Source organism: Streptomyces sp. NPDC021020, assembly GCF_044333285.1.
Classification (GTDB): Bacteria; Actinomycetota; Actinomycetes; order Streptomycetales; family Streptomycetaceae; genus Actinacidiphila.
The window spans coordinates 505,313-611,262 of sequence record NZ_JBIRQQ010000006.1 but is presented as its reverse complement, the minus strand read 5'-3'; the positions used below and the strand labels follow the sequence as shown (position 1 = coordinate 611,262).

Here is a 105,950-nt window from a genome sequence, read left to right as displayed (position 1 = left end):
CGCTCTGCGGCTGAACGGCGTGAAGAACATCGCCGCCGGGCTCCGCCCAACGCGCGCGACGCCCGCCGACTACGCCGAAGCCCTGCTCCCGGAGTGGCACCCGACCCCACCCCGCACGGAGTGCGCGATGCCCCGCCGGGTACACCGGGGGCTGCGTGGGGGTACCCCCAGGCGAAGCTCTGGGGGAGAACGGAGCGACCAGCCCCCGACAAGGGAAGGTCGCGCGGACCACCGCAACAGGCCCCCCGGAGCGCCCCGCCAACAGCCTCGCGCGCAGCGCGTACGCCCCCGGTCGGGTGACCGTGGGCCCCAACTCCGGTGGCGGCGCGACAAAGCAGAGCCCGCCCCGATAAGAAGCGTCAAGTGCGTACGTTTTGCCACCTCATGAGTGGAATCCGATGACCGAGGTCCACGCGGCGCCGGGCCGCGCGAGGCCCGAGAGCCCCCGCCACACGCCCCGGGCACCCGGCGCGCGGAGGAGACCGTGGCGCGTGGTCGTCCTCGCGGCGCTGCTCGCCGCGTTCGCGGCGGCGGGGTCGTACGACCTGAAGGACCACCTGTCGCTGGGGGGTTACATCGCGGAGGACGCCGAGGCGGGGCACGCCGACCACTGGCTGGACGCCCACTTCGGCGCGGGGGAGCCGCAACTCGTGCTGCTGGCGCGGGCGGAGGGCGGGACCGTCGACGCCGAGGACGCCGCCGCGGAAGGGCGGCGGATCACCGCGGGGCTCGCGGCAAGACCGGACGTCACCGCCGTCCATGCGTACTGGAACTCCCCAACGGACGAGCTGCGTTCGCCCGACAAACGGGAAGCGCTGCTCACCGTGCGGCTGCGGGGCGACGACACGGCGGCGACGTATGCCTCGGAGCGGCTCGTGAAGGAGTTCGCGGGGCGACACGGGCCGTTGACGCTCTCCGCGGCCGGGCCGGGGCCGACGCGGACCGAGATCGTCGCGCAGACGCGGCATGACGTGGAGCGGGCCGAATTCCTGGGCGGGCCGCTGACGTTGCTGATCCTGGTGATCGCGCTGGGGTCGCTCGTGGCGGGGATGCTGCCGGTCGCGGTGGGCGGGGTGGCGGTCGCGGGGGCGCTGCTCGTGCTGCGGGTGTACGCCGACTTCGCGCCGGTGTCGATCCTGACGGTGAACCTGACGACGTCGCTGGGGTTCGGTCTGGCCGTGGACTACTGCCTGCTGATCGTGAGCCGTTACCGCGAGGAGTGCGTGCCGGGGCGGGCGCGGGAGGAGGCGGTCGCGGCGGCGGTGCGTACCGCGGGGCGGACCGTGCTGTTCTCCGCGCTGACGGTCGCCTCGTGCGCGGCGGCGCTGCTGCTGGTGCCGCTGTACTTCCTGTCCTCGATGGCGGTCGCGATCATCGCCGTGACGCTGCTGGCGGCGCTGTGCGCGGTCGTGCTGCTGCCCGCGCTGCTCGTGCTGGCCGGTGGCGTCCTCGACCGCCTCGACCCCTTCGGGCCGCTGCGCCGCCGCCTGGCCGCGCGCTTCGGCAGCCCCTGGCACCGGATCGCGCACACCGTGATGCGGCGGCCGCTGCTGTGGCTCGCGGCGGTGGGCGTGCTGCTCGCCGCGCTCGCGGCGCCCGCGCTGGGTGCGCGGGCGACGATCAGCGACGAGCGGGTGCTCGCGCCGAACTCCCCTGTGCGGCACACCTCGCAGCGGGTCGACGAGGCCTTCGACGCGCGGGTGCTGCGGCCGGTCCGGCTGGTCCTGCCGGGTCAGCGGGGCCGGGCTGCGGCCCGCTATCTCGCGGACGTCTCCGAAATGCCGGGTGTCGTCAGCGTCACGGGCCCCACGGGCGTCCTCGTGCACGGCCGGGTCGTGGACGACGACGCGGCGACGGCCCGCCGCCACACCGGGCCGGGCGGCGCGTACGCGGAGGTCGTCACGGCGGGCGCGTACGACGCGGAGCAGGTGGAGCACCTGGTGCGTACGCTGCGTGCGGAGAAGCCCGATCCGCGGGTCATGGTGGGGGGATTCGCGGCGAGCGTCGCGGACACGAAGGACGCGATCACCTCGCGGCTGCCGTGGGTGCTCGGCATCGTCGGGTGCTGTCTGGCCTTCTTCCTCTTCCTCTTCACCGGCAGCGTGGTGGTGCCGGTGAAGGCGCTCGCGATGTCGGCGCTGAGTCTGGCGGCGACGCTGGGCTTCCTGGTGTGGGTCTTCCAGGACGGCCATCTGCGGTCGGTGCTGGGGGACTTCACGGTCGACGGGCGCCTGGAGATCTCCACGCCGGTGCTCGCGGGCGTCATCGTCTTCGTCCTGACCGTCGACTACGAGGTCTTCCTGCTCTCGCGTGTGCAGGAGGAATACCGCGCGTCCGGCGACATGCGCGCGGCGGTCGCGCACGGGCTGAGCCGCACCGGTGGCCTGCTGACGTCGGCGGCGCTGGTGCTGTCCGTGCTCATGGCGATGATGGCCGCCTCACGTGTCGAGGTGACCAAACTCTTCGGCGTGGGCGTCGCGTTCGCGCTCGTCCTGGACGCCGTCGTGATCCGCGCGCTGCTCGTGCCCGCCGTCATGAGGCTCGCGGGCCGCGCCAACTGGTGGGCCCCACCGGTCCTTTCGCGGGTGCACGCGCGGCTCGGCGCACGTACCTGAACCGCCCCTGGTATTACACGAAGCGAGGCATCACCGTGCTGTCCGTCCCCGACATCGCGCCGTCGCACGTCCGGCTGCTCCACGCGTTGGAGCCGGTCGTCGAGGCCAACCTCAACCGCCATCTGGCCCTGGCCAAGGAGTGGTTCCCGCACACGTACGTGCCCTGGTCCGCGGGCGCCGACTACGACGGGCCGCTCGGCGGCCGGGCGTGGGAGCCCGCGGACTCCGCGCTGCCGAGCGCGGCCCGTACCGCCCTCGTGGTCAACCTGCTCACCGAGGACAACCTCCCCAGCTACCACCGGCAGATCGCGACGCTCTTCGGCCGGGACGGCGCATGGGGCACCTGGGTCGGCCGCTGGACCGCCGAGGAGGGCCGCCACGGCACCGCGATCCGCGACTACCTGCTCACCATCCGCGGGGTCGACCCCTGCGCGCTGGAACGTTCCCGCATGATCCACATGACCCAGGGCTTCAGCTCCCCGCACGAGGACGACCCCGTCCACGCCATCGCGTACGTCACCTTCCAGGAGCTGGCCACCCGTATCTCGCACCGCAACACCGGCCGCATCAGCGGCGATCCGCGCTGCGAGGCGCTGCTCGCGCGCATCGCCGCGGACGAGAACCTGCACATGGTCTTCTACCGCGACCTGCTCGGCGCGCTGCTGGAGATCGCGCCGGACGTGGCGGTACGCGGGCTGCGCGACGTCGTCACCGACTTCCGGATGCCGGGCCACGGCATCGACAACTTTGCTCGGCAGGCACGGGAGTTGGCGTATGCAGGCGTCTACGACCTGCGCATCCACCACGACGAGGTGCTGCTGCCGCTGCTGCGCCACACCGGCGTCCTGCATCTGGCGGGCCTCACCGGCGAGGCCGCCCGCGCGCAGCAGGACCTCGGCGACCACCTGGCCCGGCTCGACGCCGCAGCAACCCGCTTCGAGTCCCGCCGGGCGGCCGCCCTGTCCGCGGCGGCGCGCTGCTGAGGCGCCGCCGCGCAGGGGTCCCGCGTCAGACGAACTGCCACAGGTGGTCGGCGGTGCCGTTGTCGTCGTACTGCACCACATGCGCGCTGTTCGCCGTCGACATCAGGTCCACGCCCATCACCTTGCCGGAGTTCTTGTTGCGGATACGGAACCAGCCGTCGCCGTTGTCCACGAACTGCCACAGGTGGTCGGCCGTGCCGTTGTCGTCGTACTGCACCACATGCGCGCTGTTCGCCGTCGACATCAGATCGACGCCCATGACCTTGCCCGAATTCTGGTTGCGGATACGGAACCAGCCGTCGCCGTTGTCCACCAGCTGCCACAGGTGGTCGGCCGTCCCGTTGTCGTCGAACTGCACCACATGCGCGCTGTTCGCCGTCGACATCAGGTCCACGCCCATCACCTTGCCGGAGTTCTTGTTGCGGATCCGGCGGTACGGGGCGGGGGCGCTCCACTGGTGGCCGGTCGGCGAGGCGGTGGGGAAGGCCGAGACGCGCAGCCGCGCGGCGCCCATCGGGACGAGTGTGACGGTCTCGACGGCGGCGGTGGAGCGGGCGGGCGAGTCCTGGAGCGGGGTCACGACGTGCTGGGAGTCGGCCTGCCACTCGGCGATCCGGCGGGCGGGCGCGGTGACGCGGACCGGGGTCGTCGAAGGGGTGAAGGGGTCGGCGGGCAGCGCGCCGCCGGTGCGGCTGAAGGCGACGCTCCCGGAGTCGAGGGCGAGCCCGTAGTTCCAGGCCGCGGTGGCGTGCACCTCGTACTGCGGGAATTGCGAACTGCCGCCCGTCTGGACGTAGTTCTCGCCCAGGTTGAGGGAGTACGTGAGCGGTCCGTGGTCGACGGCGGTCGCGCCGTGGTTGCCGGGCCAGGTCCGTACCGTGGTGGACTGCGGCAGGGTGAGGACAACCGTGTCGCCGTTGTTCCAGGTGCGGTTGACCACGGTGAAAGCCGGGCCCGCGGGGGCGCTCACGGCCGAGCCCGCGACCGTGAGGCGGGGGCCCGCGCACCAGCCCGGGATCCGCAGGTAGAGCGGGAAAGCCAGCGGGCGGGGCGTGTTGACGGTCAGCGTCACCGTCTCGGCGAAGGGGTAGTCGGTGGTCTCGGTGACGGTGACGGAGGTGCCGTCGGCCACCTTGGCCGTGACCTTGCTGGGCGCGTACATCACCGCGGCGAGCCCGAGGTCCGGGGTCGCGGCCCACAGCTCCTCGGTGAAGTAGGGCCAGCCCATGCCGTAGTTGTGCGGGCAGCAGCGGTAGTTGTCGACACCCGCCATGTAGGCCTGCATCGCGAAGCCGTTCTGGAACTGCCCCTGTGTCTTGGCGGTGTTGTCGAGGTCGACGCTGTTGGCGCTGGTGATGTAGTGGATCGCCTTGCCGGACGGGTCGAGCGCGGCGGGCAGCGAGTTGAAGGCGAGGTCCTCGCAGCGGTCGGCCCACACCGGGTCGCCGGTGATGCGGGTCAGCAGCTGGTGGCTGGCCATGAACTCCACGATGCCGCACGTCTCGAAGCCCTGCCGGGGGTCGCCGTAGCCGGGCCGGGCGTTCTCGTCGCCCGCGAAGCCGCCGCCCGGGAACTGCCCGTAGGCGGTCATCACCGAGGTGTAGTTCTGGTAGGCGGCGTTGGTGAGCGCGGTGGACGGCGAGCGCAGCGCGTACTGGGCGGGTTCGCGGAAGCCCTGGGCGACGTTGACGTTGTGCAGCGTGGGCAGGTTGTTCACCCAGTTCGCGCCGCCCGCGTGGATCTTGTCGGCGAGGTCGAGCAGGAAGGCGTCGCCGGTGCGGTTGTAGAGCCAGAAGACGCTGTCCAGCCCGTCGCCCCAACGCACCGACACCCAGCTCTGGTTGAAGGCGCCGGGGCCCTGGGCGTTCATGTAGCGGAAGAAGGCGGTCAGCAGCGGGACGATGCGGCTGTCGCCGCTGTACTCCTGCCAGTTGCGCAGCGCCCACGTCAGCGGGAGGAAGGGCCAGAAGTCGGGCCCGCCGCCGAGCGAGGTACGCAGGGACGTCGGGCCGAAGAAGCCGTCCGGCTGCGCGGTCGCGAGGATGGCGTCGACCCAGCGGCGTACGGCGGCGAGCGCGGTCTGGTCGCCGGTGAGGATCGCCAGGTCGGTGTAGCCGCGCAGCCAGTACGGCACCTCCTCCCAGCCGGTCTTCTCCGGGTGGACCCAGCCGGTGCCGTCCATGGCCAGGAAGTGCGAGGTGGCGGCGTACTGGCCGCACAGCCCGGCCAGTTGCTGCCGGAGCTTTCCCGCGAGCCAGCCGCCCGCGGTGACGGCGCCGGGCGGGAGCCGCAGGAAGGCGGTCGGCGCCAGCGGGGTGCGGCTGGGTGCGTACAGGCCGCCGGGAGCGGGGGCGACGCGGGCCGAGGCACGACCCGGCGCCCCTCCCCCGGCGGCGGCCCGGGCGGGCGCCGCGGCCGCGAGGGGCAGCGCGGCGCCCGCGGAGGCGGCGGCGGTGGTCGCGGCGGCGAGGAACGTACGGCGGTTCAGGGGCATGGGGGGTGGCCTCCTGTGCTGCTTGCTCTTCCAACGTTGGAAAATCCGCTGTCGCCCTGCATGACAGCACGGCTCCGCGGCTCTGTCCAGGGTCGGCACACAAGTGGCCTTTTGCCTCCCGCGTTACACAAGAAGGCCTGGGGCGGGCGGGGTTGGGGCGGATGGGCAAATCTGCTGGCCGCTGGTGGTGCGGGAGCGCGCCGGGCTTGTACAACGTTGCAGAGGGCTTGCGGCTGGCGCGCGCGTGTCGCGTCCACGGCCCGGGGGCGGCGCCGCGGTCGGGGCGTTCTGTGACCGTGCTCTGACGCCACTTGCATCGTTTCGTGGCTCAACTATCCCTATGCTGTGGCCGGTTCGAGGGTCGAGAGGTGCTTGCGGCCCCGGTGCGGCGCAGGCCGCCGGGCGGGGAGCACGGAACGGGGAACGGGGGTTTTCCATGCCCGGCAGGGAGAGCGGACGCGAGGGCGGATCAGCGGGCGAGGGCGGGGCGCAGGGCGCGGGCGGTGTCTCGGGCACGGGTGGCGCCGACGGTGCGGTCAAGCCGCTGGCCGCCGGGGACCCGCGCCGGATCGGCCCGTACCGCGTGCTCGGGGTGCTCGGCGCGGGCGGGATGGGGCGGGTGTTCCTCGCCCGGTCCGAGGGCGGCCGCGCCGTCGCGGTGAAGGTCGTGCACGACGAATACGCCACCGACACCCGCTTCCGGGCCCGCTTCCGGCGGGAGATCGCCGCCGCCCGCACGGTCGGCGAGCGCCACACCGCCCCCGTCCTCGACGCGGACCCGGACGCCGAACCGCCCTGGGTGGCCACCGGCTACGTCGCCGGACTCTCCCTGGAGCAGGTCGTGCGCCTGGACGGCCCCCTGCCCGCGTCCTCCGTCCACGCGCTCGCCGACGGCATGCTGCGCGCCCTGCGCGACATCCACGCCGCGGGCATCGTGCACCGCGACCTCAAGCCGTCCAACGTGATGCTCACCGTCGAGGGCGTCCGCGTCATCGACTTCGGCATCGCGCGCGCCGTGCAGCCGCCCGTCGAATCCCTGCTGACCAGTACGGGCATGGTCATCGGGTCGCCCGGCTTCATGGCCCCCGAGCAGATCACCGGCGACGGCGCCCGCCCCGTGAGCGACGTCTTCGCGCTCGGCTGCATGCTCTCCTACGCGGCGACGGGCAGGCACCCCTTCGCCCACGGCGCCACCAACCAGCACGCCGTGATGTTCCGCGTCGTGCAGGCCGAACCCGAGATCGACGCCGTCGCGGACGAGTCGCTGCGCGCGCTGATCGCCCGCTGCCTCACCAAGGACCCCGACCGGCGCCCCACCGTGGACGAGTTGCTGTCCGGCCCGGACCGCCCCGTGCCCGCCGCCGCTGCCGGCGCCTGGCTCCCGGCCGCCGTGGTCGTCCGGCTGGCCCGGCTCTCGGCCGGCCTGCTCGACATCGAGTCGGGGGCGGAGGCCCCTGCGGGGAAGAGCCGCGAGACGGTCCAACTGCGCGGCCTGAAGCCGACCGTGGCGGCGACGGCCGTCACCGCGACGACGCCGGACACGGCCCCGGTCCCGCCGGCCCCGGTCCCGCCCGAGCCCGCGCGGCGGGTCCGCAGACGCCCGTGGCTGATCGGGCTGATCGTGGTGCCGGTGGTGGTGGCGGGCGGCGGCACCGCGATGGTGCTCCTCCCCGGCGACGGCAGCAGCCCCGAGGCCTCCGCCTCCAGCTCCCCGACCGCGTCGCCGATCGCCTCCAACTCCCCCTCGCCAGGAGGCGTTTCCCCCTCCGGCACGGTCACACCCGGCACCACCGCGCAGCCCACCACCGCCCCGCCCGCGCCTTCCCCCGGCAAGGACGGCAAGAACGGCCAGGACGGCAGGAACGGAGCGCAGGGCCCCGCCAACCCCGGTACGGGCAGCTCCCGTTCGACCACCACCGGCTCGACCGGCTCCACCACCGCCTCCGGCGGCAGCACGGGCAGCAAGGGCGGCGGCTCCACCGGCGGCGCCTCGTCCCCCAAACCCCCGTCGAGCGCCGTCCCGTCCACCTTCGTCGGCACCTGGAGCACCCCGATGGAGGGCAGCTTCGGCAACGACCCGCAGAAGCTCGTCATCTCCCGCGCCGCGATCGGCCAGAACGCCGTCCGCTACTCCTGGGACGTCTACGGCATGGGCCACTGCGAATACACCGCCCGCCTCGACTCCGTCTCCGCCAACGGCACACAGCTCCACGTCACGTCCGGCACGATCGACACCGCCCACTCCGGCCAGTACTGCAACGACGTGGCCGCCTCCACGCTCGTCTCCGACAGCACGGGCACCATCCGCCGCATCTACTCCTCCTCCAACCCGAACGGCATCACGTACAACCGGGCGTGATGCCGTTCGCGGGGGCCCTGCGGGCGGGTCGGTGGACAGTGGGCGACTTTCGAAGTAGTTTCGAAGTCATGGCACCCTCTCCTGCCGTCGAAGCGAACTTCTCCGAACTGATCAACAAGCCGAAGGACACCGTCGCCCGCATGCAGGGCAGCCTGCGCCGAGGCATCCGGTTGCACCGCAGGGACGCCGAGGATCTCTACCTGACCACCGCCGCCCGCGCGGACGAGGCCGTCCAGGTGGTGGATTCGACCACGCGCATGTTCGTCGCGTTCATGAAGCACGAGCCGAGTGCCGTCCAGCTCCTCACCGACGTCTTTCCCGAGGCGTTCCCCTGGGTCAGGTTCCTCCCCGAGAACGCGGTGCGAACCTTCCTCGTCGAATTCATCGAGACGGCCCGTGCCAGCACCGACCTCGGAACCGTCAGCCCCATCGCCCAGCTCATCGCGGAGTGGCGCCACACCGCGGAGATCTACGCCGACCCGGACCTGCACAGGACCCTCACGGCCGACCACGGGGACACGGACCTCGGCGACGTGCCCATGCCGGAGGTGGAGGGCGAGTGACCCTCGGCAAGGGTGACCCTGTCCCACCCCCGCCCGGCAAGGGCGAGTTCGAAGTGAAGTTCACCTCCCGGTCGGCTGCGGTCGGCTGGCTGGAACTGTGCAGACAGGCGCCGGGCAACACGCTCGACGCCTGGTTGCAGATGCGGACCGGACCTGCCCCTGTCGTGCCGACGCCACGGCACCACCGCCTCAAGGGCGACCTGGCCATCGGCACGCGCAACGGGAAGACGTATCCGCAGTGGCAGATCGAAGTCACCGGCGGCGGCCGCGTCTGGTACCTCTTCGACGAGAACGCGGCTACGTGCTGGCTGGTCCACGCCGGGACCGGCCACCCCAAGCGCACGGAGTAGGGGACGCGCGCCGGGAGCCCTGCTCCGTTGCCTCAGCTGGGGTCACGGGTTCGCCAGGGCCTGGACCTGCGCGTAAGGGAGCGGGGTGGGCTCGGGTGGGAGGGCGTTGCGGATGGCGGTTGCCGTGGTCAGGGCTGCGGAGAGGGCGGTGCGGTAGAGGAGGGAGCCGAGGCTGACGCGGCGGACGCCGAGGGCGGTCAGGGTGGGGAGGGTCGGGCCGGTCGGGGTGTGGAGGATGTTCAGCGGGACGGTCAGGGTCGCCGTCAGGGCGGCGATGGCCGCGGGATCCGCCAGGCCGGGGACGAACACGCCGTCCGCGCCCGCCTGTTCGTACTGCGCCAGACGCGTGGCGGTCTCCTCCTGGTCGCGGCCGAGCCAGTACGTGTCGGTGCGGGCGTTCACGAACAGCGCGGGCGCCGCCGACCGCACCGCGGCGATCTTGGCCGCGTGCAGTGCGGCGGGGGCCAGGGTGCCGTCCGGGCGGCCGTCCTCCAGGTTGACGCCCGCCGCGCCCGCCTCGTACAGCCGCACCGCCAGCTCGGCCACCTCCTGCGGATCGTCGCTGAAGCCCCCCTCCGCGTCCACGCTGAAGAGGAAGGAGCCCCGGCCCAGGCGGCGGGCCAGCGCGAGGGTCTCCTCGGCCGTCGCCGCCGCCCCGTCCGGCAGGCCCGCGGCGGCCGCGACGCCCAGACTCGTCGTGCCGACCGCCCGGAAGCCGTGCTCCGCGAGGAGCGCCGCGGACGCGTAATCCCACGCGTTGGGGAGCAGGAGCGGGGCCGCCTCGTCGTGCAGGCGGGCGAAGGGGGTGCGCGGGCGGTCGAGCAGGCCCTCGGCCAGCGCGAGCGCGTGCGCCCGGCCCGGGCACACGCGGGGCGGGGCGCCGAAGGTGAGGGGTACGGGGTGGGTGCGGTTCGCTGCCGCGAGGTCCAGCCGTACGGTGTCGCCTGCGGCGATCTCCTGACCCGCGACGCGCGTCGGGCGGGTGGCGACGCGGCGCATCTCCGCGACGGGCGGGGTCTCGCGCAGGACCCTTGCCAGGGGGGCGGGGGCGCTCTCCGCGGTGGCTGGGGCTGGGGCCGTTGCGGTGGCCGCCGCTGACTCGACGAGGGCGGTCGTCGCCGCGCAGGCCTGGACGAGCAGGCCGATGCGGTTGGCGGCTGCTTCCAGGGTGGCTTCGTCCGCCGCGTCCGCTTCCGCCGGGGCCGCCGGGTCCGGCAGGAGCTGGGTCAGCAACTGGGCCACCGCCTCGTCCGCGGCTGCCTCCGCGGGGGCGTCCGCCGCTCCGAAGTACGGTCCGGCCACCGCGGCCACCGCCTCCGCGGCCGCGGCGGGGTCCGGCATGCCCAGCGCTGCGGCGAGCGTACGCACCACGCGGTGGCGCACCTCGCCGTCCGGCTGCGCCGCTGCCGCCCTGCGCAGGGCCGCAGGCTCCAGGCGGGCGAGGTCCGCTTCCACGAGGGCGCGGCGGCGGCGGTGGGGCTCGCCGGAGCTGAAGCGGGCGACGGTGCGGCGGAGCCACGCGATGCCTGTGCCCTGCGCGGGGGCGGTTGGGTGCGGTGGGACGAGGGCGGAGTCCGCGAGGGCTGCGGTGACGGCCGCGTGGGTGGTGAGGACGTGGGTCGTGGGCGTCATAGGCCGACGCTATGGGTGGGACGGTTCGGGGCTTGCCGAAGCGTTTGGCGCGGGGGCGCTGCGGGGTGGGGGGTTGCGGTTCGTTGCGCGACCGTCCGCCGGTGGTGGGTTGCTCGCGCCGTTCCTCGCGCCCCCGGTGTACCCGGCGGGGCATCGCGCCCTTTCCCGGGGGGTGGGGTCGGGTGCCGGCACGGGGCACCTCCTCGGAATGCGCGTCTGACCTCATGAGCTAGGTGGCGGGTCCTGTGTGCGCATTCCTGCGGGGGCACCCCGCACCGTCCCCCTCCCGGCGTCTCGTGGGCGGCTGCCTGCCGGTGGGGGTGGATGTGTGAGGGACTGCGGGTAGCCCCCGACGGCGGTGCACCCCCACATGGGGACCGTCAGACGACGTCTTACCCGCACGGGTGGTGGGGGTGGGAAACACCCCGCGCCGCCAGGCGCGGGCACCCCCCGCGGCGGGAAAGCCGCACGCGTGCGGGCCCCCGCAGCGGGCCCCCGCGGGGGCGCGACAGGCCCACCTCTGGCCGAAGGTCGGCGTCCGCGCCGTGGGGGCGAATTACGGTGGTGCGATGGGACATGTGACGTGGTGGGCGGTGCTCTCGTCCGGATCCGCTCCCGTACTTCTGCTCGGGGGTTCGGCCACCGCCGCGGTCGTGGAAGGGCCGGACTACAACCCCGTCAAGCAGACGATCAGCGTCCTCGCGGCCGACAACCAGGAGGCCTACTGGGCGCTCACGGCGACGCTGCTCGCGCTGGGGCTGTGCCATCTGGCGACGGCCGCCGGGCTGCGGGCCGCCGCGCTCGCGGGGCGGCTGGCGCTGGGCGGTGGCGGGGTGTCGGCGATGCTGCTGGCGTTCTTTCCGGCTCCCGCGACGGGGGGTTCGCTGTCGCACGGGTCGGTCGTGACGGTGGGCTTCGCGCTGCTGGCGCTGTGGCCGGTGCTCGCCGCGTGGCGGCGGCCCGCGGGCGGGCCGTGGGGGCTGCGGCCGGTGCCGTCGTGGGTGGTGACGGCGCTGATGCTGGTGGGAGCGGCGTGGTTCGTGGTGGAGAACCAGCGGCACGGTCCGGCGGGCGTCGCCGAGCGCGTCGTCACGGGGGCGACGGCGGTGTGGCCGGTGGTCGTCGTCATCTCGTGCCTGCGCCACCGCCCGCGCACGGGCGGCGGCGTGGGTCCCGGCGTCCAGGCCTAGCCTTCCGCGCCGGGGCGGCCGGCCCCGGACGTACCGCCAACAGGCGCTCACAAAAATTACGTGAGCGTTGAACTACCCGCCCCGCCCGCCCGTACAGCTGCGTGGCGGCCCCGCCAAGCCCGGCGGGGATGCGCACGGGTGCCGCGTCCGCGCGGCTCGGCCTGGAGGTCCGGGTGTTCAGTCTTCGTTCCGCACGTGGTTTACGGGATCGGTTCCGTCGGACGGGTGTCGGCGTCGCCGTGCTGGTGGCGGTCGGCGCGGGAGGGCTCGCGGTCGCGCCGGGCGCGGTCGCGGGGGGCGCGGGGGTGCTGGCCGACGCGCTGATCTCGCCGCACACCGTCACCGGCGGGGCGCCCGCCACCGGGACGGTCACGCTGGTCGCGCCGGTGGACGGCGACACCGTCGTCTCGCTGGAGAGCACCGACACGACCGTCCTCACGGTCCCGCCGACCGTGACCGTGCCGGCGGGTTCCAGCAGCGCCACCTTCACGGTCACCACCTTCGTCTTCCACGGGTCCGGCGAGTTCGCGTGCGTGGAGGCGACCGCGGGCGGGGTCACCGCCACGCCGTGCCTGAACAGCAACCCGGCGCCGTCCGGGCCCGTCGCGACCGCGGTGACCTTCACGCCCGCGCCGATCCCCGGCGGGAGCCCGGCCACCGGGAAGGTGCGGCTGTCCGGTACGGCGGACAGCGACACCGGGCTGATCCACCTGGTCAGCAGCAACCCGGCGGTGCTGGCCGTCCCGGAGTCCGTGCTCGCCACCGTGGGGTCGGACACCACGCCCTTCCCGATCACGACCTCGGCCGTCACCGTCGACCAGCCCGTCACCGTCACCGCCACCGCGGACGGCGGCAGCGCGTCCGGCACCGTGACCGTCGTCCCGGCGACCGCGCCGCCGGCCACCGACACCGTCACGGTCAAGAGCGCGGAGTGGAAGAAGGGCCTGCTGAAGATCACGGCGACCAGCAGCGACCCGAACGCGATCCTGGGCGTCTACCTCACCGCGTCCGACAGCTTCATGTTCCCGCTCACCGCCAAGGGCGGCGGCACGTACGAGGCCCAGCACCAGTGGCTCGACAACCCGCGGTCGATCACCGTCCGCAGCAGCCTCGGCGGCTCGGCGACGGCCACGACCTGACCCGTACGGCGGGGTGGTTCAGCCGCGGGCGTCCTCCGCGAGGGTCGCCGCCACGAGAGCGTTGGCGTGGCCGTGGCCCAGGCCGTGCTCGGCCTTGAGCCAGCCGACCAGCTCCATGTGGCGGGTCAGCGGCGAGGAGCGGACGATCTGCTGCCACTCGGCTATCGGGCGGCCGTACTTCTTCTCGATGGAGGGGAAGTAGCTCGCGGGGCCCTTCACGGCGGCGGCCTGGGTGGTCATGTGCGTCTCCCTGCACGGGCGTTCGGATCCGGTCACAGGGGTAGACAGGGCGGCGGCGCCGAAATCATCGGTCGCCGCCGCCCGGTTTTCAGCCCGCCGCGGTGAACAGGGGTGCCTCGGGGGCGCCCTGGGTCAGGACGGTGGAGCCGGTCCAGGTCAGGAACGAGTCGGCGGGCAGGTAGTCGTCCTGGAGGAAGAACGCGCGGGTGACGGCGGTGACGGTCAGGCTCGCGCCGGTCTCCGTCACCGGCGTGCGCAGGGCGACGATCTCCGCGATGTCCGACTGCGTGGTGCCCGCGGGGAGTTCGACGGTCGTGGCCGCGGTGCCCTCGCGGGTGATCGACCACGTCGGGTCGACATGGTTCGAGCGGTAGAGCGTCGGGTCGCCCTTGAGGCGTACGCCGACGGACAGGCCGACCGCGCCCGCGTCGGCGGACGGGGTCGCGGTGTGGGCGACGGCCAGGTAGAGGTACGTGCGCTGGTCGCCGAGTTCGGGGGTGGCGGGGCTGGACGGCGACTCGATCTTGCCCTCGCGGGTCATCTCCTGCGCCATGACGGGGTAGAGCCACGGGTTGACGTCCATCATGTGCTCGCGCGGCTGGCCCGCGGGCAGTTCCTGGACGGGCGCGGGCGAGAAGCGCATCGGGTCGTCGACGGTGTCGCACAGGTTGTTGTTGGAGGTGCACGTCTCCAGCCGCGGCCGGTCGCCCTCGTAAGCGCCCGCGAAGACCAGCGTCTGGTGGTTGGCGGCCTGGTAGACGCCGGTGCCGGGCACCGGCTTGCCGTGGGCGTCGACCTCGACGTCGTAGGCCCACTCGATGTCGGTCGTGCGGCCCCAGCGGGCCATCAGGGCTGGCGAGTTGGTGCCGCCGTCCTCGTTCGTCCAGATGACGGTGTACTGCAGGATCTTGTGGCCGGGGGTCTTGGCGGGCAGCACCTCGTGGTATTCGTACAGCGGCGCGTCGGTGGTGCTGCTCTGGAAGCGGCTGCCCAGGTCGGGGAGGTTGCGGCCGTAGAGCACGGGCGCGTTGCGCAGGATCAGGCCCATGTCGGTGGTCTCGCCGTAGACCTTGAGGCTGATTCCGCCGAGGGTGGCGCGGGTCGCGGCCAGCGGTGAGCGGTCGGCGGCGAAGCGGAAGGCCAGCGTGTGGCGGCCGCGGGTGAGGTGGCCGAGGCTGAAGTCGCGGGTGACCGGCTGGTCGGAGGGGATCACGATGTCGGTGGCGTAGTGCCCGTCGACGTACGCCGACACGACCGCGGATTCGGCGCCCTTCGTGCCCCAGGAGACGCCGGGCGCCCGCGCGGACAGCGTCACGACGGCCTCGCCGCTGCGGTCGGCCGTGACGTGCACGGTGTGCGCGGGGCCGCCGCGCCGCACGGTCACGGACGGCAGGTGCTGCGTGCCGTGCCCGGCGGTGGTGGACGGGGCGGCCGCCGCCGCGGGCGAGGCGGTCAGCCCGAGCACCGACGCCGCCACCAGCAGCAGGGCCGTACCGCCCACGCCCGCGACGCCCGCGGTACGGGAGCGGGGGTGCGACCTGCGGATGTCCTTCATGTCACGCATGGCAGAAGTTCCTTTCAGCCGGTCTTCCGGAGCGCCCCCGACGATCCAGCAGCCGGGCGACGCGCGAGAGACGCCTGTGGCAATTTCGGCTGAACTCCCCTGCCGGGGCGGCTGGTTCGGCTGGTGCACGGGATACGTGCAGGGGCGTGCACGGGATACGTGTACGGGCGCGGCTCCGGCCCCCGCGGTTTCAGGCCGCGGCCCCCGCCCGTACGCACTGAAACCGCGCTGCAACCGGCGTGAAGGCGCGCGCCCGCAGCCTTGCCGGCATGACGACGACACCGAAGCCCCCGGCGGGCACCGCGCCGGACATCGCGATCGAGGCCCGCGGGCTGCGCAAGGCCTACGGCGAGAAGACCGTCCTGGACGGCATCGACCTGAGCGTTCCGGCGGGCACCGTCTTCTCGCTGCTCGGGCCGAACGGCGCGGGCAAGACCACCGCCGTGCAGATCCTCTCCACGCTGATCGGCGCGGACGGCGGCGAGGCCCGCGTCGCCGGGCACGACCTGGTGGCCGCGCCGCATGCGGTGCGGGCGGCGATCGGCGTGACGGGGCAGTTCTCCGCGGTGGACAACCTGATCACCGGCGAGGAGAACATGCTCCTGATGGCCGACCTGCACCACCTCGGCCGTACCGAACGACGCACCGTCACCGCCGAGTTGCTGGAGCGCTTCGACCTCGCCGAGGCCGCCCGCAAGCCCGCGTCGACCTACTCCGGCGGGATGCGGCGGCGCCTCGACATCGCCATGACGCTGGTCGGCAGGCCGCGGGTGATCTTCCTCGACGAGCCGACGACAGGCCTGGACCCGCGCGCCCGCAACGCCACCTGGGGCGTCATCCGCGAGCTGGTCGCGGGCGGTGTGACCGTCTTCCTCACCACGCAGTACCTGGAGGAGGCCGACGAACTCGCCGACCGTATCGCCCTGCTGAACGGCGGGCGGCTCGTCGCGCAGGGCACCGCGGACGAGCTCAAGCGGCTGGTGCCGGGCGGGCACGTCCGGCTGCGCTTCACCGACCCGGCCGCGTACGAGAGCGCCGCCCGCGCGCTCACCGGCTCCGCCCGCGACGACGAGGCGCTGGCGCTGCAGATCCCGAGCGACGGCACACAGCGCGAACTGCGGGCGATCCTCGACTGGTTGGACGCCGCCGAGGTCGCCGCCGACGAGCTGACCGTGCACACCCCGGACCTGGACGACGTCTTCTTCGCGCTGACCGGCCCCGCCACCACCCTGCCCGCCCCCGCCAAGTCCGCCGAGGAGAACGCCCGATGAGCACCCTGCCCCTGGCCGTACGCGACTCGTCCACGATGGTCCGCCGCAATCTGCTGCACGCCCGCCGCTACCCGTCCATGACGCTCAACCTGCTGCTCACGCCCGTGATGCTGCTGCTGATCTTCGTCTACATCTTCGGCGACGTGATGAGTTCGGGGCTCGGCGGGCACCCGGACCGCGCCACCTACGTCGCCTACGTGGTGCCCGGCATCCTCATGATGACCATCGGCGGTGCGTCGCTCGGCGTCGCGGTGTCGGTGTGCACCGACATGACCGAGGGCATCATCGCCCGCTTCCGCACCATGGCGATCTACCGCGGGTCCGTCCTGGTCGGGCACGTGGTCGGCGGGGTGCTCCAGGTGCTCGTCAGCGTCGTGCTCGTCATCGGCGTGGGCTTCGCGATCGGCTTCCGCACCGACGCCTCGCTGCTGGAGTGGCTGGCCGCGATCGGCCTGACGCTGCTGGTGGGCCTGGCGCTGACGTGGCTCGCGGTCGGCATCGGCCTGTCCTCGCCGAATCCGGAGGGCGCGAGCAACGTCGGGCTGCCGCTGATGATCCTGCCGCTGCTGGGCAGCGCGTTCGTGCCCGTCGACTCGATGCCGGGGTGGTTCCGCTGGTTCGCGGACTACCAGCCCTTCACGCCCTTCATCGAATCGCTGCGCGGCCTGCTGCTGGGCACGCCGATCGGGCACAACGGGTGGCTCGCGGTCGGCTGGGGCGTCGCCCTCACCGCGCTCGGCGCCTGGTGGTCGACGAGCCTGTTCAACCGCGACCCGTCGAACGCCCGGTGACGGTCGCGAGCACCGCGCCCCGCAACTCCCCCCGCCCCAGGGCGGCGTACTCTGCGACAGCCGCCGAGTACGCCGCCCCGTCGGCGTCCTCGGCCGCGGCCCGCGCGTCGGCCACGGCCGTCGGCGGCTGCAACTCGCCCAGCACACCCAGGCGTTCGGCCAGCGCCACCCAGCGCGCCGCCGATGCGTCGCCGCCCGCGAGCGCGGCATGCCCCAGCGCCAGCAGCACCGTGCCGTAGACGGGCAGTTCGGCCGCCGGGACCGGCGGGCGCCCGTCGCGCGGGGTGAGCATCCACTCCAGCCGCGACCGCAACCGCGCCGCCAGCCCCGCGACCGGCTCCACCCGCCCGCACCGGGCGTGCGCGCCCAGCGCCGCGGCCTGCATCTGCAGCGCCCACGCGTTCATGTACGCCTCACCACCGGGCGGCGGACCCCCGCCGTCCAGCACCGCCACCGCCTCCCGCCACAGCCCGAGCCCCAGCTCCGTCAGCCCGCGGGCCAGCGCGATCTCGGCGCGCGCGCCCAGCGCCCCGGCGGCGTCCGCGTCCGCGACGTCGGACGGCTCGCGGTCCGCGGCCTGCTCCAGCCACTGCTCGGCCTCGTCGACGGCGCCGCGCTGCAGGCACGCGAGCACCAGCGCGGCCCGTACGTTCATGGTGTCGGTCCGGTCGCCCACAGCCTGCTGCTGGGCCAGCGTCGCCAGCAGGTGCTGGTACGCGTCGTCGCCCTGGCCCATCCGCAGGGCCAGTTCGCTGATCCTGGCGTTGCACAGCATCCGCAGCAGCGGGTGGTGCAGCGGCTCCAGGCCCGCCAGCGCCCGGCGCGCGGCGGCCAGCGCGGCCACCGGCCCGTCCTCGTACTCCCACACGTAGCTCGCCACGCATTCGGCGACGCCCGCCAGCAGCGGCTGGCCACCGCGCCCGCACAGCTCGCGCAGCTGCGTATAGCCGGGCGGCCGCAGATCCGGGATCACGCACAGCACCTGCGCCAACGCCCGTACCAGCGTGTCGGGTTCGCCCTGCGGCAGGCGGCGCAGCGTGTACAGGGGGCGCAGGGCGCGCGGGCCCAGGCCCATGAAGAGCGTCGCCGTGCAGATCGCCGCGGCCGTGCGCACGACCTCGACGTACTCCGGCTCGGGGTCGTAGTGGGACAGCGGCGGGCCGGTGTCCGCGGCGAGCGCCACCAGGCGGCCGTAGTTGGAGCCGGTCGACCAGATCGCGCCCAGCACCGCGGCCGCCGACGCGATCGACGGCCCGTCGCCGCGGGCCAGCGCGTGCCGCAACGCCAGTGCCAGGTTGGCCTGTTCGGCGCGCACCCGGTCCCACGAGTCGAACGGGTCCGTGCCGAACAGCACATCGTGCTCGGTCCGCCCGAAGTCCCGTGCCCACGCCAGCAGTCGGGTCACCACCTCGGCGTCCTCGCCCGCCGCCGTGCGCTTGGCCGCGCAGAACTCCCGTACGGTCTGCAGCATCCGGAAGCGCACCCCGGCGACGGTGTCCGCCGCCGACAGCAGCGACTGGTCAGCGAGCTGCTCCAGCGTGCCGAGGACGTCCGTGTCCGGGGGCAGCACGTGGGCGGCCGCGTCCTCGGTGAAGCCGCCGGGGAGGACGGACAGCGCGCGCAGCGCCGCCTGCGCGTCCTCCTCCAGCAGATTCCAGCTCCACTCGACGACCGCGTGCAGCGTACGGTGCCGCTCCGGGGTGTCCCGGGCGGCGCCGCGCAGCAGGGCGTAGCGGTCCGGCAGCCGGTCCTGGAGACGGCGGGCGATCTCGGTCACGGACAGCGCCCGCACCCGCGCCGCCGCCAGCTCCACCGCCAGCGGCAGCCCGTCCAACTGCGCGCACAGCTCCGCCACTTGCGCGGCGGGCAGCTCGACACCCGGGCGGGCGGCCCGGGCCCGCTGCGCGAACAGCTCCGCGGCGTGCGCGCGGTCCAGCTCCGGCAGCGCGTACACCGCCTCCGACGTCAGCCCCAGCGGCGCGCGGCTCGTCGTCAGCACCCGCAGGTCACGCGACAGCGCGACCAGCGCCCGTACGAGGTCGGCGACCCCGGCCACCACCTGCTCGCAGTTGTCCAGCACCAGCAGCGCCGGGCCCTGGCCGAGCCCCGCCGCGATCGCGCCCGCCGCGCCCTGGCCCCGTACGTCCGCCGCGCCCAGCGCCGCGGCGACCTCGCCCGCCACGTCGGCGTCCGCGGACACCGCGGCCAGCGGCACGAAGCACACCGTGCGCCGGTCCGCCTCCCGCGCGATCAGCTGCGCCAGCCGCGTCTTGCCGAGCCCGCCAGGACCCGCGACCGTCACCACCCGCGAGGTGTGCAGCAGCTCCGTCACCGCGGCGACGTCCGCCGCCCGGCCCACCAGCTCGTTCGGCTCGTGCGGCACGCCCTTGCGGACCGCGGGCGCCTCCGCCCGCAGCAGCTCCGCGTGCACCGCGCGCAGCGCCGCCCCCGGATCGGCGCCCAACTCGGCCCGCAGCCGCCTGCGATAGGCGTCGTACCGCGTCAGCGCCGCCGCGGGCCCCGCGCTCCCGGCCTCCGCCCGCAGCAGCTCCCCCAGCACCTCCTCGTCCCGCGGCGCCCCCGCGACCACCTCCGCCAGCAGCACCACCGCCTCCGCACCCCGCCCCAGCCGCGCCACCGCCAGCGCGCGCCGCCTCCGCAGCCCCTCGTGCGCGCCCGCGCGCTCCGCCCGCAGCGCCCCCACCGGATCCTCGCCCCGGTCCCCACCCCCGTCCCACAACGCGAGCCCCGCCTCCGCGGCGGCGAGCACCCCCGCGTGGTCCCCCCGCCGCGCGCACTCCTGCGCCTCCGCCGCACGCAGCAACAACGCGGAGGCGTCCACCTGCTCCTCGTCCAGCGTCAGCCGATACCCCGTCGGCGTCGTCACCACCACATCCGCACCGAGCTGCGCCCGCAGCCGCGACACCAACACCTGCACGGCCTTCCCCGGCCGCTCCGGCGCGTCCTCCTCCCCCCACAACCCCGCCACCAGCCGCCCCGCGCTGCACCCCGCCCCCTGCTCCCCCGCGAGCAACGCGAGCAGCCCCCGCAGCCGGGGGGCCGTGATCTCCCGCCCCCGGAAGGCCACGCGGGGCAACAACGTCAACTCGGTGCTCACAACTCTGCAGAGTAGCCCTGCGGGCTACGTGGAAAGGGGGGCGCCCTTGCCCCGCCGGGCGCGCTGTCCCTCGCCCCCACCGGCTGGCAGCCGCCCACGCTCCTCGGGAGGGGCCGCCCCTCCTCCCCCACCGGCTGGCAGCCGCTGACTCCTGCCGGAGGGGGACGATCCGGGGGTGCCCATGCCCCGCCGGGCGCGCTATCCCTCACCCCCACCGGCTGGCAGCCGCCCACGCTCCCCGGGAGGGGGACGATCCGGGGGTGCCCCCGGAGGAATGCGCACGCAGTCGCCGTCACCTACCTCATGAGGTCGGACGCGCATTCCGAGGAGGTACCCCCGGAGTGGCCCCCGACCCCACCCACTGCGCAGGCGCGCGATGCCCCGCCGGGTGACACCGGGGGCGCGGGGAACTGCGCGACAAGCCCCCACCGGCCGGTGGTCCGGGGCGGACCGGGTTGCCCCTTCGGGCCGGTGACTACCCGCGCCCCGGTAGGGGGTTGCTCGCGCAGTTCCTCGCGCCCCCGGTGTGCCCGGCGCGGCATCGCGCGCCACGCGGGTGGGCGGGTCGGGTACCGCCACGGGGCACCTCCTCGGAATGCGCGTCTGACCTCACCCGTATCCGCGACGGAGTCGATGCGCATTCCTGCGGGGGCACCCCGCACCGTCCCCCTCCCAGGAGCGTTGGCGGCTACCGGCCGGAGGGGGGTGAGGGACAGCGCGCCCGGCGGGGCAAGGGCACCCCCGCACCGTCCCCCTCCGACAGGAGTGGGCGGCTACCGGCCGGTGGGGGTGAGGGACAGCGCACCCGGCGGGGCAAGGGCGTTGAGGGCCGCGCGGACCACGTCGGCGATCAGCTCGTCCGCAGAGGACGCGGCCGCGTGTTCGCGGGAGGTCAGGACGGCGATGACGAGCGGCGCCCGCGCCGCAGGGCGGACGACGGCGATGTCGTTGCGGGTGCCGTAGCCGCCGCTGCCGGTCTTGTCCGCGGCCGTCCAGCCCTCGGGGAGCGCCGCCCGGATGTAGGGATCGCCGGTGGTGTTGCGGGTCATCCAGTCGGTGAGGAGGGCCCGGCGGGAGGCGGGCAGCGCGGTGCCGAGGAGCAGCGCGCGCAGGTCCGCGGCGAGGGCGCGGGCCGTACTCGTGTCGCGGATGTCGCCGGGAGCGGCCTCGTTGAGGGACGGCTCGGTGCGGTCCACCCGCGTCGTCGCGTCGCCGAGGCCGCGCACCGCCCGCTGGAGGCCCGCCGGGCCGCCGAGTTCGCGCAGCAGCAGATTCTCCGCGGTGTTGTCGCTGTAGCGCAGCGCCGCGTCCATGACGTCGCGCAGCGCCATGCCCGTGGCGACGTGCCGCGAGGTGACGGGGGCGTGGTCGAGTACGTCGGCGCGGGTGTACGTGAGCGTACGGTCGAGGTCCGTCTCCTCCTGCCGGAGCAGCGCGGCCGCGGCGAGCACCTTGAGCGTCGAGCACGCGGCGAAGCGGCGGTCGGCCCGGTAGGTGACGGTGCGGCCGGTGCCGGTGTCGAGGAGGTAGAGGCCGACGCGGGCGCCGTAGCTGTCCTCGATGGCGCGGAACACCGCGTCGGTGGCAGGGAGTTGCGCCGTGCCGGACGCGGCGGCATGCGGTGCCGGGCCGGACGCGGGGCCCGGCCCCACGGGAGCCGCCGGGGCAGCGGGAGCCACCGGCGGTGCCGGGGAGCCGCCCCCGCACCCGGCGAGCAGGCCGAGAGCAAGGGCGAAGGCGGCCGCGACCGGGCGGCGGGCGGAACGGGCCATGCCCGCCACCCTCACCCGCCGCCCCACCGGAGTCAAAGACCCGCCCGGACGCCCGGCGCGCCGCCCATGCGATGCTGCGGGGGCCGCGCGGCGCAAGCCTCCCGCCACGAGCCACCGCCGCGGGAGCCGACCCCAGCAAGCCCCGCCGCGCGGCCGGACCGCGACCAGCCACCGCCGCGAAAGCCGACCCCGGCAAGCCACCGCGGCGCGAGCGGACCGCGCCCAGCGAGGAGACGGATGGACGTCTACGAGGCCGTACGCAGCCGCCGCGCGGTGCGGGCCTTCAGCGGCGAGCCCGTACCCGGCGAGGTGCTGCGGCGCGTGCTGGCCGCCGCGGCGCACGCCCCGTCCAGCGGCAATCTTCAGCCGTGGCGGGTGTACGTCGTGACCGGCGGGCCGCTCGCGGAGCTGAAGGAGCGGGCCACCGCCCGCGCGTTCGCCGGGGATGCGGGCGACCTCCGCGAATACCCCATGTATCCGGCGGAGTTGGCGGCGCCCTACAGCGAGCGCTTCGCCGCGGCGGCGGCCCAGCGCTACGCGGCACTCGGCATCGCGCGCGACGACCCGGACCGTCCCCGTAAGATCGCCGCCCTCAACGCGGCGGCGTTCGGCGCGCCCGCCGTCCTCTTCTGCTACCTCGACCCGGCGATGGGCCCCGGCCAGTGGGCCGACGCGGGGATGTACCTCCAGACGGTGATGCTGCTGCTGCGCGCGGAGGGCTTGCACAGCTGCCCGCAGGTGATGTGGACGACGTACCGCACGACCGTCAGCGACGCCGTCGGGGCCCCGGAGGGCCACGTCCTGCTGTGCGGGATGGCGATCGGGTACGAACCGGCGGGCGCCCCGCCGCTGTTCACGGGCCGGGCGCCGCTGCCGGAGACGGTGCGCTTCGTCGGGGACTGACGCTCAGGGCGAGATGAGCCGCAGATGCCACCACGGGCGGCGCTGGTGCCGCCAACTCGCGGCCTGCGCCGCGGCGAACGGATCCGGCAGCGTCCGCCGCTCGAACTCCGTGTCCAGCCGCGCGACGATCCGCCCCAACTCCCGCCGGGCGCGCGGCGGGAGGGCGTGCAGCATCTCCTCTATGTCGTCGCGCGCGTCGAGGATGTCGCAGCAGGGGCAGTCGGCGAGCGGCGGGTAGAGCACGCGGCCCGGCTGCCGCAGGAACCCCTCGTACGTCGCGAGCGCCCCGCTCAGGAAGCCGGGCCAGAACCTGCCCGCCTCCATCCGCCGTACGGCGCCCTGCGCGCTTCTCCCCAGGCCCCTGACCTGGCTGTACGGCCGGGCAGCTCCCCGGCGGGTGTGCGGTGCGGCGCGTAGCGCGCCGGGCGGCCTACGCGGCATCGCCCTTTCGTGTCGTCATGCCCGCGACGATACCGCGCCCGGCGAGGAAGCGCCCGGCTCCGAGGCGCGGGACCCCCGGCGGTCAGGGCAGCCTCACACCGGAGGGCGCGCGCACCCTCGGCGCCCCGAACACGCACCGCGCAAGCGCGGGCCGCGGGATCACGTCCCCGCCAACTGCCCCCGCACCCACGCCGGATCGGGATTGGTGTGCGCCCGCCCCCCGACCACGACGGTCGGCACGGTCTCGTTCCCGTCGTTGACCTCCCGCACGGCCGCGGCCGCCGCCGGATCCCGCCAGATGTTCACCCAGTACGCCCGCCGCGCCCGCCACCCCAGCCTGGCCCGCAGCCGCAGGCAGTACGCGCACCCGGGCCGCCAGTAGACAACGACCCGCCCGTCCGCCGCACTGCGCCGCCCCGCCTCCGCCGCGCTCACCGAACGCGGGAAGATGACCGGCGAGTTGACCGCCGCCATCACCAGGAACCCCCCGATGAAGCCGCCCCCGGCCGGGTAGTTGCCCTGCGCGACGTACACCCCGCCAGCGAGCCCACCGGCGACGAGCAGCGCGATCGCCATCCCCCACACGCGCATCATGCCCAGCACGCTACCCCCGCCGGCCTCCCGCGGAACCGCCGGGCGCGGCCGGGGCGTCGCTCCGTAAGGGGAGAGAGGGGTTCCGATGGGCGCCAGGTACCTGTATCTCGTGCGGCACGGTGAGGCGGTCCCGGACGAGAGCGGGCTGTCCGAGCGCGGGCGGCGCCAAGCCCACCTGCTCGGGGAGCGGTTGGCCGGTTGTCCGGTCTCCGCCGTGTGGCACGGGCCGCTGGCGCGGGCGCGGGAGACGGCGGAGATCGTCGGGGGGCGGCTGGACGGGGTCGCGCCGCGGGAGTGCGAGGTCGCCGGGGACTACGTGCCGTACGTGCCGCGCCGCGACGAACTCCCCTCGGACAGTGCCGACTTCCTGCTGAGCTTCCTCGCCGGTGTCACCGACGAGGAGCGCGAGCAGGGGGCGCGGCTGGCGAAGGAGGCGGTCGGCCGCTTCACCGGACCGGCCGAGGGCGAGGCGGACGTCCACGAGGTGGTCGTGACCCACAACTTCCTCGTCGGCTGGCTCGTCCGCCACGCCCTCGACGCCCCGCCCTGGCGCTGGCTGGGCCTCAACCACGGCAACGCGAGCCTGACGGTGATCCGTTACGCCCCCGGCCGCCCGACATCGCTGCTCGTCCAGAACGACATGGCCCACCTCCCCGCCGGCCTGCGCTGGACGGGCTTCTCACCCGGCGTGCGCGTCTAGCCCTTGTCGCGGTGCCAGGGCTTGCGTTCGGCCGGGGCGCCGGACGGGGCCGCGGACGGGGCGCCACCCGGAGCGCCGGGCGGAGGCTTCGGCGGATCGTCCCGGCGGCGCCAGTTCGTGTCCTGGTCCGGGATGCTGTTGGCGTTCTTTTTCTTGATCATCGCGGCGATCTGGGCCGGGAAGAGCTGGGCGAAGTGCTGGATGAAGACGTCGCGCAGGTCCACACCGAGGTCGTCACGATTGGCCTCCGCGAGCTCGTCGAGATTGCACTCGTTGCCGTCGCCGCCGTCGCGTACGTAGGCACCGCCCATGAAGAAGCCCTGCGGTGTCGACACCGTGCCCAGGTCGCACGGGTGGACGTCGATCAGGATCTGCCAGCCGTCCACCACGACGCGGATCGCCTTCTTGGTCGGGGACACGCGGTCCTCCCAGGCGAACTGGAACGCCTGGATGTTCCTCACGACCTGCACCACGGCGTCCGCGGCGGCGGGCGGCACCCGGTCGGTCTGCGGTGTCCGGGCCCCCGGTCTGCGGTACTTCGCGGGCTGATCTCCGGGCGGTGTGGGCTGCATGGATTTCCCCTCCCCTGAGGCTTTCTTCCGATACGCCAAGTCTCCGCACGCCCACCGCCCCACACCGGCCGATACCCCTCGCTGGCCGGAACACGACGCGCTTTGTCCGATACCGACCAAGATGCCGACATCCCCGCACACACCGCCCCGCCACCGGAAAGAGCCGTGACGACCGGGGCCGTCCGCCCTCTCCGGGCCGCGCCGCCCCGTGGGCGAAGCGTCAGTGCGGGATCCCCTCGATGATGTCGCGGGCGCCCTGCCGCAGCAGCTCGGCGCAGACGCGCGAGCCGAGGACGGCGGGGTCGTTCAGCGACTCGCCCCAGAAGTGCGCGTGCACGAACCGGGAGCCGTCGCGCGAGAAGACCATGCCGCGCAGGCTGAGCTGCCCGTCGGGCTCGGTGACGCAGTGCCCGGCGATCGGGCTGTTGCAGTGCCCGCGCAGACCGTGCAGCATCACGCGCTCGGCCGTGATCTCGGTCATGGTGCGGTCGTGGTTGAGCTGCTGGAGCAGATGGGCGACCGGCTCGTCGTCCTTCCGGCATTCGAGGCCGAGGGCCGCGGCGCCGACCGCCGGAAGCACCTCGGCCACGCTGAACACCTGCCGCGCGCGCTCGGCGATGCCGAGACGTTCGAGGCCCGCGCGCGCGAGGACCATCGCGTCGAGCCTCGTGTCGATCGGCCGCTTGCCGTCGAGCTTGTCGATCCGGGTGCCCACCGCGCCCCGGACGCGTACGACGTTGAGGTCCGGGCGCACGCGGTTGATCTGCGCCTTGCGGCGCACCGCCGAGGTCGCCACGGTCGCACCGGCCGGAAGGTCGTCGAGCGTCCGGACGCCGGACCCTTCGGGGACGAGCAGCACGTCGCGTACGTCGTCGCGGGGCAGGTACGCGGCGAAGATCAGGCCGCGCGGCATGGGCACGTCGCCAGGCACGTCCTTGATGCAGTGCACGGCCATGTCCACCTGGCCGCGCTGCAACATCTGGTCGATCTCGCGGACGAACAGTCCCTTCCCGCCCAACTGGGCGAGGTCCCCCTGCCACTTGTCCGCCTCGGTCACGACCGGTACGACGTCGATGTCGAGATCGGGCTCGAACTTGCGCAGCAGGCCCGACACCTGCTCGACCTGGGCCAGCGCCAGGGGTGAGCTGCGCGTACCGATGCGGAGCTTCCGGGCGGGGAAGTCGGTGGCGTTCATAACGCTCCTTCACGTCTGATTTCACGGTAGACCGTGCCGCGGGGAGCCACGAGCGGCCCCGCGACGCGCGCGGCTGTGGCGGGGTGCAGAAGTCCGTGCGCTTCGGGGCGGGGCGCCCAGCGCCAGGCGTCGAGTTCGCTGCGCTGCAACGTGATGCGGTCGGTGTCGTACGGGTACAGGACCGGCCCGGCGAACAGGAACGCGACGCGGTCGCGCCGGTCCGGACGGGTGGCCTGCAACCACTCGACGGCGAGCAGGTGGTGTGCCTGCACGACGAGGTCGAGGCCGAGCTCCTCCCGCATTTCGCGGCGGGCGGCGTCAAGGGGGGATTCGTGCGTTTCGACGACGCCGCCCGGCAGTTGCCAGGGAGCCCCGTCCTTAGCCGGGTGCACGATGAGCAGTTCGCCACCCGGACTGGTGAGGAGTACGGCGGCGGTCAGCGGGTGGCCGGGGGCAGTTACGACGCCTTCACCTCCGCCCACGTGGCCTTGCCGAACGGGATGTCGTAGACGCCCCACGCTTCCGGGCACAGCGCGTCGAGGATGAGCAGGCCGCGCCCACGCTCCCGTTCGAGCGACACCGGCCGCACGCGCGGGTGGCGCCGTACGGGGTCGTGCACCTCGATCCGCGTCCGCCGGTCGTCGGCGTCGAGCACGACGCGTACGGAGTCCCCCGGCTCGGTGCCGTACCGGAGCGAGTTGCTGACCAGCTCGCAGGCGACCAGGACGACCGTGTCGACGTGCTCCTCGGACGTGCCCGGAACGTAGTACCGGATGAACTCCCGTACGAATTTCCTGGCGGCTTTGGCGGATTCCGGCTCGTCGGCCAACACGACGGTGGGCGGCGGCCCGGTGGGCGGTGTGTGGGTGGCGGGCGAATCGGCCCACTGATGTTCGATCATGCGAGTCCCCTCACAAGCGAATTCAGCTGCACGCACGCATGTTCGGGACAGCGTCACGACACGGTCGCGCTTCGTGATGGAATGCTGCATCAATAGCGCTCCTCATCGCAACCAGTACTGCATGACCATAGAAAATTGCGTATGTTGACAGAATGGAGGTCCGGCGCGTTGGCTACGCAGTGACGGCGGTCACGACGCGCGGCAGACTGTCGGGCGGGACGCCGAACGGGAGGGATGCGACGTGAGTGCGCCAACCGTGCGCCGTCGGCGCCTCGGTGCGAAGCTGCGGGGATTGCGAGGCACTCGCACCCTCGACGAGGTGGCCGCCAGCTCCGGGGGCCGGTTCGTGACCTCGAAGCTGTCGAGGATCGAGACGGCAAAGTCCGCGGCCAAGGCGAAGGACATCGAGGACCTGCTCGACATCTACGCCGAGTTGGGCGAGGACGTGACCGACGAGTTGCGCGCAGCGCTGATCGCGCTCACCGGCGAAGGCGGGCAGCGCGGGTGGTGGCACTCGTACCGAGGTGTCATCGCACCGGCGTACGAGGATCTGATCAGCCTTGAGGCCGAGGCGGCGTCCTTCTCAGCGTGGGGCCTGGGGGCGATTCCCGGCCTTCTCCAGACCGGCGAGTACGCCCGCGAGATCATCCGAGCGACTGCCATTTCCGAGGAGTTCGAGGCGCACATCGACGCCCTGGTCGAGGTCCGTCTCGCACGTCAGGCGGTCCTCACTCGCGAGAACCCGCTCGTCCTGAGAGCGATCGTTGCCGAGGGCACCCTTCGGTCGTCGTCCACCGTCGAAGGGATGATGCGGGACCAGTTGGGCCGACTGCTCGCCATGGGGAAACGTCCCAATGTCAGTGTTCAGGTGGTGCCCTCGGACGCGCCCTTGCACGTCGGCCAGGTCGGAAGCTTTGTGGTTCTGGGCTTCGGCCCGCACGCCGACCTCGATGTCGTACACACCGAGGGTCTGAGCACGGCCCTGTCGTACATCGAGGAACGCGAGCAGGTAGCCACCTACCGGGAAGCCTGGCAGAGGCTGACCTCCGTCGCTCTCTCCGCCGAGGCATCGGCTGACCTGATCGCTGAGTTCAGGAAGAACGCATGACCCGGGTTGGCAGCTTCTCCACCTGACCGTGCCGTGCCGGAAGTCCACGCATAGCGACTCAACCGCGGTGTGCGTCGAGTACGGCATCGTCGATGCCGAGACGGCCGCCGTCCGGGACAGCAAGGACCCGCACGGCCCCGCGCTGCTCTTCAGCCGCGCTGCCCTCGCCTCCTTCGCCGCGGCTGCGGCAGCCAGGGAGTTCGGGGAGTAGGAAGTCACGCGCGACGACGGCCCGCCCCCGCGGCAACTGGGGTGCGGGCCGTTCACCTGCTGGGCAGGGGGGACAGCCCCCGGTCGATGCGGAGGGCATCGTCATGGGCGGGGGCGGATCGCGTGCCTAGGCTCCTGGGCAGGAGAAAGGGGGCGGTCGTGAAGGGACTCGCCAAGGTGCTCGGGGTGGTGCTCGGGGTCTATTTGATCGGTCGCGGGGTCGCGGAGCCGTTCGTCGTCGACATGTCCGACGCCGCCACGTACCGCAATGACTGGGGCGGGCCGAATCTGGTCGGGGTGCTCGCCGTGCACATGGGGCCGGGGGTGGTGTCCGCCGTTCTCATGGGGGCGGCGCTGCGGCGCCGGGTGCGGGGGCGGGCGGTCTCGGGGGCCGCGTGAGTGATGTCTTCCCTCCGGCGATCGTTGCCGTGGCGGTTTGGGGCTGAGCGGATCTGTTCGATCGAGTCGACTTTGGTGGATGTATTGACACCTGATCGAACATCAGGGCTCAATACGGAACGGTATGAAACTCCTGGTGTGAAGCGTATCGGCTCGAAGGAGAGTCATGTACAGACGCGCGCTCGCCGCGACGGTCGCCCTGGTGTCGTCACTGTTCGTATCCACCCTGACGGGCTCGGCGCCTGCACAAGCCCAGGACAACGGTGCGTCGCAGACGCCGCCTATGGGCTGGAGCAGCTGGAGCTCCGTCAGGAACAACCCGACCGAGGCCAAGATCAAGGCCCAGGCCCAGGCGATGCACGACTCGGGCCTGATGTCCGCGGGTTACAAGTACATCAACCTGGACGACTACTACATCAAGAACCCCGGCACCACCGTCGATCAGTACGGTCGCTGGGTCGTCGACAACGGCAAGTTCCCGGACGGCATGAAGAACCTGGGCGACTTCGTCCACGGCCTGGGTGAGAAGTTCGGCATGTACGTGACGCCGGGCATCCCGAAGGCGGCGTACGACCAGAACACCCCGATCGAGGGCACGTCGTACCACGCGCGGGACATCGTCTCGAGCACGTCCACCTTCGAGTCGAACTACGGGGGGTGGGGCAATGTCATGTACTTCATCGACTACGCCAAGAACCCCACCGCGGCACAGGCGTTCGTGAACTCGTGGGCGAACCTGTTCGCCTCCTACGGGGTCGACTACATAAAGATCGACGGCGTGCACACCAGCGACCAGGACGACGTCATCGCCTGGTCGAAGGCGCTGAACCAGACCGGCCGCACCATCCACCTCGGCCTGTCGAACACCCTGGACATCAACAACGTCAGGACCTGGCAGCAGTACTCCAACAGCTGGCGGACGGGCGGGGACATCGAGTGCTACTGCTCGACCCTCACCACCTGGAGCAACGTCGGGCCGCGTTGGGCGAACCTGGCTCAGTGGGGGCAGTACGCCGGTCCGGGTGGCTGGAACGACCCGGACTCGATCGAGGTCGGCAACGGTGACCACAACGGTCTGACCGTGAACGAGCGGCAGAGCGTGATCACTCTGTGGGCGATCACGCGGTCGGTGATGATGCTGGGGAGCGACCTGACCAACCTGGACGCCGGCGACCTCAACATGCTGAAGAACGCCGAGGTCACCAACGTCAACCAGACCGACTCCGTGGTGGCCAGCCAGATCTCGAACAACAACGATCTGCAGGTGTGGGCCACGAAGCAGAAGAACCCGGACGGCAGCTACACGGTGGCGTTGTTCAACCGTTCCGACAAGTCCGGCAACCAGACGGTGACGGCCGACTTCTCCGACCTCGGGTTCACTGGTTCCGCCACGGTGCGCAACCTCTGGGGCAAGTCCAACGAGACCCTCACCAACTCCGTCAGCCGGAGTCTGGCCCCGCACGAGTCCGCGTTGTTCAAGGTCACCCCGTCCGGCTCCGCGACTCCGGTCGGCGGCACCCTGACCAGTGCCCTCTCCGGCCGCTGCGCCGACGACCCGAACAGCACCCTGGTGAACGGCACCCAGCTGGAGGTGTGGGACTGCAACGGCGGCGCCAACCAGAAGATCACCTACAGCTCCTCGGGCAAGACGCTCAAGGTGCTGGGCAAGTGCTTCGACGCCCACGGCGGCGCCACCACCGCCGGTACGCACGTCGAGATCTACGACTGCAACGGCGGCGCCAACCAGCAGTGGAACGTCAACTCCAACGGCACGATCACCGGCGTCCAGTCCGGGCTCTGCCTCGACGTCACCGGGACCACCAACCCCAACGGCGCCGGCCTGGAGTTGTGGAACTGCAACGGCGGCGCCAACCAGCAGTGGACCCTCGGGTCCGGCGTCAGGGTGTCCTGACGAACCCGGAACGGTTCACATCGTGGACCTGATCGCGAAGCCAGGTCAGGAGGTCGGGCTGGACTCTGCTTCCGGCCCGGCACCCGGCCGCCCCGCCGCCGGGGGGAGCCGGGGCGGGGCGGACGGGGTGGGCGGGGTGGTCAGCTGGTGGTGCAGCTGACGGTCGGGCTGGGGGCCGTACCGTTGCCCGTGAAGCCGTACGTGGTGCTCGCGCCCGCGCCGAGGGCGCCGTTGTAGGAGGCGTTGGTCACCGTCACCGCGCCGCTCGTGCCGGTGTTCGTGCCGTTCCACACCTGGGTGATCGTGCTCCCGGAGGGGAGCGTGAAGGCCGTCTTCCACCCGGCGATCGCCGCCGTGCCGGTGTTCTTGACCGTCACCTCGGACTGGAAGCCGCCCGCCCACGAATTCACCGTGGTGTACGTCGCCGAGCAGCCGGAGCTGTTACCGCCGGTGGTCGAGCCGGTCGTACCGGTGGACGTGCCGGTGCTTGTGCCGGTGGACGTGCCCGTGCTCGTGCCGGTGCTCGTACCCGTCGAAGTGCCGGTCGACGTACCGGTGGACGTCCCGGTCGACGTGCCCGACGACGTACCCGTGCTCGTACCCGTCGACGTCCCGCCCGACGAGTCGCCGCTCAGCGTCGGGGTCGTCCACGTACGCCACTGGGACAGGTTCGCGGACTTCAGGGAGGACACGCGGAAGACCGCCGGGGCAGAGCCCGTGCCCACCAGGAACTTCTGGATGCTCGCCTGGAGGGGGGCCTTCCACTCCGGGCGGACCGCGCAGTGCGTGCCGTCCGCGACGTCGGACCAGTAGGAGATGTTGCTGCCCGCGCCGAGCGCCTTGTAGACCTCCGCGCCGCCGAGCGCGGCGAGGCTGCCGGACTTCGCGCCGAGCCAGTCGACGTGCGGGTTCTCCATGATGAACGCGCCGCGCGGGGCGATCATGCCGACGATCTCGTGCGTGTCGACGGGCAGGGCGTTCGGGTTGGACGTGTACGAGCCGAACGCGTCGCCGAGCCACGGCTGTTCGGTGTACGCGCTGTCCAGCGGCTGCGAGCCGCTGTCGGAGGGGATGCTGCGCAGGACGTCGGTACCGCCCGAGCCGGACTCGATCGGCATCGTCAGCGCGATGCGCTGGTCGAACGCGCCCGCCACGAACGCGCCCTTGCCGTAGCGCGAGCAGCCGGTGACGCCGGTCGCGTCGGCCTTGAGGACGTTGCCGCCGGACTGCTGGATGACGTCGATGATCCGGCTGACGCCCCACGACCACGCCATCAGCAGGCCCGTGCTGCTGTTGGAGCCGTAGATCGAGTAGAAGGCGCCCTGCTTGCTGCTGCGCGGGGTGCCCTCCTTGCCGACGACCGTCGGGTCGTAGTTGATGACCGCGGCGCCGGACGCCTTGATCGTGGCGGTGTCGGCGCCCAGGCCGCCGAGCACGATGACCGCGGGGAAGGGGCCGGTGCCGCTCGGCAGGCTCACGCTCGCCGAGAAGCTCGTGCTCTTGCCCTGGTCGGAGACGTTGACGGTGATGTTGGTGCCGGACACCGTGCCGGTGACGCTCGCGGGCTTGCCGGGCTTCGTGCCGTAGACGGTCGCCTCGGCGCGCTGCTTGATCTCCTCGCGGCGGCACCGCCAGTCGCCGACCGTGCTGACGCGGGTGCCGTCGAGGCGGGTGAAGGGGTCGGGGAGCTGGGAGGTGGCGGCCGGGTTGTTCGACCCCACGGCGCAGTCGGCGCCGTCGTCCTCGACGGAGGCGGTCAGCGCGGCGGGTGCGGCCGCGGTCGCCCGGGGGGCGGACGCGGCGCCCGCCTGCGGGACGGCGAGCGCGGCGCTCGCCAGGCCCGCGACGGCCGCGAACGTCACGACCGCCCACGCTCTGGGCCGGAACCGCCGGAGCCGGGAACGGGACACGCGCATGGGGGACCTCCTGGGCTGGGCGGCGGGCGGCCGCCGGGTGGTGGGGGGAGTGCGCCGCGTCCGGCGGGGCCGGTCGGGGCGGGCGGAGGTGGAGCGGGGCGCCGGCGTCGACACCGGGGCCGGGGGCCGGGGGCCGGGGGCCGGGCCGATCTTGGGAGCGCTCCCATTGTTAGGTACGGCGCGGGAGGCTGACAATATGCCGAACGCGGGGGCTTCAGGTTGGCTGTTTTCGCACATCTACTGGTGCGTACGCGCTCGGAACGGGTACCGCGGGCGGCGGAAATCGGCCATCGAGAGGGATCTGACCTGGGATTTTGACCAGGGAGCGATTTTCGGCCATGTGTCGGCAAGCTTTCCGAATGTTGCGAGGGCGGGCGCCCACCGGACGAGGCGGATCCGTAGGTGCGGAATACCCCTGGGGGGTATACGGTTAGGACAAGCGAACGCTTGATCCGCACGCTCACGAAGGAGCCAGGCATGGACCACTCCGGCCACGGCCACGCAGGGCACCCCGGCCACGACTCCCACCCGGGCCACGGCGGCGGCTGGAGCCGTACGACGTGGCGCACCGCCGCGCAGGCGACGCTCCACTGCCTCACCGGCTGCGCCGTCGGCGAGGTCCTCGGCATGGTGATCGGCACCGCGGCCGGGCTCTCCAACGGCCCGACCGTCGTGATCTCGATCGCCCTCGCCTTCGTCTTCGGCTACGCGCTGACCATGCGCGGCGTGCTCCGCGCGCAGGTCCCGGTGCGGCAGGCGCTGAAGATCGCGCTCGCCGCCGACACCGTCTCGATCGCCGTCATGGAGGTCATCGACAACACCGTCATGGTGGGCGTACCCGGCGCCCTGAACGCCGGCCTCGGCGACGCCCTGTTCTGGGGCTCCCTGGCCTTCTCCCTGGTCGCCGCCTTCCTCCTCACGACGCCGGTGAACCGCTGGATGATCGGCCGCGGCAAGGGCCACGCCGTCGTCCACGCCTTCCACTGAGGCGCGTCACGCCGAAACGCTCACCCCGCGCCCGCTCAGCTCGGCCCGGCGCCCGGGAGTGCGGGCAAGGTCGGGGGCGGGGACCAGGGCTTGGGGTCCTTCGTCCAGGCCTGGACGCCCAGCTTGCCCGTCGTGCCAAGGTCGAGTTCGGGGGTGAGCATGACCGGGGCGGCGCCGGGGCGGGCGGTGACGCGGGCGTAAGGGGCGTCGACGGAGGTGCCGGAGGTCACCGTGTTGCGCCAGACGAGGCCGGAGGTGGCGGTTTCGCCGGGGGCGAGGGTGATGCGGTGGGGTGGGGCGTCGAAGTCGGGGAGGACGGTGATGCCGCCGGTGCCGTGGAGGACGGTGACGGTGGCGGGGGCCTTCCAGTCCTCGTCCAGGGGGGTGACGGCGGGGTAGCCGTCGAGGGTGTAGGGCTCGGTGGAGCAGTTGGCGAGGTGGAGGCCGACGACGCGCAGGCCCATCGCCGCGTCGCCGCGGTCGGCGGTGACGCGGATGCCGGACGCGGGGCAGGGGCCGGACGGGGCGGGGGCCTCGGCCGCGGGCACGCGGCGGACCTGCTCCAGGCGGACGCGGGTGATCTCGGAGGCCGCGGATGTGCCGTCGACCGTGGCCTGGACCTTCGCGCCCGGGGCGACGTTCGGCACGGTGCCCTGCACGGTGTCCATCGCCTCGCCCGCGGCGTTGCGCAGTTCGATGAGGACGGAGTAAGTCCGCGCCTGCGTACCGTCGTTGACGACCTCGTAGTGCACCTGGAGATTGCGGGAGAAGCCGCGGCACTCCGGCGAGCCGCCGCCCGTGACGCCGGTGATGCGTACGCCCTGCCCGGCGGCCTCGTCCCGCGCGGGGTCGGGCACCACGCAACGGCCGGCGGCGGTGCGGGAGCCGGGGGTCGTCGCCGTCTGTGTGCCGCAGCCCGCGAGCAGCAGTGCGGCGGCGGCGAGGGCGGCCGCGGTCAGGGGAGTACGCATCCTCCCACCCAACCGGCGACCGGCCCCCAACGCGCGTGACGGGCGTCACATTTGCTGCAACGGTCCTGTCACCGATGCCCGGCTCACCCCGTAGAAGCGACCGCCGCGGAAGCGACCGCCGCGGGGGCGACCCCCGCGTGCGCGGCCAGCACCCGCCAGCGTCCCCCTTCGCGCACCCACGTGCGGGTGTAGCGCAGCCGCGCGGCGAAGGGCTCGCCCGCCGCGGTGCCGCGCAGCGTGGCCAGGACGTACGTGACGCCGGTCGTCCCGGCGACGCAGACGCCCAACTCCTCCTGGTCGAAGGCCTCGACGAGGAGGGTCCGGGAGCGGTGGGCCGCCAGGTCGTCGGCCTTGGTGAGGACGCCGCCGTCCGGCCCTGTGTAGCGGGCGCGGTCGTCGAGAAGGAGGTCCAGCGCGTCGGCGTCGCCCGCCAGTACCGCCGCCTGGAGTTGCCGTTCGGCCTCGCGCAGCCCCGCCTCGTCCGTCATTGCCGATTCCCCTCACCCGTAAGGCCGTTCGGGCCCCCACGCTAGCCCGCGCGCCCGGGCCCCCACGACCCGGGCGCGCGGTGGGAGGGCGGGCTCAGCCGGTGACGGTCAGCTCGGTGATGCGCTGGGCGCCGTCCGCCGTGCCCGGGGCGGCGGAGGTGAGGTCGAGGCGGATACGGGAGGTGTGGACAGGGGTGAAGCTCACGGTCGTCCGGGCGCCGGACTCGGTCGCCCACGTCACGGACGGGGCGGCGACGGGCACGAAGCGGTCGCCGTCCCACGTGGAGACGGTGACCCGCGCCGGGAGGGAGTGCGTGGCGTCGACCGTGAAGGAGACGGCGACCGACGCGATGTCGCGCGGCGCGGCCCATGTCACGGACACCCAGTCGGCGGCGCGGGCCCCGCTGAAGACGGGGAGCAGGGCGGTCGCGGCCTTGTGGAAGGCGTTGGACCAGCCGGTGGCGGGGTCGCCGTCGAGCATCGCGGCGGGCAGCGTATTGGCGGCTCCGGAGTAACTGGCGTCCGCGAGCGGGTAGTCGGGGGATTCGACGGGGCCGGGGGCGAGCCGGACGGGCGGCGTGGTGACGACGCTCGCGGCGTGGTCGAGGTGGACGGCGACGGAGCCGGACCGCAGCCCGTGCGCGCTCGCGGTGACGGTGAGGCGGCCCGCCTTCGTACCCGCGCGGACGATCGCGAGCGCCTTGCCGTGGAAGGCGGTACGGGTGGTGGCCTGGTAGCGCTCGGCGCTCTCCTGGCGGCCGTTGTCGAGTCCGGCGAGCGAGCCGCCGGTCACGGCGAAGGTGAGCAGGTCCTCGGCGCCGGGCACGACGGTGCCTCGCGCGTCGATCACCTCGGCGGTGACGTAGACCAGCGAACGCCCGTCCCCGGGGAGGGACTTGCGGTCGGCGACGAGCCGTACGGAATGCGCCGGGCCCGCCGTCCGCAGCACGTCGGTGGCGACGGTCCGCCCGCCGCGCCGCGCGACCGCCTTCAACTCGCCCGCCGCGAAGGGCACATGCCAGGTCAGGTGCAGCTTGCCCGCGCTGCCGTTGGGGCTGGTGTAACTGCCGGGGTACGGGCCGCCGGTGACCGTGCGGTCGTCGCCGGTCGCCTCGGTCGTCTCCAGGTAACTGCGCCCGTCCGCCGTCCTCTTGGTGTCGAAGCGGCGCACACCGAGCGAGCGCCCGTCGAGGAACAGCTCGACGGTGTCGGCGTTGGAGTACGCCCACACCTCGACGCTCTCGCCGGGCGCGTGGTCCGTCCAGTCCATCGGCACCAGGTGCACCATCGGCTCGCGCGACCACTGGCTGCGGAAGAGGTGGTACATGTCCTTGGGGAAGCCCGCGGTGTCGACCGCGCCGAAGAAGGACGCCTTGACCGGGAAGACCGAGTAGGGCGTGGGCTCGCCGATGTAGTCCATGCCCGACCACAGGAACTGCCCGGCGAAGAACCGCCGGTCGCGGTCCTTCTTCAGCCCGTACTCGCCGCTGATCGTCCACGAGGCGAGGTTGTTGTCGTACGAGGACGTGGCGCGCCTGCCCGGCGTGTAGTTCTCGCCGGTGTTGAGGTGGTCGGGCTCCTGGTAGGTGCCGCGGGACGCGGTCTCGGAGGAGGACTCGGACTCGAAGAGGAAGAGGTGCGGGTAGCGGGCGTGCAGGGCGTCCACCGAGGCCGCGGTGTTGTAGTTGAGGCCGAGGCCGTCGAGCTTGGCGAGCATGAGGTCGGCGGCCGAGCCGACCGCGGGCAGCCCGCGGTATTTGTCGGAGCCGATGACGACCGGGCGGGTGGCGTCCACCGAGCGCACGGCGTCGATGAGGCGCTGGGCCATGTCGAGCCCGGCGGTGCTGGTGGAGTCGGGGATCTCGTTGCCGATCGACCACATGATGACGGCGGGCGAGTTGCGCGCCGCACGCACCATCTCGGCGATGTCGGCGGAGCTGTCGGTGTCGAAGAAGCGGTGGTAGTCGTAGGTGTTCTTCCCCGTGTGCCAGCAGTCGAAGGCCTCGACCATCATCACGATGCCCAACTCCTCGCAGATGTCGATCATCTCCGGCGAGGGCGGGTTGTGGGAGGTGCGGAAGGCGTTGACGCCCATGGACTTCATGAGGGTCATCTGCCGCAGCAGCGCGTCGCGGTTGACGGCGGAGCCCAGCGCGCCCTGGTCGTGGTGCAGGTCGACGCCCTGGATCTTGGCGTATTCGCCGTTGAGGCTGAAGCCCTGGTCGGGGTCGAGCGTGACGTGCCGGAAGCCGAAGACGGTCGGCAGCGCGTCCACCACCGCGCCGCCGACCCGCAGTTCGGCCTCCAGGGTGTAGCGGTGGGCCGCGTCGAAGGACCACAGGCGGGGCGCCTTGACCGCCAACTCGACGACGGCGGTGGCAGGTTCGGCGGACGGCAGGGCGAGCGGGGTGCTCGCGGTCGCGACCGTACGGCCGTTCGGGTCGCGGACGGTGGCGACGACGGTCGTGTTGCGGGCCGCGCCTGACTCGTTGACGGCCGTGACCTCGGCCCGCACCGTCGCAGGTTTCCCGGCGGCGAGCGCGTCGGCGAGGCCGGGCGTGGTCACGTACGTGCCCTGGCGGGCGATGTGGACGGGGCCGGTCACGACGAGGCGGGCGTGCCGGTAGATGCCGCTGCCCGAATACCAGCGGCTGCTGGGCAGCTGGTTGCGCACCTGCACGGCGAGCACGTTGGGCGTGCGGCCGTCGGTGTGCAGCAGCTCGGTGACGTCGAAGGCGAAGCCGGTGTAGCCGTACGCGTGGCCGCCCGCGAGCGTGCCGTTGACGTAGACGGAGCTGTCCATGTAGACGCCGTCGAACTCGACGGAGATCCGCCGCCCGGCGAGCGACTTCGGCAGCGTGAACGTCCTGCGGTACCAGCCGAGGCCGCCGGGCAGGAAGCCGGTGCCGCCCGAGGTGTTGTCCGCGGTCGTCGGCGTCAGCTCGATGCTCCAGTCGTGCGGGACCGCGACCGCGCGCCACCGGGAGTCGTCGTAGCCGGGCTCGGCGGCGCCCGCGTACGCGCCCGTGGGGTCGTCGACACCCGCGGGGTTGACGAGGGCGAAGCGCCAGCCGTCGGAGAGGTCCATGCTGCGCCCGGTGGGGTTCAGCGCGTCTGCGTGCCCGGGTGTGCCGCTCCGCTGCCCCGGGGAGTCCGCCCGCGCGCTTCCGGCGATCCCGGCCAGCGCCGGGACGGCGGCCCCCGCGGCTCCGGTGACCAGGATCGACCTGCGGTTTACCGGCACTGTGACCACTCCTCCGGACGACGTACGAGCGGCGGGCGCGGACACACCACACCCACCAGAATTGATCAGCAACAAACAGAATCCATCAAGCCCCCACGGATTCTTGCAGCCCCGCTCCCGCGGAGGTCAAGAGTCGTGCGCGACCTTCCCGCCCCGGAAGAGCGCCTTCCGCCGAGGATCGGCGCAGCTCGGGCGCAGCTCCGGTGCAGCTCCAGCGCCGCTCCGGCGCCGCCGCGTCCCCGCGCGGGGCGCGGCGGGCCGTGCTCTCATGGGAGGAGGACTGCTTGCCGGGAGAACCCGCGGAGGACCGCATGGCCACCTATCGCGTTGCCCAAGTACCGTCCGCCGGGAAGGCGTTGGCGATCGCTGAGCGCGAGCCGGCACCACCCGGGCCCGGGCACGTACGGATCACCGTCGAGGCGTGCGGGATCTGCCACAGCGACGCCGGGTTCGTGGAGGGCGGCTATCCGGGCCTGTCCTATCCGCTGGTGCCGGGGCACGAGATCGCCGGGCGGATCGCCGAGCTGGGCGAGGGGGTCGCGGAGCGCGGCTGGAAGGCGGGCGACCGGGTCGCCGTCGGCTGGTTCGGCGGCTCCTGCGGCCACTGCCCGCCCTGCCGGCAGGGCGACTTCATCGTGTGCGAGAACCTGAAGGTGCCGGGCTGGGCCTACGAGGGCGGCTTCGGCGAATCCGTCGTCGCCCCCGCCGACGCGCTCGCCCGTATCCCCGACGGGCTCTCCGCCGCCGACGCGGCCCCGCTGGGCTGCGCGGGCGTGACGACCTTCAACGGGCTGCGCCGCAGCTCCGCGCACCCCGGCGACCTCGTCGCCGTCCTCGGCATCGGCGGGCTCGGCCACCTCGGGGTGCGGTACGCCGCCGCGATGGGCTTCGAGACGGTCGCCATCGCGCGCGGGCCCGACAAGGCGCAATTCGCCAAGGAGTTGGGCGCCCACCACTACATCGACAGCTCCGCCACCCCCGCCGCCGACGCGCTGCGGGCCCTGGGCGGCGCGAAGGTCGTCCTGGCCACGGTCGGCAACTCCGAGGCGATCGCCTCCACGGTGGACGGGCTCGGCCCGCGCGGCGAGCTGGTCGTCATCGGCGCGACCCCCGAGCCGCTCGGCATCGCCCCGCTGCAACTGATCATGCAGGCCAGGGTCGTCCGCGGCCACCCCTCCGGCACCTCGCGCGACGTCGAGGACACGATGGCCTTCAGCGCGCTGCACGGCATCACCCCGATGACCGAGACGGCCCCGCTGGCCGACGCCGACGCCGCCTACCACCGCATGCTCTCGGGCAAGGCCCGCTTCCGCATGGTGCTGCTCCCGCAGGAGGGCTGAGCCGCCGCGCGGTGCGTCCGCCCGACGCCCGCGCGCCCGTACGCCCGCGCGGTGCGTACGCCCGACGCCCGCGCGGTGCGTACGCCCGACGCCCGCGCGGTGCGTACGCCCGACGCCCGCGCGCCCGCGCGGTGCGTACGCCCGTACGCCCGCGTACCCGCCGCCGGGGTACGGCGACGGGCACGCGGGCGGTGCGGTGCGAAACAGCGGCGCCGCGCCGTACAGCGCTTTCCGTGAGCAGACCCGCCCCGGCCCCCGCCGTCACGCGGCGTCGAGCGCCGCGGTGATCTTGCGGCTCATGTCCGCCATGACCGGGCCCGGCGCGCCCTTGTGCGCCGGCGACGCGGCCTCGACCGCGGTGAGCACGGTGCTGCGGAATCCCGCCGCCTCGGCCGCGTCCTGCCTCGCCAGCAGGCTCATGGTCGCGGTCAGGGCGGGCAGGACGCGGTCGGCGATCGCGGCCACGGACCTGCCGCCCAGGTCGCCGATCTTCGACTTCCCGGCCAGGACGTGGCCGACCCCGCCGGTCGCCGAGGCGAGCGCGATCGAGCCGTGGGTGGCGGCCTTGTGCGGCTTGCCGGTCGCGCCCGCGGCGGCCATGAGGGTCACGGCGCCGTAGGCGGCGGTGCGGAGGGTCTGCTCGTCCTGGGCGGAGAGGGTGAGTGCCATGGTGGTGTGCTCCTTCGGCCGGGGCCGGGGCCCCTTGCGGGCCCCGCGCTTCCCTGTGCCGCAGAGCTTCCGCCCGCCGGGTTCCACCCCGGTCGCACCGCGCTCCCACGCCCCCGCGACCGGTGAAACCCCGTGAAACCGAGGCCTGTTGCGGGGGCGTCGCCGGGCTCGCGGCGGCGCCCCGCACGGCCCCCGCCGAGGGGAGTCAGTAGCCGACGGTGAAGCGCTCGCCGATGTGCCGCGGGTGCTCGACCTCGTCGAGGACGGCGACGGCGTAGTCCTCGGCGGAGATGCGGCTGCGGCCGTCCGCACCGACGACGAGGTCGTCCAGCGCGGTGCGGTAGGAGCCGGTGCGCTCGCCGGGCTCGATCGTCGCGGCCGGGCTGAGGTTGGTCCAGCGCACGTCGTCGACCGTGCGGCAGTAGTCGAGGGCGGCGCCGTGCGCGTGCATGATCTGGAGCAGGAATTCGGGCAGGCCCTCGGCGTCCCACACCTGCGTGCCGTCCGGTGTGCGCAGCGACCCGGCGCCGCCGACGACGAGGAGCCGCGGGGCGTCGGCGCCGAGCGTGCGCAGCCCCGCGACCAGCGACTCGACGCTCGGCTCGATGAGGGCGACGTGCCCCGGCCCGTCCCCGCCGCCGACCGCGCTGATCACGACGTCCTGCCCCTTGCCCGCCTCGGCGACCGACCCCGGGTCCAGGACGTCCCCGACGACCACGGCGAGGTTCGGGTCCGCGAGCGTGAGCCTGCCCGGGTCGCGGACGACGGCCGTGACCCGGTGTCCGCGCCGCAGCGCTTCGGCCAGGACGCGCGTCCCGATGGTTCCGGTGGCGCCGTACAGCGCGATGTCGGACACGTGGTGCTCCCGTTTCTCAAGGTGGTCGGCAGGGCCGTCCTCGACCTTAACCACCCAGGTCAGCCGCGCCCCCACGGCCCCGCCCGACGCGACCCGATCGGCGCACACCGCCCGCGGGCTACTCGTAGACGGTCGCCGCGCCGAGCACGAAGGCGAGGTAGCCCCACTCCGCCGGGGCGTCCCCGGGCGCCTCGCGGCCGTGCGCCCGGACGCAGGCCGCGAGCGCGTCGAGGAAGCGCTCCAGCGTCGCGTTCTCCCACGCGTCACCGCGCTGCCGGAATTCCGCGAGCAGTTCGTCGACGTACAGCGCGAGTTCTTCACGGCTCCGGACGCCGGGTTCCCGAGGCAGGGTCATACCGGCCATCATCGCCGGTCCGCCACCGCTCCCATGGGACTACCCGGCGAGCACCACCGCCACGGCGCCGCCGCCGACGACCAGCAGCAGGAACGTCACGGTGTGCCACACGAGGATGCGGTTGCCCTCCGGGCCCGGGTAGTAGCGTGCCCGGCTGCCCATCCGGGCCCACTCCTCCGGGTGTTCGACCTGGAAACGGGCGCGGACGGGGCGCGCGCGGCGCACCCAGTACGTCATGTTCGCGGCTGTCGCCGCCACGACGAGGATCCCCCATGCGATCAGCATGTCCGGGACACTAACGGCGGGCCGCCCGCCGAGAGCACCCGCTCGACAGGATCCGCGCGGGATCTGCGGACCGGGGCCGGGGCCGGGACCGGGTCAGCCCGTGGCCCCGGCCAGCCGGCGCATGATCGCCATCAACTCCTCGGGCGGAGCGATGCTCGACATCCGGCTCGCCGGGTCGAAGTGCGTGATCGACGTCAGGGTGCCCGCGCGCCACCAGAACACCCGGGGGGACAGCCGTCCGGGGCCGTCCTCGTAGGCGCCCTGGCCGAACTGCGCCAGGGAGTTGACGGCCTCGGCGACGTGCCGGTCGGCGAGCGGGTGGAAGACCAGGTTGTGCCGGTTCGGGACGACCAGCAGCACGCCCTCCGCCGGGAGCGCGGGGCCGCCCGCGGCCCGTACCGCCTCCTCGAACACGAGCACCTTGCTGGCCGCGAACACCGACTCCGGGTGACCGAGCAGATGCAGGACGGCGCCGCCGGGCAGGTCGACGGTGTCGTAGTCGACGGGCGAGGCCAGCAGGTTTGCGCGGGCGGCGGCGACCAGGGTGTCCCACGGGACGCGGGCCACGTCGCTGTCGTCGAGGACCCGGACGTTGTCGGGGGTGTCGAGGGCTATGCCGGCCAGCAGGTCGGGGGCCAGCGGGCGCAGGTAGCCGAACTGCCCGCGCGCCTCGGCGGGTATCGACTCCTCGGCGACCAGCCGCAGGTACACGTCGCGCAGGGGGCCCTGGGCGGCGGCGTGGTCGGCGTGGGCTTGCGGGTGGCTCATGCGCGGTTCCTCGGGTTGTGCGGCCGCGGCCGGTCGCCGGACGCGTCGAACGGACCTCCGCCCGCCGGGTCGCGGCCGGATCTGTTCCCCCATCAGATCACGGGGGTACGACACCGCGGCACACGGCCGGGTGCGGCGCCGCAGGGGCGTGGGCAGCGGGGGCTGCGGAATCCGGCCGCCCGGTCCGCGGGCACCGCGCCGGGCCGGTCAGGGGAGGGGGAGGGCGACGGCGGGGAGCAGGCCCTGCTCGACCTGGTCGCGGTCGACGGTGATGCCGAAGTGGTCGCCGACCGCGCGGAAGACGGGGGCGTTGCGTTCCGCCGGGACGACGTCACGCCACGACCGGGCGGGGTCGAGGCGGGAGTGGACGGCGCCCGCGCGGGCCAGGGCCTCGTCGAAGGCGGCCACCGCGCCCGCCGGGTCCTCGGGGGTGCCGTGCCGGAATTCCAGCAGGCCCTCGCCGAACTCCGCGGTGTACACGCCGTCGATCCCCGGGGGCGAGTACGCGATCAGGCACGGGGAGTCGTGGCGGTTGAGCGTCAGGCACACCAACTCCTCGTCCCTGCGGGGCAGCGCCTCCGGGACGTCGAACTGCGCGAGGAACCAGGTGGCGGCCCCGTGGTCGTCCAGGACGAACGTCCACTCACCGCAGGTGCCGTGCATCGCCACCTCGTGCAGGGGCGACCCGAACCCCCGCAGCGGCTCGGGGAGCCGGAAATCCCGGTAAGCGACGGGCTGTTCGACGGATTCCCGCAGTGCCCGCAGGCGCAGCAGGAAGCCGGCCGGGTCGGCGCCGCGTATCGCGGTCAGCGAGATCCCGGCGCGCATGCCGGGCACGGGCTTCGGCAGGCGGGGGGTGAAGGCGTGCCGGCCCATCCACGCGAGGCCGTCGTCCGGCCGCCGCTCGTCCATGGGGGAGACGTTATCCGCCCCGCGCCCGCGTGACCGGCCGAACAGGCTCTAGAATCGGACATATGTGCCGTCGGCCCGGGGGTCGGCCCGTGGGGGGCCGCGGGGTCGGCGGGGGGACGGGGAAGCCACCGTATGAGTCGTCGCTCCGCCAGTGGTCCGCTGGCCGCGTGGGCCGAGGCGCAGCGGCGCCAGCAGCGGCAGCAGGAGGCGCAGGTCCGCGCCCAGGCGCAGGCGCAGCGGCAGCGGGCCCAGCAGCAGCGGGCGTACGAGCGCGAGGTGGCCCGGCGCGACCGGGAGCGGCAGGCGGCCTACCGGCGGGGCCAGGAGGCGGAGGCTCAGCGGCTGACCGCCGAACTGGACGCGCGGGTCGCGGCGTTGGAGGGGCTGCTCGCGGCCGGGTGCCGGGCGCCCGCGTTCGGGACCGGGGGGCTCGCGCGGTCCGAGCGGCTTCAGCCGTTCGACCCGGGGCCGCTCGGCAGGCCGGTGCCGATGCCCGACCCGCAGCGCTACCGCCCCGCGCAGAATGCGGCGTGGGGCCGGGGTGCCCGGCGGCGCGCCGAGGACGAGGCGCAGGCGCGCTACGCCCACGACCTGCGCGCCGCCCAGCACGCCGAAGGCCAGCGGCAGGCCCAACTGGCAACCTACCGCAGGCAGTACGACGAGTGGGCGGCGACCGCGCTGGCCGCGATACGCCGCCACAACGCCGAAGTCGCCTCCTCCGTGGCCGCGTTGCGCGGCGGGGATCCGCAGGCGGCGGTCGAGTATTTTTCCGCCGCCCTCTACGCCTCGACCGCCTGGCCGGAGGATCTGCCGCGCTCGGTGAGCGCCGCGTACGACCCCGCGCAGCGGCAGCTCGTGCTGACCTGGCAGCTCCCGGGGTACGAGGTCGTGCCGGAGACGAAGTCCGTGCGCTACATGCCGTCCGCCGACCGGCTCAAGGAGACGCCCCGCCCCGCCACCCAGCGCCGCGCGCTCTACCGGGATCTGCTCGCGCAGTGCGTGCTGCTCGCGCTGCGCGACCTCTTCGCGGCGGACGAGCCGGGCGCCCTGGAGTCGGTCGCGCTCACCGGCTACGTGGACGGCCACGACCCGGTGACCGGCCGCCGCTCACAGCTGCACCTGGCGTCCGTGACGGCCACCCGCGCGGATTTCGAACGGCTCGGTCTCGCACGGGTCAGCGCGGTGGACTGCCTGGTGGAGGGCCTGCGCGGGCAACTGTCGGCGCGGCCGGAGCAGTTGGTGCCGATACGGCCGGGCAGGCTGCCCGAGGACGTCGGCGGCGCGGCGGGCGGCTCCGCGGTCGTGACGCACGGCGGCGACGACGAGCCCGACCTCTTCACGATGGATCCGCTCGTCTTCGAGCAGCTCGTCGCCGAGCTCTTCCGGGCGATGGGCATGCAGGCCGTCACGACCGTGCGCTCCGGCGACGGCGGCGTGGACGTCGACGCCCTCGACCCCGCCCCGATCACCGGCGGTTCGATTGTCGTGCAGGTCAAGCGCTACCGGCACACCGTGCCGCCGACGGCCGTACGCGACCTCTTCGGCACCGTCCAGCACACCGGCGCCAACAAGGGCGTGCTGGTGACGACGTCGCGCTTCGGCCCGACCGCGCACACCTTCGCGCACGGCAAGCCGCTCGAACTCGTCTCCGGCGAGCAGCTGGTGGAGCTGCTGCACGCGCACGGGCTGCGCGGCCGCCTCGGCCCGTCGCCCACGACCGCCCCCGCGCCCGTACCGCCGCAAGACGACGACGAAGCGGCCGACGACCACAACGTGCTGGCCCTGAGCTGGACCGGGGATGTGCCGCTCGACGTGTGCGCGCTGGTGTGCGCGGGCACCACCGCGCTCAGCGACGAGCACTTCGTCTTCTACAACAACCCGCGCACCCCCGACGGCACCGTGCGCGCGATCCCCGCGCCGCCGCCGGACCGGGTCGCGCTGCGGGTCGCCTTCGACGCGCTGCCCGCGCGCGCGGACCGGCTGGTGCTGGCCGCCGCGCTCGACCCGACCGCGGTGACCGCGCACACCGACCTGACCGCCTTCCGGGCGGCGACGCTGCGGCTGCTCGACGCGGCCCGCGCCGACCTCGGCTCGCTCGCGGTGTCGGAGGGCCGACCGGGCGAGACCGCGCTCGTGCTCGGGTCCTTCCGCCGCCGCCCGTCCGGCGACTGGGATTTCGTGCCGGGCGGCAAGGGCTACCCGGGCGGCCTGGAGGCGCTCATCCACGACTACGGCATCGACACGGAGTAGTCACCGCTCCAGGCACCTCGCACGCCTTTGACGTGCACACACGTCCCGCCCCGCACAATGACGGAACCTCGGTGCCGTCAGCTGTTCACGCCGACTTCCGTTCCCGGGCAAGTACGACCGCCTAGCGTCAGCAGCCATGGACACGGATGCGAGCAGGGACATGACGACGGAAACGGACCCCGCGGCAGCGGCGGGCGGGCAGGTCACCCGGCGCGGGCTGATCGCCGGGGCGGTGGCGGCGGGCCTCGTCGCGGGCGGGGTCGCCACCGGCGCGGCACCGGCGTACGCGGACGGCGGCGGCGCGCAGGGCCGGGGCACCCCCGCGGGCAAGGGCGCGAAACCCGGGCGCTTCAAGGCGCCGGTGTACGACCTGGCCGTGGACGGCGAGTCGGTCGTCGCGGGGCGGGTGGACCGGCCGGTCGCGCCCGGCATCGTGCTGACGTCCTTCGACCTCTTCGGGCGGACGGGCTGGCTGCGCGCGCACGTGCTGAACGCCGACCTGGGCACGGCGTCGGTTTCCGTGGACCTCGTCGCGGCCGAGGTGAGCCACGCGCGGCAGCTCAAGGGCGCGGCGGACGGGCAGCACGCGGTGGCCGCCGTCAACGGCGACTACTTCGACATCACCGAGACCTACGCGGCCGAGGGCCCGGAGATCAAGGGCGGGCAGCTGCGCAAGGGCACGAGCACCGCGCAGACGGTCATGGCGATCGGCGCCGACCGGGTCGCACGGCTCGCGGACCTGATGATCGCCGGTACGGTCACGGCCGCGGGCACCACGCGTCCGCTCGCCGCGCTCAACTCCCCTTCGGTGCCCGCCGACGCGCTGGCCGTCTACACCCCGCTGTGGGGCGCCGCGGACCGCACGCTGCTCCAGGACCCGGGCCCGTACACCGAAGTCGTCGTGCGCGGCGGTGTGGTGAGCGCCGTGAATCCCGCGCTGACGTCGACTCCCGTGCCCGCGGACGGACTTGTCGTGCTGGGCCGCGGCACGGCGGCCGCGCAACTCGCCGCGGTGCGCGAAGGCGACGCGGTGAGCGTGGACTTCGCGCCGAGGAGCGACGCGCCCGGCGCGCTCGCGATGGCGCTGGGCAGCGGCGCGGTGCTGGTGCAGGCCGGCAGGGCGGTGGACTTCCCGCCGAGCACCGGCAACGACGCGCCCAAGCCGCGCACCGCGGTGGGCTGGCCGCAGGGCGGCCACCGGCTGCTGCTGGTCGCCGTGGACGGCGGGGCGAACTTCTCCGCGGGGCTGAGCTTCGACGACATGGCCGTGCTGATGGCGAGGCTCGGCGCGTACGAGGCCTTCATGCTGGACGGCGGCGGCTCGACGGAGATCGTCGCGCGCCGCGCCGGGGACAGCGGCGTGAGCGTCGTCAACACGCCCTCGGACGGCGCCGAGCGGCCCGTGCCGAACGGTGTCGGCCTCTTCTCCCGCCCGGGCTCCGGGCAGTTGCGCGGCCTGGACGTGCGCCCGCGGGCCGACCGCGTGGTGCCGGGCCTCACGGTGGACGTCGCCGTGGCCGGTTACGACGAGGCGTGGGGCCCGGCAGGGACGGACGGCCACAAGGTCGGCTGGTCGGCGCAGCCCGGCTCGCTCGGCTCCGTCAGCGGCGGCGTCTTCCGCGCCCGCCGCTCCGGCGCCGGGGTGCTGCGCGCCCACGCGGGCGCGGCGGACGGCGAGGCCGAACTGCGGGTCCTCGGCGAGCTGCACCGGCTGGCCTTCACGCAGCGCGCGGTCACCATCGACCCGGGCGCGACCGCCACCGTCGCCCTGACCGGCTACGACGCGGACGGCTTCGACGCGCCCGTGGCCCCGCGCGACGTCACGCTCGACTACGACAGGACCCTCCTCACCGTCACCGCGACCGCCGCCGGGCTCACCGTCACCGGCGCCGCGGACGGCGGCGGCCGGACGGCGACGCTCACCGCGACCGCGCAGGGCGTCACGGCCCGACTCCCGGTCACCGTGGGCCTGGTGGACGTCTCGCTCGGCGAGTTCGAGACGGCCGGGCAGTGGACGGCGCTGGCCGCGCGCGGTACGGCGTCGGTCGCGGTGGTCGCCGCCGACGACCGCCCGGGGGCCGCGGCCGGGAACCACGCGCTCCAGCTCAGCTACGACTTCACCGGGCAGACCAGCACCTCGGCCGCCTACGCGGTGGCCGCGCCCGGACCGCTCACGCTGCCGCCGGGCACCAAGAAGCTCGCGCTGTGGGTCAACGGCGACGGCAAGGGCCACTGGCTGCGCGCGATGCTCTCCTCGCAGGGCACCACCAACGTGCCCTTCACCTTCGCCACCGTCGTGGACTGGACGGGCTGGCGGCGCGTCGTCGGCGACCTCCCCGACGGCTTCTCCGACCCCGTCACGCTCGCCCGCCTCTACATCGCCGAGACCGCGCAGACCAACAAGAACGCGGGCGTGCTGCTCTTCGACGCCCTCGCCGCGCAGGTCGGGCAGGAGCCGGACGCGTCCGAGCCGCCGCAGCCAGACCCGTACGTCGTCGAGCAGGGCGAACTCCCCGACCGGCGCTGGACGTTCGCGGTGCTCTCCGACCTGCACATCAGCGCCGCCGCCGGGCTCGACTCCTTCTCCGGGCGACAGGCGGTCAAGGCGCTCAGCCAACTCGTCGCCGGCAAGCCGGACTTCGTGCTGATCAACGGCGACTTCGTCGACAACAACACGCAGGCCGACTTCGACCTCGCGCTCGGCCTGCTGCGCGACCACGTGCCCGCGGGCCTGCCGGTCTACTGGACGCCCGGCAACCACGAGGCGGGCCTGTCGGCGACCGGCGGCCTGGACACCTTCCTGTCCGCGACCGGCCGCCCCAACAAGCAGGTCATGGACCACAAGGGCGTGCGCTTCATCCTGCTGGACTCGCACACCGGCGACATGCGCACCTCCGACTGGGACCAGGTGCCGCTGCTCCAGGCCGAGTTGGCGAAGGCGGCGAAGGACCGCTCGGTGACCGGCGTCGTCGTGTCCTTCCACCACCCGCTCAGCGACCCGTCCGGCGCGGGCGCCTCCCAGCTGTCCGACCAGCTGGAGGCGGGGCTGCTCCAGCAGTGGCTCGCCGACTTCCGCGAGCAGTCCGGCAAGCCCGTCGCGCTCTTCACCGGCCACGCGCACACCGCGTCCGTGACGCGTGCGGACGGCGTCCTCGACATCACCACCCCGGCGGTCGGCAAGACCCCGTACAGCTCGCCCGACCAGGGCGGCTTCTTCGGCTGGATGCACGTCGCCGTCGACCCGCGACCGGCGCGCGTACGGGCCGGGGAGCCGAGCCCGGACACCCGCGAGTGGCTGGTCGCCGAATCCCGCCCGCTCATCGACGGCATCGAACTCGCCGCCCCGGCGAAACTGGCCCGCGGCGCGTCGGCGGAGGTCAACGCCACCGGGATCACCAGCGAGTTCGGCCTGCGCTTCCCGCTGCGCTTCCCGGCGAGCGTGACGTGGTCCGGCAGCCGCGGCCTCGCGGTGGCCCGCACCTCCGCCGAGGCCGCGGCCGCGCGCCGCCGCCACGGCACCCTCGCCGTCCTCGACCTCGCGGCGGGCACGCTCACCGCGGTCGCCAGGGGCGAGGTCACGCTGACGGTGGCCGCGGGCGGGCTGACGTCCTCGGCGAAGGTCACGCTGGGCTGAGGCGCGGCCGTACGCCCCGCGCCACGGCCCGGCGCGGGGCGTACGGGGGCCCGGCTGCGGCGTACGGGGGCCGGGCGGTCAGGTGCTCATACCGGCAGCGCGTACAGCTTCGGGCCGTGCAGGGCGTAGGCGTAGCGCTCGTCCGCCGCCACGCGCCACTCCTTGAAGTCGCCCGAACCGTCGTTGAAGGTCCAGCGCAGGGCGCCGGTCGCCGCGTCGAAGGCGTGCACACCGCCGCCCTCGTCCAGGTCGGTCGCGCCGAGGAGGGTGCCGCCGGACTTCGCGAACCGCACCGGAATGCCCGCGCTCCGGTCCGCCAGGTCCGTGGCCTTGAAGACCTGCTTGCCGGTGACCGGGTCCACGGCCCACAGGTTGCGGTCGCTGTCCGCGACGTAGAGCACGTCCCCGATGACCTCCGGGGTCTTGAAGAAGGCGAACTCCCCCGCCCCCAGCGACCACTTCTGTGCACCGTCGGCGATCGCGTACGCGCTCAGGACGCCCTGCTGCGCGACGACCACCAGGTCCTGGTGGACGGCGAAGCTGTCGTAGTTGATCTTCGCCGTCTTGTGCGTCCACACCTGGTGGCCGGTCGCGGTGTCGCGGACGGTGAGGTTCTTCTTGAAGTCGGTGTAGACGAGGCGGTTGCCCCGCACGACGGCGTTGATGCCGTTCTCCTCGGTGCCGAGGTCGCGCTGCTCCTTCCACACCACCCGGCCGGACGCGGCGTCGAGCGCCGCGATGACGTTGCCGCGTGTCCGGTCGCCGTCCTGGAGGATCGTGGCGGTGACGTAGACCTGCCGGCCGTCCACCGCGATCGGCTGCGGCTGGTCGTACTCCTTGCCCAGGCGGCTGCGCCACGTCTCCTTGCCTGTACGGGAGTCGAAGCCCGCGACGCTGCCGTCGAAGTCGCCGCTCGCGAGGTAGACGGTGCTTTCGGCGCCGCTGGTCGCGTGCAGCAGCCGCGCGCCGGGCACGACGGCGGTGGCCGCCGACCACCGCTTGGCGCCGGTCGCGGCGTCCCACGCCGTGAGCGGGTCGCCGAGGGTGAGAGCGGAGCCGTCGAGCGCCATGAGCTCGTCGTAGACCCCGCCGGCCTGCATCGGCACGGTGGCCGTCCACGCGGGGGCGGGGGCGCCGCCCTTGCCCGGGCTCTTGCCGGGTGCCTTCGTGGCGGGCGCGCTCTTCGCCGGGCCGGCGGAGGCCCGCTCGTCGTCCGGCGCGGCGTCCTCGGGCCCGCAGGCCGCCGCGCCCGCGCCGAGCACCGCCGCGGCGGCGCCGCCACCGGCGAGCCGGAGCAGCCGCCGCCGGGTGGGTCTGGAACGGGGCGCGGCGCCGTAGGAGTGGTTCATCTGTCCCCCGGGGGTCGGTAGAAGCGTGCACGGTCCCTGCTTGTCCGCCGGGCACGCTAGCCGCGCCGCGGGGCAACCTGGCAGTCCGGAGACCTGCCCGGTGCGGGACCGGGACCGAACCGCGACCGTGATCACGGCGGTGTGACACCCAGGACCCGGCCCGTACCCCCGCGCGCTACTCCGGGACGACCCGGAAGCGCTCGGCCACCACGAGCGTGTCGCCGTCGACGACCGGGGTGCGGCCCAGGAAGTCGCGGACGCCCTCGCTCGTGAAGAAGTCGACGTGCGCCGCCCGCCACTCGGCCGCGTCGGCGTAGCCGCGGCCCTCGGCGTGCGCGAAGTCGTCCCCGACCTCCGCCATCGGCAGCACCGTCACCTCCACCAGCTCGATCGTGACGGCGTGCGCGCCGTCCGAGTCGACGACGGAGTAGCGCTGCCCGACCGCCGGCAGCGCCTCGCCCGCGTGCTCGTAGATCTCCTTCAGGCCGGTGAGGGCCGTCTTCCCGCCGCTGCGGATCGCGGCCACGCCGCGGTCGCGTTCCGGTCCGGGGAAGGCGAGTTCGAGCACCGGCAGTCCGTCGTGATCGCTCATACGGCGAGCGTACGAAGGGGCGTCCGGCGGTCACAAGGCGATTCCGCGCGGGGCGTAAGGGGAGCGGCCGGGTTGTCGGGTTGCCGGACCGGGTTGCCGGACCGGGTTGCCGGATCGGGTTGCCGGATCGGCAAATGATCTTGGTGGGGCGGGTGCCGGTGCGGATGATCGTGGACGGAGCCCGTCCCCTCGCCCCTTCCGGAGGAGCGCCATGCAGCAGCAGTTCACCCACCGGTTCGTCCCGTCGCCCGCGGGGCGGGTGCACGTCGTGGAGCAGGGGGAGGGGCCGCTCGTCCTGCTCGTGCACGGCTTCCCCGAGTCCTGGTATTCGTGGCGGGCGCAACTGCCCGCGCTCGCGGCCGCCGGTTACCGGGCGGCAGCCGTGGACGTCCGCGGCTACGGGCGGTCCTCGCGGCCCGCCGAGCCGGAGGCGTACCGGATGACGGAGCTGGCCGCGGACGCGGTCGCCGTCGTGCGCGCGCTGGGCGGGGAGCCCGCGGTGGTGGTCGGGCACGACTGGGGCGCCAACATCGCGGCCTGCGCGGCGCTGCTGCACCCGGACGTCTTCCGCGCGGTGGGGCTGCTGAGCGTGCCGTACGCGCCGCGGGGCGGGCCGCGGCCGTCCGAGATCTTCGCCTCGATGGGCGGGGACGAGGAGTTCTACGTCTCGTACTTCCAGCAGCCCGGCCGCGCCGAGGCCGAGATCGAGCCCGACGTGCGCGGCTGGCTCGCAGGGCTCTACGCGGCCCTGTCCGGCGACACGATGCCCCAACCGGGCGCCCCCGACCCGCACTTCGTCCGCCCCGGCGGCACGATGCGCGAGCGCTTCCCGGACGGCCCGCTGCCCGGGTGGCTGGGCGAGGCCGAACTCGACGTCTACGCCGGTGAGTTCGAGCGCACCGGGCTGACCGGCGCGCTCAACCGCTACCGGAACATGGACCGCGACTGGGAGGACCTCGCGGCTCTCGACGGTGCGCCGCTGCGGCAGCCGTCCTTCTTCGCGGGCGGCGCCCTGGACGCCTCCACGACCTGGATGTCCGAGGCGATCGACGCCTTCCCGGTGACGCTCCCCGGCCTGGTGTCCAGCCATCTCCTCGACGGCTGCGGCCACTGGATCCAGCAGGAGCGTCCCGCGGAGGTCAACGCCCTCCTGACCACGTGGCTCGCGGCCCTCCCGGACGCGTGAGCGCCCCGTGATCCTTACGGCCGCGGCCCTGACGGCTGCCTCAGCGCGCCGTGATCCTGACGGCTGCCCCAGCGCCGCACGGCCCTGACGCCGCCCGAGCGCGTCGCGGTCCTGACGGCTGCCCCAGCGCCGCGCCGCCCTGACGCCGCCCGAGCGCGTCGCGGTCCTGACGGCTGGCCGAGCGCGCCCCGCGGTCCTCCCGCCCGCGGGGGCGCGCCGCGGTCCTGACGGCCGCTGCCCTCCCGCCCGCCTGAGCGCTGCCCCTATCGTGGGGCGGTGACCTCTCCCCCGGCCGACACGCCCCCGCCGCCCCTCACCGACGACGACCGCGAGTCCGCCGTCCGGCGGCTGCGGGAGGCGTACGCGGCCGAGCACCTCACGCACGAGGAGATGGACGAGCGCCTCGGCCGGGCCCTCACCGCGCGGACCCCCGCCGACCTTGCGACGGCCGTCGCCTCCCTCCCGGCGGAGCCGCCCGGCCCCGAGGAGTCCGCCGTGACCATCGCCGCCGCCACCGGCCGGATCCGCCGCGGCGGCGCGTGGCGGCTCCCCCGCAGGCTCAAGGTCGAGTCCGCCTTCGGCAAGGTCCGGCTGGACCTCTCCCGCGCGGTCTTCCCGCACCCCGTCCTGGACCTCGAGCTCGCCCTCGGCACGGGCGGCGCGCGCATCATCGTGCCGCGCGACGCGATCGTGGAGGTCGACGGCCTCACGACCGGCTGGAAGGACCTGCGCTACCGCCTCCGTCCCACCACCTCGCCCACGGCGCCGGTCATCCGGCTGTCCGGCGTCGTCGGCTTCGGCCGCCTCAAGATCCGCCACGCCCGCCGCTGAGCCGCCTCCCGCTGGAGTGCGCAACCCTGCGAGGTGCTGAGCCCCGCCGCCGGTCCGGCCCGCCCGCCGCCGGGTACGCCTCCCCCCGGGTGCTCTTGGCCCGCTGCTGAGCCCGACTCCGCTGGTGCCCCTGGCCCGCCGCCGAGCCCGCCTCCGGGGGGACCCGGCCCGCCCGCTGAGCCCGCCGCCCCGCCTCCGATCCGCCGCCCCTCCACCTCCGCGGGCGGGCCCGCACCGCCCGGAGCGGCAGCCCCCGAAGTGGGGGCCGCCCGGGGCGGGTTCCCCCGGGTGCCGACCCGCTGTCTGCATGAGCACGCGGCCGCCCGGCCTACGCTCGGAGGACCGGCCGGTCCCGGTCCGGACGGGCGGACGGACGTGGCGGAAGGCGGTCGCGATGGCCCGGTATCTCGTCGGCTCGCGCGCGAGCAAGCTCGCGCGGGCGCAGGTGCGGCAGTACCTCGCGCCGCTGCGCGAGCGCTTCCCCGACGCGGAGTTCACGCACCGGGTGATCCTGGAGGGCGGCGACCGCGACCGCCGCTCGGGCCTCGCGGACGTCTCCGCGGGCAGCGGCGGCTCCGCGTTCAGCAGCGCGCAGGAGGCGGCGCTCGCGGGCGGCGAGGTGGACATCGTCGTCCACTCGCTGAAGGACCTGCCCACGGCCGTACCCGAAGGGCTCGCGCTGATGGCGCCGCCCGGCCGGGAGGACGTGCGCGACGCGCTGTGCGGGGCGACCCTCGCGGGGCTGCGCAAGGGCGCCCGGGTCGGTACGGGGGCGGCCCGGCGCGCCGCCCAACTGCGCGCGGTGCGGCCGGACATCGAGATCGTCCCGATCCGCGGGAACGTACCGCCGCGGCTGCGCAAGATCGAGACGGAGGGCCTGGACGCGGTCGTCCTCGCCGCCGCGGGCCTGCGCCGCCTCGGCCTCGACGACGCGATCGGCGAGCTGCTGCCCCTCGACCTCTTCCCGCCGAGCCCCGGCCAGGGCGCGCTCGGCATCCAGGTCCGCGCGGACGAGGCCTCCGCGCCGCTGCGCGCCCTCCTCGCCACGACGGCCGACCCCGCCGCCGACGCGGCCGTACGGGCCGAACGCGCGCTGCTGGCCGAGCTGCACGGCGGATGCAGCGTCCCCGTCGGGGCGTACGCCTCGCTCCTCCCGGACGGCGAACTCACCCTCCTCGCCCAGGTCAGCTCCCTGGACGGCGCGACCCAGCTCACGGCCCGCCGCACCAACGCCGCCGAATCCCCCGAAGCCCTCGGCCGCGCCGTGGCGGCGGATCTTGTCGCGCAGGGCGCCCACGCACTCCTGGACGCGGCGCGGGCGGCCTCCCGTCCCTAGGGAAGGGGCTGCGGCGGCATCGCGGCGCGCTCGTCGAAGTCCTTGCGCGCGGAGTGGATCTGCCGCGCGTGCTCCACCGACCACGCGCTGATCGCGCTGGTCAATTTCCCGGCCTCGACGCCGAGTTCGGTGAGCCCGTATTCCACCCGGGGCGGCACGGTCGGGTAGACGGTGCGCCGCACGAGGCCGTCGCGCTCCAGCGAACGCAGCGTCTGCGTCAGCATCTTCTGGGTGATCCCGTCCAGCAGCCGCCGCAGCTCGCTGAAGCGCATCGGGCGGTCGTAGCGGCGCAGGGCCGCGAGGACGTACAGCACCCACTTGTTGGCGAGCGCCTCGACGACGGTGCGCGAGGGGCAGTCCCGCCGGTAGATCGAGTCCTGCATGGTTTCCATGAGGTACCTGGATATCAATCAGGTGCCTTCTTCACAAGAGGTACCGGGTCGTCGTTGGATGTGACCACCACGGTGATCACCACTGCGACCGCCACGGTGACCACCGCGGTGACCACCACCCAACGAGCCCGGGAGAACGTGCAGATGCCTGCTCAGATGCGTGCGGTGAGCCAGCGCCGCTACGGCGGCCCCGACGTCCTGGAGGTCGTCGCGATCCCGCGCCCCGTCCCCGGTCCGGGCCAGGCACTCGTCCGCGTACACGCCGCCGGGGTGAACCCGGCCGACTGGAAGATCCGCTCCGGCGCGATCCGGCGGCTCGGCGAACCGCCCTTCACCCTCGGGCTCGACCTGTCCGGCACGGTCGAGGCGGTCGGCGCGGGCGTCACCCGGGTCCGCCCCGGCGACGAGGTGTACGGCGTCGCCTTCCCGCCGGGCGGCGCCTACGCGGAGTACGCCGCGGTGTCGGCGGACGCGCTCGCCCCCCGCCCCGCGTCCCTCGACCCCGTCCACGCCGCCGCCCTCCCCGTCACCGCCCTCACCGCGTGGCAGGCCCTCGTCCGCACCGCCGACGTCCGCCCGGGCCACCGCGTGCTCGTCCACGCCGCGGCGGGCGGCATCGGCCACCTCGCCGTCCAGATCGCCAAGTCCCGCGGCGCGTACGTCATCGGCACCGCCCGCGCGGCCAAGCACGCCTTCCTGCGCGACCTCGGCGCCGACGAACTCGTCGACTACACGACGACCGACTTCGCCACCGCCGTCCACGACGTCGACATCGTCCTCGACCCGATCAGCGACACCTACGGCCCCCGCTCCCTCCCCACCCTCACCCCCGGCGGCCACCTCGTCGACGTCCGCGGCACCGGCCCCGACCGCACGGCAACCCGCGCCCAAGCCGCCGCCCGCGGCATCCGCTTCACCGAACTCGGCTTCACCCCCTCCGGCCCCGACCTGGAGCAAATCGCCGCCCTGGCCGACTCCGGCTCCCTGCACGTGACCGTCGACCAGGCCCTCCCCCTGGAAGAGGCCGCGAAGGCCCACGAGTTGAGCGAGACGGGCCGGGTGACGGGGAAGATCGTCCTCACGCTCTGAGCAACCGGCCTCGGGACGTGGGCCGTCCCCCGCCCGGGCGAAGGCGGTCCCGCGACTACGCGGAGCCGCCCAGGGCGCGACCCAGCAGCGGGAGCAAGCGGTCCCAGTGGCGTTCCAGCCCGGCGGGGCTGAAGGCGTCGGTGTCGGACATCGTGAAGCCGTGGGTCGTGCCGGGGTAGATCTCGGAGGTGTGGGTGACGCCCGCGGCATCCAGGGCGCCGTTGAGGGCGGCGAGTGCTTCGGGCGTCAGGTCGCCCTCGGCGTGGCCGAGATGCGCCTCGGCGCGGAGCTGCGCGAAGACGGCGGGCCCGGCGGCGCCCACCGGGGCGTGGAAGGCGGCGACGGCCGCCACCCGGCCGGGGTGGGCCGCGGCCGTACGCATCGCGTAGAGGCCGCCGATGCAGTAGCCGGTCACCCCGAACGGCCCCTCACCGACCTGGGGTTGGGCGGAGAGGAAGCCGAGGTAGGCGTCGGCGTCGCTCAGCACCCGTGCGGTGGTGTGCGCCTCGATCACGGGCATCAGCTCGGCGAAGATCCCGGGCCGGGCCTCGTCCCCGATGAACGCGGGAAGCTCGATGACCGGTGCGGGGCCGTGCCGGTAGAAGACGTTGGGCGCGAGCACGTAGTAGCCGTGCCCGGCCAGCTCGCGGGCCATCTCCCGCACCACGGGCCGGATTCCGAAGCCGTCCGGGTACATCAGCACCCCCGGGTGCCGCTCCCCGTCGTCGGGGAAGGCGGCGAACGCGTCGGCGCGGCCGTCCGCGGTGGGGATGTGCACTGTCCTGCTGGGCATGAACTCTCCTGTCGTGGTTGATGTGTTCGAGCGCGGATCAACACGACGGGGGGCGGAGCCCGTACGGCGCTCAGCGGAGCACCGGGTCACCGATCTGTGCGTGGCGCGAGGCCGTCCCGGTAGTCATGGCCCCACCGTAGCGGCCGGTCGGCCCCGCGCTCTTCCGCCCGCGGTGAACAGCGGCCCGACCGGGCGCGGTGCTCACTACGGTCCGGTCCCATGACGACGATTGCGACGCGTACGGTCGAATACCCGGCCGACGGCTTGACGATGATCGGGCACCTCGCGCTCCCGGCCGGCACCAACCGTCGGCCGGCGGTGCTGATCGGGCCGGAGGGCATGGGCCTCAGCGACGTCGAACGCCGCCGGGCCGATGCGCTCGCCGAACTGGGCTACGTGGCACTGGCCTTCGACCTGCACGGCGGCCGCTACCTGGGTGAACCCGAAGAAATGCTGGCCCGTTGCATGCCCCTGCTCGCCGACCCGGACCGCATGCGGGACATCGGCCGTGCGGCGCTCGACGTGCTGCGCGCCGAACCGCGCACCGACCCCGACCGGATCGCCGCCGTCGGCTACGGCACCGGGGGCGCCATCGGGCTGGAACTCGGGCGCGACGGCGCCGACCTGCGCGCGATCGGCACGGTCAACGCGACCACCACGGGCCGTCCGGGCGAGGCCGCGCGCATCCGCTGCCCGGTGTGGGCCGGGGTCGGGTCGGAAGACCCGATCATGCCGCCCGCGCAACGGGACGCGTTCACCGCCGAGATGCAGGCCGCGGGCATCGACTGGCGCCTCACGGTCTACGGCGGCGCCCTGCACGCCTTCCACCACCCGCCGGTCGACCATCCCACGGTCCCCGGCGTCGGCCACCACCCCCGGCACGCGCAGCGAGCCTGGCGCGACGTCCTCGACCTCCTCGCCGAGTGCCTGCCCGTGCGGGAGTGATCCGGCCAGTCCACGCTCGGGCGCCCGCGCTGACCGCCGCGATGCCTGGACGGTCTGCCGGCCAGACTCGACCGGGACACCACCGATCCAGGATCCCCTCACCCGGCACACGGAGGCCGCGGCTCGTGTCTCCGCCGGGCCGTCAGCCGCGTCGGCGTCCCCGCACACCGCCCACACCAGCTTGCCGACCCCGCCCCGCTCGCTCACGCCCCACCGCCCCGACGTGATCACGTCCACCAACGCCAGGCCGCGCCCCGCTTCCGCGTCGGGCGCGGCCGAGTGCAGTTCGGGCCTGCTGTCGGCCGCGTCGTGGACCTCGATACGGACTCCGGCGCCGAGGCGTTCGAAGCGGGTCTTGATCAGCCGACCGCGAGGCAGCCTGGCGTGGCGGACGCTGTTGGTGACGAGTTCCGACACGACCAGAGCGGCACCGTCCGCGAGGTGGGGCAGGCCCCACGTGGCGAGGGTGCCGACGAGGAGGTGCCGGGCGCGGCTCACCGAACGGGGCCGTGCGGCCATGTCCGCACGACGACGCCGGGCAAGTCCTCGTCCTGTGCGCGGTGCTCCTCACGGGCGTCGGTACGGGGCTGTTCCGGCAGCTCGCCGGACCATGCAGGCCGTATCATCTTTCGCGAATAGCAGCAAGATACTCTTCGGCGGTTGATCGCTTACCGTATAAAGCGGCAAGCTTCGACCAAAGGTGCGAGAGCGCGGGACCACGAGGGAGGACATGCGCCGTGACCGGCGGAGACTGGGTGAGCACGTCGGCGCCCTACGTGGTGCCCCGGCGCGCGGGGCAGGCGGACGCGTGGAGCGAGGAGGCGCGGCAGCGCGGCGGGCGTGGCGGCCAGCGCATCGTCGCCGCCGGTGAGGTGCCCGCGCCGCCCGAGGCCGCGGCGGGGCTCGGGGTGGCCGAGGGGGAGGCCGTGGCCGTACGGCGGCGGGTGATGCTGCTGGACGGCACACCGGTCGAGCTGACCGACACGTACTACCCGGTGGACGTGGCCCGCGGCACCCCGCTCGCCGGGAAGGCGAAGATCCCGGGCGGCGCGGTGACGTACCTGGCCTCCCGGGGGTACGAGCCGCGGCGCGTCCACGAGGAGGTGTACGCCCGGCTCGCCGCCCCCGAGGAGCGCGCCGCCCTCCAACTCGCCCCGGGCGAGCCCGTCCTGTGCATGGTCCGGGTGACGCGGGACGCGACCCGCGCCTACCAGGTGGACGTCTCCGTCTTCCGCGCCGCGGGCCAGCGGCTCCGTTACGACATGAGGATCGGCTGACATGCCCAAGGCTGAGGAAACGGCCGTCGACCGCCGTCCGCTGCACGAGCGCATCGCGGCGGACCTCCGCGACGAGATCATGTCCGGCGATCTCGCCCCGGGTGATGCCCTGCCCTCGACGCAGCGGCTGAAGGACCGGTTCGACGCGTCGAACGCCACCGTGCAGAAGGCCCTTCAACTCCTCAAGGACGAGCGGCTGGTCGTCGGCCGGGCAGGGGCCGCGGTCACGGTCCGGGAGCACCGGCAGGAGACCGTGCGCCCGGCGGACACCGGGCTGCCCGCCGCGGCAGGAGAGCCGTACCCGCTGCTGACGGCCGCCGCCGCGAAGGGCAGGCGCGCGGCGATCGACCTTCTGGAGGTCGCCGAGGTCACCCCGCCCGCGGAAGTGGCGGCAGCCCTGCGGCTGGACGCGGACGGCACCGCCTTCCTCCGCCGCCAACTGCTCTCCTACGACGGCGAACCGGCAGAGCTGGTGCGGGCGTACTACCCCGCCGACCTCGCCCGCGACACCGCCCTGTCCGTGCCTCGCAAGATCCGCGGCGGCGCGGCGGCACTCCTCGCCGGCCTCGGCCACGCACCCGCTCGCACCCTCGACCGCGTCTCGGCCCGCATCCCCACCCAGGAGCAGTACGGGGCCCTCCTCCTCCCGACCGACCTCCCCGTCCTGCGCACCTTCCGGGTAGTCCTGGACGGCGCCGAACGGCCCGTCGAGGCAAGCGTCCTGGTCAAGGCGGGCCACCTCTACGAGCTGGAATACGCGTTCGCCTGACCCGACCCACCCCTCCGGCCCCCAGGGAGATTTCGTGAACCAGCCCACCACCCCACCCGGCGTCCTCGTCCGCGTCCGGCGGGACGACGACCTCGCCGAGGCGGCCGCCGGGCTCGCCGTCGTGCACGTGACGGACGGCTATCCGGTGGAGGGCGTGAGCGACCCGGTGGGGTGGCTCAGCCCTCCCCGGATGGTGGGGGCGTGGGTGGCGGAGGTGGACGGGCGGGTCGTCGGGCATGTGGCCTTCGGGCGGGGCGGCGCGGGCGAGGTGGCCGTGCGGATGTGGGTGGAGCGGAGCGGATCCGACCCTGGTCAAGTGGGCGTCCTCGCACGGTTCTTCGTCGTCCCCGAGGCCCGCGGACTCGCGGCCGGGACCGCCCTGGTGGAGGCGGCCACCGCGGACGCGCGGGCGCGCGGGGTGCGGCTCGTGCTCGACGTCCTGACGAAGGACGCCGCGGCGATCCGCCTCTACCGGCGCCTGGGCTGGACCGAACTCGGCCCCGCGGTGCACCGGTTCGCGAGCGGCGAGGTGGACGCGCTGTGCTTCGTGTCGCCCGAGGGGCGCACGGGTCCGTGAGCGGGTCCCGCCGCCGGGTGACACGGCGGGCCAACGGCCACGTGCCCCCGCGAAAGCGGCCACGCGCCGTACGCTGGCAGTGACTTCGCCGCGAGGAGGCAGGGCCATGGTCCCTTCTGACGACGGTACGCCGGACCCGTACGCCGATCCGCTGGTCTTCGGGCAGCGGCTGCAGATACTGCGCACGCGCAAGGGCATCACCCGGGAGCAACTCGGCGGCCTCGTGGGGCGGTCGGGATCGTGGGTGAAGGGCGTGGAGAGCGGGCGGCTCAAGACGCCGAAGCTCGACGTCATCCTGCGGATCGCCGAGGTGCTGCGGGTGCGGGATCTGGCCGAGCTGACCGGCAGCCGGTCCATGAACGTGGCCCTGTTCGCGGGTCCGGGGCATCCGCGGCTCTCCGCGGTCCGGGCGGCGGTGGACGCCTACCCGGTCGGGCCCGACGAGGCGGCGGCGCCGGTGGCGCATCTGCGGGCGCGGCTGGACCACGCGTGGGCCGCGCGGCACAGCGCGCCCAACCACCGCGAGGTGCTGGGTGCCCTGCTGCCGGACCTGATCCGTGACGCACAGGCGGCGGTACGGCAGTCGGACGGGTCGGCGGAGCGCCGCGCGGCGCAGGCGCTGCTCAGCGAGACGTACTCGCTGTGCCAGTTCTTCGTGGCGTACCAGCCGGACGCCGCCCTGCTGTGGCGGGTCGCCGAACGCGGCCTGGTCGCCGCGCAGGAGAGCGCGGACCCGCGCGCCATCGGCACGGCGGCGTGGCTCGCCGCCCAGGCCCACCGGGACACGGGCCCCGCCCACTTCGACGCGGCGGACGCCGTGAACCTGCGCAGCCTGGAGTACCTGACGCCGCTGCTGCCGGACGCGCCGGACGACGTGCTGGCCATCGCGGGTGCGCTGACGTTCGAGGCCGGTTACACCTCCGCGCGCCGCGGGGACACGGGTACGGCGTGGCGCTACTGGGACCGGGCCCGGGCGATGGCGGAACGCCTCCCTGCCGGTTACTACGACCCCGTCACGTCCTTCTCGCGCGCCATCATGGGCGCGCACGCCGTCACCGTGGCGGTCGAACTCCACGCGGGTGGCGAGTCCGTACGCCAGGCGGCCGCGGCGGAGGCCACGACCATCCCCTCCCGCCCGCGCCGCGCCCGGCACCGTATCGAGGAGGCCCGCGGCTACCACCTGGACGGCCAGCCGGACGTGGCCCTGGCGACCCTGGACAAGGCGCACGAGGCGGCCCCCGAGACGATCAAGTACAACGGGTACGCGAAGCGGATCGTGCTGGAGGAGACGGAGTCGCGGGACCCCGCACGCCGCAGGCGGGCCGCCCGGCTCGCGGTGAAGCTGGGCGTCCTCGCAGCGTGACCGAGGGGACACAATCTGTGCCCCCGCCCCGCGGCGCCCGCTCGTAGCGTCGTTGACCCGAAGGACCCCCGCGGCCGTGCGACCGGCCCGGGGGCGTGGTCAACGCCGTTGAGGAGCGCCGACATGCACGAGCCTAACCGTCCCCGACACGTACTCCGGGGGCCCGCGTGGTGATTCCCGTGACGCCCGCCGGGCCCGGCGGGGAGAGCCGCCTCGTCGCAGAGAAACTGTGGCCGCCCGCCCCGCGGACGGTGGGTCGGGCGCGCCGGTTCCTCGTCCGCCAACTCGCCGCCTGGGAGCTCACCCAGCTCACCGACAGCGCGGAGCTGATCGTGTCCGAGCTGGTCACCAACGCGATCACGCACGCGCACCCGCCGTACGGCCATCTGATCGCGACGCGGCTGGAGCGGCTGGAGTCCGGCGTCCGCATCGAGGTGCACGACGCCGGTGCCACCCGGCCGGAGCGCAGGCGGGCCGCGGAAGACGAGGAGTCGGGCCGTGGCCTGGGCCTGGTGGACGCGCTCACCGGCGGTCAGTGGGGGGTGAGTTGCCGCAGCGGGCCCGGGAAGGCGGTCTGGGCGCTGTGCACGGAGCCCGTGCCGTAGGTCGCCGGGCGCGGTGTTGCTCCCTTCCGCCCCGCGCGTAGCCGACCCGCGCGTAGCCGGTGGGCCCGAGATCTTGGCCGGTCGGGCACTCCGTCCGGGCGGGCCCCGGCGGCTAGGGTCGTTGCTGTGGCCAACTCTGGGTACGTCACCGTCGTCGGGGCCGGGGTCATCGGTCTGACCACTGCCGTTGTCCTCGCGGAGGGTGGGAGGCGGGTGCGGGTCGTCGCCGAGGAGATACCGGGGCGGACGTCGCTCGCCGCGGGGGCGATGTGGGGGCCGTACCTGGTCGAGCCCAGGGGGGACGTCGACCGGTGGGGGCGGCGTTCGCTGGAGGTCTTCCGGGGGCTGGCCGCGCAGCCGGGGACGGGGGTGCGGATCGCGCCCGCCGTGGAGGCGTCGCGGCGGGGCGGGGCGGCGCCGGACTGGGCCGGGGCGCTGCCCGGTTTCCGGCCGTGCGAGCCCGGGACGCTCCCGGCCGGTTTCAGCTCGGGCTACCGCTTCGAGGTGCCGCTCGTCGACATGCCCGCCTACCTCGGCTACCTGCGGGCGCGGCTGCGCGCGAGCGGCGCGGCCGTCGAGAAGGGCAGCGTGGCCGACCTCGACGACCCGGACCTCGGGCCGGCCGTCGTCAACTGCACCGGGCTCGGCGCCCGCCGCCTCGCCGCCGACCCCGGTCTGCGGCCGACCCGCGGCCAGCACGTCGTCGTCTCCAACCCGGGCCTCACGGAGTGCTTTTCGGAGGACACCGGCACCTCCGCCGACCTGCTGTGCATCTTCCCGCACGGCGACATCGTCGTCCTCGGCGGCACCGCGCTCGCCGGGCGCGAGGACCTCGACCCCGACCCGGACGCCGCCGCGGCGATCCTGCGCCGCTGCGCCGCCGTCGAGCCGCGCCTCGCCGACGCCCGCGTCCTGGAGCACCGCATCGGCGCCCGGCCGACCCGGGCCACCGTCCGGGTGGAGGCCGAGGTCCGCGCGGGCGGCCGGACCGTCGTGCACAACTACGGGCACGGCGGCGCGGGCGTCACCCTCTCCTGGGGCTGCGCCGCCCAGGTCGCGGACGAACTCGCCGTCCTCACGGCGCCGTGAACAGGCCCGGGAAGCGCGGCGCCAGCCACGGGCGCGGCCCGGTCGGGACGATCGCCCCGCGGGCTGCGGCCGCGAGGGGCGTCCGGCGGCCCAGCGCGAGGAGCACGAACGTCACCGGCTCGGTCGTGATCGTGCAGTCCGGGCGGCGCGGCGGCTCGTCGCTGACGGCGGCCTCCCCCGACGCGAAGGTCACCGCGAAGGGCGCGGCCCCGGCGCCGCGCAGGCGCAGGCGGTAGCAGGCGGTGTGGCCCGCGGCCGTGCGCGCGTCGACCACGCGGGGCATGGCCGTACGGAGGAAGGGCACGGTCAGGGCGGCGTTCGCCGGGGTGAGCATGTGGGGGCGGCGCAGGGCCACCGCGATGTCGTAGCCGTGGCCGAGGATGTGCGTGAGCAGGTACGAGCCGAAGGTCGCGAGGTCCATCGGGCCCATGGGCGTGTCGGCGGGGGTGGACGCGGGGCGGGCGGCGGACGCGGCGGTGAAGGCGCGCGCGGAGGTGGCGACGGCCTCGGCGAGTACGTCCGGGTCCCGCTCCGGGTAGGCCGCGAGGGCCGCGGTGTTGGCGGCCGCGAGCCCGCCGGGGGTGCCGTCGCCGTACGTCCCGTGGGCCTCCCCCGCCGCGAGCCCGGCCATCAGGCGGTTCGCGAGCACGAGGTGCGCCGCCGCCTCCCCGACCGTCCACGCCGAGCGCGGTATGCGCACCCCGGGCCCGGGCGCGGCCCGCAGCAGCTCGGCGGTACGGTCGGCCGCGTCGTGGACGGCGGCGGCCAGAACGTCGGCGGCGGCGCCGGACGCGGTCGGGGTCGGGGAGTCGGTGCTCATGAGCGTGAAGCGTGCGCCCCCGCGGGCGCCCTGTCCAGGGGTGCGGGCGGCGGGCGCCGGACCGTATCCCCCGCGCGGTCGGCAGACCTATGCTGCGCAGGTGGACGAGCAGACCGGCGCAGGGCGGGGAGTCGCGAAGGAGCCGGCCCGCGGGCTCCGCCGGCTGCTCCTCGCGGCGTGGCGGCGGCCGGAAACCCCGTTGGAGCCGGTGCCGGCCGCGGAGGCCCGGCGGCGGGCGGCGCACGGGATACGGGTGGTCGGCGGGATCTGGGCGGTGGTGGCCCTGGTCGTCGCCGGGCTCGTCCGCGTGCAGGTGATCGGCCCGCCGGTGATCGGCCTCTCCGCCCTGGCGGCGATGTTCGCGGGGCAACTGGCCTTCGAGATATACGCGGGGGATGCCGAGCAGGTGACCGTCCATGTGCGGGACGGCCAGACCCTGATCTCGGCGAAGACGCTCACCGGTGTGCGCACGCTGGACCTCGGCGCGCTGGCCCGCATACGCCGCTCCGAGACGCACATGCGCGGTGGCTACGCCGACCGGCTGCGGCTGCTCGACCTGCACGGCGTGCGGCTGTCCCTCACGGGCGGGTACGAGGTGCTGGCGGCGCTGCGCCGGGCCGTGGAGGCGGACCCGGGCGTGGAGGTCACGCCGCACGCGGAGGAGGCGCTGAGCTTTGCCCGGCGAAGCCGCCTCCGCGCCCTGCGGCGCAGCTTCGCCGGGATGTGGCTGGTCATGGCCTCGCTGCTCGTCCCCCTGCTGGCCGGCTTCGCCCTGACCGCCGTCCTCGCCTGGACGAACCCGCTCTGACCGCCGTCAGCGCCCGGCCGAACCCGCTCTGACCGCCGTCAGCGCCCGGCCGAACCCGCTCCGACCGTCAGTGCGTAACGGTCAGCACCGTCTTCCCGACCCGGTCGTCCGTGTCGAGATACCGGTGCGCCTCCACGACCTCCGCCAGCTCGAAGGTGCGGTCGACGACCGCGCGGAAGGCGCCCGCGCGCAGGCCCGCGCCGATGAACGCGGCTGCGCGGCGCAGGCGTTCGGGGCGGTGGGTGGTCTCGAAGACCAGGAAGGTGCGCAACGCGACCGGGGGCATGCCGAGTTCGAGGCCGGGGTACGGGGTCGGCTCGCCGCTGAGGCCGCCGTAGACGATGTGGGTGCCGTCGGGGGCGACGAGGCCCAGGAGTTCGCGGACGCCGGGGCCCGCCACCGCGTCGAGGACGAGCTCGACGCCGCGCCCGCCGGTGGCCGCGCGGACCGCCTCGGGGACGTCGTCCGTGGCGGTGACGACGACCTCCGAAGCGCCCTCGCGCAGCAGCGCGTCCTTCTTGGCCGGGCCGCGGGTCAGGGCGATCGCGCGGGCGCCGATGCGCTCGGCGACGTGCAGGGCGGCCAGGCCCACGCTGCTGGAGGCGGCGTTGACGAGAACGGTGTCGCCCGGCCGCAGCCCGCCGACCTGCACCATCGCGCCGTAGGCCGTGAGGTACGGCATCCACACCGCTGCGCCCTCGACCGCGCCGAGGCTCTCGGGGCGGGGGAGGACGGCCGCGGCGGGGACGACGGCGCGCTCGGCGTAGACGGCGTGGTCGTTCTGCGAGAAGGCCGGGATGACACTCACCGGCTGCCCGGCCGCGAGCCCTTCGACGCCGGGGCCGACGCGCTCGACGACGCCCGCCGCCTCCGCGCCGAGCCCGGCGGGGAATCGGCGGACGGGCTCGATGTAGTGCCCCGCGCGGAAGAGCGCCTCCGCGCGGTTGAGGCCGACCGCGTCGACCCGCACCAGCACCTCGCCGGGGCCGGGTTCGCCCGGGTCGGCGTCCTCGACCCGCAGCACCTCGGGGCCGCCGTACTCGTGGAAAAGAACCGTCCTGCTCATCGCGTCCGTCCTCCGTCGTTCGCTCACGAGGCGGTCCGCGAGATCGTCGCGCCGCCCACGACGCAGTCAACTCCCGCGGCGCGACGCGAACTTCCCGACGTGCCGAAGGTCACCCGGTCGCGGGCGCCGTCGCCTCCTCGTGGAAGGCCACCGCCGCCTGCGCGGGCACCCGCGCCGCCGCGCCGCCCGCGGGGCGACCGCCGTCCAGGCCGGTCAGCGCCGGGGCCGGGGTGCCGACCTGCACCGCGGACTCCGTGACGGCGACGCGTCCGCCGAGCCGCGGCTCGGGCAGCGCGCCGGGCTCGCCGCGGACCAGCAGACGCACCGCCGCCCAGGGGAGGTTGAGGCCCGTGAAGGCGGTCTGGAAGATCCCGGCGGAGGCCCGCGGGTTGGCCTCCAGCAGCACGGGGCGCCCGGCGCGGTGCCGGAGCTGGACGTTCGACAGATACGCGAGGCCGAAGTGCTCGACGACCGCGTGCGCGATGCCGACCGCCTCCGGGTCGTCGAGCAGCAGCCGGTAACGCCCCTGCTTGGCGCGGGGGATGGCGGCGAGCGGTGTCCCGCCGGGCGCGGACAGGCAGTCCACGCTCACCTCCGGGCCGTCCAGGTACGGCATGACGAGGAATTCCGGCACGCTCTCGCCCGCCTCCGCCGCCCGCTCCAGCGCCTCGGCGACGGCCCGCACCGACACCACCGGCACGGGCGGCGCGAGCAGGTCGCGGATCCGCAGCGGCCGGTCGTCCAGCACCCGGAAGCCGAACGCCGAGAATTCCCCGGAGGGCTTGAAGCACACCCGCTCGCCGTCCGCCGTCAACTCCTCTACAGCGGCGCGGAATCCGGCGGCGTCGCGCACCGCCCGCCACGGCGGCACCGGCACCCCGGCGGCCCGCGCGGCCTCGTACGTACGGGTCTTGCTCGTGAGCGCGGCGATCGCGGCGGGCGGCGAGCACATCAGCCGGGTGCCGAGCGCGGCGAAGTCGTCGGCTCGGCCGGCCAGGGCCGACAGCCGACGCGGCGGTACGAGCACGTCGATCGCGTGCCGGCGGCAGAAGTCCAGGGCGAATTCCGCGTATTCGGCGTCGCCGACGTAGCGCGGCTCCACCTCGGACGCGTCGCACGCGGCGAGCGCGGGGGCGTCCGGATCGACGTTGCTGCCGTGGATGCGGACGGTGACCCCGTCCGGGTTGTCCCGCAGCATCCGCATCACCTGGGTGGAGGCCACGCCTGCGCTGCTGAGCCAGATCCGAAGTGCGATGGCGCGCTCCTCACGGTGGGGGCCGACGAGTCGGCGGCGGGGGTGGAGCCGGGTGGGAGGGTGAGCGGATCGTAACCCGGTTCGATGACGGCCAGGTTTCGCGTGAGCGGACACTCGTGGCCGCAATACGGCCGTCGCGAGGCGGAGTTGAGGTGCGTCCCGCAACAGGGCCGCTACGAGGTGGAGTTGCGGTGCGCCCGCGCGATGCGGCCGGGTACAGGCCGCGCGCCCGAACGATGTTGGTGCGGTGTTGGCCGCTCGTTGGACGTCCCTGGTTCGCTGCTGCTGCCGACCGGTGGACCGCCGGAACGGCATAAGCAGCACGAAGGGGGACACGTACGTGTTCAGCAAGATCCTGGGCCGCGCCGCGGTGGCCGCGACGGCCGCGGGCCTGGCACTGGCCGTCGGCATGGGTACGGCGCAGGCAAGCACCAGTTCGCCCTACGTCGGATACGGCTACACGAACAACACTCACGCCGTCTGGTGCGTGCAGCACCTGGCGAACGACATCGCCAGGACCCACGACCACCCGACCATCGCCGAGGACGGCGTCTTCGGACCGGCCACCTACAACATGGTCCGCTGGATCCAGGGCAGCGCCCTCTCGTTCGAGGGCCTGACGGTGGACGGCGTCGTCGGCAAGGCGACCGGCTACGAGCTCCTCTACTGGGGCGACAGCTACTACGGCGGCAACGGCTACTGCATGGGCTACGTCCCGTCCACGTCCGACTACTTCCCGCCCTCCCCGCCGCTCGAACTGGACTGACGCGGGACGGCCGCCTGACGGAGTCGTACGGCCGGGCGCGCCCGCACCCCGGCCGTACGGCTCATTCCTCCGGCGGCTCCGCCGTGCTCCCCCGCACCACCAGGCTCGTGGCCAGCTCGACCCGGCGCATGCCGGGCTGCACACCGCGCCCGAGGTCGAGGACGAGGCGGGCTGCGGCCTCCGCCATGTCGACGAGCGGCTGGCGGACGGTCGTCAGCGGCGGGCCCATCCACGCCGACACCGGCAGGTCGTCGAAGCCGACGACGCTCACGTCCTCCGGGATGCGCAGGCCGAGTTCGCGGGCGGCCTGGTAAATGCCCATCGCCTGCACGTCGTTGCCCGCGAAGAGCGCGGTGGGGCGCTCACCGGCGGGCGCGGACAGCAGCTCGTGGGCGATGTGGTGGCCGGCCTCGGTCTGGAAGGTGCCGTGCCGTACGAGGGTGTCGTCGCTGTCGACGCCGCCGGTCTCCAGCGCCGCGCGGTAGCCGTCGATACGGGCGCGGCTGCACAGCACGCTCTCCGGGCCGCCGATGACGCCGATGCGCCGGTGGCCGAGGTCGAGCAGGTGGCGGGTCGCGGTGTAGCCGCCCTGCCAGTTGGTGGTGCCGATGGAGGGGACGTCGTCGGCGGGGTAGCCGGCCGGGTCCATGACGACAAAGGGCACGTCCCGGCTGACGAGCAACTCGCGCTGGGCGGCGGTGAGATCGGACATGACGAGGATGACGCCCGCCGGATCCCGGGTGAGGACGCCGTCGACCCACGACAGGCCCATCTCCTCGCGGCCCGACGACTCCGACAGCACGACCGTGAGGCCCTCCTGCCGCGCGACGTTCTCCGCGCCGCGGATGATCTCGGTGGCCCACATGCTGATCAGCTCGTGGAAGACGATCTCCAGCAGGCCGGACGGGCGCGGCCGCGCGGCCCCGCGCTTGCGCCGGTAGCCGTGCTCGCGCAGCAGCGCCTCGACCTTGTCGCGCGTCGCCGGGGCCACGTGCGCGCGGCCGTTGAGGACCTTCGACACGGTCGGCGCCGACACCCCCGCCTGCCGGGCGATCTCCGCGAGCGTCGCGGGCACGGCGGGCGCCGAAGCGGCCGGCCCCGGCCCGGCGGACGTGCCGGAAGCGCGGGAAGCGCCGGACACGGATTCACCGCTCGCTGTGGGCCCGCCGCCCGGCTTGGACTCGCTGGCTTCGCCCGCTTTCCGCCGGGTGCGCGGGGTCTGACCTGTCACCTACCCATGCTACGGAATCTCCCTGTGCTCTTCCGCCAGCAGGGCCGCACCCGCGAGCGCCAGCGCCTGGGTCCCGGCGGGCCCGCGGTCGCCGTCGGCGACGACCACCGCGTACGCCCTGACCAGCGTCGCACCGTCCTCGACGGTGACCTCGCGGTCGAAGAACGGCGCCGGGCAGACGGCGGCGAAGGGCGTGGAGCGCACGAACCACCGCACGCCGGAGCCGCCCGGTTCGTTGCCGGGCGCGTCGACGAAGGCGAGCGTGGAGGAGCGGCCGTGCCCGTCGTGCCTGCCGGTGAAGCCGAGCCAGGGCGCGCGCACGCCCATCAGCTCGTCGCCGCCGCTGCCGCCGGGGGTGTGCACGGTGCCGCCGGTGAAGTCGCGCGGCCCGCGCCAGAACAGGCCGCCGTAACCGGCGTTGGGACGGCCCTCGGTGGTCGGGCTGCCGATGACCGTACGCCTGCCGCGCACGTTGGTGACCGCGGTGCGGAAGAGCAGCGCCCAGGCGTCCTCGCCGGGCAGCAGGGCCGCCACGAGCCGCCGCTCCTCGGTGAAGCGGTGCTCGCCGCCCTGGGCGCGCCAGTGCAGTGTCTCGGTGACGCGCAACCGGCCGTCGCGGAGGGTCAGTTCGGGGAAGCCGACATGGTCCATGGAGCCGTTGTTGTCGTACTGCCGGTAGCCGGTGCCGCGGCGGTACGTCACGCCGCCCCAGAAGTTCTCGTCGTCGACGTTGGGGAGGGAGAGGGCCAGGCCCTTGTGCCAGATGTGGTCGTGCGGCCGGTAGATGGTGACGGCGTCGCCGCCGAGGGTGCGGAGGGGGTGGAAGTACGGTCGCGGGGACTCCAGTTGGGCGTCCCACGGACCGTAGACGTAACGGGTGAGCGGCCGGCCCCGGTAGGTGAGTCGGAGGGACGTGCCGACCTCGTGCGTGAGCCCGAGCCCGCCGGGTACGGGCTCGGCACCGGGGGACGCGGCGGGCGGTTCGGGGGTACGGGCGTCGGTCACCGGGACGTCTCCTCGGGGCTCGCGGGGGCGGCGGGTACGGCGGGGCTCGCGGGCTCCGCGGGCCACGGCGTGCCCGGGCCCTGCATACGGCGGTAGTACGGGTCGGCCGCGCCGATCGCACCGCGCGTGACGGGCCCGCGCCCGAAGGCGGAGGCGTACGTGGCCGCGACGAACTCCAGCGTTCGGCGCGCCTCGGTGAGCGTCACGGGCGGCGCGGTGCCCGCCGCCACCGCGTCCAGCACCGCCGCGAACTGCGCGGAGTGCCCGGACGGCTGCCCGCTCGGGCCCGCCTCCCACGCGGCGGCCACCGCGTCCTCGTGGCCGGGCGCGGGGTGCACCCGCCAGTCCGCGTCGCCGTAGCCGTACAGGTGCTCCAGCTCGACCGTGGCGTACTCGAAGTCGAAGCGCAGGTAGCTCGTCTCGCGCGGCGAGAGCAGGGAGTTGACGACGGTCGCGACGGCGCCGCCGTCGAAGGTGGCGATCGCGCACGAGACGTCCTCGGCGGCGGTGGGCCGCGCCAGCCGCGCCGCGACCGCCGTGACCTCGCGCCACTCGCCCAGCACCGCGAGCAGCAGGTCGAACTGGTGGATGCCGTGGCCCATCGTCGGGCCGCCGCCCTCGGTCTCCCAGCGGCCCCGCCAGGGCACCGCGAAGTACGCGTCCGGGCGGTACCAGAGCGTGTGGCAGACGGCGACGAGCGGGCGGCCCAGCGCCCCCGACGCCATCGCGGCCCGCAGCCGGGCGGCGCCGGAGCCGAAGCGGTGCTGGAAGACCGTCGCGAAGAACGCGCCGCCCGCGCGCTCGGCGGCGGCGATCTCGTCGAGGTCGGCGAGGCTCAGCGTCGGCGGCTTCTCGCACAGCACCGGCACCCCGGCGGCCAGGCACGCGAGCGCCTGCTCCTTGTGCAGCCCGGGCGGCGTGCACAGGTGGACGAGGTCCGGGCGTTCGGCGGCGAGCAGCGCGCCCAGGTCCGTGTGGCGGCCGGGCACGTTCCAGCGCGCGCGGAAGGCGTCCAGCCGCTCGGGGTCGACGTCCGCGGCGGCCACGATCTCGGCCCGCCCGCCGAGCGCGGCCAGGCTCTGCGCGTGGATCCCGGCGATGCCGCCGGTCCCGACGATCGCGACGCGTACGGGTCCGCTTCCCCCGTCGCCGCGGACGCCCCCGCCCGCGCGGCCGCGGACGGCTCCGATCGGGCCGCCGTGATCGTCCACGCCAACCGCGCCGTTCGCGTGATCGCCTACGCCGCCGTGATCGCCCGCATCGCCCGCGCGGCCGCGGTGATCGCCCGCGCCCCCGCCGTGATCGGCCACGTCCCCGTGATCCCCTGCGTCGCCGCTTCCGCCGGTGCTGCTGCCGGGCACACGTCCTCCTGCGGTTCCGCCCCGCCGTACGGGGCCGGTCTTTCGGAAAGTTTTCCGAACGATATACGGTGGCCGACGGCGCCACCAGGCCCCGCCCGCCGCCGCCCCGCCCCCCGCGCCCCGCGGCCGCGCCCTCACGGGCCGCTCCGTGCCCGGCCTCCGCGGTATCGGCGCCGCGCCCACCACGGGCGGGCGGCCCCGGGCCGGGGCGCACCCGGTGGCGTACCGTGCGGCCGCGAGCCGCACCGCCCCGACGAAGGGACCGCCCGCATGACGAGCACCGCACCGCTGCTGCCCGGGGGCGTGGGCCTGTCGCGCCTGCGCGTCTACCCGTGGGCCACCGCCGACGGGCTGCACGGCGGCTCCCCGCACCTCCATCTGACCTGCACCGAGGCGTACTACGTGGTCGGCGGCAGCGGCGAACTGCACACCCTCACCGCCGCCGAGGGGCTGCGCCGCACCCCGCTCGCGCCCGGCGACACCGTGTGGTTCACGCCCGGCACCATCCACCGGGCCGTCGACACCGGCGGGCTGGACGTCCTGGTCGTCATGCAGAACGACGGCCTGCCCGAGGCGGGCGACGCCGTCATGACCTTCCCGCCCGAGCACCTCGCCGACCCCGCCGCGTACGCCGCCGCGGCCTCCCTCGGCGACGGCACCCCCGCCGAACGCACCGCCCGCGCCCGCGCCCGCCGCGACCTGGCCGTCAGCGGCTTCCGGCACCTCGCGGCGGAGGTCGGGGCGGGGCGGCCGGAGGCGCTGGAGGCCTTCCACGCCGCCGCGGCCGCGCTCGTCGCCCCGCGGCTGGACGCGTGGGAGGCCGCCTGGCGGGAGCGGGCCGCGGCCGCCGCCGCCCGTACGGGGGAGCAGATCGCCGCCCTGCGCCGGGGCGCCGCGGCCCACTTGGCGGACGCGTCGGTCGTACGGGCAGCGGCGCCGCCGCAGGACGTCCTCGGCATGTGCGGCCACCTCGCGCCCACGCGCCGCGACGACGCGCGCTGAGACCGGCCACGAGAACCGGTCGCCCCCGGACATGCCGAAGGGGCGCGCCGCGGCGCGCCCCCGGGTAGCCCCGGAGCCCGGACAAGGCAGGCTCCGGAGCCGGTCACGGAGGCGGCGCGGCAGTCAGGGAGTGCTGCCGCGCCGCCTGTCGTCTTCATCCTGTCCACGGACGGGGTGCTTTACCCCTCCGCGGGCGAGGTCAGCTGCTGGTGCAGCTGACGGTGGGGCTGGGAGCCGCACCGTTGCCGGTGAAGCCGTACGTGGTGCTGGCCCCGGCGCCGAGAGCGCCGTTGTACGAGGCGTTGGTCACCGTGACCGCGCCGCTCGTGCCGGTGTTCGTGCCGTTCCACACCTGGGTGATCGTGCTGCCCGAGGGCAGCGTGAACGACGTCTTCCACCCGGCGATCGCGGCCGTGCCGGTGTTCGTGACCGTGACCTCCGACTGGAAGCCGCCCTGCCACGAGTTCACCGTCTTGTACGTCGCCGAGCAGCCCGAGCTGTTACCGCCGGTGGAGCCGGACGTCGAGCCCGAGGTCGTACCGGTCGACGTACCGGTGCTCGTACCGGTCGAGGTACCCGTCGAGGTGCCGGTCGACGTCCCCGTGGACGTACCCGACGACGTACCGGACGAGGTCCCGGTCGAAGTCCCCGTGGACGTACCGGTCGACGTACCCGACGACGTCCCCGTGGACGTCCCGCCCGTCGTGCCGGAGCCGCCGCCCAGCGCGGCGAGCACCGCGTCGTACGCGGGCTTCTTCTGGTAGTTGCCGTCGAAGAGCAGCGGCGTGTCCTGGCTGTGCCAGCTGTACTTGTCGGTGATGCCCCACACCGTGATGCCGGTGCAGCGGGTCACGCCCATGCACGCCTTGACGATGTTGCTGAAGTTGGTGGCCTGCGCGGTGCCGGAGCCCGCGACGTCCACCTCGGTCAGCTGGACGTCCACGCCGAGGTCGGCGAAGCGCTGGAGGTTGGCCTGCATGTCGGAGGTGACCGGCGACTGCGGGTTGAAGTGGCCCTGGAAGCCGACGCAGTCGATCGGGACGCCGCGCGCCTTGAAGTCCTTGACCATGTTGTAGATGGCGGTGCTCTTCGCGTTGATGCCATCGGTGTTGTAGTCGTTGTAGCAGAGCTTGGCGTTGGCGTCGGCGGCCCGCGCGGTGCGGAAGGCCTCCTCGATGAAGCCGTCGCCGAGCTTGTCCTGGAAGGGCGAGCTGCGGTGGGTGCCGGCGCCGCCGTCGTTGAAGGCCTCGTTGACGACGTCCCAGGCGTAGATCTGGCCCTTGTAGTGGTTCATCACCGTGGTGATGTGGTTCTTCATCGCGGCGTCGAGCGCGGTCGCGCTGAGGTTCGAGACCCAGCCGGGCAGCTGCGAGTGCCACACCAGGGTGTGGCCGCGGACCAGCATGTTCTGCGCCTTGGCGTGGGCGACGATCTGGTCGCCGGGGGCGAAGTTGAACGAGTTCTGGGACGCCTCGATCGTGTCCCACTTCATCTCGTTCTCGGGCGTCACCGCGTTGAACTCGGCGTCCAGCGTGGACGCGTACTGCGCCTCGCCGAGGTGGGCCGTCGAGACCGCGGTGCCGAAGTAGCGGCCGCTGGCCGCCGCCGCGTCGCCCAGGTTGCTCGCCGCGTGCGCGGTGCCGGCCGTCGCCATCAGGCCGAACGTGGCGACCGCGCCGGCCGTGGCCGCCGCGACGGCGACGCGTACGCCGGTGCCGGTACGTCTGCGGGCCTGCCCGCGGTCCCGGAGGGAATGACTGAACACTTCCAACCTCTTCTTTCCTCTTCAGCTGGCAGTCCGGGCAGCGCGGAGTACGCACCGTCCGAACGGGTGGGGGGACCATTCGCGAGGGTGGTGTCGGCCACGGGAGTTGTGCCGCGGGTGCGGCGTGGCCGGGAGGAGGGTGGATCGTTCGCCAGTGTGGACCCTGGCCTTCGAAACGTCAACGACCCCTTTCCGAAACAACCGGAGCCCGTAGAACGGCAGTTGACGGGCCATCGCGCGGGCGGGCGCACACCCTCGTGGTGGGCGGTTTTCCGGTGCGTGGCGCGGGGTAGGGCGGGTCGCCACGCGGTGCGGGTGCGGGCCTGTGGACCGTCGCCGGATGTATTGACTCGGTCACTTTTCGGCCTTATGGTGCCCGAAACATTCGCGACAGGGTCGAAAACTTTCGCAACGTGCACACGGGCCCCACCCGTGTCACCGCCCCTGCGGAGAGGGAGCCTCCGCCGGGACGGCACATCCGGACGTCATCGGAAGGACACCAGGTCATGCCCCCCACACCCGGGCTCCCCAGCCCGAAACGCACGACCAGGGCGCGCACGCTCCTCGTCGCACTGGGCGCCGTCGTCGCCTCGGTCGCGGCGACCGTCACCCTGACCTCGCAGAGCGCCAGCGCCGCCTCGCTCACCGAGGTGACCAACTTCGGCAGCAACCCCGGCAACCTCAAGATGTACGAGTACGTGCCGAACACCGTGCAGGCCAACCCGGCCGTCCTGGTCGCGGTCCACCAGTGCACCGGCACCGCCCCCGGCTTCTACTCCTCGACCGAGTTCCACACGCTGGCCGACCAGTACGGCTTCATCGTCGTCTACCCGGACGCCAACATCAGCGGCCAGTGTTACGACGTCTCCTCGTCCGGCGCGCTCACCCACAACGGGAACAGCGACCCGGCGAGCATCGCCCAGATGGTCAGCTACGTCGAGCAGCACAACAACGCCGACGCGAGCCGCGTCTACGTCACCGGCGCGTCGTCCGGCGCGATGATGACCGACGTCCTGCTCGGCGACTACCCCGACGTCTTCAAGGCCGGCGCCGCCTTCATGGGCGTGCCCTTCGGCTGCTTCGCGACCAACGACCCCTCGGGCTGGAACAACGCCTGCGCCAACGGCCAGATCAGCCACACCCCGCAGGAGTGGGGCGACATGGTCCGCGCCGCCTACCCCGGCTACACCGGCCCCCGCCCGCGTGTGCAGCTGTGGCACGGCAGCGCCGACACGACGCTGAATTACAACAACTTCGGCGAAGAGATCAAGCAGTGGACGAACGTGCTGGGCGTGAGCCAGACGCCGGTCGTCACGGACACCCCGCAGTCCGGCTGGACCCACACCCGCTACGGCGCGAACACCACGCAGGCCCCGGTCGAGGCCTTCAGCATCGCGGGCGTCGGCCACTCACTGCCCATGAACGGGATGGCGGCGAAGGCGATCGCCTTCTTCGGCCTGGACGGCTCGGGCGGTACGACGGGCGGGACGTCGACCGGTACGTCCACGGGTACGTCGTCCGGTACGTCGTCGGGTACGTCCACGGGGACCTCGACCGGCACCTCGACGGGTACCTCGACCGGTACGAGCACCGGTACGTCCACCGGTACGACCTCGGGCTCGACGTCCGGCTCCACCGGCGGTAACAGCTCGGGCTGCTCGGCGACGTACAAGACGGTGAACTCGTGGCAGGGCGGCTTCCAGTCGGAGGTCACGGTGACGAACACCGGCACGGGCGCGATCGCCGGGTGGAAGACGTCGTTCACGCTGCCTTCGGGGAGCACGATCACCCAGGTGTGGAACGGCACGAACACCGGCACGAGCGGCGCGGTCACGGTGACCAACGCCTCGTACAACGGCGCTCTCGGCGCCGGGGCCAGCACGACGTACGGCTTCACCGGCAACGGTACGGCCCCCAGCCCCACCGTCAGCTGCACCACCGGCTGACGTACCGGGGACATACCATCCGAACCAGCAGCAACACCCCGTAGTACCGCACGACACCGCACGACAGGAGCACCGCCGTGACCACCACAGCAGAGGACCCGGCCGGCCGTCTGGGCCGGAGCACGTCCGTCGTCGAGTCCACCCGGCAGGTCGGTTCGTATCTCGCCCTGACCTTCGACGACGGGCCGCACCCGGTCCACACGCCGCATCTGCTGTCCGTGCTGCGCGAGCACAAGGTCACGGCGGTCTTCTGCCTGTGGGGCGCGCACGCGCTCGCGCACCCGGAGATCGTCCGGGCGATCGTCGCCGAGGGCCACACGCTGGGCAACCACGGCATGCACCACGACGACATGACCGACTGGGACGAGGAGCGCGTCCGCGCCGACCTGGAGCAGACCTCGGCGGCGATCCGGGCCGCGGTGCCCGGCGCGGCCGTCCCGTACTTCCGGGCGCCCTTCGGCAACTGGGGGCGGACCCCGGCGGTCGCCCGGCGGCTCGGCATGGTGCCGCTGGGCTGGCGGGTGGCGGCCGAGGACTGGGAGCCGCCGGGCACGCAGGAGCTGGTGCACCGGGTGGAGTCGCGGCTGACGCCGGGCGCGGTGGTGCTGCTGCACGACGGCGGGGGCGACCGCTCGCAGACCGTCGAGGCGGTGCGGGCGCTGCTGCCGCGGCTGAGCGCCCGCGGCTGGCATTTCACGGGCCCGGCCCGCAGCTGCCGGGCCGCGTAGAAGACCAGGTCAGCGGGCCTTCGCTCACCCGACCGGCCCACACCGGCTGCCGTGGGCCCGCCGAGGCCCGAGGCTGGACGGCATGCGGTCGAACAGGACCACGCTGGCACCGGTGATCATGGCGCTGGCGTTTCTGGGGGCCTGCTCGGTACCGGATCGTCCGGTGCAGGAGCCGAGGCACCCCCATGCCGTGCTCCACCTCGCTGCCCTGCGCCCCGTCGTCATCGGCCGCGCGGCCTGGCACGCCGACCAGGCGGCCGTCCGCCCGGGCCTGATCTACGACCACGACGTCAAGGCCGTCTTCGTCCACCACACGGACAACCCCAACACGTACGACTGCGTCAAGGACGTCCCCGGCATGCTGCTCGTCCTCGAACAGCAGCACATCGCCGCCGGCTGGGACGACCTCGGCTACAACTTCGTCGTCGACCGCTGCGGCGGCATCTACGAGGGCCGCACCGGCAGCATCGACCGCGACGTGCGCGGCGCCCACACCGAGGGCTTCAACGCCGACACGATCGGCATAGCCGCCCTCGGCAACTTCGGCCCCGGCCAGCAGGTGCCGCACGCGATGCTCCAGTCCATCGCCGAGATAGCCGCCTGGAAGCTCGACCCCGCGGAAACCCCCCTCGGCCACGTCCGCCTCACCTCCTCCAACGACGGCAGCCGCTACCCCAAGGGCACCCCCGTCTCCCTGAACGTGATCTCCGGCCACCGCGACGTCTACGAAACCGACTGCCCCGGCCAGGCCCTCTACGACGCCCTCCCCTGGATCCGCAAAACCGCCGCCGCCCTCCGCACGAAGGCGACCTACACGGACCCGCCCCGCGAGCGGTGACCGGCGGAACCGCTCGACTGCGGTGCGCCGACCGCGGTGCGCAGCTCGTGGACGTCGCAGCGCCTGCCCGTCTGCTCACCTGACGCCTCGCGAGCCACGACCCAGGCAGTTGCCACGTCGCTACGAACCAGGTGGCAGCGCATCCCCCACGCTCGCGGCGAAGACCACCATCTGCCGGTGGTAGGTGGCGTGTTCGGGGTTGGGGAAGCGGACGTTGTGGCGGTGGTAGCGATGGAAGGCGATGATGACCGCCGCGTGGGTGATCTCGGTGGGGAGTTCGGCCCGGTCCTGTGCCGACAGTGGCCGCAACCCTTCGTAACCCTGGAGGACGAGCTGGAGGCGTTCGGGCGAGAGCAGGCCGTCAGAGGTCTGGCAGAGCCCCACCGCCGCCATGCCGAGATCGAGGAGCGGGTCGTCCAGGGACGCGGTCTCCCAGTCGATGACGGACAGGCCGCCGTCGGGCCGGACGATGAGGTTGTCCGCGAAGAGGTCGCCGTGGACGGGGACCGACGGGCGCCGGTGCTGCTCCTCGTGGCGGCCGATCTGCGCCAGCTGCCCGTCGATCCATTCGGCGAAGGCGCGGTCGGGGAACGCGGTGGCGGCAGCACGGTGCGTGCTGCTCAGGCGGCGTGTGCCGATCGGCAGGTCCAGGCCGTCCGGAGCGAAGCCGTGCAGCCGCGCGAGGAGTGCTCCTGCCGCGGGCAGCAGCGCTTCGGGCAGCGGGTCCCGGACCTCGCCGGGAATCAGCTCCTTGAGCAGGTAGAGCCTGCCGTCCACGGCGGTGATGTCGTCGCCCTCGGTGTTGGCGACGACATGGGCCGTGGGCAGGCCCAGCCCGGCGAGGGCACGGGTGACACGCGCCAGGTGCCATGCGCTGTCCTCGTCGTGGTTGTCCAGCGCGGTGAGGACGTACGAGCGGCGGCTGACCGGGTCGTCCAGCCGGAAGCTGGAGTTCGCCGCCCCGCCGTTGAGGGGTGCGGCGACTGTCTCGCCGAGGCGGTACAGGCGGTTGAGTCGGGGCAGGTCGAGCGCGTCAAGGCTCGTGTACGTGGCCACGGCTGCACGGTAGCGCCCTCGCGGCGCCCCCGGAAGTTCACGCCGATTTCAGCCCGAGGCGGAGACGGCTGCTCGCCGGTCGGCGAGCAGGGTGGACCAGCGGGCCGCGGTGGCCTGGGTACCGTCGAGCCAGGCGGCGCGGGGGAGGTCGGGCGGAGGCTCGGAGCCGTCGAAGAAGTGGCTGATTTCCAGGAGGTAGGCGAATTCGGCGCCGTTGACGCAGCCGCGGAGCCGGGTACGGGCGGCGGCGAGGCCGGGCTGGTCGGCCAGTACGGCGTGGTGGAAGCACACCGCGAGCCTGGCGTAGGCCACCGACGAGGTGAGGCCGCTCGCTTCGGCGTCAGCTTCGATACCGGCCGCGCGGGCGGGGAGCGCGGGGTCCGCCCCCGCGTCGCGCAGCAGCCCTGCGATGCCGGCCTGGATCTCTGCCCAGCGGATGCTGGCGCCCTCCAGCAGGCCCTCGGCGAGCTGGAGCTGCTGGTCGGCGCGGCCGGTGTCCTGGAAGGCGGCGGCGAAGGCGAGGCAGGCCCGGCTCAGTGCGGCCTCGCCCGGGTTGGACTCGGCCGTGGCCGCCCGGCAGGCGTCGTCGTACGCGGAGCAGGCCAGGGAGACGCTGCCCTGGGTCCACCACAGGTCACCGAGGGTGCGGTGGCGGCGGCTCCCGGCGGGAAGCCGCTCGGCAGCCGCGCGCACCGCCGGGAAGTCGCCGAGGCGGCGGGCGAGGTGGACCAGGCCGCGGGCGGCGTCGGCAGCCAGCGGCCCGGCTCCCTCGGCGACCTGCCGCATGCCCGCCGCGGACTCCTCGTGGCGGCCGAGGTCCCGCTGGCATTCGGCGAGGAAGTAGCGGGCGAGGTCCTGGGCGGACGGCGGTAGCAGGCCGCCCGCCAGTACCGCGGTGAGCTCGTCCACGATCTCCTGCCGGTGCACGCGCTGGCGGCGCGCCGCAGCCCGGAGCGTGGTGGCCAGCGCGGAGGCGGCCGAGCCCGGGGTGCCCAGCGGCAGGTCGATCGGTTCCCAGATGAAGTCCGAGACGTAGCGGTAGCCAGCGTCCACCAGCCAGTCCAGTTCCAGCCCGTAGGAGCTGGCGAGCCTGAGCCCTTGCGTGAGGCAGGCGAGCAGCCGACGCCGGTCCTCGCCGGCGGGCGGGAGTTCCGCCCGCAGCGCGTCGAAGGCTCGCCGCGCCGCCCTGTGCCAGTCCGCCGCCGACCAGCGATCCTCCGCGGTCGCGTCGGCTTCACGGATCGCTTCGCGGATCAGGTCGTGCAGGTGGTACGGCCAGGGCGCGGCCGGGTCGGCGTCGATGAACGGACGCTCGACGAGTTGGAGCGTGGCGCTGTCCTGCGCCAGACCGGAGGCCGCCGTTGCCAGATCGACGGAGAAGGAGTCGAACAGGCTGACCGTGCGCAGTACTTGGCGTTCCGCGCCGGACAGGTCGCGGAACGTGCGGGCGACCAGCGCGGGGAAGTCGTACTGGAACTCGCCCGCTGCGGGCTGCCGTCCGGTGCGCTGGAACAGGTCGAGGTAGCGCATGACCGCCAAGTCGAGGTACAGCGGCAGCCCGTGGGAGCGCCTGACGATCTCGTGGCGGGTGCCCGCGGCCATCAGCGGCTGCCCGTGGCGAGTGAGGCGTCGGCACAGGTACCGCTCGCAGTCCTCAGCGGAGAGGTAGCCGACGCGGTGCTGCCGGGGTTCTGCGGTCGCGCCGGGCGCGAGGTGGGGCCAGGCGGACGGCCCGGTCCAGTCGAGTTGGCCGTCGAGGCGTTCGTCGTCCCACTGGAGGCGGTTGCGGCCGGTCACCACGAACAGGACGTTGGGCATCAGCCAGGCCACCCGCTGGATCAGCCGCTCCAGTTCCCGATGGGTGCGGTCGCCCACGTCCTCGAACGTGTCCAACAGCACCACGAGGGTGCCCGACCGGTCGGCCGGGAGCTGCGCGAGGTCCCAGGCCAGCAGGTGGGCGTAGTACGAGAGCGCATCGAGGTCGGCGTCCGCCTCCAGCAGGTCCGCGAGCCGGGCGCACCCGGCCAGGGCCGCCATGTTCTTCCGGTGCTCCCGCAGCGAGCCGATCACCGACCGCAGGCTCTGCCCGACGAGTGCCCCGAGCGTGCCGGGCAGCGCGACGGCCTGCGCGACGTCCCCCAGTACGGACTGGACCTGCTCCGGCAGCGACATGGCGGTGGCGAAGCGTCGCAGAAAGCCGTGGCGCCGCAGATACGCCTCCAGCGGCTCCCCGGGGTGGTTGACGTCCCAGTACCGCCGAAGCGCCAGGTCGAACGCGGGCATGGGGCTCCCCAGCCGCCCGGCAGCCAGCCGCAACGCGAGCAGGATGTCCTCGAAGCCGAGACCGGACTGCCGCGAGAGGTCGATGCGCACCGGCAGCAAACGGCCCACCTGCTCAGGCACCGGCGTCCACTGATCGATACCCGGCCCGTCGGAGAGCAGATGCTCCTCCAGATGCCGCGAGAAGGTGGACTTGCCGATCCCGCCGACCCCGTAGAAGACCAGCACGTTCCGGCGCGGGCTTTCGAAGTCCGCGACATCGAAACCGGGTTGGCGGACGGCGACCGCGTGCGCGGCGAGGCTGCGAGCGACCGCGTTCCACTCGTCCATGCGGTCCGCGAAGACGTCCTCGGCCCTCAGGTCCTGCTGGTTGGAGCGGAACAGCGAGCGGAGATCCGACCGGGTCAACGGCAGTCCCTTCCGGCGAGGCGAACTGATCGTGCGGATGCGCGCACGTTCAGTTTACGAACGCGAGCCGATGCGGTGGGCCCGCGGCCGGTCGGGACCTCGTGTTCCGGCCAACGGCCGCACTCCGGGGCTACCCACGCGAGGCCTTTCCGCCCGGCCGCCCGCTGTCCGAACGCCTTGGGGGGCGTCGAAGAGGGCGACGGAGAAACGGAGTTCGCCATGTCCGACATCCCCCTCGTGCCCTCCCTGTGGCGCTTCCCCGCACACCTCGCCTCCGTCGCCCACACCCGGCGGGCCGTCGCCGAAACCCTCCCCCAGCACCTGCTGCCCCGCCTCGTCGACCACCTCGCCACCACCTGGACCGTCCGCCCCCGCCCCACCCGCGGCACCTCCGTCATCGCCGGACTCCGCCTCCCGGGCTGACGGCCCGAGACGTCCGCCTCGTGTGTGAGGTGGCGAGGTGACCTACTGGGTGGCGCTAGCATCGGCACCTTGCCGCCCCCGGGAGTTCGCCGCTATGTCGTTGCCGCGTATCGGAGTTGTCATCGTGACCATGGGCACTCGTCCGCGGGAACTGGATGCTCTGCTCGCTTCGGTGGAGAAGCAGGATGTGCCGGCCGCGCGGGTGATGCTGGTCGGGAACTCGACGCCGCTCGCCGACGTGGACGTGGCGGAGAACGTGACCAAGGTTCCGCTTGAGGACAACCTCGGTTGTCCGGGAGGCCGCAACGTCGCTCTGGAGATGCTGCGTGACTCCGGCGAGGTGGACGTGGTCGTCGAATTGGACGACGACGGCCTGCTCATCGATGCGGGGGTGTTCCGAAGGACCCAGGAGCTGTTCGCCTCGGATCCGCGGCTCGGAATTGTCGGGTTCCGGGTGGCCGACGAACACGGGCACACCGAGCGCAGGTGGGTGCCCCGGCTGCGGGCCGACGATCCGATGCGTGGTGGCCCGGTGACCGCGTTCCTCGGCGGCGGCCACGCTCTCTCCATGCCGATGCTCAGGGAAACCGGCCTGTGGGCGGGGGAGTTCTTCTTCGGGCACGAGGAGTCCGATCTGGCGTGGCGCGCGCTCGATGCAGGTTGGAGGATCCTGTACGAACCCGAGATCGTCCTTCAGCACCCGGCGACGTCCCCGGCGCGGCACGCGGTCTACTACCGGTTCACGGCGCGGAACCGGGTGTGGCTGGCGCGGCGGCGGCTTCCTTGGCCGTTGGTTCCGGTCTACCTCGGGGTGTGGATCCTGCTCACCATGGCGCGGATCCGGTCTGTGGGCGGGCTGAAGGCGTGGTGGGGCGGTTTCGTCGAAGGCGTACGGACGCCGTGCCCTCCGCGCAAGGCGATGCGTTGGCGCACCGTGTGGCGCATGACGCGGTTGGGGCGCCCCCCGATCCTGTGAAGGGCCACCGGAGCGCCGCCGGGAACGTGCTGCGCGCGGAGCGTTCGAGCCCCGTCCGGCCCTGGGCTCAGCCTGTCGCTGTTGCGTACGTGGACCAGATCGATGTCGGGAAGGTGCTGCCCGTGTGCTCGTGGGGGCGGGTGCCGGTCGTGGCGGTCAGGGGTTCGGTCTGCTGGGTCTTGGGGTTGATGCGGAAGAGGGCGACGGCTGTGGACGCGCCGGGGGTCCAGCCGGCGTACCAGGCGGAGGTGTTGTCGGGGGCGGTGCCGGCCAGGCCCGTGCGGTCCTTGCCGCGTGACAGGGCGGCGGTGACGTCGGCGGCGACCTGGGGGGTGAAGGGGTGGGTCACGGCGGGGGTGCGGAGGGGGGCGGGGTCGCCGTCGCGGGTGACGCGGAGGACGGAGTAGGGGTCGGTGTGGGTGCCGTGGGCGGCGAAGGTGGCGTACGCGCCCGCGACGCGGATCGGGCTCGGGGTGGCCGTGCCCAGCGAGAACTGCGGGATCTGCTCGGCGAATCCGCTGTCGGGCAGCAGGCCCGCGTCGACCGAGGCGCGGCGGACGCGGTCGATGCCGACGTCCATGCCGAGCTGGACGACGGCGGTGTTGACGCCCTCGGCGACCGCCTTGCTCAGCGGGATATGGCCCCATGACCGGCCGCCGTCGTTCGCGACGCGGACGATCTTGCCGTCGCGGCTCCAGTACGGGCCCTCCGGGGTGCGGACGGCTGTCTTGTCGTCGCCGTCGTAGAGGGTGCCGGGCGTGACGGGGGTGCGCGGGGCGTCGCGGGTGAGCTGGGCGCCGTCGCGCAGGCCGGCCGCGTAGACGAAGGGGGCGTAGACCGTACCGACGGGGACGATCGCGATGTTGGCGTCGTCGAAGCCCTGCTTCACGTAGTCGGGCCCGCCGTAGAGCGCGAGGATACGGCCGTCCGTCGCGACGGACGCGGCGCCGACCCGTACGTCCCGGTCGGCGGGGCGCGACGCGGGGTCCAGCGCCGCCAACTGGCCCTGGACGGAGGTCGCGAGGGCGGTGACGCGGGGCTTCTCGAAGGTCGTGTAGATCTGGTAGCCGCCGCGGTCGAACTCCGCGTCGGAGATGTCGCTGTGCGCGGAGACGTACGCGCGCGCGGTGTCGACGAGGTAGCCGGTCTGCCCGCCGAGGCCCGCGGGGCGGGGCGGGGCCTGCGGCTCGGGGAAGACGGTGATGGCCTTGCGCGCCGCGGCGGACAGATGGCCGGTCTGCACCATCCGGTCCAGCACCCACGACCAACGCTCCACCGCCCGCTTGTGGTTGGCGGGGCTGAGCGCCGGGTCGAACATGCCCGCGCCCTTGAGCACCGCGGCCAGCAGCGCGCTCTCGCTCACGGTCAGCTGCGAGACGTCCTTGCCGTAGTACGCCTTCGCCGCCCGCTGCACCCCGTAGGCGCCGCGCCCGAACCAGCTGGTGTTGAGGTAGCCGTCGAGGATCTGGTCCTTGCTGAGCTTGCGGTCCAGTTTCACCGCGAGGAACATCTCGGTGAGTTTGCGCGAGAGCGTGCGGGACTGGCTGAGGTAGACGTTCTTGACGTACTGCTGGGTGATCGTCGAGCCGCCCTGCGCCTCGCCGCCGGTCGCCATGGCCTTGACCGCGCGGGTGATGCCGCGCAGCGAGATGCCGGAGTCGGTGTAGAAGGACGCGTTTTCCGCCGAAAGGACCGCCCCCTGGAGGGACTTGGGGATCCGGCTGAGCGGCATCGACTGCCGGTCGACGGGGCCGACGCGGGCCATCTCGGTGCCGTCCGCCCAGTAGTAGACGTTGTCCTGCTGGGTGGCGAAGGCGTTGAGGTCCGTGGGGATCTGCGTGCGGGCGTAGCCGTAGCCGATGAGCCCGGCGAGCAGGGCCAGCGCCCAGCAGAAGGCCAGCACCGTCTGCCGCGGCGAAGGCAGCCAGCGCCGCACCCCGCGGCGCCCGGGGCGGGGGTAGCGGGGGCGCAGCACGCGCAGGGCGGCGCGCCACCGGACCCGGGGGACGCGCAGCCGCCGCAGGACGTCGGTCACTTTCCGCACCGCTGCCGCCTCCCGTCCGATGACACCGCGGAACGCCCGCGGCGGGCGTCACCGTAGGAAGCGCAACGGGACCGGACCGGGACCGGTAGGCGACAGGTGTGTAACAGCCTTACGGGCGCCGTACGTTGCCGGTCGCGACCCGTCCCGGGGCCAACTCTCGGACGGGCACGGCCCGTTGCCGTCCTGTGACGAATCGGGCCAGGCGCGGTCATGTGGCCGCCGGACGGTGGCGGCATGACTACCGCGAGGAAGCGCTTCCCGGCCGTGCGCCGGCTGGCCCGGCGCGCCGGGGTGCGGGGCCGCCGCCGTACCGCCGCCGTGTGCGGCCTGCTGTGTACGGGGCTGCTCGGCACGGCCGGAGCCGTCACCGTGGCCGTCACGCACGGCGGTTCGGGCGGGAGCGGCGCCGTGCGGAAGGCGCGGGCCGACGCCGTACCGCCCGGGAAGGCGACCGCGCCCGTGACGAAGGCGCCGAGCAGCAGCCCGCCCGCGTGGGACGGCAAGACCCGGGTGATCGGGGACGGTTCGACGTCCGACACCGGGCCGCAGGCGCACCAGCTCGTGCCGCACAAGCTCAAACCGGGGGAGAAACCCCCGCAGTTCGTGGTGTTCTCGTGGGACGGCGCGCTGGAGAACGACGACCACCTCTTCTCGCGCTTCCGCAAGGTCGCCGAGCAGAACGGCGCGCACATGACGTTCTTCCTCAGCGGCATCTACACCGTGCCCAAGGACAAGCGCAGCCTCTACCAGCCGCCCCGGCACGGCCGCGGCGACTCCGCGATCGACTTCCCCACCGACGAGCACATCCGCTGGACGCTGGAGCAGCTGCGGCTCGCCTGGCAGGACGGCGACGAGATCGGCACCCACTTCAACGGCCACTTCTGCGCCCCCGACCCGGGCGGCGGCGGCACGTGGAGCACCGCCGACTGGCAGAGCGAGATCGCGCAGGCGTACTCCTTCGTGGAGCACTGGAAGACGAACACCGGCTTCACCGACATCCCGCCGCTGCCCTTCGACTACTCCAAGGAGCTGGCCGGCGGCCGCGCCCCCTGCCTGGAGGGCCAGAAGAACCTGCTGCCCGCCGAGAAGGCCAACGGCTGGCGCTACGACGCCAGTTCGCCCGGCGACTTCCAGATGTGGCCGCAGCAGAAGGACGGCGTGTGGGATTTCCCGCTGCAGCTCATGCCCTACCCGGGCAAGGAGCAGCAGATCCTCGCGATGGACTTCAACTTCCTCTACAACCAGTCCGGCGGCGACGTCACGCAGGGCGACCCGGCCCAATTCCCCACCTGGGAGAAGGAATCCCGGCAGGCGTACCTCAACGGCTTCGAGCGCGTCTACAACGGCAGTCGCGCCCCGCTCTTCATCGGCAACCACTTCGAGACGTGGAACGGCGGCATCTACATGCAGGCCGTCGAGGACGTCGTCAAGGACGTGTGCCACCGCAAGGGCGTGCAGTGCGTGTCCTTCAAGGAGCTGAGCGACTGGCTCGACGTCCAGGACCCGGCGGTCCTGGCGAAGCTGCGCACGCTGGACCCGGCGGAGTCGCCGGACTGGTCGACGTTCCTGAAGTGACGCCCGGGATGCCTGTCATGTGACCCGGATTATGTGATCGTCCCGTAACAAAAACGGATGCCGGGGCCAGAGGTCCGGATACTGAGGGCATGGCACGGCTGCTGGTGATCGAGGACGACCGCGCGGTCCGCGAGGGGCTGCTGCTCGCGCTGCGCCGGCAGGGGCACGACGTCGCCGCGGTCCCGAGCGGCGAGGAGGGGCTCGCGCACCTGCGGGCCCAGCGCCCCGACGTGGTCGTGCTCGACCTGATGCTGCCCGGAATGCCCGGCCTGGAGGTCTGCCGGCGGATCCGCGACAGCGACGACCAGGTGCCGATCATCATGGCGACCGCGCGCGGCGACGACATCGACATCGTCGTCGGTCTGGAGGCGGGCGCCGACGACTACGTGGTCAAGCCGGTGCAGGCGCGGGTGCTGGACGCGCGGATCCGCGCGGTGCTGCGCCGCGTCGCCGGCCCCGGCTCGGGTCCGGGCGGCGCCGGGCCGGTGCCGCGCCCCGAACGCCACGGCGACCTCACGATCGACCGCGCCGCCCTCACCGTCGCCCGGCACGGCGTACCCGTCCCGCTCGCGCCCTCCGAACTGCGCCTGCTGCTCCTGCTGTCCGCGTCCCCCGGCCAGGTCTTCAGCCGCCAGCAGCTGCTCGAAGCGGTGTGGGAGCACAGCTACCACGGCGACGCCCGGCTCGTGGACGCGTGCGTGAAGCGGCTGCGCACCAAGCTGGACGAGCCCGCGGAGGAGCGCTGCATCCAGACCGTGCGGGGCTTCGGCTACCAGTTCCGCCGCTTCTCCGCCGCGGCCCGGCAGGCGCCGCGGTGACGCACGCAGCGCGTACGGAGCGGGGTCCGGCGCCGACCGCCGCGCAGGCACCGCGTACGGAGCGGGGCCCGGCGGGCGCAGCCGCTCAGGCACCGCGTACGGAGCCGGGCCCGGCGGGCGCAGCCGCTCAGGCACCGCGTACGGAGCCGGGCCCGGCAGGCGCAGACGCGCAGGCGCCGCGGCGCAAGGGGCCGCGGCGCGGCGGGCTGCCGCGCGGGGGCCTGCGGATGCGGCTGCTGGTCGCCTTCGCGCTGGTCGCCGTCCTCGCCACCCTCACGACCGGCGGGCTCGCCTTCCGCGCCGCCCGTATCGGCCTGCTCCAGCAGGGGCAGGACACCGTCATCACGCAATTCCGCGACGACGTCGACAGCCTCGCCTCCACCCTCGGCTTCCCGCCCGACCAGCGCGAGCTGGACGCCTTCGCCGCGGACCTCGCGCACGCCCAGCGCACCGTCAACTGGCGCGTCCTGGCCACCTACGGCGACCTCAGCGCGACCTCGGAGCCCGGCGACACCTTCCCCGAACTCACCCCGGAGGTAAGGGAGTCGGTCCGGACGAAGGCCGCCACCGTCTTCCAGCGGGTCGCCACCGACCACGGGCCCGCGCTCGTCGTCGGCCTGCCCGTCGACTTCGCCACCCCCGACACCACCCGGCGGCCCTCCGGCGTCGCCGTCTTCCTCACCGTCTCGCAGGTCGACGAGCAGGGCTACGTGGACGCGCTCGTCTCCGCCGTCGAACGCGCCACCGTGCCCGCGCTGTTGGTCGCCGTCCTGCTCGCGCTGCTCGCCGCCCGCGGGGTGCTGCGGCCGGTCCGCGAGCTGCGGCGCGCCACCCGGCGGATCGCCGAAGGGCACCTGGAGACCCGGCTCGCCGTGCACGGCTCCGACGAACTCGCCGACCTCTCCCACACCTTCAACGACACCGCGGCCGCGCTGGAGGCCTCCGTCGCCGAGCTGCGCCGTATGGAGGGCCGCGCCCGCCGCTTCGCCGCCGACGTCTCGCACGAGCTGCGCACCCCGCTCGCCGCGATGGCCGCCGTCACCGACGTCCTGGACGAGGACGCGGCCGACCTCGACGGCGACACCGCGACCGCCGTCCGCCTCATCAGCGGGGAGACCGTCAAGCTCGTGCGGCTCGTGGACGACCTCATGGAGATCTCCCGCTTCGACGCCGGGGCCGCCGACCTGCACCTCGACGAGGTCGACCTCGCCGAGTCCGTACGCCGTACGCTCGCCACCCGCGGCTGGCAGGACACCGTCACGACCGACCTGCCGCCGCCCGACACCGCCCGCGGGCGGGTGGACCCGCGGCGCCTCGACGTCATCGTCGCCAACCTCGCGGGCAACGCGCTGCGGCACGGGGCGCCGCCCGTCACGCTCACGATGACGGTACGGGCGCTGCCCGGCGGCGACCACGAGGCCGTCATCGAGGTCGGCGACCACGGGCCCGGCATCCCGGCGGACGTGCTGCCGCACGTCTTCGACCGCTTCTACAAGTCCGACACCTCGCGGACCCGGACGGAGGGCAGCGGCTTGGGCCTGTCCATCACGGCGGAGAACGTCCACCTGCACGGCGGCACCATCACCGCGGCGGACCGCCCCGGCGCGGGCGCGACCTTCACGGTGACGCTGCCGCTGCGCCGCGACTCCCGCGGCTCATGAGCCGCGCCTTCCGCCGCCGGGGGCGGCTCCTCGCGGTGCTGGCCGGCGCGCTCGCGGGCGTCACCGGCCTCGCCGGGTGCGGGATCCCGAGCACGGGCGTGGTGGAGGCGGGGGAGCCGGGCAGCGGGATCCGCCCGGCGACCACGCTGTACTTCGTGCGTACGGACGACGGCACCCTCGCCACCGTCCAGCGGCAGGGGAACGTGCCGGTGGGGGCGGAGGGGGCGCTGAGCCTGCTCTTCAAGGGCCCCGCCCCCATGGAGGGCAAGCTGCTGGGCCTGACGACGCTGCTGGTCCTGCCGCCGGGCTCGGTCGGCCTGGACCGCACGGAGGACACCCTCACGGTCGAGCTCGGCCCGGACGCCGGGCGCCTCCCCCCGGCCGCCGTCGACCAGATCGTCTGCACGGCCACCACGGCGGAGGCCCTGCTCTCCGCGACCAGTACCCCGCCCGCCGTCAAGGTCACCGCCGCGGGCCGCCCCCAGCACGGCACCCTGCCCGACCCCGCCGCCTGCCCCGCGGTGGCACCGGCGAAGCCGGTCGCGACGTTCCCGGTGGAGCAGAACCCCTGATCGTCAGCGCCGCTGACCGTCAGCCGTGGGCGGCCCCTGATCGTCAGCCCCGCTGATCGTCCTTGCCCGTGAAGAGCGGGATCATCAGGTCGCGTTCCGCCGCCGTGAAGGGCGGGTCCTCCAGGGGAGCGGGGTGGAACGGGCTGAGGACCGTCGCCGCCACGTCCGGGCGCAGGGCCGCGGCCTGGGGCGCGGACAGGCTCATGACGTCGAGGAACGCGCGGCTCACCGAGCGCCGCCGGGTCGCCGTGTGCATCAGCCGGTCCGAGTAGCGGGCCATCACCGCGCCGAGCGGCCCCGGCGCCTGCCCCTCCGCCTCCGGGTAGCGCAGGTCCTGGCCCGCGGCCAGCGCCCACGCCGCGTCCGCCGCCCGCGCCGCCCCGCGCTGCACCCGCCGGGCCAGGCCCGGCCCCGGGCGGCGGGCGACCTCGTCGCGCAGCACCAGCGCGTGCCGGGCGGCGACCGACATCCCGTGCCCGTAGAGCGGGTTGTACGTCGCGAGCGCGTCCCCCAGCACGACCAGGCCCTCCGGCCAGACCCGCATCCGCTCGTAGCGGCGCCGCTGGTTGACGGTGCTGTGCGAGACCGTCACGTCGCTCAGCGGGGTGAGCCGCGAGACGAGGTCGGCGAGCACCGGGTGCCGCAGGCCCCGCGCGAACGCCTCGAACGCGTCCGGGTCCGCGGTCGGCTGCGCGCCGCGCGTACCGGACAGCGTCACGAGCCAGCGGCCGTCCTCGACGGGCAGGATCGTGCCGTTGAGGCCGGGCACCGGCTGCCGCGGGTCGGCCTGGAGGTTCACCGCCGGGAAGGACCGCATACCGGACGGCGCCCGGAAGAAGCGGCTGGCGTAGCCGAGGCCGGAGTCGACGACGTCGGTGCGCACCGGGGCCAGGCCCAGCCGGTCCAGCCAGCGCGGCATCGAGGAGCCGCGGCCGCCCGCGTCCACGACGAGGTCGGCCTCCAGCGTCTCCTCGCGCCGCCCGTCGTGCACCAGCACGCCGGTGACGGCGGTCGTGGTGCCGCGCAGGCCGAGCACCGAGCGGCCGGCCAGCGTCCGCACCCCGGGCAGCCGGGTGACGCGCTCGCGTACCGCCCAGTCCAGCAGGTCGCGCGTCGCCGAGAGGAAGAACTGCTGCTCGGGGAAGCGGGTGAGCCAGCCGCCGGAGGTCAGGACGACGAGGTCGGACGGGACGGCGATACGGCGGCCGCCCGCCGCGAGCACGGCGTCCGCCGTGCCGGGCACCAGCGTGTCGAGGGCGCGGGCGCCGCCGGACCACAGCAGATGGGCGTGCCGCGCCTGCGGGACCCCCTGGCGCGGGAGGGGCCCGTGCGGAAGCTCGTACCGCTCGACGACCGTGACGGTCATCGTCTCCGCGAGCGCCGCCGCGGCGAGCATGCCCATGAGGCTGCCGCCGATCACCACCGCCCGGCCCGTACGCCGGCCAACCCCCGCCATGAGCTCTCCTTCGTGCCGCTCCCGCAAACCTGCCCTGCGGGCCGCTTCCCCCAACCCTCCGGGCTGCCCCATTCTGCCGCGCCGGGATCTTGCCCCGGCGGTGGGTCGCACGCGGAGTTTCCCGCGCCTCCTTATAGGGGGACTCGCGGTCCCAGGAAGCGGAGGGCTCTGGGTGCCGCGCCCCGCGCGAGGGAGGCTGAGGGGGCAACCCCCACCGCGACGAAAGGCGGCACGCCACATGACACGCACTCCCGGAGGGACGTTCACCCCCGCGCCCGGTCTGACCCTCAGCCGGATGGGATACGGCGCGATGCAGCTCGCGGGGCCCGGCGTGTTCGGGCCGCCGAAGGACCGGCCGGAGGCCGTCCGCGTGCTGCGGACGGCGGTCGAGCTGGGCGTCACCCACATCGACACCAGCGACTTCTACGGCCCGCACGTCACCAACGAGATCATCCGCGAGGCCCTGCACCCGTACCCCGACGACCTGGTGCTGGTCACCAAGGTCGGCGCCCGGCGCGACGACAAGGGCGCGTGGCTGCCCGCGCTCTCGCCGGAGAGCCTGCGCTCGGCGGTCGAGGACAACCTGCGCAACCTCGGCGTCGAGGCGCTGGACGTCGTGAACCTGCGGGTCGGCGACGTCGAGGGCCCCTCGGAGGGCTCGGTCGCGGAGGGCTTCGGCGTCCTCGCCGAGCTGCGCGAGCAGGGCAAGATCCGGCATCTGGGCCTGAGCAACATCAACGACGCGCAGCTCACCGAGGCGCAGGCCATCGCCCCGGTCGTCACGGTGCAGAACCTCTACAACATCGCGCACCGCGTCGACGACGCCCTCGTGGACCGGGCCGCGAAGGAGAGCATCGCCTTCGCCGCCTTCTTCCCGCTCGGCGGCTTCTCCCCGCTCCAGTCGGCGACGCTGGAGGCCGTGGCCGCGCGGGTCGGCGCGACCCCGCAGCAGACGGCGCTGGCGTGGCTGCTCCAGCGCTCCCCCGCGATGGTGCTGATCCCCGGCACGTCCTCGGTCGCGCACCTGCGGGAGAACATCGCGGCGGCGGATCTGGAGCTGCCGGCGGACGCGGTGGCCGAGCTGAACGCGGTCTGACGTACCGTCGTACGGCGAGCGTACGGTCCGCGTACGGGGCCGGGGCCCGAGCGCCCCGGCCCCCGCGCAGCCCCGCTATACGCGATGTGTATAGTTCCACGCGGTCCGCCCGCGGTGGGCGAAACCACCACCACGGGGGAGGACTTCCGCATGCGCCTCGCGCACCTCATACGTACCACCAGCAACATACGCACCCGCAAGCGCACCCGCGCCCTCGCCGCCCTGCTCGGCACCGCCGCCCTCGGCGCCACCCTGACCGGCTGCAACGGCTACGACGCGACCTACCCCTCCAGCGCCCGCAGCCACACCGACGCGCACCCCGCGGCCTTCGCCGCCACCTCCGACGGCGGCACCGTCGACTGCCGCAAGGCCAAGTGCGTGGCCCTCACCTTCGACGCGGGGCCCAGCGTGCGCACCCCGCAGATCCTGGCGATCCTGGCGAAATACCACGTCCACGCCACCTTCTTCACGCTCGGCAAGAACCACGTGATGAAGCACCCGGAGATGGTGAAGGCGATGGCGGCGCAGGGCCACGAGGTCGAGACGCTGACGTGGTCGCACCAGATCCTCACGAAGATCAGCAAGGACGAGGTCCGCAAGGAGATCACCGAGGGGCGGGACGCCGTCGAGAAGGTCATCGGCGTGCGGCCGACGCTGCTGCGCCCGCCGCAGGGCCGCACCAGCTCCACCGTCACCGGGATCGTCAAGGACCTCGGCATGTCGGAGGTGGTGTGGAGCTCGGACGGCGCCGACTACAAGACCACCGACTCCAAGCTCATACAGGAGCGGATCCTGAAGAAGACCAAGCGGGACGGCATCATCCTGCTGCACGACCTCGTCGACCCGACGAACAAGGGCTACAACGGCACGATCGCCGCGATACCCGGCATCATCTCCACGCTCCAGCAGCAGGGTTACACCTTCGTCACCGTCAAGCAGCTGCTCGCGCCCGGGAATCCGCAGCCCGGCAAGGTCTACAAGTGACGCTCCCGCGGCGGGCCGGAAGTTAAAGGTCCCGCTAAGGACCGCCTGCGACGGTTCCCTACGGGTTCGGTTGGCGTGCACACTACAGCCCGGTGGCCGCCATGAACGGTTACCGAACGGCCAAGTCCGCTCACCGAACCCCACGTTGGAGTCGTCATCACCGACATATCCACACCCCGTGCAGTGCGGGCCGCCGTGATCGCGGCGGCCTCGCTCGCCCTGGCGTCCGGCTCGCTGCTGATCGCCGCCCCGTCGCAGGCCGCCTCCGGCGCCGCCGCGCCGACCGCGAAGACCATCGCCGACAGCCACCCGGCGTGGGCGACCGCGTCCGGTGACGCCGGCGCCGTCGCGGCGTCGACCCAGATCACCGGGACCGTCCACCTCGCCGGCCAGGACCCGGCGGGCCTGGCCGCGTACGCCACCGCGGTGTCCGACCCGGCGAACGCCGCCTACGGGCAGTTCCTGACCCCCGCGCAGTACCAGGCGCGGTTCGGCGCCACGGCCGCGCAGGTCAAGGCCGTCACCGCGTGGGCGACGGGCGCCGGTCTGACGGTGCTGGGCAGCACCACGCACGCCGTGACCGTACGCGGCACCAACAGCGCGATCACCAAGGCCTTCGGCACCGGCATCCACAACTACCGGGTGAGCGGCAAGCTGCGGCACGCCCCGGCCCGCGACGTCACCGTGCCCGCGTCCGTGGCCTCCGCCGTCCTCGGCGTGACGGGCCTCAGCTCGGCCGGCGACAACGTCGTACGCCCGGACTACGTGCGTACGGACGACGGCGGCCCGGCCACCACCCCCGCCGGGCACAAGAAGCCCGGCGACCAGCTGCCGACCACCGCGACCTGCTCGGACTACTGGGGCCAGAAGACGACGACGGCCGGCCCCGCCGGATACGCCAAGGGCGCGGTGCCCTTCGACCAGTGCTCCTTCTACCCCTCCCAGCTGCGCAAGGCCTACGGCATCACCGCCTCCGGCCTGACCGGCAAGGGCGCGACGGTCGCGATCGTGGACGCGTACGCCTCCTCGACGATGCTCGCGGACGCCGACCAGTACGCGACCGCGCACGGCGACAAGGCCTTCCGGGCGGGGCAGTACCGCGAGGTCGTCGACCCCTCGCAGTGGGAGGACCAGGACCTGTGCGGCGGCCCCGAGGGCTGGGCGCCCGAGGAGGCCCTGGACGTCGAGATGGCGCACGGCCTCGCACCGGACGCGAACGTCGTCTACGTCGGCGCCAACTCGTGCAACGACGACGACCTGCTCGGCGCGATCACCACGATCGTGGACGGCCACCTCGCGGACGTGATCTCCAACTCGTGGGGCGAGATCATGCACACCACGGACAACGCCGACGTCTCGGCGTCCGAGATCGCCGCCTACGAGCAGGTCTTCCAGCAGGCCGCGGCCGAGGGCATCGGCGTCGGCTTCTCCGCGGGCGACTGCGGCGACTCCAGCCCGACCGCGGCCGCGACCGGCGCCAACTGCCAGGCCGACACCCCGCGCGCGCAGGCCAACTGGCCCGACTCCGACCCGTGGGTGACCTCGGTCGGCGGCACCGCGCTCGGCATCTCGTCGAAGTCCGGCACGTACGGCTTCGAGACCGACATGGGCACCCTGCGCTCCAACCTGTCGGCGGACGGTACGAGCTGGGTGCCCTCGGTGCCCGCGCCCTTCTACTTCGGCGGTGGCGGCGGCACCAGCGAGGACTTCGCGCAGCCCGCGTACCAGCGCGGCGCCGTCCCGTCCTCGCTCGCGCACACCCTGATGACCGGCGCGCACAGCCGCACCGCGCAGCGCGTCACCCCCGACGTCTCGATGAACGGCGACCTCTACACCTCGGTGCTGGTCGGCATCTCCGACGGCGCCGACTACAGCGAGGGCGGCTACGGCGGCACGAGCGTCAGCTCGCCGGAATTCGCGGCGCTCCAGGCCGACGCGATCCAGGCCCGCCACCATGCGATCGGCTTCGCCAACCCGGTGCTCTACGCGCACCCGGACCTGCTGCGCGACGTCGTCGACGAGAACGCGGCGCACCACGCCAAGACCCCGCTGAGCAGCATCGTCGACTTCGGTGAGGTCAACGGCGCGCTGACCGTACGGCTTGTCGCCTTCGGCCAGGACACCTCGCTCAACGCCGTCCGCGGCTACGACAACGCGACCGGCCTCGGCACCCCGACGCTGGCCTACCTGCGGTCCTTCGGCCACCACTGACCGTCCTTTGACGCAGGAGCCGGGTCCCTCGGGGCCCGGCTCCTGCGTTTTCCACCCGGCTCAGTCGCGGTAGTGCAGGACGAAGCGCAGCGCGTCGCCGCGGATCCGGCGGCGGACGAAATACAGCGGCGTGCCGTCCGGGGCGCAGCTCACGCCCTCGCGGACCAGCAGCGGGTGGCCGGTGGGCACGCCGAGCAGCGGCGCGTCGGTGAGGTCGGCGGCCGTCGCGGAGAAGGCCCGCCAGTCGTACTCGACCCGGTGGCCGAGCACCTGGTGCAGGGCCGCGGCCAGGTTGGCGGTGGCCTCCAGCGCGGGCAGCACCTCGGGGACGAGGCCGGCGTCGAGCCAGTAGCTGCACACCGCGAGCGGCCGGCCGTCCGGGGCGACCAGGGTGTCGATCCGGCCCAGCTCGGCCGCGGGCCGGGCGAGCGCGCGGACGGCCTCGCCGCCCTCGTCCGCGGCGGCGGTGCCGAGGACGCGCTCGACGCGGGCGGCCTGCGGGTCGGGCGGCGGCGCCCCGTCCGGGCCCGGCGGCGCGTCCACGGCCTGGCTGCGCGGGTTGACGTGCACCGACACCTGCGGGACCCGGGTGCGGACGAAGGTGCCGATGCCGCGCCGGATCTCGATCGTCCCGGCCCGGTCCAGCTCGCCCATCGCCTGCCGCACGGTCAGCCGGTTGACGGCGTAGTGCGCGGCCAGCTCCGGCTCGCTGGGCAGGGCCGCGCCCGCGGCGAATTCCCCCGCGTCGATCCGGCGCTGGAGCCGCTGCGCGAGCTGGCGGTAGAGGGGGACGGTGCCGTGGCGCTGCAACACCGTACGGATTCTAGAGCGATCCTCCACGGCTGCGGCGGTCGCGCACCGGGAGTTCACCTGGGCGTCGGCGGGGCGTACGGCGGGCGGGCCCGGGGCGTCATCCGCGAAATCTAGACGTATAGATGTCACCTCTGACCTCAGGAGATATCGCCATGTCCGACCTCAGCCGCCGCCGCGTCCTGGCCACCGGCGTCACCGCCGCGCTCACCCTCGGCGCCCTCGCGACCGGCACCGCGGCCGCCTCCGCGCACTCCGCGCACCCGTCGAAGCCGGGGCACTCCACGCCCGCCGCGCACCACGCGATCCCCTTCACGGCCGCGACCGTCACGCAGCAGGCGAACGGCTCCTTCAGCATCAGCTGGACCTCGGCCCCCGGCGTCGGCCGCGTCTCCGTCTACGCCGGGCGCGACCAGCAGCACATCGCGCACGGCCACGCCCTCGCGACCGGCCGCGGCACCGCCACCGTCACCGTGCCCTCGCCCGGCACGGCCGACCGCTGGTGGTTCGAGCTCGTCCCGGACCACGGGCAGCCGCTGACGATCGCCGACCGCTCGCTGCACCTCGCCTCCGCCCCCAACTTCCGTGACGCGGGCGGCTACCGCACCACCGACGGCCAGTGGGTGCGGATGGGCGTCCTCTACCGCTCCGGCGACCTGAGCGCCCTCACCGACGCCGACCTCGCGACCCTGCACCGGCTCGGCATCCGCACCGACATCGACCTGCGCACCGCCACCGAGCGCGGCACCGCCCCCGACCGCCTCCCGTCCGGTACGCGCTACGTCGTCGCCGACGTGCTCGGCGACGCGCTGTCCGGCGCGCTGCCCACCACCGAGGACGCAGCCGAGCAGATGATGACCGAGGGCGAGCGCACCATGGTCTCCGGCGACAACGCCAAGAAGGCCTACACCACGCTCGTCGACGCCGCCGCCGACCCGCGCGCGGCCGCCGTGGTCTACCACTGCACCGCGGGCAAGGACCGCACCGGCTGGGCCAGCGCGACGCTGCTGACCGCGCTCGGTGTGCCGCGCGCGACCGTCGTGCAGGACTACCTGGCCAGCAACACCTACCGCGCCGCCGAGAACGCCGCCGCCCTCGCGCAGCTCCCCGAGGCCATGCGCCCGGCGTACAAGGCGCTGCTCGACGTCCGCCCGGAGTACCTGAACGCGGGCTTCGACGAGGTCGCGCGGAAGTACGGCTCCTTCGACCGCTACCTCGACGCGGCGCTCGGCTTCGACAGCCGCGACGTGCGCGAGCTGCGCCGGCGGCTGCTGGTCGGCTGACACCCCTTCGGCCGCGGGAGGTCAGGGTCGGGCGGCGCGGGGGATGCGCTGCTCGACCCAGATGATCTTCCCGCCCTTGGTGTAGCGGGTGCCCCACCGCTCGCCCATCTGCGCCACCAGGAAGAGGCCGCGCCCGCCCTCGTCGGTGGTCGCGGCGTACCGCAGGTGCGGGCTGGTGCTGCTGGCGTCGGCGACCTCGCAGATGAGGGTGCGGTCCAGCAGCAGCCGTACGTCGATGGGCCCGGTGGCGTACCGGATCGCGTTGGTGATCAGCTCGCTGAGGATCAGCTCGGTGGTGAACGCCAGCTCGTCCAGGCCCCATTCGGTCAGCCGGTCGGTCGCCGCGTTGCGTACGGCGGCCACCGCGGCGGGGTCGGAGGGCACGTCCCAGCGGGCGATACGGCTCGCGGGCAGCGCGCGCGTCGCGGCGACGAGCAGCGCGATGTCGTCGGTGGGCGCTGCGGGCAGCAGGGCGCGGACGACCGCGTCGCAGGTCGCGTCCGCACCGCGGTCCGGGTGGCCGGCGAGCGCCGCGCGCAGCCCGTCCAGGCCGACGTCGATGTCGCGGCTGCGGTCCTCGACCAGGCCGTCGGTGTACAGGACCAGCCGGCTGCCCTCCTCCAGCCGGAATTCGGCGGCCTCGAAGGGCAGCCCGCCCAGGCCCAGCGGCGGGCCCGCGGGCACGTCCAGCAGCTCCACCGTGCCGTCGGGGGCGACCAGCGCGGGCGGCAGATGGCCGGCCCTGGCCATCTCGCAGACCCGCGTCACCGGGTCGTACACCGCGTACAGGCACGTCGCCCCGGTGATCGGGGCCGCCCCGGGCTGCACCGGCCCGTCCCCGGTCTCATCCTTGTCGATCCGGCCGACCAGGTCGTCCAGATGGGCCAGCAGGTCGTCGGGCGGCAGGTCCAGCATGGAGAAGTTGAAGACGGCCGTCCGCAGCCGGCCCATCGTGGCCGCCGCGTGCATGCCGTGCCCGACGATGTCGCCGACCACCAGCGCGACGCGTGCGCCGGGCAGCGGGATGACGTCGAACCAGTCGCCGCCGACACCCGCCTGCGCGGGCAGGTAGCGGAAGGCGACGTCCAGTGCGTTCTGCTCGGGCAGGCCGTGCGGCAGCAGGCTCTGCTGGAGGTCGACGGCCATCGCGGTGCTGCCGGTGATGGCCGAGTCGATCTGCTCCTGGGTGCTGTACTTGGTGTCGAACAGGCCGGTGTTGCGGCCGACCCGCAGCACCGCCACCCGGTCCGCGACCGCCCGCACCTCGTCCAGCTCCGGGCTCACCAGCAGCACCCCGAGCCGCTGCTCACGCAGCCGCTGCACCAGCTCCAGCACCCGGGCCGCCTGCCGCGGGCCGAGCGCGGCCGTCGGCTCGTCGAGGACGATCAGCCGCGGCTCGCCGAGGAGCGCCCGGGCGATCGCCACCGCCTGCCGCTGCGCCCCGGACAGCGACGCGACGGGCGTGCGCAGGCTCTCGATCCGCACCGACAGGCTGTCCAGCAGGGCGCGGGCGCGCTTCTCCATCCGGATCTCGCTGAGCATCCCGAAGGTGCGCAACTCCCGGCCGAGGAAGAGGTTCTGGACGGTGTCGAGGTTGTCGCACAGCGCCAGGTCCTGGTGGATCGTGGCGATGCCCAGCTCCATGGCGTCCTGCGGGCGGCGCAGCTCGACCGGGCGGCCGCACCACTCCACCACGCCCTCGTCGGGCGGCGTCACCCCGGAGAGGACCTTGACCAGCGCGGACTTACCCGCACCGTTGCTGCCGACCAGGCCGACGACCTCGCCCTCCCGGACGGTCAGGCCGACCTCGCGGAGCGCCTGCACCGCGCCGAACCGCTTGGAGACTCCGCGCACGGCCAGCAGCGGGCTGTCGCTCACGCACACCACCTCCTGCCCCCGGGGCGCCCGGCCTCCCGGCCTCCCGACCCCGGCGCACCGCCGGGTCGGCCCCCGCGTACCGAAGTCTGCCCCCAGGAAGGGGGAAGCGCACCAGGGCCGTACAACGACCGCGCAACGGCCCGGCAACAGTCGGCGCGCGGCGGCCCGTCCGAGACGGCTCCGGGCGCGCTTGCGCGGGAACGGCAGCGGCCGCGGGCGCCCGGGAGGGCGGGCCCGCGGCCGCTCATACGGTCAGGCAGTCCTGAGGCGGAACCTCAGGCAGTGGGGTGCTGGTGGTCGTGCACCGCGGGCTGGCCCATGGCCGGCTGCGGCTGCATGGCGCCGGACTGGAGCTGCTCGGCCTGCTCCTTGGTGATCTGCTGGGCGGCGCCGCAGAAGGTGCACTGCGTCAGGTATTTGGTGCTGAGCGGGAAAAGCGGCACGAAGAAGAGCGTGAACTTCGTGACGCGCTTCTTGAGCGAGTGCGCAGCGGGATTTCCGCAGCGCCCGCAGACCAGCGTGAGCATGGCCAGTGCGTAAAGATAGGTCCGCGAACCGAATATGATCATGAGTCCCCCCACACAACGGGATTGCCTGTCTCAGCAGAGTGTGCCGTACGAAGCCGACACCACGATATGCGGGGGCGCCATCCCCTTTCCTGTCTTTTCCGGTCACCTGCTCGCGGGCGCCCGGCTCACTCGGTCCTGAGGCTGGTCGCCGTCGGGGTGCGGGCGGCCCAGCCGGCGGGCAGCATCGCGCCCGCGGCGGCGATGGCCAGGCCCGCGAGAGCGAGCAGCGTGACGACCCCCGGGTGGAAGACGGCGATGTCGGCGTGCGGGACGCGGGTGCCGGCCGCCGAGCCCATCGCCGGGACGATCACGCCGTGCAGCGCCATCCCGGCCGGGACCCCGACCACCCCGGCGAGCAGCCCGAGTCCGGCCACCGACGTGACGACCATCGCGATCGTCTGCCGCGGTGACATGCCCAGGGCCTTCATCACCCCGATGTCGTGGACGCGCTCGCGGGTGTCCAGCACCACGGTGTTGAGCACGCCGAGCCCCGCGACCAGGACCAGCATCAAGGTCAGCGTGGCGATGAGCGTGTCCATCGCCACGATGGTGGCGCTGCTGCCGCTGTCCTCCTGGAATGCCTCGACGCCGAGCGGCTTCAGCGCCGCGTTGAGGCCCGTCAGATACGTCCGGGCATTGGCGCCTTGGGTGAGTTTCACGTGAAACATCTCCGGCTGCGCGTCGATACCGACCGCCGTGAGCGTCCGGTAGTCGGTCGAGAAACGCAGGGCGTCGTCGACGATCAGCGCTTCGCCGACGATCGTCACCCGCGTGCTGCGCCCGTCGCCTTCGAGCGTGACCGTCCCGCCGACGTGCGTGCCGGTGGCCTCCAGGAAGCGGTGCCCCACCACGATCTGGCCGGGGCCGGTGAACCAGTGGCCGGTGACCATCTGCAAGGCCGCCCAGGACGCGTCGCCCTGGTAGGCGTCGGCCCGCGCCGCCCCCGCCAGCCCGGCGACGCCCACCCGCGCCTCGCTCGTGCCGACGTATCCGGCCGTGCCCTGCTGCCCGCTGATCGCGCTCAGCAGCTTGCCGGTGTCCACCGGGGCGGGGCGGCCGGCCGGGGCGGGGGGCGCCCCGCCCGCGTTTTTGGCCGGTCCCGGCGGGGGCGCGTCCTTCGGCGGCGCGTGGACGGGAATCGAGATCTGACCGGGGGTGTCGCGGTTGAGGCCGTCCTGGATCGCCGACAGCGACGAGCCCAGCCCGTACGCGAACGTCACACCGACCGCGCCGAACGCGACCGCCACCCAGATCGTCGCCGAGCGCCCCGGCCGCGCGAACGGCCCGGCCAGCCCCATCGTCACCGCCCGCGGCAGCGGCAGCCGGGAGGCCACCCGCGCGGCGAACCGCCCCCGCCCGACCCGCGGCGTGCGGCCGACCGCGAGCGCCTCGACCGTACGCAGCCGGGCCGCCCGCAGCGCCGGAGCCAGCGCGCTCACCACCACCAGCGCGAGCACCCCGGCGGGCACCACGAGGTCCAGCCACCACGCCACCGCGAGCGACCCCGCGCCGTACGCGTCCGAGGCTTGCCTCAGCAGCGGTACGGACGCCAGGTTGCCGAGCAGCACACCCAGCGCGGTGCCGACCGCGGCCGGGATCAGCGCCTGCCCGATGTACGCGCGCCCGACCTGGCCGGGTGTCAGCCCGAGCGACTTGAGCACCCCGATCCGCCGGGTGCCCGCGCTCACCGCGCCGCTCACGACGATGCCGATGATCAGCACCGACATCACCAGCCCCAGCACCCCGAAGGCCACGATGAAGGGCACGAACGTCGCGCTCTGCTCGTCGGCCACATGCTTGGTCGTCAGATACGACAGCCCCGCCGTGAGCGCCCCCTTCGGCGCCGCCGCGGCCACCGCCGCCCTGCCCGCCGTGACCTGCGCGCCCGTCCCGGCATGCGCGAAGCGGTAGAGCATCTCGTACGACGGTACGGCGCCCGGCGCGGCGAACGCCGCCATCTGCGCGGGCACCACCCAGGCGTCCGCGGTCCTGCTGACCGAACGGGCGAGGCCGACGATCGTCAGCTTCGGCGCGCCGGGCAGGCCGGGGAATTCCGTGGTCGCGCCCGGCCGGAAGAGGTCCGGGCCGTCGTCGTTCGCCGCGATCACGATCTGACCGGGGCCGGTGAGCCAGTGGCCCTCGACCAGCGTGACCGCGTCCACCGGGCCGCCCCGGTCGGCGCGGCCCGCGATCGTCAGCGGCGCCAACTGCGAGGCGATCATCCCGCCGCGGCCGTCCGTGAGCCGCGGGGAGGCGGTGACCATGGCGAAGGGCCCGGCCGCGGCCGTGACCCCCGGGGCGTGCGCGGTCGCGGCGACCTGCGCCGCGGTCGCCTTCGAGCCGTCGAAGCGCGCCGTCAGATGCGCGCCGCGCTGCTGCGCGAAGGCGTGGTCGAAGGGCGCCCGCGAGGCGACGACCAGCCCCGCGGCCATGATCGACGCGGTGACGGCCATCATCGTGGTGAGCGCCATCACCACCGTCTGGACGCGCCGCCGCCCGACCCCGGCCCGCACCACCTTGCCGAGCGCGCTCATCGCGCCACCGCCGCGGCGCCGCTGTCGCCCTGGCCGCTGCTACCGCTGACGTCGCGCACGATACGGCCGTCGACCAGCTCGATCGTTCGGCTCGCGCACGCCTCGGCGAGCGCCAGGTCATGGGTGACCAGCAGGATCGTCTGGCCGTCCGCGTTCAGCTCGGTGAGCAGCGCGCGGACCTCCGCGCCCGACGCGGTGTCCAGCGCGCCGGTCGGCTCGTCGGCGAGCAGCAGCGCGGGACGGTTCATCAGCGCCCGCGCCACCGCGACGCGCTGCCGCTCCCCGCCGGACAGCCGCCCGGGGTACGCGCGGGAGTGCCGGGCGATGCCGAGGTAGTCCAGCAGCTCCGCCGCCCGGGCGTGCGCCGACGCGCGCCCCGCGCCGACGAGCTGCGAGGGCAGCAGTACGTTGTCGAGCACGGTCAGGTCGTCGAGCAGGTTGAAGAACTGGAAGACCATGCCGATGCGTTCACGCCGGTAGCGCGCGGACCCGGTCTCGCTCAGCGTGTCGACCCGGACGCCGTCGACCGTGACGCTGCCCTCGGTCGGCCGGTCCAGGCCCGCGACCATGTTGAGCAGCGTCGACTTGCCGCTCCCGGACGGCCCCAGGACGGCGAGCGCCTCCCCGGCCCGGACGGCGAGGTCGAGCCCGTCCAGGGCCGCCGGGCCGTCGCCGTAACTCTTACGCACCTCGCGGATGTCGATGAGGGGTGCACTGCTCATGTGGGTCCTCCCCCGAGCCGTGTGTCGTCAGTGCGCCAGACGCTAGGAGCGGGGGCCGCGGCAGCGCGTCGGCCGCCGTGTGGAAGACGGCTACCGCGGTGGTCGGACCCCGTTCGGCGTCATCCCGGGGGTGTACGCGGCTGGTCTGACGTGGCGGGGGCGGGACGCTACGGCGGGGGGATGTGGGGGGCGGTGGGGGCCCGGCACACTGGGCGGGTGAGCACGTCGGAGCCGGTGGGGCCGGTCAGCAGGATGCCGCAGGGCATCGCCGTCGGGGCCGCCCGCGCCAGGGCCGCCCTGGCCGGTGTGCTGCCCCCGGCGCCGCCCGCGCCGGGCCGGTCGGCGTCGCCGCCGCAGCCGCTGTCGCGCTGGGCCTGGACGGCGGACGTGATCGCCGCCGTCGTGCTCGCCGCAGCCACCGCGTACGCCACGGCCAGCGGCGCGACGGGAGACGGCCCGGTCCGCGCCGGTGCCAAGGTCGCCCTCCCCGGCCCGGGCATGCCCCGCCCGCCCGACCCGCCGCCGATTCCCGGGCCGCACGCCCTCGTGGCGAACGCGCCGCAGCCCGCGGTCTGGCTGATCGTCCTCGGAGCGCTCACGGCGATCCCCCTCGCGGTGCGCCGCCGCTGGCCGCTGAGCGCGTTCACCGCGGTGCTCGGCTCGTCACTGCTCTTCCACGCGCTGACCGCGCACTCCTGGTCCGACCAGGGCGTGGAGGACCCCTCGGCCGCCTTCACCTTCATCTCCACCGTGCTCGCCGGTTACGCGGCCGCGCTCTACAGCCCCTACCGGCGGCGCGCGATCGGCGCACTCGCCACCGGCGGGGTGCTGCTGCTCATAGCCCGCCACCAGGCCCTGCCGTCCTTCTCGCCGAGCTTCGTGCCGTTCGTGCTGCTGCTGCCGCTGGGCCTGGCCGCCAACGCCGTGCACATCTGGCGGCAGCGGATGCGCGCCATGCAGGCCGAGCAGGCGGCCGCCACGCAGCTCGCCGTCGAGCACGAGCGGGCCAGGATCGCCCGCGAGCTGCACGACGTCGTGACGCACAACGTCAGCATGATGACCGTGCAGGCGGGCGCGGCCCGCACGGTGCTGGACAAGGAACCCGAGCTGGCCCGCGAGGCGCTGCTCGCCGTCGAGTCCGCGGGGCGCGCCGCGATGTCCGAACTCCGGCACATCATGGGCCTGCTGTCGATGACGACCACCTCGCCGGGCGCCCTGGCGGCGGAGGAGCCGGAAACGGATGGGCCGGAGGCCGAGCTGGCCCCGCAGCCCGGCCTCGGACAGGTCGGGGCGCTCGCCGACCGGGTGCGCGGCACGGGCATGCCGGTCGCCTTCACCGTGACCGGTACCCCCGTCCCGCTGCCCGCGGGCGTGGATCTGGCGGCGTACCGCGTGGCGCAGGAGGCCCTCACCAACGCCGTCAAGCACGCCTCGGGCGCGAGCGTCACCGTGAGCGTCGCCTACCGCCCCGGCGAGGTCCACGTCGAAGTGGCCGACACCGGCGGCACCCCCTCCCCGGCCGCCTCCGCCGGGAACGGCCGCGGGCTGCTCGGCCTGCGCGAACGCCTCGCCGTCTACGGTGGGACCCTCGACGCCGGGCGCCGCATATCCGGCGGCTACCGGGTCCGGGCCGTCATCCCGGTGGGGGACGCATGAACGCATCGCCGGGGGAGCCGCTGCGGGTCGTCATCGCCGACGACCAGGGCCTGGTGCGCACCGGTTTCCGGATGATCCTCACCGCCGCGGGCATCGAGGTCGTCGCCGAGGCCTCCGACGGCGAGGAGGCGGTGGCGGCGGTGCGCCGCACGCGCCCGGACATCGTCCTCATGGACATCCGCATGCCCCGCCTCGACGGCCTGGAGGCCACCCGCCGCATCCTCGGCGGCGCCCCCGACGACCCCCAGGTCCTCATCCTCACGACCTTCGACCTGGACCGCTACGTCTACGCCGCCCTCGCCGCCGGAGCCAGCGGCTTCCTCCTCAAGGACGTCACCCCCGAATACCTCGTCGCCGCGGTCCGCCTCGTCCGCTCCGGCGACGCGCTGCTCGCCCCCGCGATCACCCGCCGCCTCGTCGAACGCTTCGCGGCGCACCCCGGCGGGCCCTCCACCGTCCACCG

The 105,950-nt window shown here is 74.0% G+C and carries 89 protein-coding genes and 3 pseudogenes (1 of these 92 cut by a window edge); 48 read left to right on the top strand and 44 right to left on the bottom strand.

What is annotated here, in order from left to right; all coding sequences use genetic code 11:
- Window positions 1–491: 491 nt before the first annotated feature.
- Together ACH4SL_RS21420 and ACH4SL_RS21415 are read left to right on the top strand one after the other, a co-directional pair.
- Window positions 492–2,615 (top strand): MMPL family transporter, encoded by a 2,124-nt coding sequence (locus ACH4SL_RS21420; protein ID WP_398447767.1) that lies wholly within the window; start codon window positions 492–494, stop codon window positions 2,613–2,615.
- Window positions 2,616–2,650: 35 nt separating this feature from the next.
- On the top strand, window positions 2,651–3,598 hold the full coding sequence (locus tag ACH4SL_RS21415; protein ID WP_398447765.1) for an acyl-ACP desaturase: 948 nt from the start codon (window positions 2,651–2,653) through the stop codon (window positions 3,596–3,598).
- Between the two features lie 25 nt (window positions 3,599–3,623).
- Here ACH4SL_RS21415 and ACH4SL_RS21410 read toward each other — a convergent pair whose 3' ends face one another.
- The gene (locus ACH4SL_RS21410) at window positions 3,624–6,092 is read right to left on the bottom strand and encodes an RICIN domain-containing protein (RefSeq protein ID WP_398447763.1); all 2,469 of its coding nucleotides are present in this window, start codon (window positions 6,090–6,092) and stop codon (window positions 3,624–3,626) included.
- Between the two features lie 436 nt (window positions 6,093–6,528).
- Here ACH4SL_RS21410 and ACH4SL_RS21405 point away from each other — a divergent pair, with 436 nt between their 5' ends.
- From ACH4SL_RS21405 to ACH4SL_RS21395, 3 genes are all read left to right on the top strand, one after another.
- A complete protein-coding gene (locus ACH4SL_RS21405; protein WP_398447761.1) occupies window positions 6,529–8,451 on the top strand; it encodes a serine/threonine-protein kinase in 1,923 nt (640 codons plus the stop codon).
- A gap of 68 nt (window positions 8,452–8,519) precedes the next feature.
- On the top strand, window positions 8,520–9,014 hold the full coding sequence (locus tag ACH4SL_RS21400) for a hypothetical protein (protein ID WP_398447759.1): 495 nt from the start codon (window positions 8,520–8,522) through the stop codon (window positions 9,012–9,014).
- Window positions 9,011–9,364 carry a hypothetical protein gene (locus ACH4SL_RS21395; protein ID WP_398447757.1) on the top strand — a complete coding sequence of 118 codons (354 nt, stop codon included), beginning with the start codon at window positions 9,011–9,013 and terminating at the stop codon, window positions 9,362–9,364. Before ACH4SL_RS21400 ends, ACH4SL_RS21395 begins: the two co-directional genes overlap by 4 nt.
- A gap of 42 nt (window positions 9,365–9,406) precedes the next feature.
- On the opposite strand, the gene ACH4SL_RS21390 is transcribed toward ACH4SL_RS21395, so the two are convergent.
- Window positions 9,407–10,996, bottom strand: a complete 1,590-nt coding sequence (locus ACH4SL_RS21390) for an isocitrate lyase/phosphoenolpyruvate mutase family protein (protein WP_398447755.1) — start codon at window positions 10,994–10,996, stop codon at window positions 9,407–9,409.
- Between the two features lie 569 nt (window positions 10,997–11,565).
- Between ACH4SL_RS21390 and ACH4SL_RS21385 the strand changes: the two genes are divergently transcribed.
- Both ACH4SL_RS21385 and ACH4SL_RS21380 read left to right on the top strand, forming a co-directional pair.
- Window positions 11,566–12,186, top strand: coding sequence for a DUF998 domain-containing protein (locus tag ACH4SL_RS21385; protein ID WP_398447753.1), 621 nt, complete (start codon window positions 11,566–11,568; stop codon window positions 12,184–12,186).
- A 239-nt stretch (window positions 12,187–12,425) separates the two neighbouring features.
- Window positions 12,426–13,325, top strand: a complete 900-nt coding sequence (locus ACH4SL_RS21380; protein WP_398447751.1) for a hypothetical protein — start codon at window positions 12,426–12,428, stop codon at window positions 13,323–13,325.
- Between the two features lie 18 nt (window positions 13,326–13,343).
- On the opposite strand, the gene ACH4SL_RS21375 is transcribed toward ACH4SL_RS21380, so the two are convergent.
- On the bottom strand, window positions 13,344–13,565 hold the full coding sequence (locus ACH4SL_RS21375; RefSeq protein ID WP_398447749.1) for a DUF4287 domain-containing protein: 222 nt from the start codon (window positions 13,563–13,565) through the stop codon (window positions 13,344–13,346).
- An 88-nt stretch (window positions 13,566–13,653) separates the two neighbouring features.
- Window positions 13,654–15,129 carry a hypothetical protein gene (locus tag ACH4SL_RS21370; protein ID WP_398447747.1) on the bottom strand — a complete coding sequence of 492 codons (1,476 nt, stop codon included), beginning with the start codon at window positions 15,127–15,129 and terminating at the stop codon, window positions 13,654–13,656.
- A gap of 269 nt (window positions 15,130–15,398) precedes the next feature.
- Here ACH4SL_RS21370 and ACH4SL_RS21365 point away from each other — a divergent pair, with 269 nt between their 5' ends.
- Window positions 15,399–16,400 (top strand): ATP-binding cassette domain-containing protein, encoded by a 1,002-nt coding sequence (locus tag ACH4SL_RS21365; protein WP_398447744.1) that lies wholly within the window; start codon window positions 15,399–15,401, stop codon window positions 16,398–16,400.
- Window positions 16,397–17,191, top strand: coding sequence for an ABC transporter permease (locus tag ACH4SL_RS21360; RefSeq protein WP_398447742.1), 795 nt, complete (start codon window positions 16,397–16,399; stop codon window positions 17,189–17,191). The genes ACH4SL_RS21365 and ACH4SL_RS21360 overlap by 4 nt, the downstream gene beginning before the upstream one ends.
- Here the strand turns inward: ACH4SL_RS21360 and ACH4SL_RS21355 are convergent.
- Entirely contained in the window at window positions 17,163–20,309 is a 3,147-nt protein-coding gene (locus tag ACH4SL_RS21355; protein ID WP_398447740.1) for an ATP-binding protein, read from the bottom strand. The genes ACH4SL_RS21360 and ACH4SL_RS21355 overlap by 29 nt on opposite strands.
- 773 nt (window positions 20,310–21,082) lie before the next feature.
- Window positions 21,083–22,081, bottom strand: coding sequence for a class A beta-lactamase (bla, locus tag ACH4SL_RS21350; protein WP_398447738.1), 999 nt, complete (start codon window positions 22,079–22,081; stop codon window positions 21,083–21,085).
- Window positions 22,082–22,318: 237 nt separating this feature from the next.
- Here bla and ACH4SL_RS21345 point away from each other — a divergent pair, with 237 nt between their 5' ends.
- The gene (locus tag ACH4SL_RS21345) at window positions 22,319–22,984 is read left to right on the top strand and encodes a nitroreductase (RefSeq protein ID WP_398447736.1); all 666 of its coding nucleotides are present in this window, start codon (window positions 22,319–22,321) and stop codon (window positions 22,982–22,984) included.
- Between the two features lie 3 nt (window positions 22,985–22,987).
- Here the strand turns inward: ACH4SL_RS21345 and ACH4SL_RS21340 are convergent, their stop codons facing one another.
- Both ACH4SL_RS21340 and ACH4SL_RS21335 read right to left on the bottom strand, forming a co-directional pair.
- Entirely contained in the window at window positions 22,988–23,425 is a 438-nt protein-coding gene (locus tag ACH4SL_RS21340) for a hypothetical protein (protein ID WP_398447734.1), read from the bottom strand.
- Window positions 23,426–23,584: 159 nt separating this feature from the next.
- The gene (locus tag ACH4SL_RS21335) at window positions 23,585–24,019 is read right to left on the bottom strand and encodes a glutaredoxin family protein (RefSeq protein ID WP_398447732.1); all 435 of its coding nucleotides are present in this window, start codon (window positions 24,017–24,019) and stop codon (window positions 23,585–23,587) included.
- 85 nt (window positions 24,020–24,104) lie between these two features.
- Between ACH4SL_RS21335 and ACH4SL_RS21330 the strand changes: the two genes are divergently transcribed.
- Complete coding sequence (locus ACH4SL_RS21330) at window positions 24,105–24,719, top strand: histidine phosphatase family protein (RefSeq protein WP_398447730.1); 615 nt, start codon at window positions 24,105–24,107, stop codon at window positions 24,717–24,719.
- On the opposite strand, the gene ACH4SL_RS21325 is transcribed toward ACH4SL_RS21330, so the two are convergent.
- The 4 genes from ACH4SL_RS21325 to ACH4SL_RS21310 form a co-directional block, all read right to left on the bottom strand.
- Window positions 24,716–25,291, bottom strand: a complete 576-nt coding sequence (locus ACH4SL_RS21325) for a hypothetical protein (RefSeq protein WP_398447728.1) — start codon at window positions 25,289–25,291, stop codon at window positions 24,716–24,718. The genes ACH4SL_RS21330 and ACH4SL_RS21325 overlap by 4 nt on opposite strands.
- A gap of 220 nt (window positions 25,292–25,511) precedes the next feature.
- Window positions 25,512–26,486 (bottom strand): hydroxymethylbilane synthase, encoded by a 975-nt coding sequence (hemC, locus tag ACH4SL_RS21320; RefSeq protein WP_398447725.1) that lies wholly within the window; start codon window positions 26,484–26,486, stop codon window positions 25,512–25,514.
- Entirely contained in the window at window positions 26,483–26,968 is a 486-nt protein-coding gene (locus ACH4SL_RS21315) for an NUDIX domain-containing protein (protein WP_398447723.1), read from the bottom strand. The genes hemC (ACH4SL_RS21320) and ACH4SL_RS21315 overlap by 4 nt, the downstream gene beginning before the upstream one ends.
- Window positions 26,944–27,387, bottom strand: coding sequence for an ATP-binding protein (locus ACH4SL_RS21310; protein WP_398447721.1), 444 nt, complete (start codon window positions 27,385–27,387; stop codon window positions 26,944–26,946). Before ACH4SL_RS21310 ends, ACH4SL_RS21315 begins: the two co-directional genes overlap by 25 nt.
- 241 nt (window positions 27,388–27,628) lie before the next feature.
- On the opposite strand from ACH4SL_RS21310, the gene ACH4SL_RS21305 reads away from it, so the two are divergent.
- From ACH4SL_RS21305 to ACH4SL_RS21290, 4 genes are all read left to right on the top strand, one after another.
- Window positions 27,629–28,495 carry a DUF5753 domain-containing protein gene (locus ACH4SL_RS21305; RefSeq protein ID WP_398447719.1) on the top strand — a complete coding sequence of 289 codons (867 nt, stop codon included), beginning with the start codon at window positions 27,629–27,631 and terminating at the stop codon, window positions 28,493–28,495.
- A gap of 67 nt (window positions 28,496–28,562) precedes the next feature.
- Window positions 28,563–28,706 carry a DUF397 domain-containing protein gene (locus tag ACH4SL_RS21300; protein ID WP_398447717.1) on the top strand — a complete coding sequence of 48 codons (144 nt, stop codon included), beginning with the start codon at window positions 28,563–28,565 and terminating at the stop codon, window positions 28,704–28,706.
- A 158-nt stretch (window positions 28,707–28,864) separates the two neighbouring features.
- Window positions 28,865–29,104, top strand: coding sequence for a hypothetical protein (locus ACH4SL_RS21295; RefSeq protein WP_398447715.1), 240 nt, complete (start codon window positions 28,865–28,867; stop codon window positions 29,102–29,104).
- A 166-nt stretch (window positions 29,105–29,270) separates the two neighbouring features.
- Window positions 29,271–31,016: a glycoside hydrolase family 27 protein gene (locus ACH4SL_RS21290; protein ID WP_398447713.1), complete on the top strand. Its 1,746-nt coding sequence runs from the start codon at window positions 29,271–29,273 to the stop codon at window positions 31,014–31,016.
- Between the two features lie 140 nt (window positions 31,017–31,156).
- Here the strand turns inward: ACH4SL_RS21290 and ACH4SL_RS21285 are convergent, their stop codons facing one another.
- Window positions 31,157–32,878, bottom strand: a complete 1,722-nt coding sequence (locus tag ACH4SL_RS21285; RefSeq protein WP_398447711.1) for a cellulose binding domain-containing protein — start codon at window positions 32,876–32,878, stop codon at window positions 31,157–31,159.
- A 531-nt stretch (window positions 32,879–33,409) separates the two neighbouring features.
- Here ACH4SL_RS21285 and ACH4SL_RS21280 point away from each other — a divergent pair.
- Window positions 33,410–33,919: a DUF4396 domain-containing protein gene (locus ACH4SL_RS21280; protein ID WP_398447709.1), complete on the top strand. Its 510-nt coding sequence runs from the start codon at window positions 33,410–33,412 to the stop codon at window positions 33,917–33,919.
- Window positions 33,920–33,954: 35 nt separating this feature from the next.
- On the opposite strand, the gene ACH4SL_RS21275 is transcribed toward ACH4SL_RS21280, so the two are convergent.
- The 3 genes from ACH4SL_RS21275 to ACH4SL_RS21265 all read right to left on the bottom strand — a co-directional run bounded on the left by ACH4SL_RS21275 (window position 33,955) and on the right by ACH4SL_RS21265 (window position 38,622).
- Window positions 33,955–34,890, bottom strand: a complete 936-nt coding sequence (locus ACH4SL_RS21275) for a DUF4232 domain-containing protein (protein WP_398447707.1) — start codon at window positions 34,888–34,890, stop codon at window positions 33,955–33,957.
- An 83-nt stretch (window positions 34,891–34,973) separates the two neighbouring features.
- Window positions 34,974–35,378 carry a nuclear transport factor 2 family protein gene (locus tag ACH4SL_RS21270; RefSeq protein ID WP_398447705.1) on the bottom strand — a complete coding sequence of 135 codons (405 nt, stop codon included), beginning with the start codon at window positions 35,376–35,378 and terminating at the stop codon, window positions 34,974–34,976.
- 94 nt (window positions 35,379–35,472) lie between these two features.
- Complete coding sequence (locus tag ACH4SL_RS21265; RefSeq protein WP_398447703.1) at window positions 35,473–38,622, bottom strand: glycoside hydrolase family 2 TIM barrel-domain containing protein; 3,150 nt, start codon at window positions 38,620–38,622, stop codon at window positions 35,473–35,475.
- A gap of 311 nt (window positions 38,623–38,933) precedes the next feature.
- Between ACH4SL_RS21265 and ACH4SL_RS21260 the strand changes: the two genes are divergently transcribed.
- Complete coding sequence (locus tag ACH4SL_RS21260) at window positions 38,934–39,962, top strand: alcohol dehydrogenase (RefSeq protein WP_398447701.1); 1,029 nt, start codon at window positions 38,934–38,936, stop codon at window positions 39,960–39,962.
- A 261-nt stretch (window positions 39,963–40,223) separates the two neighbouring features.
- Here ACH4SL_RS21260 and ACH4SL_RS21255 read toward each other — a convergent pair whose 3' ends face one another.
- From ACH4SL_RS21255 to ACH4SL_RS21230, 6 genes are all read right to left on the bottom strand, one after another.
- Entirely contained in the window at window positions 40,224–40,631 is a 408-nt protein-coding gene (locus ACH4SL_RS21255) for a hypothetical protein (RefSeq protein WP_398447699.1), read from the bottom strand.
- A gap of 205 nt (window positions 40,632–40,836) precedes the next feature.
- Entirely contained in the window at window positions 40,837–41,487 is a 651-nt protein-coding gene (locus ACH4SL_RS21250; RefSeq protein ID WP_398447697.1) for an NAD(P)-dependent oxidoreductase, read from the bottom strand.
- 118 nt (window positions 41,488–41,605) lie between these two features.
- On the bottom strand, window positions 41,606–41,842 hold the full coding sequence (locus ACH4SL_RS21245; protein ID WP_398447695.1) for a hypothetical protein: 237 nt from the start codon (window positions 41,840–41,842) through the stop codon (window positions 41,606–41,608).
- Window positions 41,843–41,881: 39 nt separating this feature from the next.
- Complete coding sequence (locus tag ACH4SL_RS21240; RefSeq protein WP_398447693.1) at window positions 41,882–42,127, bottom strand: hypothetical protein; 246 nt, start codon at window positions 42,125–42,127, stop codon at window positions 41,882–41,884.
- Between the two features lie 93 nt (window positions 42,128–42,220).
- Complete coding sequence (locus ACH4SL_RS21235) at window positions 42,221–42,895, bottom strand: hypothetical protein (RefSeq protein ID WP_398447691.1); 675 nt, start codon at window positions 42,893–42,895, stop codon at window positions 42,221–42,223.
- Between the two features lie 207 nt (window positions 42,896–43,102).
- Complete coding sequence (locus ACH4SL_RS21230) at window positions 43,103–43,807, bottom strand: hypothetical protein (RefSeq protein ID WP_398447689.1); 705 nt, start codon at window positions 43,805–43,807, stop codon at window positions 43,103–43,105.
- 132 nt (window positions 43,808–43,939) lie between these two features.
- On the opposite strand from ACH4SL_RS21230, the gene ACH4SL_RS21225 reads away from it, so the two are divergent.
- Window positions 43,940–46,057, top strand: coding sequence for a restriction endonuclease (locus tag ACH4SL_RS21225; protein WP_398447687.1), 2,118 nt, complete (start codon window positions 43,940–43,942; stop codon window positions 46,055–46,057).
- A gap of 160 nt (window positions 46,058–46,217) precedes the next feature.
- Window positions 46,218–49,691 carry a phosphodiester glycosidase family protein gene (locus tag ACH4SL_RS21220; protein WP_398447685.1) on the top strand — a complete coding sequence of 1,158 codons (3,474 nt, stop codon included), beginning with the start codon at window positions 46,218–46,220 and terminating at the stop codon, window positions 49,689–49,691.
- Between the two features lie 86 nt (window positions 49,692–49,777).
- On the opposite strand, the gene ACH4SL_RS21215 is transcribed toward ACH4SL_RS21220, so the two are convergent.
- Window positions 49,778–51,040 (bottom strand): PQQ-binding-like beta-propeller repeat protein, encoded by a 1,263-nt coding sequence (locus ACH4SL_RS21215; protein ID WP_398447683.1) that lies wholly within the window; start codon window positions 51,038–51,040, stop codon window positions 49,778–49,780.
- Window positions 51,041–51,215: 175 nt separating this feature from the next.
- Entirely contained in the window at window positions 51,216–51,632 is a 417-nt protein-coding gene (locus ACH4SL_RS21210) for an ASCH domain-containing protein (RefSeq protein WP_398447681.1), read from the bottom strand.
- A 211-nt stretch (window positions 51,633–51,843) separates the two neighbouring features.
- On the opposite strand from ACH4SL_RS21210, the gene ACH4SL_RS21205 reads away from it, so the two are divergent.
- From ACH4SL_RS21205 to hemC (ACH4SL_RS21195), 3 genes are all read left to right on the top strand, one after another.
- Window positions 51,844–52,818, top strand: coding sequence for an alpha/beta fold hydrolase (locus tag ACH4SL_RS21205; RefSeq protein WP_398447679.1), 975 nt, complete (start codon window positions 51,844–51,846; stop codon window positions 52,816–52,818).
- A 276-nt stretch (window positions 52,819–53,094) separates the two neighbouring features.
- Window positions 53,095–53,649, top strand: coding sequence for a DUF1707 domain-containing protein (locus tag ACH4SL_RS21200; RefSeq protein WP_398447677.1), 555 nt, complete (start codon window positions 53,095–53,097; stop codon window positions 53,647–53,649).
- 394 nt (window positions 53,650–54,043) lie between these two features.
- A complete protein-coding gene (hemC, locus tag ACH4SL_RS21195) occupies window positions 54,044–54,985 on the top strand; it encodes a hydroxymethylbilane synthase (protein ID WP_398447675.1) in 942 nt (313 codons plus the stop codon).
- Here the strand turns inward: hemC (ACH4SL_RS21195) and ACH4SL_RS21190 are convergent.
- Window positions 54,982–55,377 (bottom strand): winged helix-turn-helix transcriptional regulator, encoded by a 396-nt coding sequence (locus tag ACH4SL_RS21190; protein ID WP_398447673.1) that lies wholly within the window; start codon window positions 55,375–55,377, stop codon window positions 54,982–54,984. The genes hemC (ACH4SL_RS21195) and ACH4SL_RS21190 overlap by 4 nt on opposite strands.
- 156 nt (window positions 55,378–55,533) lie before the next feature.
- Here ACH4SL_RS21190 and ACH4SL_RS21185 point away from each other — a divergent pair, with 156 nt between their 5' ends.
- Complete coding sequence (locus ACH4SL_RS21185) at window positions 55,534–56,466, top strand: NADP-dependent oxidoreductase (RefSeq protein WP_398447823.1); 933 nt, start codon at window positions 55,534–55,536, stop codon at window positions 56,464–56,466.
- 55 nt (window positions 56,467–56,521) lie between these two features.
- Here the strand turns inward: ACH4SL_RS21185 and ACH4SL_RS21180 are convergent, their stop codons facing one another.
- Window positions 56,522–57,259 (bottom strand): dienelactone hydrolase family protein, encoded by a 738-nt coding sequence (locus tag ACH4SL_RS21180; RefSeq protein WP_398447671.1) that lies wholly within the window; start codon window positions 57,257–57,259, stop codon window positions 56,522–56,524.
- Between the two features lie 219 nt (window positions 57,260–57,478).
- On the opposite strand from ACH4SL_RS21180, the gene ACH4SL_RS21175 reads away from it, so the two are divergent.
- Window positions 57,479–58,204, top strand: a complete 726-nt coding sequence (locus ACH4SL_RS21175; RefSeq protein ID WP_398447669.1) for a dienelactone hydrolase family protein — start codon at window positions 57,479–57,481, stop codon at window positions 58,202–58,204.
- A 240-nt stretch (window positions 58,205–58,444) separates the two neighbouring features.
- On the opposite strand, the pseudogene ACH4SL_RS21170 reads toward ACH4SL_RS21175, so the two are convergent.
- A pseudogene (locus ACH4SL_RS21170) lies at window positions 58,445–58,723 on the bottom strand (ATP-binding protein); the annotation flags it as partial.
- 218 nt (window positions 58,724–58,941) lie between these two features.
- Between ACH4SL_RS21170 and ACH4SL_RS21165 the strand changes: the two are divergent.
- The 6 genes from ACH4SL_RS21165 (at window position 58,942) to ACH4SL_RS21140 (ending at window position 63,884) form a co-directional block, all read left to right on the top strand.
- Window positions 58,942–59,481, top strand: coding sequence for a GntR family transcriptional regulator (locus ACH4SL_RS21165; RefSeq protein ID WP_398447667.1), 540 nt, complete (start codon window positions 58,942–58,944; stop codon window positions 59,479–59,481).
- Between the two features lies 1 nt (window position 59,482).
- The gene (locus ACH4SL_RS21160) at window positions 59,483–60,250 is read left to right on the top strand and encodes a GntR family transcriptional regulator (RefSeq protein WP_398447665.1); all 768 of its coding nucleotides are present in this window, start codon (window positions 59,483–59,485) and stop codon (window positions 60,248–60,250) included.
- Window positions 60,251–60,284: 34 nt separating this feature from the next.
- The gene (locus ACH4SL_RS21155) at window positions 60,285–60,827 is read left to right on the top strand and encodes a GNAT family N-acetyltransferase (protein ID WP_398447663.1); all 543 of its coding nucleotides are present in this window, start codon (window positions 60,285–60,287) and stop codon (window positions 60,825–60,827) included.
- Window positions 60,828–60,933: 106 nt separating this feature from the next.
- Window positions 60,934–62,190 carry a helix-turn-helix domain-containing protein gene (locus tag ACH4SL_RS21150; RefSeq protein ID WP_398447661.1) on the top strand — a complete coding sequence of 419 codons (1,257 nt, stop codon included), beginning with the start codon at window positions 60,934–60,936 and terminating at the stop codon, window positions 62,188–62,190.
- Window positions 62,191–62,357: 167 nt separating this feature from the next.
- The gene (locus tag ACH4SL_RS21145) at window positions 62,358–62,795 is read left to right on the top strand and encodes an ATP-binding protein (RefSeq protein WP_398447659.1); all 438 of its coding nucleotides are present in this window, start codon (window positions 62,358–62,360) and stop codon (window positions 62,793–62,795) included.
- A gap of 126 nt (window positions 62,796–62,921) precedes the next feature.
- Window positions 62,922–63,884 carry an FAD-dependent oxidoreductase gene (locus tag ACH4SL_RS21140; protein ID WP_398447657.1) on the top strand — a complete coding sequence of 321 codons (963 nt, stop codon included), beginning with the start codon at window positions 62,922–62,924 and terminating at the stop codon, window positions 63,882–63,884.
- Here ACH4SL_RS21140 and ACH4SL_RS21135 read toward each other — a convergent pair.
- Window positions 63,871–64,704 carry a maleylpyruvate isomerase family mycothiol-dependent enzyme gene (locus ACH4SL_RS21135; protein WP_398447655.1) on the bottom strand — a complete coding sequence of 278 codons (834 nt, stop codon included), beginning with the start codon at window positions 64,702–64,704 and terminating at the stop codon, window positions 63,871–63,873. The genes ACH4SL_RS21140 and ACH4SL_RS21135 overlap by 14 nt on opposite strands.
- Before the next feature lie 100 nt (window positions 64,705–64,804).
- Between ACH4SL_RS21135 and ACH4SL_RS21130 the strand changes: the two genes are divergently transcribed.
- Window positions 64,805–65,512 (top strand): hypothetical protein, encoded by a 708-nt coding sequence (locus ACH4SL_RS21130; RefSeq protein WP_398447653.1) that lies wholly within the window; start codon window positions 64,805–64,807, stop codon window positions 65,510–65,512.
- 67 nt (window positions 65,513–65,579) lie between these two features.
- On the opposite strand, the gene ACH4SL_RS21125 is transcribed toward ACH4SL_RS21130, so the two are convergent.
- Window positions 65,580–66,578 carry a zinc-dependent alcohol dehydrogenase family protein gene (locus ACH4SL_RS21125; protein WP_398447651.1) on the bottom strand — a complete coding sequence of 333 codons (999 nt, stop codon included), beginning with the start codon at window positions 66,576–66,578 and terminating at the stop codon, window positions 65,580–65,582.
- Between the two features lie 109 nt (window positions 66,579–66,687).
- On the bottom strand, window positions 66,688–68,148 hold the full coding sequence (locus ACH4SL_RS21120) for an ATP-grasp domain-containing protein (RefSeq protein ID WP_398447649.1): 1,461 nt from the start codon (window positions 68,146–68,148) through the stop codon (window positions 66,688–66,690).
- A 25-nt stretch (window positions 68,149–68,173) separates the two neighbouring features.
- Between ACH4SL_RS21120 and ACH4SL_RS21115 the strand changes: the two genes are divergently transcribed.
- Window positions 68,174–68,599 carry a peptidoglycan-binding protein gene (locus ACH4SL_RS21115; RefSeq protein WP_398447647.1) on the top strand — a complete coding sequence of 142 codons (426 nt, stop codon included), beginning with the start codon at window positions 68,174–68,176 and terminating at the stop codon, window positions 68,597–68,599.
- A gap of 61 nt (window positions 68,600–68,660) precedes the next feature.
- Here the strand turns inward: ACH4SL_RS21115 and ACH4SL_RS21110 are convergent, their stop codons facing one another.
- The 3 genes from ACH4SL_RS21110 to ACH4SL_RS21100 all read right to left on the bottom strand — a co-directional run bounded on the left by ACH4SL_RS21110 (window position 68,661) and on the right by ACH4SL_RS21100 (window position 72,046).
- The gene (locus ACH4SL_RS21110) at window positions 68,661–69,674 is read right to left on the bottom strand and encodes a LacI family DNA-binding transcriptional regulator (protein ID WP_398447821.1); all 1,014 of its coding nucleotides are present in this window, start codon (window positions 69,672–69,674) and stop codon (window positions 68,661–68,663) included.
- 165 nt (window positions 69,675–69,839) lie between these two features.
- Entirely contained in the window at window positions 69,840–70,835 is a 996-nt protein-coding gene (locus ACH4SL_RS21105; RefSeq protein ID WP_398447645.1) for a PmoA family protein, read from the bottom strand.
- Entirely contained in the window at window positions 70,832–72,046 is a 1,215-nt protein-coding gene (locus ACH4SL_RS21100; protein ID WP_398447643.1) for a Gfo/Idh/MocA family protein, read from the bottom strand. The genes ACH4SL_RS21105 and ACH4SL_RS21100 overlap by 4 nt, the downstream gene beginning before the upstream one ends.
- Before the next feature lie 420 nt (window positions 72,047–72,466).
- On the opposite strand from ACH4SL_RS21100, the gene ACH4SL_RS21095 reads away from it, so the two are divergent.
- Entirely contained in the window at window positions 72,467–73,198 is a 732-nt protein-coding gene (locus tag ACH4SL_RS21095; RefSeq protein WP_398447641.1) for a cupin domain-containing protein, read from the top strand.
- A gap of 199 nt (window positions 73,199–73,397) precedes the next feature.
- Here the strand turns inward: ACH4SL_RS21095 and ACH4SL_RS21090 are convergent, their stop codons facing one another.
- The gene (locus tag ACH4SL_RS21090) at window positions 73,398–74,852 is read right to left on the bottom strand and encodes an endo-1,4-beta-xylanase (protein ID WP_398447819.1); all 1,455 of its coding nucleotides are present in this window, start codon (window positions 74,850–74,852) and stop codon (window positions 73,398–73,400) included.
- Window positions 74,853–75,469: 617 nt separating this feature from the next.
- Between ACH4SL_RS21090 and ACH4SL_RS21085 the strand changes: the two genes are divergently transcribed.
- The 3 genes from ACH4SL_RS21085 (at window position 75,470) to ACH4SL_RS21075 (ending at window position 78,475) form a co-directional block, all read left to right on the top strand.
- Window positions 75,470–76,909, top strand: a complete 1,440-nt coding sequence (locus ACH4SL_RS21085; RefSeq protein WP_398447639.1) for a PHB depolymerase family esterase — start codon at window positions 75,470–75,472, stop codon at window positions 76,907–76,909.
- A 77-nt stretch (window positions 76,910–76,986) separates the two neighbouring features.
- Window positions 76,987–77,637, top strand: coding sequence for a polysaccharide deacetylase family protein (locus tag ACH4SL_RS21080; RefSeq protein ID WP_398447637.1), 651 nt, complete (start codon window positions 76,987–76,989; stop codon window positions 77,635–77,637).
- Between the two features lie 82 nt (window positions 77,638–77,719).
- On the top strand, window positions 77,720–78,475 hold the full coding sequence (locus ACH4SL_RS21075) for an N-acetylmuramoyl-L-alanine amidase (RefSeq protein WP_398447635.1): 756 nt from the start codon (window positions 77,720–77,722) through the stop codon (window positions 78,473–78,475).
- 120 nt (window positions 78,476–78,595) lie between these two features.
- Here ACH4SL_RS21075 and ACH4SL_RS21070 read toward each other — a convergent pair whose 3' ends face one another.
- Together ACH4SL_RS21070 and ACH4SL_RS21065 are read right to left on the bottom strand one after the other, a co-directional pair.
- Entirely contained in the window at window positions 78,596–79,531 is a 936-nt protein-coding gene (locus ACH4SL_RS21070) for a phosphotransferase (protein ID WP_398447633.1), read from the bottom strand.
- Window positions 79,532–79,579: 48 nt separating this feature from the next.
- Window positions 79,580–82,219 carry an ATP/GTP-binding protein gene (locus ACH4SL_RS21065; RefSeq protein WP_398447631.1) on the bottom strand — a complete coding sequence of 880 codons (2,640 nt, stop codon included), beginning with the start codon at window positions 82,217–82,219 and terminating at the stop codon, window positions 79,580–79,582.
- A gap of 219 nt (window positions 82,220–82,438) precedes the next feature.
- On the opposite strand from ACH4SL_RS21065, the gene ACH4SL_RS21060 reads away from it, so the two are divergent.
- Window positions 82,439–82,642 (top strand): hypothetical protein, encoded by a 204-nt coding sequence (locus ACH4SL_RS21060; protein WP_398447629.1) that lies wholly within the window; start codon window positions 82,439–82,441, stop codon window positions 82,640–82,642.
- A 94-nt stretch (window positions 82,643–82,736) separates the two neighbouring features.
- Complete coding sequence (locus ACH4SL_RS21055) at window positions 82,737–83,618, top strand: glycosyltransferase family 2 protein (RefSeq protein WP_398447817.1); 882 nt, start codon at window positions 82,737–82,739, stop codon at window positions 83,616–83,618.
- Window positions 83,619–83,685: 67 nt separating this feature from the next.
- On the opposite strand, the gene ACH4SL_RS21050 is transcribed toward ACH4SL_RS21055, so the two are convergent.
- Entirely contained in the window at window positions 83,686–85,653 is a 1,968-nt protein-coding gene (locus ACH4SL_RS21050; protein WP_398447627.1) for a transglycosylase domain-containing protein, read from the bottom strand.
- Between the two features lie 243 nt (window positions 85,654–85,896).
- Between ACH4SL_RS21050 and ACH4SL_RS21045 the strand changes: the two genes are divergently transcribed.
- The 4 genes from ACH4SL_RS21045 to ACH4SL_RS21030 all read left to right on the top strand — a co-directional run bounded on the left by ACH4SL_RS21045 (window position 85,897) and on the right by ACH4SL_RS21030 (window position 90,288).
- Window positions 85,897–87,237 (top strand): hypothetical protein, encoded by a 1,341-nt coding sequence (locus ACH4SL_RS21045; protein WP_398447625.1) that lies wholly within the window; start codon window positions 85,897–85,899, stop codon window positions 87,235–87,237.
- A gap of 89 nt (window positions 87,238–87,326) precedes the next feature.
- Window positions 87,327–88,055, top strand: coding sequence for a response regulator (locus ACH4SL_RS21040; RefSeq protein ID WP_398447623.1), 729 nt, complete (start codon window positions 87,327–87,329; stop codon window positions 88,053–88,055).
- Window positions 88,056–88,282: 227 nt separating this feature from the next.
- Window positions 88,283–89,716, top strand: coding sequence for an ATP-binding protein (locus ACH4SL_RS21035; RefSeq protein WP_398447621.1), 1,434 nt, complete (start codon window positions 88,283–88,285; stop codon window positions 89,714–89,716).
- On the top strand, window positions 89,713–90,288 hold the full coding sequence (locus ACH4SL_RS21030) for a hypothetical protein (RefSeq protein WP_398447619.1): 576 nt from the start codon (window positions 89,713–89,715) through the stop codon (window positions 90,286–90,288). Before ACH4SL_RS21035 ends, ACH4SL_RS21030 begins: the two co-directional genes overlap by 4 nt.
- Before the next feature lie 43 nt (window positions 90,289–90,331).
- Here the strand turns inward: ACH4SL_RS21030 and ACH4SL_RS21025 are convergent, their stop codons facing one another.
- The gene (locus ACH4SL_RS21025) at window positions 90,332–91,744 is read right to left on the bottom strand and encodes an NAD(P)/FAD-dependent oxidoreductase (RefSeq protein ID WP_398447617.1); all 1,413 of its coding nucleotides are present in this window, start codon (window positions 91,742–91,744) and stop codon (window positions 90,332–90,334) included.
- A gap of 238 nt (window positions 91,745–91,982) precedes the next feature.
- On the opposite strand from ACH4SL_RS21025, the gene ACH4SL_RS21020 reads away from it, so the two are divergent.
- From ACH4SL_RS21020 to ACH4SL_RS21010, 3 genes are all read left to right on the top strand, one after another.
- On the top strand, window positions 91,983–92,840 hold the full coding sequence (locus tag ACH4SL_RS21020) for an oxidoreductase (RefSeq protein ID WP_398447615.1): 858 nt from the start codon (window positions 91,983–91,985) through the stop codon (window positions 92,838–92,840).
- Between the two features lie 150 nt (window positions 92,841–92,990).
- Window positions 92,991–93,824, top strand: a complete 834-nt coding sequence (locus ACH4SL_RS21015; protein WP_398447613.1) for a polysaccharide deacetylase family protein — start codon at window positions 92,991–92,993, stop codon at window positions 93,822–93,824.
- 183 nt (window positions 93,825–94,007) lie between these two features.
- Window positions 94,008–96,035: a protease pro-enzyme activation domain-containing protein gene (locus ACH4SL_RS21010; RefSeq protein WP_398447611.1), complete on the top strand. Its 2,028-nt coding sequence runs from the start codon at window positions 94,008–94,010 to the stop codon at window positions 96,033–96,035.
- A 60-nt stretch (window positions 96,036–96,095) separates the two neighbouring features.
- Here ACH4SL_RS21010 and ACH4SL_RS21005 read toward each other — a convergent pair whose 3' ends face one another.
- Window positions 96,096–96,848, bottom strand: coding sequence for a GntR family transcriptional regulator (locus ACH4SL_RS21005; protein ID WP_398447609.1), 753 nt, complete (start codon window positions 96,846–96,848; stop codon window positions 96,096–96,098).
- A 152-nt stretch (window positions 96,849–97,000) separates the two neighbouring features.
- On the opposite strand from ACH4SL_RS21005, the gene ACH4SL_RS21000 reads away from it, so the two are divergent.
- Window positions 97,001–98,128: a tyrosine-protein phosphatase gene (locus ACH4SL_RS21000; protein WP_398447607.1), complete on the top strand. Its 1,128-nt coding sequence runs from the start codon at window positions 97,001–97,003 to the stop codon at window positions 98,126–98,128.
- A gap of 21 nt (window positions 98,129–98,149) precedes the next feature.
- On the opposite strand, the pseudogene ACH4SL_RS20995 reads toward ACH4SL_RS21000, so the two are convergent.
- The 5 genes and pseudogenes from ACH4SL_RS20995 to ACH4SL_RS20975 form a co-directional block, all read right to left on the bottom strand.
- Window positions 98,150–99,304: pseudogene (locus ACH4SL_RS20995) on the bottom strand (SpoIIE family protein phosphatase); the annotation flags it as partial.
- Window positions 99,305–99,502: 198 nt separating this feature from the next.
- Window positions 99,503–99,952 (bottom strand): annotated as a pseudogene (locus tag ACH4SL_RS20990) (ATP-binding cassette domain-containing protein); the annotation flags it as partial.
- A 329-nt stretch (window positions 99,953–100,281) separates the two neighbouring features.
- The gene (locus ACH4SL_RS20985; RefSeq protein ID WP_398447605.1) at window positions 100,282–100,575 is read right to left on the bottom strand and encodes a zinc-ribbon domain-containing protein; all 294 of its coding nucleotides are present in this window, start codon (window positions 100,573–100,575) and stop codon (window positions 100,282–100,284) included.
- Window positions 100,576–100,700: 125 nt separating this feature from the next.
- The gene (locus ACH4SL_RS20980; protein WP_398447603.1) at window positions 100,701–103,109 is read right to left on the bottom strand and encodes an FtsX-like permease family protein; all 2,409 of its coding nucleotides are present in this window, start codon (window positions 103,107–103,109) and stop codon (window positions 100,701–100,703) included.
- Entirely contained in the window at window positions 103,106–103,831 is a 726-nt protein-coding gene (locus ACH4SL_RS20975) for an ABC transporter ATP-binding protein (protein WP_398447601.1), read from the bottom strand. The genes ACH4SL_RS20980 and ACH4SL_RS20975 overlap by 4 nt, the downstream gene beginning before the upstream one ends.
- 216 nt (window positions 103,832–104,047) lie before the next feature.
- Between ACH4SL_RS20975 and ACH4SL_RS20970 the strand changes: the two genes are divergently transcribed.
- Together ACH4SL_RS20970 and ACH4SL_RS20965 are read left to right on the top strand one after the other, a co-directional pair.
- Window positions 104,048–105,487: a sensor histidine kinase gene (locus ACH4SL_RS20970; protein WP_398447599.1), complete on the top strand. Its 1,440-nt coding sequence runs from the start codon at window positions 104,048–104,050 to the stop codon at window positions 105,485–105,487.
- Window positions 105,484–105,950 carry the 5' portion of a response regulator gene (locus ACH4SL_RS20965; RefSeq protein WP_398447597.1) on the top strand. It continues 229 nt past the right edge of the window, so only the first 467 of its 696 coding nucleotides appear in the window; its start codon is at window positions 105,484–105,486; its stop codon lies beyond the right edge, outside the window. The genes ACH4SL_RS20970 and ACH4SL_RS20965 overlap by 4 nt, the downstream gene beginning before the upstream one ends.

Excerpts from the sequence above, each read along its gene's own strand:
- ACH4SL_RS21410 (WP_398447763.1), bottom strand. The coding sequence starts at position 6,092 with ATGCCCCTGAACCGCCGTACGTTCCTCGCCGCCGCGACCACCGCCGCC.
- ACH4SL_RS21405 (WP_398447761.1), top strand. The coding sequence starts at position 6,529 with ATGCCCGGCAGGGAGAGCGGACGCGAGGGCGGATCAGCGGGCGAGGGC.
- ACH4SL_RS21400 (WP_398447759.1), top strand. The coding sequence starts at position 8,520 with ATGGCACCCTCTCCTGCCGTCGAAGCGAACTTCTCCGAACTGATCAAC.
- ACH4SL_RS21390 (WP_398447755.1), bottom strand. The coding sequence starts at position 10,996 with ATGACGCCCACGACCCACGTCCTCACCACCCACGCGGCCGTCACCGCA.
- ACH4SL_RS21385 (WP_398447753.1), top strand. The coding sequence starts at position 11,566 with ATGGGACATGTGACGTGGTGGGCGGTGCTCTCGTCCGGATCCGCTCCC.
- ACH4SL_RS21375 (WP_398447749.1), bottom strand. The coding sequence starts at position 13,565 with ATGACCACCCAGGCCGCCGCCGTGAAGGGCCCCGCGAGCTACTTCCCC.
- ACH4SL_RS21370 (WP_398447747.1), bottom strand. The coding sequence starts at position 15,129 with ATGCGTGACATGAAGGACATCCGCAGGTCGCACCCCCGCTCCCGTACC.
- ACH4SL_RS21365 (WP_398447744.1), top strand. The coding sequence starts at position 15,399 with ATGACGACGACACCGAAGCCCCCGGCGGGCACCGCGCCGGACATCGCG.
- ACH4SL_RS21360 (WP_398447742.1), top strand. The coding sequence starts at position 16,397 with ATGAGCACCCTGCCCCTGGCCGTACGCGACTCGTCCACGATGGTCCGC.
- bla (WP_398447738.1), bottom strand. The coding sequence starts at position 22,081 with ATGGCCCGTTCCGCCCGCCGCCCGGTCGCGGCCGCCTTCGCCCTTGCT.
- ACH4SL_RS21345 (WP_398447736.1), top strand. The coding sequence starts at position 22,319 with ATGGACGTCTACGAGGCCGTACGCAGCCGCCGCGCGGTGCGGGCCTTC.
- ACH4SL_RS21340 (WP_398447734.1), bottom strand. The coding sequence starts at position 23,425 with ATGCCGCGTAGGCCGCCCGGCGCGCTACGCGCCGCACCGCACACCCGC.
- ACH4SL_RS21335 (WP_398447732.1), bottom strand. The coding sequence starts at position 24,019 with ATGATGCGCGTGTGGGGGATGGCGATCGCGCTGCTCGTCGCCGGTGGG.
- ACH4SL_RS21330 (WP_398447730.1), top strand. The coding sequence starts at position 24,105 with ATGGGCGCCAGGTACCTGTATCTCGTGCGGCACGGTGAGGCGGTCCCG.
- ACH4SL_RS21325 (WP_398447728.1), bottom strand. The coding sequence starts at position 25,291 with ATGCAGCCCACACCGCCCGGAGATCAGCCCGCGAAGTACCGCAGACCG.
- hemC (WP_398447725.1), bottom strand. The coding sequence starts at position 26,486 with ATGAACGCCACCGACTTCCCCGCCCGGAAGCTCCGCATCGGTACGCGC.
- ACH4SL_RS21310 (WP_398447721.1), bottom strand. The coding sequence starts at position 27,387 with ATGATCGAACATCAGTGGGCCGATTCGCCCGCCACCCACACACCGCCC.
- ACH4SL_RS21290 (WP_398447713.1), top strand. The coding sequence starts at position 29,271 with ATGTACAGACGCGCGCTCGCCGCGACGGTCGCCCTGGTGTCGTCACTG.
- ACH4SL_RS21280 (WP_398447709.1), top strand. The coding sequence starts at position 33,410 with ATGGACCACTCCGGCCACGGCCACGCAGGGCACCCCGGCCACGACTCC.
- ACH4SL_RS21275 (WP_398447707.1), bottom strand. The coding sequence starts at position 34,890 with ATGCGTACTCCCCTGACCGCGGCCGCCCTCGCCGCCGCCGCACTGCTG.
- ACH4SL_RS21270 (WP_398447705.1), bottom strand. The coding sequence starts at position 35,378 with ATGACGGACGAGGCGGGGCTGCGCGAGGCCGAACGGCAACTCCAGGCG.
- ACH4SL_RS21260 (WP_398447701.1), top strand. The coding sequence starts at position 38,934 with ATGGCCACCTATCGCGTTGCCCAAGTACCGTCCGCCGGGAAGGCGTTG.
- ACH4SL_RS21255 (WP_398447699.1), bottom strand. The coding sequence starts at position 40,631 with ATGGCACTCACCCTCTCCGCCCAGGACGAGCAGACCCTCCGCACCGCC.
- ACH4SL_RS21245 (WP_398447695.1), bottom strand. The coding sequence starts at position 41,842 with ATGACCCTGCCTCGGGAACCCGGCGTCCGGAGCCGTGAAGAACTCGCG.
- ACH4SL_RS21240 (WP_398447693.1), bottom strand. The coding sequence starts at position 42,127 with ATGCTGATCGCATGGGGGATCCTCGTCGTGGCGGCGACAGCCGCGAAC.
- ACH4SL_RS21235 (WP_398447691.1), bottom strand. The coding sequence starts at position 42,895 with ATGAGCCACCCGCAAGCCCACGCCGACCACGCCGCCGCCCAGGGCCCC.
- ACH4SL_RS21230 (WP_398447689.1), bottom strand. The coding sequence starts at position 43,807 with ATGGACGAGCGGCGGCCGGACGACGGCCTCGCGTGGATGGGCCGGCAC.
- ACH4SL_RS21225 (WP_398447687.1), top strand. The coding sequence starts at position 43,940 with ATGAGTCGTCGCTCCGCCAGTGGTCCGCTGGCCGCGTGGGCCGAGGCG.
- ACH4SL_RS21220 (WP_398447685.1), top strand. The coding sequence starts at position 46,218 with ATGACGACGGAAACGGACCCCGCGGCAGCGGCGGGCGGGCAGGTCACC.
- ACH4SL_RS21215 (WP_398447683.1), bottom strand. The coding sequence starts at position 51,040 with ATGAACCACTCCTACGGCGCCGCGCCCCGTTCCAGACCCACCCGGCGG.
- ACH4SL_RS21210 (WP_398447681.1), bottom strand. The coding sequence starts at position 51,632 with ATGAGCGATCACGACGGACTGCCGGTGCTCGAACTCGCCTTCCCCGGA.
- ACH4SL_RS21205 (WP_398447679.1), top strand. The coding sequence starts at position 51,844 with ATGCAGCAGCAGTTCACCCACCGGTTCGTCCCGTCGCCCGCGGGGCGG.
- hemC (WP_398447675.1), top strand. The coding sequence starts at position 54,044 with ATGGCCCGGTATCTCGTCGGCTCGCGCGCGAGCAAGCTCGCGCGGGCG.
- ACH4SL_RS21190 (WP_398447673.1), bottom strand. The coding sequence starts at position 55,377 with ATGGAAACCATGCAGGACTCGATCTACCGGCGGGACTGCCCCTCGCGC.
- ACH4SL_RS21185 (WP_398447823.1), top strand. The coding sequence starts at position 55,534 with ATGCGTGCGGTGAGCCAGCGCCGCTACGGCGGCCCCGACGTCCTGGAG.
- ACH4SL_RS21180 (WP_398447671.1), bottom strand. The coding sequence starts at position 57,259 with ATGCCCAGCAGGACAGTGCACATCCCCACCGCGGACGGCCGCGCCGAC.
- ACH4SL_RS21175 (WP_398447669.1), top strand. The coding sequence starts at position 57,479 with ATGACGACGATTGCGACGCGTACGGTCGAATACCCGGCCGACGGCTTG.
- ACH4SL_RS21160 (WP_398447665.1), top strand. The coding sequence starts at position 59,483 with ATGCCCAAGGCTGAGGAAACGGCCGTCGACCGCCGTCCGCTGCACGAG.
- ACH4SL_RS21150 (WP_398447661.1), top strand. The coding sequence starts at position 60,934 with ATGGTCCCTTCTGACGACGGTACGCCGGACCCGTACGCCGATCCGCTG.
- ACH4SL_RS21135 (WP_398447655.1), bottom strand. The coding sequence starts at position 64,704 with ATGAGCACCGACTCCCCGACCCCGACCGCGTCCGGCGCCGCCGCCGAC.
- ACH4SL_RS21125 (WP_398447651.1), bottom strand. The coding sequence starts at position 66,578 with ATGAGCAGGACGGTTCTTTTCCACGAGTACGGCGGCCCCGAGGTGCTG.
- ACH4SL_RS21120 (WP_398447649.1), bottom strand. The coding sequence starts at position 68,148 with ATGCCGTTCCGGCGGTCCACCGGTCGGCAGCAGCAGCGAACCAGGGAC.
- ACH4SL_RS21095 (WP_398447641.1), top strand. The coding sequence starts at position 72,467 with ATGACGAGCACCGCACCGCTGCTGCCCGGGGGCGTGGGCCTGTCGCGC.
- ACH4SL_RS21090 (WP_398447819.1), bottom strand. The coding sequence starts at position 74,852 with ATGGCGACGGCCGGCACCGCGCACGCGGCGAGCAACCTGGGCGACGCG.
- ACH4SL_RS21085 (WP_398447639.1), top strand. The coding sequence starts at position 75,470 with ATGCCCCCCACACCCGGGCTCCCCAGCCCGAAACGCACGACCAGGGCG.
- ACH4SL_RS21075 (WP_398447635.1), top strand. The coding sequence starts at position 77,720 with ATGCGGTCGAACAGGACCACGCTGGCACCGGTGATCATGGCGCTGGCG.
- ACH4SL_RS21060 (WP_398447629.1), top strand. The coding sequence starts at position 82,439 with ATGTCCGACATCCCCCTCGTGCCCTCCCTGTGGCGCTTCCCCGCACAC.
- ACH4SL_RS21055 (WP_398447817.1), top strand. The coding sequence starts at position 82,737 with ATGTCGTTGCCGCGTATCGGAGTTGTCATCGTGACCATGGGCACTCGT.
- ACH4SL_RS21045 (WP_398447625.1), top strand. The coding sequence starts at position 85,897 with ATGACTACCGCGAGGAAGCGCTTCCCGGCCGTGCGCCGGCTGGCCCGG.
- ACH4SL_RS21040 (WP_398447623.1), top strand. The coding sequence starts at position 87,327 with ATGGCACGGCTGCTGGTGATCGAGGACGACCGCGCGGTCCGCGAGGGG.
- ACH4SL_RS21035 (WP_398447621.1), top strand. The coding sequence starts at position 88,283 with ATGCGGCTGCTGGTCGCCTTCGCGCTGGTCGCCGTCCTCGCCACCCTC.
- ACH4SL_RS21030 (WP_398447619.1), top strand. The coding sequence starts at position 89,713 with ATGAGCCGCGCCTTCCGCCGCCGGGGGCGGCTCCTCGCGGTGCTGGCC.
- ACH4SL_RS21025 (WP_398447617.1), bottom strand. The coding sequence starts at position 91,744 with ATGGCGGGGGTTGGCCGGCGTACGGGCCGGGCGGTGGTGATCGGCGGC.
- ACH4SL_RS21020 (WP_398447615.1), top strand. The coding sequence starts at position 91,983 with ATGACACGCACTCCCGGAGGGACGTTCACCCCCGCGCCCGGTCTGACC.
- ACH4SL_RS21015 (WP_398447613.1), top strand. The coding sequence starts at position 92,991 with ATGCGCCTCGCGCACCTCATACGTACCACCAGCAACATACGCACCCGC.
- ACH4SL_RS21000 (WP_398447607.1), top strand. The coding sequence starts at position 97,001 with ATGTCCGACCTCAGCCGCCGCCGCGTCCTGGCCACCGGCGTCACCGCC.
- ACH4SL_RS20985 (WP_398447605.1), bottom strand. The coding sequence starts at position 100,575 with ATGATCATATTCGGTTCGCGGACCTATCTTTACGCACTGGCCATGCTC.
- ACH4SL_RS20980 (WP_398447603.1), bottom strand. The coding sequence starts at position 103,109 with ATGAGCGCGCTCGGCAAGGTGGTGCGGGCCGGGGTCGGGCGGCGGCGC.
- ACH4SL_RS20975 (WP_398447601.1), bottom strand. The coding sequence starts at position 103,831 with ATGAGCAGTGCACCCCTCATCGACATCCGCGAGGTGCGTAAGAGTTAC.